Origin of the sequence: Paragemmobacter amnigenus, from assembly GCF_009908265.2 — a bacterium.
GTDB classification, from domain to species: Bacteria; Pseudomonadota; Alphaproteobacteria; order Rhodobacterales; family Rhodobacteraceae; genus Paragemmobacter; species Paragemmobacter amnigenus.
In genome coordinates, this window is record NZ_JAAATX020000001.1 from 168419 (window position 1) to 278794 (window position 110376).

At 66.5% G+C, this 110376-nt stretch carries 113 protein-coding genes and 1 pseudogene (2 of these 114 only partly in view); 54 read left to right on the plus strand and 60 right to left on the minus strand.

Annotated features, from left to right (window positions below; translation table 11 throughout):
* Both GU927_RS00860 and GU927_RS00865 read right to left on the minus strand, forming a co-directional pair.
* Positions 1–306: the 5' portion of a lytic transglycosylase domain-containing protein gene (locus GU927_RS00860; protein ID WP_161760304.1), read on the minus strand. The gene continues 294 nt to the left of window position 1, outside the view; the window shows 306 of its 600 coding nt (coding positions 1–306); its start codon is at positions 304–306; its stop codon lies beyond the left edge, outside the window.
* 74 nt (positions 307–380) lie between these two features.
* On the minus strand, positions 381–920 hold the full coding sequence (locus GU927_RS00865; RefSeq protein WP_161760305.1) for a helix-turn-helix transcriptional regulator: 540 nt from the start codon (positions 918–920) through the stop codon (positions 381–383).
* 268 nt (positions 921–1188) lie between these two features.
* Between GU927_RS00865 and ssb the strand changes: the two genes are divergently transcribed.
* From ssb to GU927_RS00925, 11 genes are all read left to right on the plus strand, one after another.
* A complete protein-coding gene (ssb, locus tag GU927_RS00870; RefSeq protein WP_161760306.1) occupies positions 1189–1749 on the plus strand; it encodes a single-stranded DNA-binding protein in 561 nt (186 codons plus the stop codon).
* Positions 1750–1916: 167 nt separating this feature from the next.
* On the plus strand, positions 1917–3233 hold the full coding sequence (locus GU927_RS00875) for a vanadium-dependent haloperoxidase (RefSeq protein ID WP_161760307.1): 1317 nt from the start codon (positions 1917–1919) through the stop codon (positions 3231–3233).
* Positions 3230–4816 (plus strand): CRTAC1 family protein, encoded by a 1587-nt coding sequence (locus GU927_RS20420; protein ID WP_161760308.1) that lies wholly within the window; start codon positions 3230–3232, stop codon positions 4814–4816. The genes GU927_RS00875 and GU927_RS20420 overlap by 4 nt, the downstream gene beginning before the upstream one ends.
* A gap of 74 nt (positions 4817–4890) precedes the next feature.
* On the plus strand, positions 4891–5250 hold the full coding sequence (locus GU927_RS00890) for an SUF system Fe-S cluster assembly protein (protein WP_161760309.1): 360 nt from the start codon (positions 4891–4893) through the stop codon (positions 5248–5250).
* 52 nt (positions 5251–5302) lie between these two features.
* The gene (locus tag GU927_RS00895) at positions 5303–5926 is read left to right on the plus strand and encodes a hypothetical protein (protein WP_161760310.1); all 624 of its coding nucleotides are present in this window, start codon (positions 5303–5305) and stop codon (positions 5924–5926) included.
* On the plus strand, positions 5923–6654 hold the full coding sequence (locus GU927_RS00900) for a DUF3307 domain-containing protein (protein WP_161760311.1): 732 nt from the start codon (positions 5923–5925) through the stop codon (positions 6652–6654). Before GU927_RS00895 ends, GU927_RS00900 begins: the two co-directional genes overlap by 4 nt.
* 24 nt (positions 6655–6678) lie before the next feature.
* Positions 6679–7038, plus strand: a complete 360-nt coding sequence (locus tag GU927_RS00905) for a HesB/IscA family protein (protein ID WP_161760312.1) — start codon at positions 6679–6681, stop codon at positions 7036–7038.
* 308 nt (positions 7039–7346) lie between these two features.
* Entirely contained in the window at positions 7347–8093 is a 747-nt protein-coding gene (tpiA, locus tag GU927_RS00910) for a triose-phosphate isomerase (protein ID WP_161760313.1), read from the plus strand.
* Positions 8094–8172: 79 nt separating this feature from the next.
* Positions 8173–9093 (plus strand): DMT family transporter, encoded by a 921-nt coding sequence (locus GU927_RS00915; protein ID WP_161760314.1) that lies wholly within the window; start codon positions 8173–8175, stop codon positions 9091–9093.
* Positions 9093–10274 (plus strand): cytochrome P450, encoded by a 1182-nt coding sequence (locus tag GU927_RS00920; protein WP_161760315.1) that lies wholly within the window; start codon positions 9093–9095, stop codon positions 10272–10274. The genes GU927_RS00915 and GU927_RS00920 overlap by 1 nt, the downstream gene beginning before the upstream one ends.
* 131 nt (positions 10275–10405) lie before the next feature.
* The gene (locus GU927_RS00925) at positions 10406–10642 is read left to right on the plus strand and encodes a hypothetical protein (protein WP_217765496.1); all 237 of its coding nucleotides are present in this window, start codon (positions 10406–10408) and stop codon (positions 10640–10642) included.
* A 3-nt stretch (positions 10643–10645) separates the two neighbouring features.
* Here the strand turns inward: GU927_RS00925 and GU927_RS00930 are convergent, their stop codons facing one another.
* Positions 10646–11107: an Lrp/AsnC family transcriptional regulator gene (locus tag GU927_RS00930; protein ID WP_161760317.1), complete on the minus strand. Its 462-nt coding sequence runs from the start codon at positions 11105–11107 to the stop codon at positions 10646–10648.
* A 137-nt stretch (positions 11108–11244) separates the two neighbouring features.
* Between GU927_RS00930 and cobA the strand changes: the two genes are divergently transcribed.
* The 6 genes from cobA to GU927_RS00960 all read left to right on the plus strand — a co-directional run bounded on the left by cobA (position 11245) and on the right by GU927_RS00960 (position 16136).
* On the plus strand, positions 11245–12018 hold the full coding sequence (cobA, locus tag GU927_RS00935; protein ID WP_161760318.1) for a uroporphyrinogen-III C-methyltransferase: 774 nt from the start codon (positions 11245–11247) through the stop codon (positions 12016–12018).
* Positions 12015–12317, plus strand: coding sequence for a DUF2849 domain-containing protein (locus GU927_RS00940; RefSeq protein WP_161760319.1), 303 nt, complete (start codon positions 12015–12017; stop codon positions 12315–12317). The genes cobA and GU927_RS00940 overlap by 4 nt, the downstream gene beginning before the upstream one ends.
* 84 nt (positions 12318–12401) lie before the next feature.
* Entirely contained in the window at positions 12402–14072 is a 1671-nt protein-coding gene (locus tag GU927_RS00945; RefSeq protein WP_161760320.1) for a nitrite/sulfite reductase, read from the plus strand.
* Positions 14062–14820 carry a phosphoadenylyl-sulfate reductase gene (locus tag GU927_RS00950; protein ID WP_161760321.1) on the plus strand — a complete coding sequence of 253 codons (759 nt, stop codon included), beginning with the start codon at positions 14062–14064 and terminating at the stop codon, positions 14818–14820. Before GU927_RS00945 ends, GU927_RS00950 begins: the two co-directional genes overlap by 11 nt.
* Positions 14817–15224, plus strand: coding sequence for a DUF934 domain-containing protein (locus GU927_RS00955; RefSeq protein WP_161760322.1), 408 nt, complete (start codon positions 14817–14819; stop codon positions 15222–15224). Before GU927_RS00950 ends, GU927_RS00955 begins: the two co-directional genes overlap by 4 nt.
* Before the next feature lie 78 nt (positions 15225–15302).
* A complete protein-coding gene (locus GU927_RS00960) occupies positions 15303–16136 on the plus strand; it encodes a ferredoxin--NADP reductase (RefSeq protein WP_232489083.1) in 834 nt (277 codons plus the stop codon).
* Between the two features lie 113 nt (positions 16137–16249).
* On the opposite strand, the gene GU927_RS00965 is transcribed toward GU927_RS00960, so the two are convergent.
* Positions 16250–16759 carry a hypothetical protein gene (locus GU927_RS00965; protein ID WP_161760323.1) on the minus strand — a complete coding sequence of 170 codons (510 nt, stop codon included), beginning with the start codon at positions 16757–16759 and terminating at the stop codon, positions 16250–16252.
* Between the two features lie 296 nt (positions 16760–17055).
* Here GU927_RS00965 and infC point away from each other — a divergent pair, with 296 nt between their 5' ends.
* Positions 17056–17544, plus strand: coding sequence for a translation initiation factor IF-3 (infC, locus tag GU927_RS00970; RefSeq protein WP_232489084.1), 489 nt, complete (start codon positions 17056–17058; stop codon positions 17542–17544).
* A gap of 55 nt (positions 17545–17599) precedes the next feature.
* Here infC and GU927_RS00975 read toward each other — a convergent pair whose 3' ends face one another.
* The 5 genes from GU927_RS00975 to GU927_RS00995 form a co-directional block, all read right to left on the minus strand.
* Positions 17600–18604, minus strand: coding sequence for a molybdopterin-binding protein (locus tag GU927_RS00975; protein WP_161760325.1), 1005 nt, complete (start codon positions 18602–18604; stop codon positions 17600–17602).
* 3 nt (positions 18605–18607) lie between these two features.
* Entirely contained in the window at positions 18608–19609 is a 1002-nt protein-coding gene (locus GU927_RS00980; RefSeq protein ID WP_161760326.1) for an XdhC family protein, read from the minus strand.
* A 231-nt stretch (positions 19610–19840) separates the two neighbouring features.
* Entirely contained in the window at positions 19841–22030 is a 2190-nt protein-coding gene (locus GU927_RS00985; protein WP_161760327.1) for an OmpA family protein, read from the minus strand.
* A 160-nt stretch (positions 22031–22190) separates the two neighbouring features.
* Complete coding sequence (locus GU927_RS00990) at positions 22191–23444, minus strand: vWA domain-containing protein (RefSeq protein WP_161760748.1); 1254 nt, start codon at positions 23442–23444, stop codon at positions 22191–22193.
* 34 nt (positions 23445–23478) lie between these two features.
* A complete protein-coding gene (locus tag GU927_RS00995) occupies positions 23479–24351 on the minus strand; it encodes an AAA family ATPase (RefSeq protein WP_232489100.1) in 873 nt (290 codons plus the stop codon).
* 171 nt (positions 24352–24522) lie between these two features.
* Here GU927_RS00995 and GU927_RS01000 point away from each other — a divergent pair, with 171 nt between their 5' ends.
* From GU927_RS01000 to GU927_RS01075, 16 genes are all read left to right on the plus strand, one after another.
* Positions 24523–25530 carry a glycosyltransferase family 2 protein gene (locus tag GU927_RS01000; protein ID WP_161760331.1) on the plus strand — a complete coding sequence of 336 codons (1008 nt, stop codon included), beginning with the start codon at positions 24523–24525 and terminating at the stop codon, positions 25528–25530.
* 218 nt (positions 25531–25748) lie between these two features.
* Positions 25749–26687: a phosphoadenosine phosphosulfate reductase gene (locus GU927_RS01005; protein ID WP_217765497.1), complete on the plus strand. Its 939-nt coding sequence runs from the start codon at positions 25749–25751 to the stop codon at positions 26685–26687.
* A 73-nt stretch (positions 26688–26760) separates the two neighbouring features.
* On the plus strand, positions 26761–27801 hold the full coding sequence (pyrC, locus tag GU927_RS01010) for a dihydroorotase (protein WP_161760334.1): 1041 nt from the start codon (positions 26761–26763) through the stop codon (positions 27799–27801).
* Positions 27802–27822: 21 nt separating this feature from the next.
* Entirely contained in the window at positions 27823–28503 is a 681-nt protein-coding gene (locus GU927_RS01015; protein WP_161760336.1) for an orotate phosphoribosyltransferase, read from the plus strand.
* A 246-nt stretch (positions 28504–28749) separates the two neighbouring features.
* Positions 28750–30249, plus strand: a complete 1500-nt coding sequence (locus GU927_RS01020; RefSeq protein WP_161760338.1) for a replicative DNA helicase — start codon at positions 28750–28752, stop codon at positions 30247–30249.
* Positions 30250–30257: 8 nt separating this feature from the next.
* Entirely contained in the window at positions 30258–31046 is a 789-nt protein-coding gene (locus tag GU927_RS01025) for an SDR family oxidoreductase (RefSeq protein WP_161760340.1), read from the plus strand.
* A 93-nt stretch (positions 31047–31139) separates the two neighbouring features.
* Positions 31140–32201, plus strand: a complete 1062-nt coding sequence (alr, locus tag GU927_RS01030) for an alanine racemase (RefSeq protein ID WP_161760342.1) — start codon at positions 31140–31142, stop codon at positions 32199–32201.
* Between the two features lie 5 nt (positions 32202–32206).
* Positions 32207–32983, plus strand: a complete 777-nt coding sequence (locus GU927_RS01035; RefSeq protein WP_161760749.1) for an MlaE family ABC transporter permease — start codon at positions 32207–32209, stop codon at positions 32981–32983.
* Complete coding sequence (locus GU927_RS01040) at positions 32980–33726, plus strand: ABC transporter ATP-binding protein (RefSeq protein ID WP_161760344.1); 747 nt, start codon at positions 32980–32982, stop codon at positions 33724–33726. The genes GU927_RS01035 and GU927_RS01040 overlap by 4 nt, the downstream gene beginning before the upstream one ends.
* Positions 33726–34100: a hypothetical protein gene (locus GU927_RS01045; RefSeq protein WP_161760346.1), complete on the plus strand. Its 375-nt coding sequence runs from the start codon at positions 33726–33728 to the stop codon at positions 34098–34100. Before GU927_RS01040 ends, GU927_RS01045 begins: the two co-directional genes overlap by 1 nt.
* A gap of 125 nt (positions 34101–34225) precedes the next feature.
* A complete protein-coding gene (locus GU927_RS01050) occupies positions 34226–35020 on the plus strand; it encodes a DNA repair protein (RefSeq protein WP_217765498.1) in 795 nt (264 codons plus the stop codon).
* Positions 35021–35076: 56 nt separating this feature from the next.
* Complete coding sequence (gene radA / locus GU927_RS01055) at positions 35077–36435, plus strand: DNA repair protein RadA (RefSeq protein WP_161760350.1); 1359 nt, start codon at positions 35077–35079, stop codon at positions 36433–36435.
* A 30-nt stretch (positions 36436–36465) separates the two neighbouring features.
* Positions 36466–37059, plus strand: a complete 594-nt coding sequence (locus GU927_RS01060) for a CvpA family protein (protein WP_161760351.1) — start codon at positions 36466–36468, stop codon at positions 37057–37059.
* A 178-nt stretch (positions 37060–37237) separates the two neighbouring features.
* Positions 37238–38701: an amidophosphoribosyltransferase gene (gene purF / locus GU927_RS01065; protein WP_161760353.1), complete on the plus strand. Its 1464-nt coding sequence runs from the start codon at positions 37238–37240 to the stop codon at positions 38699–38701.
* A gap of 88 nt (positions 38702–38789) precedes the next feature.
* The gene (locus tag GU927_RS01070; RefSeq protein WP_161760355.1) at positions 38790–39452 is read left to right on the plus strand and encodes an SDR family oxidoreductase; all 663 of its coding nucleotides are present in this window, start codon (positions 38790–38792) and stop codon (positions 39450–39452) included.
* Between the two features lie 71 nt (positions 39453–39523).
* The gene (locus GU927_RS01075; RefSeq protein WP_161760357.1) at positions 39524–40258 is read left to right on the plus strand and encodes an SDR family oxidoreductase; all 735 of its coding nucleotides are present in this window, start codon (positions 39524–39526) and stop codon (positions 40256–40258) included.
* Positions 40259–40294: 36 nt separating this feature from the next.
* Here GU927_RS01075 and GU927_RS01080 read toward each other — a convergent pair whose 3' ends face one another.
* The 25 genes and pseudogenes from GU927_RS01080 to GU927_RS01200 form a co-directional block, all read right to left on the minus strand.
* The gene (locus GU927_RS01080; protein WP_161760359.1) at positions 40295–41965 is read right to left on the minus strand and encodes a ribonuclease J; all 1671 of its coding nucleotides are present in this window, start codon (positions 41963–41965) and stop codon (positions 40295–40297) included.
* Complete coding sequence (locus GU927_RS01085) at positions 41962–42741, minus strand: type III pantothenate kinase (RefSeq protein WP_161760361.1); 780 nt, start codon at positions 42739–42741, stop codon at positions 41962–41964. The genes GU927_RS01080 and GU927_RS01085 overlap by 4 nt, the downstream gene beginning before the upstream one ends.
* A 12-nt stretch (positions 42742–42753) precedes the next feature.
* A complete protein-coding gene (locus GU927_RS01090; protein WP_161760363.1) occupies positions 42754–43512 on the minus strand; it encodes a biotin--[acetyl-CoA-carboxylase] ligase in 759 nt (252 codons plus the stop codon).
* On the minus strand, positions 43502–44938 hold the full coding sequence (nuoN, locus tag GU927_RS01095) for an NADH-quinone oxidoreductase subunit NuoN (RefSeq protein ID WP_161760364.1): 1437 nt from the start codon (positions 44936–44938) through the stop codon (positions 43502–43504). The genes GU927_RS01090 and nuoN overlap by 11 nt, the downstream gene beginning before the upstream one ends.
* Positions 44939–44951: 13 nt before the next feature.
* Positions 44952–46490: an NADH-quinone oxidoreductase subunit M gene (locus tag GU927_RS01100; RefSeq protein ID WP_161760366.1), complete on the minus strand. Its 1539-nt coding sequence runs from the start codon at positions 46488–46490 to the stop codon at positions 44952–44954.
* A gap of 1 nt (position 46491) precedes the next feature.
* Complete coding sequence (nuoL, locus tag GU927_RS01105; RefSeq protein ID WP_161760368.1) at positions 46492–48651, minus strand: NADH-quinone oxidoreductase subunit L; 2160 nt, start codon at positions 48649–48651, stop codon at positions 46492–46494.
* Between the two features lie 6 nt (positions 48652–48657).
* The gene (nuoK, locus tag GU927_RS01110) at positions 48658–48963 is read right to left on the minus strand and encodes an NADH-quinone oxidoreductase subunit NuoK (RefSeq protein WP_023665161.1); all 306 of its coding nucleotides are present in this window, start codon (positions 48961–48963) and stop codon (positions 48658–48660) included.
* 29 nt (positions 48964–48992) lie between these two features.
* Positions 48993–49496, minus strand: coding sequence for a hypothetical protein (locus GU927_RS01115; RefSeq protein WP_161760370.1), 504 nt, complete (start codon positions 49494–49496; stop codon positions 48993–48995).
* Positions 49497–49600: 104 nt separating this feature from the next.
* Complete coding sequence (locus GU927_RS01120) at positions 49601–50215, minus strand: NADH-quinone oxidoreductase subunit J (RefSeq protein ID WP_161760372.1); 615 nt, start codon at positions 50213–50215, stop codon at positions 49601–49603.
* On the minus strand, positions 50212–50622 hold the full coding sequence (locus GU927_RS01125; protein WP_161760374.1) for a carboxymuconolactone decarboxylase family protein: 411 nt from the start codon (positions 50620–50622) through the stop codon (positions 50212–50214). The genes GU927_RS01120 and GU927_RS01125 overlap by 4 nt, the downstream gene beginning before the upstream one ends.
* A gap of 6 nt (positions 50623–50628) precedes the next feature.
* Positions 50629–51123 carry an NADH-quinone oxidoreductase subunit NuoI gene (nuoI, locus tag GU927_RS01130; RefSeq protein ID WP_161760376.1) on the minus strand — a complete coding sequence of 165 codons (495 nt, stop codon included), beginning with the start codon at positions 51121–51123 and terminating at the stop codon, positions 50629–50631.
* 2 nt (positions 51124–51125) lie between these two features.
* On the minus strand, positions 51126–52163 hold the full coding sequence (nuoH, locus tag GU927_RS01135) for an NADH-quinone oxidoreductase subunit NuoH (protein WP_161760378.1): 1038 nt from the start codon (positions 52161–52163) through the stop codon (positions 51126–51128).
* 12 nt (positions 52164–52175) lie between these two features.
* Positions 52176–52589: a hypothetical protein gene (locus GU927_RS01140; protein WP_161760380.1), complete on the minus strand. Its 414-nt coding sequence runs from the start codon at positions 52587–52589 to the stop codon at positions 52176–52178.
* A gap of 4 nt (positions 52590–52593) precedes the next feature.
* Positions 52594–54606, minus strand: coding sequence for an NADH-quinone oxidoreductase subunit NuoG (nuoG, locus tag GU927_RS01145; protein ID WP_161760382.1), 2013 nt, complete (start codon positions 54604–54606; stop codon positions 52594–52596).
* Between the two features lie 79 nt (positions 54607–54685).
* A complete protein-coding gene (locus tag GU927_RS01150; RefSeq protein WP_161760383.1) occupies positions 54686–55087 on the minus strand; it encodes a DUF5333 domain-containing protein in 402 nt (133 codons plus the stop codon).
* A 98-nt stretch (positions 55088–55185) separates the two neighbouring features.
* A complete protein-coding gene (locus GU927_RS01155; protein WP_161760385.1) occupies positions 55186–55431 on the minus strand; it encodes a hypothetical protein in 246 nt (81 codons plus the stop codon).
* Positions 55432–55436: 5 nt separating this feature from the next.
* Positions 55437–56732: an NADH-quinone oxidoreductase subunit NuoF gene (nuoF, locus tag GU927_RS01160; protein WP_161760387.1), complete on the minus strand. Its 1296-nt coding sequence runs from the start codon at positions 56730–56732 to the stop codon at positions 55437–55439.
* A 10-nt stretch (positions 56733–56742) separates the two neighbouring features.
* Entirely contained in the window at positions 56743–56967 is a 225-nt protein-coding gene (locus tag GU927_RS01165; protein WP_161760389.1) for a DUF5337 domain-containing protein, read from the minus strand.
* A 7-nt stretch (positions 56968–56974) separates the two neighbouring features.
* On the minus strand, positions 56975–57685 hold the full coding sequence (locus GU927_RS01170) for an NADH:quinone oxidoreductase (RefSeq protein WP_161760391.1): 711 nt from the start codon (positions 57683–57685) through the stop codon (positions 56975–56977).
* 64 nt (positions 57686–57749) lie between these two features.
* Positions 57750–58637 (minus strand): annotated as a pseudogene (gene nuoE / locus GU927_RS01175) (NADH-quinone oxidoreductase subunit NuoE); the annotation flags it as partial.
* Complete coding sequence (locus tag GU927_RS01180) at positions 58637–59851, minus strand: NADH-quinone oxidoreductase subunit D (protein WP_217765505.1); 1215 nt, start codon at positions 59849–59851, stop codon at positions 58637–58639. The pseudogene nuoE and the gene GU927_RS01180, both read right to left, overlap by 1 nt.
* Positions 59851–60738 (minus strand): sulfotransferase, encoded by an 888-nt coding sequence (locus GU927_RS01185; RefSeq protein ID WP_161760396.1) that lies wholly within the window; start codon positions 60736–60738, stop codon positions 59851–59853. The genes GU927_RS01180 and GU927_RS01185 overlap by 1 nt, the downstream gene beginning before the upstream one ends.
* Positions 60739–60741: 3 nt before the next feature.
* The gene (locus tag GU927_RS01190; RefSeq protein WP_161760397.1) at positions 60742–61341 is read right to left on the minus strand and encodes an NADH-quinone oxidoreductase subunit C; all 600 of its coding nucleotides are present in this window, start codon (positions 61339–61341) and stop codon (positions 60742–60744) included.
* An 11-nt stretch (positions 61342–61352) separates the two neighbouring features.
* Positions 61353–61886, minus strand: a complete 534-nt coding sequence (locus GU927_RS01195; protein WP_161760399.1) for a NuoB/complex I 20 kDa subunit family protein — start codon at positions 61884–61886, stop codon at positions 61353–61355.
* A complete protein-coding gene (locus GU927_RS01200; RefSeq protein WP_161760401.1) occupies positions 61877–62242 on the minus strand; it encodes an NADH-quinone oxidoreductase subunit A in 366 nt (121 codons plus the stop codon). Before GU927_RS01200 ends, GU927_RS01195 begins: the two co-directional genes overlap by 10 nt.
* Before the next feature lie 327 nt (positions 62243–62569).
* On the opposite strand from GU927_RS01200, the gene GU927_RS01205 reads away from it, so the two are divergent.
* Complete coding sequence (locus tag GU927_RS01205) at positions 62570–63049, plus strand: CreA family protein (RefSeq protein WP_394357650.1); 480 nt, start codon at positions 62570–62572, stop codon at positions 63047–63049.
* A 140-nt stretch (positions 63050–63189) separates the two neighbouring features.
* Here GU927_RS01205 and GU927_RS01210 read toward each other — a convergent pair whose 3' ends face one another.
* Both GU927_RS01210 and GU927_RS01215 read right to left on the minus strand, forming a co-directional pair.
* Complete coding sequence (locus GU927_RS01210) at positions 63190–64422, minus strand: DegT/DnrJ/EryC1/StrS family aminotransferase (RefSeq protein WP_161760753.1); 1233 nt, start codon at positions 64420–64422, stop codon at positions 63190–63192.
* Entirely contained in the window at positions 64419–65078 is a 660-nt protein-coding gene (locus GU927_RS01215; RefSeq protein ID WP_161760403.1) for an HAD hydrolase-like protein, read from the minus strand. Before GU927_RS01215 ends, GU927_RS01210 begins: the two co-directional genes overlap by 4 nt.
* Positions 65079–65173: 95 nt before the next feature.
* Here GU927_RS01215 and glmU point away from each other — a divergent pair, with 95 nt between their 5' ends.
* From glmU to GU927_RS01245, 6 genes are all read left to right on the plus strand, one after another.
* A complete protein-coding gene (gene glmU, locus GU927_RS01220; RefSeq protein WP_161760405.1) occupies positions 65174–66529 on the plus strand; it encodes a bifunctional UDP-N-acetylglucosamine diphosphorylase/glucosamine-1-phosphate N-acetyltransferase GlmU in 1356 nt (451 codons plus the stop codon).
* Positions 66529–68346 (plus strand): glutamine--fructose-6-phosphate transaminase (isomerizing), encoded by a 1818-nt coding sequence (gene glmS, locus GU927_RS01225; RefSeq protein ID WP_161760407.1) that lies wholly within the window; start codon positions 66529–66531, stop codon positions 68344–68346. The genes glmU and glmS overlap by 1 nt, the downstream gene beginning before the upstream one ends.
* A complete protein-coding gene (locus tag GU927_RS01230; protein WP_161760409.1) occupies positions 68343–69014 on the plus strand; it encodes a DNA alkylation repair protein in 672 nt (223 codons plus the stop codon). The genes glmS and GU927_RS01230 overlap by 4 nt, the downstream gene beginning before the upstream one ends.
* A 235-nt stretch (positions 69015–69249) precedes the next feature.
* Complete coding sequence (moaA, locus tag GU927_RS01235) at positions 69250–70263, plus strand: GTP 3',8-cyclase MoaA (RefSeq protein WP_161760411.1); 1014 nt, start codon at positions 69250–69252, stop codon at positions 70261–70263.
* 234 nt (positions 70264–70497) lie between these two features.
* Positions 70498–71856 carry a cytochrome ubiquinol oxidase subunit I gene (locus GU927_RS01240; protein ID WP_161760413.1) on the plus strand — a complete coding sequence of 453 codons (1359 nt, stop codon included), beginning with the start codon at positions 70498–70500 and terminating at the stop codon, positions 71854–71856.
* A 5-nt stretch (positions 71857–71861) separates the two neighbouring features.
* On the plus strand, positions 71862–72860 hold the full coding sequence (locus GU927_RS01245; RefSeq protein WP_394357651.1) for a cytochrome d ubiquinol oxidase subunit II: 999 nt from the start codon (positions 71862–71864) through the stop codon (positions 72858–72860).
* On the opposite strand, the gene GU927_RS01250 is transcribed toward GU927_RS01245, so the two are convergent.
* From GU927_RS01250 to argE, 5 genes are all read right to left on the minus strand, one after another.
* Positions 72857–73216, minus strand: coding sequence for a DUF1304 domain-containing protein (locus GU927_RS01250; RefSeq protein WP_161760416.1), 360 nt, complete (start codon positions 73214–73216; stop codon positions 72857–72859). The two genes, GU927_RS01245 and GU927_RS01250, sit on opposite strands and share 4 nt — an antisense overlap.
* The gene (locus GU927_RS01255; protein WP_161760418.1) at positions 73213–74379 is read right to left on the minus strand and encodes a M20 aminoacylase family protein; all 1167 of its coding nucleotides are present in this window, start codon (positions 74377–74379) and stop codon (positions 73213–73215) included. The genes GU927_RS01250 and GU927_RS01255 overlap by 4 nt, the downstream gene beginning before the upstream one ends.
* A gap of 55 nt (positions 74380–74434) precedes the next feature.
* Positions 74435–75754: an Hsp70 family protein gene (locus GU927_RS01260; RefSeq protein WP_232489085.1), complete on the minus strand. Its 1320-nt coding sequence runs from the start codon at positions 75752–75754 to the stop codon at positions 74435–74437.
* Positions 75755–75891: 137 nt separating this feature from the next.
* Positions 75892–77235: an NAD(P)/FAD-dependent oxidoreductase gene (locus tag GU927_RS01265; protein ID WP_217765506.1), complete on the minus strand. Its 1344-nt coding sequence runs from the start codon at positions 77233–77235 to the stop codon at positions 75892–75894.
* The gene (gene argE, locus GU927_RS01270; protein WP_161760420.1) at positions 77235–78404 is read right to left on the minus strand and encodes an acetylornithine deacetylase; all 1170 of its coding nucleotides are present in this window, start codon (positions 78402–78404) and stop codon (positions 77235–77237) included. Before argE ends, GU927_RS01265 begins: the two co-directional genes overlap by 1 nt.
* Before the next feature lie 203 nt (positions 78405–78607).
* Between argE and GU927_RS01275 the strand changes: the two genes are divergently transcribed.
* The 5 genes from GU927_RS01275 (at position 78608) to GU927_RS01295 (ending at position 84369) form a co-directional block, all read left to right on the plus strand.
* Positions 78608–79618, plus strand: a complete 1011-nt coding sequence (locus GU927_RS01275; protein WP_161760423.1) for an ABC transporter ATP-binding protein — start codon at positions 78608–78610, stop codon at positions 79616–79618.
* Positions 79611–80669 (plus strand): ABC transporter ATP-binding protein, encoded by a 1059-nt coding sequence (locus GU927_RS01280; protein WP_269770090.1) that lies wholly within the window; start codon positions 79611–79613, stop codon positions 80667–80669. The genes GU927_RS01275 and GU927_RS01280 overlap by 8 nt, the downstream gene beginning before the upstream one ends.
* On the plus strand, positions 80666–82369 hold the full coding sequence (locus GU927_RS01285) for a peptide ABC transporter substrate-binding protein (protein WP_161760424.1): 1704 nt from the start codon (positions 80666–80668) through the stop codon (positions 82367–82369). The genes GU927_RS01280 and GU927_RS01285 overlap by 4 nt, the downstream gene beginning before the upstream one ends.
* Before the next feature lie 76 nt (positions 82370–82445).
* On the plus strand, positions 82446–83453 hold the full coding sequence (locus GU927_RS01290) for an ABC transporter permease (RefSeq protein ID WP_161760426.1): 1008 nt from the start codon (positions 82446–82448) through the stop codon (positions 83451–83453).
* A complete protein-coding gene (locus GU927_RS01295; protein WP_161760428.1) occupies positions 83446–84369 on the plus strand; it encodes an ABC transporter permease in 924 nt (307 codons plus the stop codon). The genes GU927_RS01290 and GU927_RS01295 overlap by 8 nt, the downstream gene beginning before the upstream one ends.
* Positions 84370–84449: 80 nt before the next feature.
* Here GU927_RS01295 and GU927_RS01300 read toward each other — a convergent pair whose 3' ends face one another.
* From GU927_RS01300 to GU927_RS01315, 4 genes are all read right to left on the minus strand, one after another.
* Positions 84450–85733, minus strand: a complete 1284-nt coding sequence (locus tag GU927_RS01300) for a DUF3422 family protein (protein ID WP_161760430.1) — start codon at positions 85731–85733, stop codon at positions 84450–84452.
* A gap of 230 nt (positions 85734–85963) precedes the next feature.
* Positions 85964–87397 (minus strand): NAD(P)(+) transhydrogenase (Re/Si-specific) subunit beta, encoded by a 1434-nt coding sequence (locus tag GU927_RS01305; RefSeq protein ID WP_101920898.1) that lies wholly within the window; start codon positions 87395–87397, stop codon positions 85964–85966.
* Between the two features lie 15 nt (positions 87398–87412).
* Positions 87413–88984, minus strand: coding sequence for a Re/Si-specific NAD(P)(+) transhydrogenase subunit alpha (locus tag GU927_RS01310; RefSeq protein WP_161760431.1), 1572 nt, complete (start codon positions 88982–88984; stop codon positions 87413–87415).
* Positions 88985–89114: 130 nt separating this feature from the next.
* Positions 89115–89552, minus strand: coding sequence for a methyltransferase family protein (locus GU927_RS01315; RefSeq protein ID WP_161760757.1), 438 nt, complete (start codon positions 89550–89552; stop codon positions 89115–89117).
* 186 nt (positions 89553–89738) lie between these two features.
* On the opposite strand from GU927_RS01315, the gene kynU reads away from it, so the two are divergent.
* The 3 genes from kynU to GU927_RS01330 all read left to right on the plus strand — a co-directional run bounded on the left by kynU (position 89739) and on the right by GU927_RS01330 (position 92917).
* The gene (gene kynU, locus GU927_RS01320) at positions 89739–90935 is read left to right on the plus strand and encodes a kynureninase (RefSeq protein ID WP_161760758.1); all 1197 of its coding nucleotides are present in this window, start codon (positions 89739–89741) and stop codon (positions 90933–90935) included.
* A gap of 214 nt (positions 90936–91149) precedes the next feature.
* Complete coding sequence (gene kynA / locus GU927_RS01325; protein WP_161760433.1) at positions 91150–92025, plus strand: tryptophan 2,3-dioxygenase; 876 nt, start codon at positions 91150–91152, stop codon at positions 92023–92025.
* Between the two features lie 151 nt (positions 92026–92176).
* Positions 92177–92917, plus strand: a complete 741-nt coding sequence (locus GU927_RS01330; RefSeq protein ID WP_232489086.1) for a L,D-transpeptidase — start codon at positions 92177–92179, stop codon at positions 92915–92917.
* 69 nt (positions 92918–92986) lie between these two features.
* Here GU927_RS01330 and GU927_RS01335 read toward each other — a convergent pair whose 3' ends face one another.
* Both GU927_RS01335 and GU927_RS01340 read right to left on the minus strand, forming a co-directional pair.
* Positions 92987–93676: a D-lyxose/D-mannose family sugar isomerase gene (locus GU927_RS01335; RefSeq protein ID WP_161760435.1), complete on the minus strand. Its 690-nt coding sequence runs from the start codon at positions 93674–93676 to the stop codon at positions 92987–92989.
* A 245-nt stretch (positions 93677–93921) separates the two neighbouring features.
* On the minus strand, positions 93922–94716 hold the full coding sequence (locus GU927_RS01340) for a gamma-glutamyl-gamma-aminobutyrate hydrolase family protein (RefSeq protein ID WP_161760436.1): 795 nt from the start codon (positions 94714–94716) through the stop codon (positions 93922–93924).
* Between the two features lie 217 nt (positions 94717–94933).
* Between GU927_RS01340 and copM the strand changes: the two genes are divergently transcribed.
* Positions 94934–95293, plus strand: a complete 360-nt coding sequence (gene copM / locus GU927_RS01345; RefSeq protein ID WP_161760437.1) for a CopM family metallochaperone — start codon at positions 94934–94936, stop codon at positions 95291–95293.
* 8 nt (positions 95294–95301) lie between these two features.
* Here copM and GU927_RS01350 read toward each other — a convergent pair whose 3' ends face one another.
* Entirely contained in the window at positions 95302–96510 is a 1209-nt protein-coding gene (locus tag GU927_RS01350; RefSeq protein ID WP_161760438.1) for a pyridoxal-phosphate-dependent aminotransferase family protein, read from the minus strand.
* Between the two features lie 286 nt (positions 96511–96796).
* On the opposite strand from GU927_RS01350, the gene GU927_RS01355 reads away from it, so the two are divergent.
* Together GU927_RS01355 and ygfZ are read left to right on the plus strand one after the other, a co-directional pair.
* Complete coding sequence (locus GU927_RS01355) at positions 96797–98464, plus strand: ABC transporter ATP-binding protein (protein ID WP_161760759.1); 1668 nt, start codon at positions 96797–96799, stop codon at positions 98462–98464.
* Positions 98465–98494: 30 nt separating this feature from the next.
* Positions 98495–99271 (plus strand): CAF17-like 4Fe-4S cluster assembly/insertion protein YgfZ, encoded by a 777-nt coding sequence (ygfZ, locus tag GU927_RS01360; protein ID WP_161760440.1) that lies wholly within the window; start codon positions 98495–98497, stop codon positions 99269–99271.
* 61 nt (positions 99272–99332) lie between these two features.
* Here the strand turns inward: ygfZ and GU927_RS01365 are convergent, their stop codons facing one another.
* Both GU927_RS01365 and efp read right to left on the minus strand, forming a co-directional pair.
* Positions 99333–99926 (minus strand): hypothetical protein, encoded by a 594-nt coding sequence (locus tag GU927_RS01365; RefSeq protein WP_161760442.1) that lies wholly within the window; start codon positions 99924–99926, stop codon positions 99333–99335.
* 126 nt (positions 99927–100052) lie between these two features.
* Positions 100053–100616, minus strand: coding sequence for an elongation factor P (gene efp, locus GU927_RS01370; RefSeq protein ID WP_161760444.1), 564 nt, complete (start codon positions 100614–100616; stop codon positions 100053–100055).
* Between the two features lie 225 nt (positions 100617–100841).
* Between efp and GU927_RS01375 the strand changes: the two genes are divergently transcribed.
* Complete coding sequence (locus GU927_RS01375; RefSeq protein WP_161760445.1) at positions 100842–101168, plus strand: DUF6280 family protein; 327 nt, start codon at positions 100842–100844, stop codon at positions 101166–101168.
* An 89-nt stretch (positions 101169–101257) separates the two neighbouring features.
* On the opposite strand, the gene GU927_RS01380 is transcribed toward GU927_RS01375, so the two are convergent.
* The 3 genes from GU927_RS01380 to GU927_RS01390 all read right to left on the minus strand — a co-directional run bounded on the left by GU927_RS01380 (position 101258) and on the right by GU927_RS01390 (position 104371).
* Complete coding sequence (locus GU927_RS01380; protein ID WP_161760447.1) at positions 101258–102145, minus strand: hypothetical protein; 888 nt, start codon at positions 102143–102145, stop codon at positions 101258–101260.
* A gap of 124 nt (positions 102146–102269) precedes the next feature.
* A complete protein-coding gene (locus GU927_RS01385) occupies positions 102270–103631 on the minus strand; it encodes a TolC family outer membrane protein (RefSeq protein WP_161760449.1) in 1362 nt (453 codons plus the stop codon).
* Positions 103632–103717: 86 nt separating this feature from the next.
* The gene (locus tag GU927_RS01390; RefSeq protein ID WP_161760451.1) at positions 103718–104371 is read right to left on the minus strand and encodes a protein-L-isoaspartate O-methyltransferase family protein; all 654 of its coding nucleotides are present in this window, start codon (positions 104369–104371) and stop codon (positions 103718–103720) included.
* A 185-nt stretch (positions 104372–104556) separates the two neighbouring features.
* Here GU927_RS01390 and GU927_RS01395 point away from each other — a divergent pair, with 185 nt between their 5' ends.
* Entirely contained in the window at positions 104557–105402 is an 846-nt protein-coding gene (locus tag GU927_RS01395; RefSeq protein WP_161760453.1) for a fumarylacetoacetate hydrolase family protein, read from the plus strand.
* A gap of 145 nt (positions 105403–105547) precedes the next feature.
* On the opposite strand, the gene dxs is transcribed toward GU927_RS01395, so the two are convergent.
* From dxs to pufQ, 7 genes are all read right to left on the minus strand, one after another.
* Positions 105548–107473: a 1-deoxy-D-xylulose-5-phosphate synthase gene (dxs, locus tag GU927_RS01400; protein ID WP_161760454.1), complete on the minus strand. Its 1926-nt coding sequence runs from the start codon at positions 107471–107473 to the stop codon at positions 105548–105550.
* Between the two features lie 155 nt (positions 107474–107628).
* Complete coding sequence (pufX, locus tag GU927_RS01405) at positions 107629–107853, minus strand: RC-LH1 core complex protein PufX (protein WP_161760456.1); 225 nt, start codon at positions 107851–107853, stop codon at positions 107629–107631.
* A 10-nt stretch (positions 107854–107863) separates the two neighbouring features.
* Positions 107864–108787 carry a photosynthetic reaction center subunit M gene (gene pufM / locus GU927_RS01410; protein ID WP_161760457.1) on the minus strand — a complete coding sequence of 308 codons (924 nt, stop codon included), beginning with the start codon at positions 108785–108787 and terminating at the stop codon, positions 107864–107866.
* The gene (pufL, locus tag GU927_RS01415; RefSeq protein WP_161760459.1) at positions 108780–109628 is read right to left on the minus strand and encodes a photosynthetic reaction center subunit L; all 849 of its coding nucleotides are present in this window, start codon (positions 109626–109628) and stop codon (positions 108780–108782) included. Before pufL ends, pufM begins: the two co-directional genes overlap by 8 nt.
* A 121-nt stretch (positions 109629–109749) precedes the next feature.
* Positions 109750–109929 (minus strand): light-harvesting antenna LH1, alpha subunit, encoded by a 180-nt coding sequence (pufA, locus tag GU927_RS01420; protein ID WP_161760461.1) that lies wholly within the window; start codon positions 109927–109929, stop codon positions 109750–109752.
* 13 nt (positions 109930–109942) lie between these two features.
* Positions 109943–110092: a light-harvesting antenna LH1, beta subunit gene (gene pufB, locus GU927_RS01425; protein WP_031338610.1), complete on the minus strand. Its 150-nt coding sequence runs from the start codon at positions 110090–110092 to the stop codon at positions 109943–109945.
* A 160-nt stretch (positions 110093–110252) separates the two neighbouring features.
* On the minus strand, positions 110253–110376 hold the 3' portion of the coding sequence (pufQ, locus tag GU927_RS01430; RefSeq protein ID WP_161760463.1) for a cytochrome PufQ. The gene runs 98 nt beyond the window's last position; 124 of the gene's 222 nt are visible here — the last part of the coding sequence; its start codon lies off the right edge, out of view; its stop codon occupies positions 110253–110255.

The window sequence follows — 110376 nt, forward strand, 5'->3', positions numbered from 1 at the left end:
GAACAGGTCCTCGGGCACGTTGTGCCGCCGCGCCGCCGCCCGCGCGACCTCCAGATACTCGCCCTTGTAATTGCCGCGAAAGGCGGGCAGCAGCCCCTCGTCCTCCAGCTCGCTCTTGGGGCGGAGCCGTTTGGACCCCTCGTATTGCTTGGCCAGCCGGCCATCCAGCAAGTCCTTCTGCCGCTCGAAGATCGCCTCGCGCGACAGGTTCGACCCCGACAGCGTCAGCCCCTGACCCAGCGCGCCAGCCGCAGGCGCGGCCACCGCGCCCAGCATCACCACCGCACCGACGGCAAGTTTACGCATCCCCGACCCCGACAGCCAAACACAGGGCACCATATATGCCCCGCCCCCGTCTTGACCAGAGCCCAGCACAGCCATCAGACCTTTGTCGCCTTCGGCACCAGCGGCCCGTTCAGCAGGTCCTCGATCAGCAGGCTGACCAGCTGCCCCCGCCCCTGCACCCCCGCCTTGCGGTAGATCGCGTTCAGATGGGTCTTGACCGTCCCCTCCGCCGATCCGCGCATGGCGGCGATCTCGGCAATGGAATAGCCCTTGATGGTAAAGGTGGCGACATCCGCCTCCGACGGGGTCAGCGCCCAGTCGCGGAAATATTCCTCCATCAGGTCCGCCAGCGCCCCCGCAGCCACGCCCAGCGACTTTTCCATATGCGCCTGCCGCCGCAAGAGCGACACAAGCGAGCGCACCTCGAAAACCAGCCCGACGAAAAGCCCCGCCGTCGCCGCCACCTCGGGCAGCATATGCAGCACCGTCACGCCCCCGGCCTGAAAGTCCTCGACCACGTCAAAGACGAAGAACACCGCACAGGCGAACTGGAACAGGATCAGCCCTGCCAGAGCCGCCGGATATCCCGGCTTCGGACGGCGAAAGCCTCGCGTCGACGGGTCGGGATCGGACATTCGCTCGGCTGCTCCTGCGGTTGCGTCCGCCCCTTCTACCCCGTCGCCCCGCATTACGGAAGATTGACGCCCGCGCGTCGGGCCCGGCAAAGTCCGCTTTCCCGCCGCCACGGGACCACCTGCCCCTGCTTGGGCGCATTGCGGCGCGGGGCGCGGGCGGCTATAGCGGGGTCAGGGGCCGAAAGCACCGCCCGAAGGGGGCACGGAAGCAATCCGTTAACCACTTCGCGCCTAGGCTGCCCCTCAACCGAATCGCGGGGAGAAAGTCATGGCAGGCTCGGTCAACAAGGTGATCCTCATCGGCAATCTGGGCCGCGACCCCGAGGTCCGCAGTTTCCAGAACGGCGGCAAGGTGGTGAACCTGCGTATCGCCACCTCGGAAACCTGGCGCGACCGGAACACCGGCGAACGCAAGGAACGCACCGAATGGCATTCGGTCGCCATCTTCAACGAAAACATCGCCAAGATTGCCGAACAATATCTTCGCAAGGGATCGACGGTCTATATCGAAGGCGCCCTCGAAACCCGCAAATGGCAGGACCAGAGCGGGCAGGACCGCTACACGACCGAAGTCGTGATCCGTAACTTCAACGGCAACCTCACCCTGCTGGGCGGTCGCGGCGAAGGCGGCGGTGGTGCGGGCGGCGGCGATTACGGCGGCGGCGACGATTACCAGTCCGGTGGCGGCGGCTATTCCGGCGGCGGCGCGGGTGGCGGCGGCTACTCGGGCGGGCGCAGCGGCGGCGGTGGCGGCAGCGCAGGGGGCGGCGGCTTCGGCGGCGGTGGCGGCGCGGGCCGCAACGACATGGACGACGAAATCCCGTTCTGAAAATTTCACGGCCGGACGGCAGGTCAGGGCGCGGCGGGAAGGGTTCCTTCCCGCCGTTCACATTTCTTCCCCGCCCGCCGCACTGCACTTGCGAGTCGCCCGCAACTCGTGCTTCCGTCGCGGCGGACCGGGGGAACATCCGGCCGTCCATGCCAGGGGGAAGTCACATGTATCGGTTCGGGCGGCTCGGCCTTGCCCTTGGTCTTTGCCTGTGCCTCGTCCCCGCGCAGGGCATCGCGGGCAGCGGTACGGACGATCGCGGCGTGATCCTGCGCGACTGGTACCGCATGATCCTCGAACTCGTGCGCCACACGCCGACCTACACCCCCCCCGTCGCCAGCCGCTCCTTCGCCTATACCGCGATCATCGCCTATGAATCCGTCACCGTCGGCCAACAGCGCTGGCACAGCCTCGGCGGACAGCTCGCAGGCCTTCCCCCCCTGCCCGCGCCCGACACGGCCAGCCCGCTCGACCCCGACGCGGTGCTCAATGCCGCGATGGAACTGGCGGTCGACACCTATTTTTCCAACACCGGCCCCACCGGCCAGCGCGCCAAGGCCGCGATGGCCAAGGCGATGGACAGGCGCGTCTCCGAAGGCATGGACCCCGCCCTGATCGACGCCTCGCGCGCCTACGGGCAGGCCATCGCCCGCCACGTGATCGACGCCAGCCTTTCCGATGGCGGCGCGGTGGTGGAAAACATGGGCTTTCCCATGGCCTATACGCTGGGGGGCGAGCCGCAGGACTGGGTGCCCACCAGCCTCGTCAACCTCCAGCAATTTCCTTTGCTGCCCGACTGGGGCAACAACCGCCCCCTCGCCATGCCCGATGCGGGCGCCTGCGCCCTGCCCCCGCCGCCGCCCTATTCCGAAGACCCGTCCTCGCCCTTCCACGCCGAAGCGATGGAGGTCTATGAGACCTCGAAATCCCTCACCGACGAACAGAAACTTATCGCCCGTTTCTGGTCGGATGACCCCATGCTCTCGCCCACCCCGCCCGGTCACTGGGTATCCATCGTGCTGGAAATCGCCGCCCGCGACGGCCTGCCCCCCGAACAACTGGCCGATCTTCTGGCCCGCACGGGCATCGCCGTCTCGGACGGCTTCATCGCCAACTGGCGCGACAAGTATACCCACGATCTCCTGCGTCCCGTCACCTATATCCGCCGCCTGATCGACCCCGTCTGGGAACCGCTGCTCATCACGCCACCCTTCCCCGAATATCCCTCGGGCCATTCCACCCAGTCGGGTGCCGCGGCCTCGGTCCTGACGGCGGCACTTGGCGACCCTTTCCCCTTCACCGACTCCACCCATGTCGCCGACGGCCTGCCCGCCCGCGACTTCCCCGATTTCGCAACCGCTGCGCGCGAGGCGGCGCTGTCGCGCCTCTACGGCGGCATCCATTTCCGCGCCGCCATCGACCGCGGTCTGGAACAGGGCGCCTGCGTCGGCGCCTTCGTCAACGCCATAAAGACCGCCGAATGACCTGCACGCCCCTCCTCCCCGCCCTCCTCCTCCTCGCCACGCCCGCGCTGGCACAGGACCCCGCCCTCGCCCCCTTTGCCGAGGAAACCGCAAGCGCGGGCTTCACCCACAGCTTCACCGGCGAATGGGAATTCATGGTGGGTGGCGGCACGGCGGTCTTCGACTGCTCGGGCGACGGCAACCCCGACATCCTTGCCGCCGGCGGCACCGCCCCCGCGCAACTCTTCCGCAACGACAGCCCGCAGGGCGGCGCGCTGCGCCTGACCGCCGTGCCCGACAGCGGCCTTGGCGAAACGGGCCTGTCCGGCGCCTATCCCATCGACATCGACGGCGACGGCATCCTCGATGTCGCCCTCCTGCGCGTCGGCCCCGACCGGCTCATGCGCGGCCTTGGCGATTGCCGCTTCACCGACGCCTCCGCCGACTGGGGCTTCGACGGGCTGGACCTCTGGTCCACGGCCTTTGCCGCGACATGGGAAAAGGGCGCGACCTTCCCCACGCTCGCCATCGGCACCTATATCGACCGCACGCAGGAAACCTTCCCCTGGGGCAACTGCACCCCCAACCACCTCTACCGCCCAGACGCCACAGGCACCCGCTTCGCCGCCCCCCTCCCGCTCACCCCGGGCTTCTGCGCGCTCTCCCTCCTCTTCACCGACTGGGACCGTCAGGGCACGCCCGACCTGCGCGTCTCCAACGACCGCGAATATTACAAGGGCGGTCAGGAACAGCTCTGGCGCCTCGAACCCGGCCAGCCCCCCGTGGCCTTCACCGAACAGGACGGCTGGCAGCGCCTTCGCATCTGGGGCATGGGCATCGCGCAAGAGGATCTGAATTTCGACGGCTTCCCCGAATTCTACCTCACCTCCATGGCCGACAACAAACTCCAGACCCTGGCCGAGATCCCCGCCACCGGCGCGCCCCTGCCGCGCTACCGCGACATCGCGCTGAAATCCGGCGTCACCGCGCACCGCCCCTATACCGGCGGCGACCTGCGCCCCTCGACCGCATGGCACGCGCAATTCGGCGACGTGAACAATGACGGCCTGTCCGACCTCTTCGTGGTCAAGGGCAATGTCTGGGCCATGCCCGACTTCGCGGAAAAGGATCCCAACAACCTTTTCCTGCAACGCCCCGACGGCACCTTCATGGAATCGGGCGACAAGGCGGGCGTCGCCTCCATGCGGCAGGGCCGCGGCGGCGCGCTGGCCGACCTGAACGCGGACGGGCTTCTGGACATGGTCGTCATCAACCGCAACGAGCCCGCCCAACTCTGGCGCAACACGGGCAGCGGCCTTGGCAACTGGGTGCAGATCGCCCCCGCCATGTCCGGCCCCAACCGCAACGCCATCGGGGCATGGATCGAACTCCGCACCCCCGACGGCCGCATCGCGCAACGGGAAATCACCCTCGGCGGCGGCCATGTCGGCGCCACCCTCGGCTGGCAGCATTTCGGCCTCGGCCCCGCCACCACCGCCGATATCCGCATCCTCTGGCCCGACGGCACCACCGGCCCGTGGCAGACCGTCACCGCCAATGCCTTCTGGACCCTGCCACAGGGGGGCGACCCCGTCCCCCGCTGATCGCGACACACGCCCCCTCTGGACCTCGCATCCCGCATTCCCTATATATTCACTCAACAAAGCACGGGATTGCCATGACCAACGCGGAACAGATCGAAGGCGCGCCGCTCATCGCCCCTTCCACCACCGACCACCCCCTCTACGATCAGGTGGTCGAGGCATGTCGCACGGTCTATGACCCCGAAATCCCCGTCAACATCTTCGACCTCGGCCTCGTCTACACCGTCGCCATCTCGGACGAGAACGATGTCGACATCACCATGACCCTCACCGCCCCGGGCTGCCCCGTGGCGGGCGAGATGCCGGGCTGGGTCTCCGACGCCGTCGAACCTCTGGCAGGCGTCAAATCGGTCAACGTCAAGATGACCTTCGACCCGCCATGGGGCATGGACATGATGTCCGACGAAGCCCGCCTCGAACTCGGCTTCATGTAAGGCGCAAGCCAAAAGACTTGCATTTCAGGAATGCAAGCCTTATAACTTGCCAATGGACCCCGCCGCCATCCTCACCGGCGACCTGATCGCCTCCACCCGCGCCCCCGACGGGGGCGAGGCGTCGCTGTCCATCCTCGCCACCCTCGCCGCCGATCTGGAACGCTGGACAGGCCAGCCCACCCGCTTCACCCGCTTCCGTGGCGACGGCTGGCAGTTCCTGCTCGGCACCCCCGGCCTCTGCCTGCGCGCCGCACTGCTCGTCGCCGCCCGCCTTGCCGCGGCCCGTGCCACCCCCACCCGCCTTGCCATCGGCATCGGCCGCATCGACCACGCGGGCAGCCGCGACCTCTCCGACGCCCGCGGCAGCGCGCTCACCGCCGCCGGACATGCGCTCGACACCCTGCCGCGCGGGCGGCACTGGGCCATGGCGGGTGGCAAGGAATGGCAGGCCGCAATAATCGCGCTTGCAGAATGGCACGCGACCGGATGGACTGCGGAACAGGCAGAGGCGGTCGCGATGGCCCTCGCCCCCGACCCCGGCACCCAGAGCGCGCTCGCCGCCCGTCTGGGCATCACCCGGCAGGCCTGGGCCGCACGCATCGCGGGGGCCGGACTTTCCGCATGGGAACCCGCGCTTCATGTGTTTGAGTCGTCCCGAGTCACGGGGGTGCCATGACCGAAACCTTTGCCGCGCTCCTCGCCGCCCATATGGCCGCCGATTTCGTGCTGCAGACGGGGGCCATGGTGCGCGGCAAGGGTAGGCCCCTCTGGATGGCCGCCCATGCCGCCATCGTCCTCGGCACCGCCACCCTGACCACCGGCACGCTGCATCCCGCGCTCTTCGCCCTGACCCTTGCCCATGCCGGCATCGATGCGGCCAAGACGCTGTCGCGCAGCACGGGCTTCGTCGCCTTCGTTCTGGACCAGAGCGCCCATCTGGCCACCCTTGCCCTTGTCGCGCTGCTGGTCCCCGGCCTCTGGGCAAGCGGCCTCTGGGCAAGCGGCCATGTGGCAGACCTCTCCACCCTGCCCGCCCTCTACGCACTCTTCGCAGGCGCGGTGGTGGCCGTCCGCGCGGGCGGCTTCGGCATCGGCCTTCTTATGGCACCATGGGCCGCCGCGATCCCGCTTGACGGACTGCCCGGCGGGGGGCGCGTGATCGGTTATCTGGAACGCGGGCTGATCTTCCTGATGATCCTCGGCGGCCTGCCCGAAGGCATCGGCTTCCTGATCGCCGCCAAATCAGTCCTCCGCTTCGGCACCGTGCGGGAAGAGGCGAAGCTGTCCGAATACGTCATCATCGGCACCCTCGCCTCCTTCGGCTGGGCGCTTCTGGCCGCCTGGGCGACGATTGCGCTGCTCTCGCGCCTGCCCCCGCTTGGAATTCCTTCATTTCCGCCCTAAGTTAAGGGAAGAAGGAGAACACCCATGTTCGGCATTCCCGGCAAGCAGGCCGTCACCCTCACCCCCGCCGCCGTGCGCCAGATCGCGCGCCTGATGGAACGTCAGGGCAGCGCGGGGCTCCGCATCGGCGTGAAGAAGGGCGGCTGCGCGGGCATGGAATACACCATGGACTACGTCACCGACGTCAATCCGATGGACGAGGTGGTGGAACAGGACGGCGCCCGCGTGATGATCGCCCCCATGGCCCAGATGTTCCTCTTCGGGACCGAGATCGACTATCATACCTCGCTCCTCGAATCCGGTTTCCGCTTCAACAACCCCAACGTGGCCGAGGCGTGTGGCTGCGGCGAGTCGATCAAGTTCAAGGACCAGCCCGCCGCCTGAGCGGGCACAAATTCCTTCAAAGGAATCTGCAAAAATCTTCGAAGATTTTTGCGCGCACCGATGCACAGACCGACGCGATCACGCCGCTTATGTGCGCCAATCGCGTATGTACATCTGTCAGCACAGATTGCGGTACAGCCTGCGGCACAGCCTCCGCGGCGGGAAAACCCACGCCCGCCGCACTGCCTTGCCCCCTTCTGTATGGACAGCAACCGGCACAACCATCGGCACAGCCACCGGCACAACCCCTTTCCCTTCCCCGACAAAAACCCTAACGATGTTTGCGCTCACAGGGATCGGAGGACGTGATGAGAAAGCTCGCAGCAGGCAACTGGAAAATGAACGGCACAGCGGCCAACCTGACCGAGGTCACGGCACTCGCACAGGCCCACCCCACCCCTGCCTGCGACGTCCTTCTTTGCCCCCCCGCCACCCTCGTCTCGCGCATGGCCGATGTGGCGCGCGGCACCGCGATCAAGGTCGGCGGGCAGGATTGCCACGCGAAATCCTCGGGCGCGCACACGGGCGACATCTCGGCTGAAATGCTTTTGGAATCAGGGGCTTCCTACGTGATCCTCGGGCATTCCGAACGCCGCACCGACCACGGTGAAACCGACGCGCAGGTGCAGGCCAAGGCCGCCGCCGCCCTCGCCGCGGGCCTTGTCGCGGTGGTCTGCATCGGCGAAACCGAAGCCGAACGCGACGCGGGCCGCACCCTTGATGTGGTGGGAACCCAACTCCACGGCTCGGTCCCCGACGGCGCGACGGCCGCCAATCTGGTCATCGCCTACGAACCCGTCTGGGCCATCGGCACCGGCCGCACCCCCACCCTGCCCGAAATCGCCGACGTCCACGCCTTCATCCGCACCCGCCTGACCGCCCGCATCGGCCAGCAGCAGGCGGCAGGGGTCCGGCTCCTCTATGGTGGGTCGGTAAAGCCTTCCAACGCAACGGAAATTTTCGCGCTCCCCAATGTCGACGGCGCGCTCGTGGGCGGTGCCAGCCTCAAGGCCGCCGATTTCGGCGCGATCATTTCCGCCCTCTCCGCCGCCTGATCGCGCCCTTTTCGGTCGCCTATGGAACAGCCCCCGCCCCCTCGGCGGGGGATCGTTCAGGGGTGATTCAGGACATTCCATGACCGCCCTTTCCCCCAGCCGGACACCCCTTTCCGCCAACCTGATCTGCATGGCCTCCATGCTGATCTGGGCCGCCGCCCTTCCGGCGGCCGAGGTGCTGATCCGCGCAGAGCCCGCGCCGCTTCCCCCCATCCTGCTCAACGCCGGACGGATGGTGATGGCGGCGGCCTTCCTGCTGCCCATCTGGTGGATGGTCGAGGGAAATCAGGCGGTTAGGCGGGCGAATTGGGGGCGCGGCATCATGGTCGGCTCGCTCCTCGCCCTTGGCGCGCTGCTTCTGGTCTTCGGCCAGACCGGCACCTCGGCGGTGATGGCGGCGGTGGTGTCTTCGGCCATGCCTCTGGTCGGGATCACGCTGGAAATCGTGCTGGACGGGCGGAAACTGACCGCCGGTATCGTCGTGGGCCTCCTCCTGTCGGTCGTGGGCGGCATCCTTGCCGCGGGAAACTTCGACGGGGGCCTGGGCTTCGGCATCGGCGCGCTTCTCTGCCTCGCCTCGGTCATCACCTTCACCCTCGCCTCGCGCTGGACCGTCACCGCCCTGCCGGGCCTCTCGCCCCTCGGCTCCACCAGCCTGACCGTCTGCGGGGCCGCCATCACCGGCGTGGCCTTCGCCCTCGTCAGCCTCGCGCTGGGCTATCCGGGGCCGAACCTTGACGTGTTCGGCCTGTGGGAATTCTCGGCCCTTGCCGTCTATGGCATTGGCGGGCTTGCGATTTCCCAGCTTCTCTGGATCGTCGCGGTGGGCCGTCTGGGCATCGCCATGTCCGCTTTGCACATCAACCTGACCCCCTTCTACGTCATGGTCTTCATGTTGGCTCTCGGCGGCGGGTGGAGCTGGGTACAAGCCCTCGGCGCCGCGCTCGTCGCCATCGGCGTGCTGATTGCCCAAGGACTGATCCCGCTGGGAAAACGCTGATGCAGACCTTCCGCCAGTCACCCACCGACCCCGCCTTCGTCCAGAACCCCTACCCCTTCTACGACCGCGCCCGCGCCACCGGCCCCTTCTTCCGCTGGGAAGATTATGACCTGACCTGCACCCCTTCGGCTGCGGCGGTGAACGCCATCCTGCGCGACCGCCGCTTTGGCCGCGAGGCCCCGCCCGATCGCGCCCCCGCCATCCCCGACCACCTGCGCCCCTTCTACGCGGTCGAGGCGCATTCCATGCTGGAGCTGGAACCGCCCCGCCACACCCGCCTGCGCAGCCTTGTCCTGCGCGCCTTCACCTCTCGCAGGATCGCAGCGTTAGCGCCTGAAATCACACAACTTTCCTACGACCTGATCGACACCTTCCCGCAAGGTGATTTCGACCTCCTGCGCCATTTCGGACAGCGCCTGCCCGTCATCATCATCGCCCGCCTTCTTGGCGTGCCCGAAGAGATGTCGGACGACCTCCTGCGCTGGTCCAACGCCATGGTCGGCATGTACATGGCGGGCCGCACGCGCGAGACAGAGGACCGCGCCGTCGCCGCGACCGAGGCCTTCGTCGCCTTCATGCGCGGCTATGTCGAGGCGCGCCGCAACGACCCGCGCGACGATCTGATCACCCACCTCATCGCCGCCGAATCCGAAGGCGACCGACTGACCACGGACGAGCTGATCACCACCTGCATCCTGCTCTTGAACGCAGGGCATGAGGCGACGGTCCACACCATCGGGAACGGCGTAAAGACCCTGCTGGAAACGAAAACCCCGCCCGCCGCCCTGTCACCCGACCGGATCGAGGCGACGGTGGAGGAGATCCTGCGCTTCGATCCCGCGCTGCACCTTTTCACCCGCTGGGCCTATGAGGATGTCGAGGTCATGGGCCAGACCTTCCGGCGCGGCGATCAGGTGGCGCTGCTGCTGGCCGCCGCCAATCGCGACCCCGGCGTCTGGGATCGCCCCGCGCGGTTCGATCCGTCACGACCGGCCAAGCCGAACCTGACATTCGGCGCCGGTCTGCACTTCTGCGTCGGCGCACCGCTGGCGCGGCTGGAGTTGCAGATTGCCCTGCCCATCCTGTTCGAAAGACTGCCGGACCTGCGCTTGGCCGAACCACCCCGCTATGCGGATGTCTTTCATTTCCACGGCCTTGGCCGCCTGCTTTTGCGCGCCTGACCTGCCGCCTTGATACTTTAGTGTTGGTCCGTGACAAACGGTCGGGTTGCAACCTGCCCGTTTCGGACCAACTGTAAGAAAGTAGAATAAGACGGTGGCCGAAAGCCTTGCTCCAATCCTTTCTCTCGACAGTGATTCTCAGCCTCGCCATCGGTGGGGCATTGATTGGCTTGCGGGCGGTGCTGCGGCTGCCGCGTCGTCTGGCCATCGACCTTGCGCTGACGGCGGCGGGCGGTGTCGTCATCCTCGTCCTTCACCTGATCTCGCGCGATCTTTTCGGCTTTGATCCCTATGAGGATTTCACCTTCGAAGTGGCAAAGCATGCGATGGAACTGATCGTCATCCTGATGATGCTGGTGGCCTTCTGAGCCTCACAGCGGCAGCATCGTGGTGGCCTTGATCTCTTCCATGCTCAGCAATGCGGTGACGTTGTAGATCCGCACTTCCGAAATCAGCGCCTGATAGAAGGTGTCATAGGCCCGCGCGTTCTTGACCCGCACTTTCAGGATATAGTCGATATCCCCCGCCAGACGGTGCGCCTCGAGCACCTCGGGACGTTCGCGCAGGGCCTTGAGGAACTTTCGCTGCCATTCCGCCTCGTGCTCGCTGGTGCGGATCAGGACGAAGAAGCACGCCTCCAGTCCCAGCGCCTCGGGATCGAGGATGGCGGTCTGGCGCGTGATCACCCCCGCCTCCTTCATCCGGCGGATGCGGTTCCAGACGGGGGTCTTGGAACTGCCCACCTTGCGGGCGATTTCATCCAGCGATTGCTCGGCATCGGCCTGCAACTCGGCAAGGATTTTCCTGTCCATATCGTCCAGCCGGACCGCCATTCGCCAAATCCCCCGTTTCGCGGAAACACGTTCCACACCGCGCCAGTATCGGAACAATCGTTCTTATCTGCAAGGGCATCTGGCCCGAAACAGGGAAAATATCCTATATTGGACATTGCAAACGACAGGGTCCCACCATGGCCGATCACACCGCCTTTCCGCCCGCCCCCGTGGCCGTCACCTTCGCCGGTGCCGGACCGGGTGCCGCCGCGCATCTGACGCTGGGCGCATGGCGCGCCCTGCAAGAGGCGGATGTCGTCATCCACGACCGCCTTGTCGGCGACGAGGTGCTGGCGCTGATCCCGCCTCATGTGCGCCGCATCGATGTCGGCAAGGAGGGATTCGGCCCCTCGACCGCGCAATCCACGATCGACGCCACCCTCGTTGCCGAGGCGCTGACCGGCGCCCGCGTCGTGCGTCTGAAGGGGGGCGATTGCGGCATCTTCGGCCGTCTGGACGAAGAGATCGAGGCGCTCGAGGCGGCAAGGCTTTCCTTCACCATCCTGCCGGGCCTCACCTCGGCCAGCGTGGCCGCCGCCAGTATCGGCCAAAGCCTGACACGGCGCGGGCGCAACCGCGCGCTGCGGATCGTGACGGGCCATGACATGGCGGGCTTTGCCGAACAGGACTGGCGCGGCATGGCCCGCGCGGGCGAAGTCGCGGCGATCTACATGGGCAAGAAATCCAGCCGCTTCATCCAGGGTCGCCTGATGATGCATGGCGCCGCAGGCGAAACGCCCGTCACCGTGGTGGAAAACGTCTCGCGCCCCGACCAGCGCGTCATCGCGGCCACCCTCTCTACCCTGCCCGAGGCCGTGGCACAGGTGGACGGCCCTGCCGTCCTGCTCTATGGCCTTGAACCCCGCCGCGCCCGCGTGGCGCTGACCGAATTGAAGGAAGCCTCCGCATGAGCCGCCGTTTCATCCCCAAGGTCGTGACCGCCAACCGCCTGCGCGAAGGCGATGTCGTCTACCTGACCGCCGATGACCGCTGGTCGCCCTTCCACCACGAGGCCGAACTGATCGAGGACGAGGCCCACGCCCAGATGCGCCTGCTGCACGCGGCGGCGCAGAAGCTGGTTGTGGTGGGCGCCTATCTGGCCGATGCCAAGGCAGGCCCCAACGGCCCCGAACCGACCCATTTCCGCGAGGAATTCCGCACGCGCGGCCCGTCCAACTACAACCACGGCAAGCAGGCCGATTACGCATGACGTCAGGCGGGACAAACCCCGCCCGACCACCCCCGTAGGGCGGGGTTCACCCCGCCTCCCCGACCAAGGTTCAAAAGGCCGCAGATGTACAGCTATTCCGAATTCGACGAAGCCTTCGTCCGTGAACGTGTCGCCCAGTTCACCCATCAGGTGGAGCGCCGCCTTGACGGGTCGCTGACCGAGGATGAGTTCCGCCCGCTGCGCCTGATGAACGGGCTGTATCTACAGCTTCACGCCTACATGCTGCGCGTGGCCATTCCCTATGGCACGATCAACCCGCGCCAGATGCGGCAACTGGCCCATATCGCCCAGACATGGGACAAGGGCTATGGCCACTTCACCACGCGCCAGAATATCCAGTTCAACTGGCCGAAACTGGAAGACGTGCCCGCGATCCTGTCCGCGCTGGCCGATGTCGGGATGCACGCCATCCAGACCAGCGGCAATTGCGTGCGCAACGTGACCGCCGACCATTTCGCCGGTGCCGCCGCGGACGAGATCGAGGATCCCCGCCCCGTGGCAGAACTGCTGCGCCAGTGGTCCACCGACCATCCGGAATTCCAGTTCCTGCCGCGCAAGTTCAAGATCGCCATCACCGGCAGCCCGAATGACCGCGCCGTCACCCGCGCGCATGACATCGGCCTGCGCATGGTCCGCAACGCAGCCGGTGAACCGGGCTTCGAGGTGATCGTCGGCGGCGGCCTTGGCCGGACGCCCATGATCGGCCACACCGTGCGGGACTTCCTGCCCAAGGCCGACCTGCTGCCTTACGTCGAGGCGGTGCTGAGCGTCTACAACACGTTGGGCCGGCGCGACAACAAGTACAAGGCACGCATCAAGATCACCGTGCATGAAACCGGCAAGGAAGAGATCACCCGCCTGATCGAGGAACGCTTCGCGGAACTGCGCCCCCTCTTCGGCGGCAATGACCAGAAACTGCTGGCCGAGATCGAAGAGGCCTTCGCCCCCCCCGCCTTCCGCAACGCGCCGACCGATGCCTATGACGCCTTCTACAAGGCCGATCCGGTCTTCCGCGCATGGGCCGACACCAACCTGCACGCGCACCGCAACGCGCAATATGCCATCGTCACCATCAGCCTCAAGGCGCATGGCGAAACCCCCGGCGACGCGACCGCAGACCAGATGCGCCTGATCGCGGATTTGGCCGAACGCCATGGCCACTCGGAAATCCGCATCAGCCACGAACAGAACGTCATCCTGCCGCATGTCCACAAATCCGACCTGCCCGCGCTGCACGCGGCACTGGTCAAGGCGGGGTTGGGCACGGCCAATGTCGGCCTGATCTCGGACATCATCGCCTGCCCGGGGATGGATTACTGCTCTCTCGCCACCGCCCGGTCGATCCCGATCGCCCAGCAGATCGCCAACCGTTTTGACGAGCTGAAGCTGGAACACGACGTGGGCCCGCTGAAGATCAAGATCTCGGGCTGCATCAACGCCTGCGGGCATCACCATGTGGGCCATATCGGCATCCTCGGCCTCGACCGCGCGGGGGTGGAGAATTACCAGATCACCCTCGGCGGCGACGGCACCGAAACGGCGGCCATCGGTGACAAGACTGGCCCCGGCTTTGCCTATGACGAGATCGTCCCCGCCATCGAACGCATCGTCCGCGCCTATCTGGACCTGCGCCAAGGCCCTGCGGAAACCTTCCTCGACGCCTTCCGCCGCGTCGGGATGGACCCGTTCAAGGCCGCGCTCTACGACGAGGAAGGCGAAAAGGATGCCGCGTGACACGACCACGCCGGAAGGCAACGTCGCAACCCGCGTCGGCCTTCTGAACGCACGGTACAAGCACCACGGCGCGACCGCGGTGCTGGAACATGCGCTCAAGGATGCCGATCTGGGCAAGGTGGCGCTGGTGTCGTCCTTCGGCGCGGAATCCGTGGTGCTCTTGCACCTCGTCTCGGTCATCGCGCCGGAAACGCCCGTGCTGTTCATCGATACGCGGATGCTGTTTCAGGAAACGCTGGACTACCAGCGCGAGCTTGCCGAAAGGCTGGCGCTCTGCGACATCCGCACGATCCGCGCGCATCCCGTCAAGGTCTCGTTCGAGGACCCCGACGGCACCCTGCACCAGTTCAACACCGATGCCTGCTGTGCGGTCCGCAAGATCGAACCGCTTGAACGCGCCTTGGCCGATTTCGACGGCTGGATCACGGGGCGCAAGCGCTATCAGGGCAGCACCCGCACCGCGGTCGAATTCTTCGAGGCCGAGGGCGAGACGCGCATCAAGGTCAACCCGCTGGCCCATTGGGGGCGCGAGGACCTTGAGGAATACATGGTGGAAAACCGCCTGCCCCGCCACCCGCTGGTGGCCAAGGGCTATCCCTCCATCGGCTGCGCGCCCTGCACCAGCCCCGTGAAACCGGGCGAGGACCCGCGCGCGGGCCGCTGGCGCGGCAGCGACAAGACGGAATGCGGCATCCACTTCATCGACGGCAAGCCCGTCCGCACCACGACAAAGGAGAACGCGGCATGACCGTGATCGTCACCGATACCGGCTTTGCGGGCGAGGACTGGAACGCCCCCTTCGTCGCACTGGCCGACATCGCCGCCCATCAGGGCGCGGTGGACCTGGCCAATACCGACGACCCCACCGCCCTGCTGCCCCATCTTGCGGAGCTGAAACTGGTCCGCGTGGCCTTCCCCGCGTTCAACGACGGCCGCGCCTTCACCATCGCGCGCCGCTTGCGGATGCTGGGCTATACGGGCCGCCTGCGGGCGCAGGGCCATGTGATCGCGGATCAATACGCCATGGTCCGCCGCGTGGGCTTTGACGAGGTGGAAATCAGCGAAGACCTCGCCACCCGCCAGCCCGCCGACCAGTGGGCCTTCCGCGCCGACTGGCGCGCGCATGACTACCAGTCGCGCCTGCGCGCCTGATCCTCGCCCGCCCCCGCCTGCGACGCGCGGCACCCTAGCTTCCGCGCGTCCTCTCCTGTATTTGCCGGACCAACCGCCATGACCGAAACGAGTGCCACGATGGACGCCCCGCAAACCGCCACGGCCAAACCGCACCTGCCCGACGCGCAGACGGTGACACAGGTCACGCATTGGACCGACAATCTTTTTTCGTTCCGCGTGACGCGCCCGCGTTCCCTGCGCTTCCGCTCGGGCGAATTCGTGATGATCGGCCTGCTGGGTGACAATGGCAAACCGCTCTTGCGCGCCTATTCCATCGCCTCACCTGCCTGGGACGAGGAGCTGGAATTCTACTCGATCAAGGTGCCCGATGGCCCGCTGACCTCGCGCCTCCAGCACATCCAGCCGGGGGACGAGATCATCCTGCGCCCCAAACCCGTGGGCACGCTGGTGCATGACGCCCTGCTGCCCGGCAAGCGGATCTGGTTCCTTGCCACCGGCACGGGCCTTGCGCCCTTCGCCAGCCTGATGCGCGAGCCCGAGACCTACGAGAAATACGAGCAGGTCATCATGATGCACACCTGCCGCACCGTGGCGGAACTGGAATATGGCCGCCGTCTGGTCGAAAGCCTGAAGGACGATCCGCTGATCGGTGAACTGGTGGGGGACAAGCTGCTCTACTACCCCACCACCACGCGCGAGGATTTCCACCACACCGGCCGCGTGACCGACAACCTGACCTCCGGCAAGGTCTTTGCCGATCTGGGCCTGCCCGCGATGAACCCCGCCGAAGACCGCGCGATGGTCTGCGGCAGCCTTGCCTTCAACATCGACGTGAAGAAGATCCTGGAAGATTTCGGCCTGAAAGAGGGCGCGAATTCCGACCCGCAGCAATTCGTGGTCGAAAAGGCCTTCGTGGGCGACGGCATCTGAAGCACCAGACAAAAAAATAAAAAGGCCGCGCTGGCAATGCCTTGCGCGGCCTTCTTCATCTTGGTCCAAATACCCTCGGGGGGTGCGGGGGGCAGAAGGCCCCCCGTCTGCCCTTACAGCCCGAGCGCGGCCTTGACCTGATCGACCGCCGTCTGCACCAGGGCCGGATTGGCGGCCGCCGCATCGACCGCCGCCTTGAGCGTGGTCTTCGTCGTCGCGTCGAGCTGCGAGGCATCGATCAGGCCATTGATCTTCACCGGATCGAAGTTGGCGGCGTCCAGCGCTGCGGCAGCTTCGGTCTGCACGGCCGTCGCGGCGGCACCGGCGGCCTCGGTCGCGGCGGTTCCTGCCGCTTCGGTCGCGGCTGCGGCCTCTGCGGCTGCAGCTTCTGCCGCTGCGGCGGCTTCGGCCTCGGCGGCAGCGGCGGCGGCTGCCGCCTCTTCTGCGGCCTTGGCAGCGGCTGCCTCGGCCTCTGCTGCTGCGGCGGCAGCCGCTTCCTCGGCGGCCTTCGCGGCAGCGGCCGCCTCTTCCGCAGCGCGCTGCGCGGGAACGTAGCTGAACTGGTAGTAGCCTGCCGCCGCCAGAACCACGACCACGAGGCCGATGATGACGTTTCTGTTCATTTTGGTTTCTCCCATAGCCGGGGATTGCCCCCGTCACGCGCCCATATGGACCTTTCCTGCCCGAATTTGAAGCCCTCCGAGGCGCGCCGCACAATTTCCGCGACACCGTCCCGCGCGCAATGCGCTGCGCGGTTGCGCGACGGTGGTCCCGATTTCCCCTTGCAGACAAAGCGATTCCCGTTGAAACCGCCGCCTCTGGCGACTAGATTGCGCGCGCAGCACGAAACCGCAGAAGGACGACCACCATAGCCCGCAGACCCCACAACGCCCCGCCGCAACGCGAAACGGGCCCCCGTGTGAACGACCGCATCCGTTCGCCCGAAATCCGCCTCATCGGTGCAGATGGCGAAAACATCGGCGTCGTGACGCCCGCCCGCGCGATGGCGCTGGCCGAGGAAGCGGGCCTCGACCTGGTCGAGATCAGCCCCAACGCGGAACCGCCGGTCTGCAAGATCATGGACTTCGGCAAGTTCAAGTATGAACAGCAAAAGCGCGAAGCCGAGGCGCGCAAGAAACAGAAGATCATCGAGATCAAGGAAATCAAGTTCCGCCCCGGCACCGATACGCATGACTATCAGGTCAAGATGCGCTCGGTCCTCAAGTTCCTCGAGGAAGGCGACAAGGTGAAGGTCACCCTGCGCTTCCGCGGCCGCGAGATGGCACACCAGGAACTGGGTCTGGACCTGCTGAACCGCGTCGCCTCGGATGTGGGCGAGGCTGGCAAGGTCGAATCCATGCCCAAGCTGGAAGGCCGCCAGATGGTGATGATGATCGCGCCGAAGTGACCGGTGACGGATCGATGGATCGGGGGCGTGCCGCAAGGCGCGCCCTCTTGCATGTCTAGGACTTGGGTTCGCGCAATTGCGGACGCAAGGGGATTTCCTTCAGAAGACCGCCAACCCCCATCGCCGCGATATCCGCATCCGAAGGCGGCAGCCCGCAGGCATAGCGTTCAAGCACCCAGTCCGCGCCATTCAGCGCGGGCGAACGGGCACAGCCGGGCAGGCCGATCACGGGACGCCCGCCTTGGACGCCGTGGAACAGCAGGTTTCCAGGATCGACCGGCATCCCGAACCGGTGAACGGCCCCCCCCGCCGCGCGCACCGCCTGCGGCGCGGTATCATGCAGGTCCGATGTCGCGGTCCCCGTCAGGATCAGGGCGATATCTCCCGGCAGGGCCTCCAGTGACGCCGCAATGGCCCGTGTGTCATGCGGCACCGTCCGGACAGCCGCAAGCCGGATACCCAGCGCACGCAACCGTGCCTCGATCGCGCGGCGGCCCTTGGCGGCAAGCTTTTCCTCCAGCCCCGCCGCGTCGGTCAGGATCAGCCCCGCCTCGCGCAGGATGACCGGACGGATCCGCAGTGCGGCCCGTGCTGCCGCCGCTGCCGCCGCAACGGCTGCCTCTTCCACCCCGTAGCTGATGATCTTGACCGTACCGACCAGCATCCCCGGCGTGACGCGCTGCATGGGCGCAAGCGTGGCCAGCGTCACCGAAGGATGGACGAGGTTCAGGCGGTGGATCGCCGCCGCGTCAAGATCGACAAGTCCCGCTCTGGCCGCATTCAGGTTCACCCGCCCTGTAAAGGCCGTTCCGACCGCCAATCCCTGCCCCGCCGGATCGGGCACCAGCGCCGCGGCAAGCCGCGCCGCAGCGGCATCCTCGCCCAGATCGCCCGGACCCAGTCGCGCCACGGTCACGCGGTCCAGCCCCGCCGCATGCAGCGCATCGATCTCGGTCGGTCCCAGAACAGCGCCCTTGCGAAGACGACCCGTAGCCACGGCCTCGGAATGGGCGAGGATCGCTCCGGTGGCCTGATCCAGCGGCACCTCTCCGAAAAACACCGCCTACCCCTTCCGCAGACGCGCGGTCACCTGCGCCATGATCGATACGGCAATCTCTGCAGGTGTCTTGGCACCGATATCCAGCCCTACAGGCGCGTGGATGCGGGCGATCTCCGCCTCGGAGTAACCCGCCGCCTGCAATCTCTCCACCCGTCTGGCATGGGTGCGGGTCGAGCCGAGCGCGCCAAGATAGAAGGCCCCCGATCGCAGCGCGATGCGGATCGCGGGATCGTCCAGTTTTGGGTCATGGGTCAGCGTCACGATGGCCGTGCGCGCATCGGGCGCCAAGGCCTCCAGCGCCTCGTCGGGCCAGTCCTCGACGATCGTTTCCCCCGGAAACCGTGCGGCAGAGCCGAAGGCAGAGCGCGGGTCGATCAAGGTGCAGTCATAGCCGCAGATGCGTGCCACCTGCACCAGCGCCTGCGCGATATGGACCGCGCCCACCACGACCAGCCGCAAGGGCGGGTTGTGGATGGCGATGAAGCGCCCGTCCTCCTCCATCCCCGACCTGTCCGACCGGAAGCGCGCATCGATCGCCCCGTCCTGCCCCGGCAGGACCAGCGACCGCGCCCAAGTCTCGGGTGCGACCGCCATGGCCACGGGGCGACGCGCCGCCCGTGCAGCGACCACCTCGGCCAGCATCGCCTCGGACAGCGCCTGTTCCCCGTCGCCCACGGGTTCGACCAGCACGCGGATCGTGCCGCCACAGGCCAGTCCCACGGCAAAGGCCGTCTCGTCGCTGACGCCGAAGGTCAGCACGCGCGACCGGCGATCCACGAGCGCCTCGAGCGCCTCGGTCACCACCGCGCCCTCGACGCAACCGCCCGAGACCGATCCCATGATCTCGCCCTCGCCCGACACGGCAAGCTGGCTGCCTGCCTGACGCGGGGCCGATCCCCATGTCTCGATCACCGTGGCCAGCACCGCCCCGCGGCCGGACCTGTGCCAGCCCAGCGCGATTTCGGGAATGCTGTCATGTTCGCTGCGTCCGCCCGTTTCGGTCATCGCGTCCTCCATCCGCGGCCATCATGCGCCGCCCGACCGCGCCGCGCCACTGCCAAAAGGTGGCAGTCCGACAGAGCGCAGAAAAGGAAAGCGCCGCAGGCGGGGAACCTGCGGCGCGCACGCTTTGCCGAGCAGGGAGGAACGGCAAGCAGCCGGATGGAGAAAGGGAGGTAACCATCCTGCCCCAATTCCTAGCCGATGCCGGTTCCCCCTGCCTTGACCCAGATCAACCTAGCGCAGTTCGGCCGAGCGCAGCAGCGGGGTGATGATCCGCACCGCGACACGACGGTTCTGCCGCTCTGCCTCTTGTGTCGGCACCCGCAACTCGGATTCGCCATAGCCCTGCACGACCAGATTTTCCGGCGGAACGTCGAAATATTCGGTCAGGGCCAGTGCCACGCTTTCCGCACGGCGGTCCGACAGGGTCAGGTTCAGCGAGGCAGAACCCACCGCGTCGGTATGGCCTTCGATCAGGAACATCTCGTTCGGATTCTCGTCGATCATGGACCGCATCAACCGGCCCAGAGCGGCCAGCGATTCGGCCTGTTGAGCCTTGATCGCGGCGGAACCGGTATCGAATGTGATGTTGTTCACATCCACCGTCGCCGCCAGCGCCCGCACTTCGGGGATCTCGCGGATCTGGCGCAGGCTGAAGCTCCGGCCAAGTTCCTGCGCGTCCAGCGTCGCCATGCGGGCGCGCAGCAGAGCATCCTCTTCCGAAGTGGACAGGCTGATCACGCGGCCCCGCGGTTTCGGCAGGGTCGAGACGTCGATCCGCTCCTCGGGATAGAGATCGTCGATCAGCACGATCTCGCGCCCCAGACCGTCATAGGTCGCGCGCCGCAAGACGCGGCCGGTCGCGTCGCGGATCGTGACGACCTGCGTGCCGTCGCCGCGTTCGACGATGGTACGGGTCGATCCGTCGCGGAAGGTTTCGGTCCGCACGGTGGAACCCGGACGGCGCAGCAGCGTGTCGTCATCCTTGTAGATGTAGTAATCCCCGTCACCGCGCCGCACGACCACGCGATCGCCGGTATTGGAGACGACCTGATCGCGATTGGCGTTGATGATCGCGCCCACCGCCAGTGCGCCCAGCGCGACAAGACCGAACTTCTGAAGGTCGGTCAGGCCGTCATCCTCGGGCGCCGCAGCGGCGGCCGCGGCCAGCGAGGCGGTGGCGGGTGCCGCGAAATCCTGCGCCGACGTGCGGGTCATCGCTTCGGTGATCTCGTTGACCACGACATTCTCGGCCGTGCCGGTTTCCGCAGAGGGATCGGTTTCCGTCACCGCCGCCGCTTCCGGCACAAGGGCCGGGGCTTCCTCTACTGCCTCTTCCGTCACCGCATCGGGCGCGCCCAGCAGGGTGCTGAGCGTTTCGAGCGCCTCTTCGCTCGGGGCTTCGGCAGCGGCGGGATCGACCAGATCGGCGGGTTGTTCCACGATGAAGGGTTCGACCGTGCCGCCCAGCGTCTCGTCCACCGGTTCGGCGGGCAGTCCGGCATCGGTGGTGGCCTCTGCATCGACAGCCCCGTCAAGCGCCTGCTCTTCGGGAACCACCTCCTCGACCACGCCCTCGTCCGTCACAGGCTCCTCGACCACCGGTTCCTCGGCGACGGGCTCTTCTGCGGCGGGGTCTTCGGCCACAGGCTCATCCGCTGCGGGCTCTTCGGCGACCGGTTCGTCGGCAACGGGCTCTTCGGGGATAGCTTCGTCTGCAGCGGGTTCCTCGGTCACTGGTTCCTCTGCCGCAGGTTCCTCGGCGACGCCTTCCTCGACGGCCTGCTCTTCGGCTGCGGCGGCTTCGGCTGCGGCCTGCGCGGCGGCTTCTGCCTCGGCGGCAGCAGCGGCTTCAGCCTCGGCGGCAGCGGCGGCTTCGGCTTCGGCCTGTGCCGCAGCTTCGGCTTCGGCAGCGGCCTGTGCGGCTGCTTCCGCCTCGGCGGCGGCCTGTGCCGCAGCTTCTTCCTCGGCCTGACGCGCGGCTTCCTCGGCGGCGGCCTGTGCCGCGGCCTCTGCCTCGGCGGCAGCCTGTGCTGCAGCTTCGGCCTCGGCCTGCGCGGCGGCTTCCGCTTCGGCGGCGGCGGCTGCCTCGGCTTCCGCCTGGGCGGCGGCTTCGGCTTCGGCGGCAGCGGCGGCTTCGGCCTCGGCCTGGGCGGCGGCTTCGGCCTCGGCGGCGGCGGCCGCTTCGGCTTCGGCCTGCGCTGCAGCCTCGGCAGCGGCTGCTTCTACGGCCTGCTGTTCCTCAAGTTGCTGGAGGACGGCGTTCAGATCGCACGGGGCATCGGCCGTCCCGAGGCACAGGACCGAACCGTCTGCACCGATCACGCTGCCATCCTCGGTCAACGTCTGGCCCAGCGCGGGCACGGACATGACCTGTGTCAGCGCGACCGACAGGGCCGTGGTCGAGATCAAGATGCGTTTCATGCGAAGTCCTTTCCAGATACCTGCGCCACCGCACACCACGGGTCGGCGCTTGCCCATAAATGAGCGGCATTCCCGCTGTTATGCGATATCAGACCATAGAACCACCGGCGGATCGGCAGGTTCCGGCCAATCTGCGTTGACCCGTGGCTTGCTGGCTCCGTCAGGCCCCGATCATCGCCAGAAGACGGGCTTTCTCGCCCGAATCCCGCGACTCGGAGATGGCCTTTCCCAAGGCCTCGAGCGAGGCGATGGAGTGGCCCGCACGGAAACTGTCGACATGGGGCAGCATGGCGCGGATGCCCGTGGCGCGGGGGGCAAAGCCTTCCCACCGCAAAAGCGGGTTCAGCCAGATCAGGCGGCGGGACGAGAGGTGCAGACGCTCCATCTCGGCCGCCAGCGCGCCCGTATCGTCGCGGTCCAGCCCGTCGGTGATCAAGAGGACCACCGCCCCCTGCCCCAGCACGCGGCGCGACCAGTCCCGGTTGAAGGCGCGCAAGCAGGTGCCGATCCGCGTGCCGCCCGACCAGTCCTGCGCCTCGGCCCCCGCGGCCTTGAGCGCGGCATCGACATCGCGGTTCTTCAGGTGGCGGGTGATGTTGGTCAGCCGCGTGCCGAAGGTGAAGGCGTGGACCTTGGCCCAACCCTGCCCGCGCCGGTTCGCCACGGCATGGACGAAATGCAGCACAAGGCGGGAATACTGGCTCATCGACCCGGAGATGTCGCAGAGCACGACAAGGTTGGGCCAGCGCGCCCCGGGCGATTTGCGCGACAGCTCCGTCACCTCGCCCCCCTGCCGCAGCGCCGCGCGCAGCGTGCGCCGCCCGTCGATCCGCGCGCCGCCCGCATCGGCCCGCATCCGCCGCGTCAGCAGGGGCCGCACCGGCAGGGACAGACGCGCCAGCATCCGCTTGGCCTCGGCCACTTCGGCCAGGCTCATCTGTTCGAAGTCCAGTGTGCGCAGCCGTTCCTCGTGCGACATGGTGGCGGTGGCGTCGATCTCGATCTGGTCCTCGCCCTGCGGGCCGTCACCGTCGCGCCCGGGCAGGTCCGGTCCCTGCCCGTCCAGCAGCGCCTCGGCCGCGCGCTTTTCGGCGGCATCGGCCAGACGGTCCTCCTGCACGCCGCGAACGGCGGGCAACATCAGGCTCATCATATGTTCCAGATATTGCGGATCGCGCCAATACAGTCGGAACACCTGTTCGAACACCGCGCGCTGTTCGGGACGGCTGACGAAACAGGCATGCAGCGTCCAGAAGAAATCCGCGCGCTCCGAGAACCCCGCCGCCTCGACCGCGCGGATGGCGTCGATCACCCGCCCCGGCCCGATGGGCAGGCCTGCCCGCCGCAAGGCGCGGGCGAAATGGGCGATGTTGTGCGACAGCTTGCCGTCCTCGGGCAACTCCAGCGCGGGCATGTTTGCCGCAGGACCGGTCGCCTGTGAGGGCGCGTCAGGCAAAGACCAGCCCCTTCTTCACCTCGTCCAGCAGCTTCTTCGCCTCGGAGCCCTGAATTTTCTGGATATCGTCCTGATATTTCAGGATCGCCCCCAGCGTATCGGCGATCACCTCGGGCGACAGCTGGATCACGTCCAGCGCCAGCAAGCATTTCGCCCAGTCGATGGTTTCCGCCACGCCGGGCTTCTTGAACAGGTCCTCGGACCGCAGGCGCTGGACAAAGGCCACCACCTCGCGGCTAAGGCGGTCCTGCGCCTCGGGGGCGCGGGCGCGCAGGATGTCCAGTTCGCGCTCGAATCCGGGATAGTCGACCCAATGGTACAGGCAGCGCCGTTTCAGCGCGTCATGCACCTCGCGCGTGCGGTTCGAGGTGAGGATGACGATCGGCGGTTCCGGCGCCTTGATCGTGCCGAGTTCGGGGATGGTGACCTGAAAATCCGACAGCGCCTCCAGAAGGAAGGCCTCGAAGGGTTCGTCGGTGCGGTCCAGCTCGTCGATCAGCAGGACAGGCGCGCCACCCGGTTGCGGGCGCATCGCGGCCAGCAGGGGGCGTTCGATAAGATAGTCCTCGGTGAAAAGCTCGGCCTTCAGGGTGTCGCGGTCGGCCCCGCCGCCGGCTTCGGCGGTGCGGATGGCAATCATCTGGGCCGCGAAGTTCCATTCGCAGACGGCCGAGGCGGCATCCAGCCCCTCGTGGCATTGCAGCCGGATCAACCGCCGCCCGAGCCCCGCCGCCAGAACCTTGGCGATCTCGGTCTTGCCGACACCGGCCTCGCCTTCCAGAAACAGCGGTCGGCCAAGACGGAGCGACAGGAACACGACCGTCGCCAGCGCGCGCGAGGCGACATAGCCCTGCCCCGCCAGCATGGTTTCGACCGCGTCGATGGATTGGGGCAATTCGCGCACCGGCTCACCTCTCCCGTTTCGGGCTGGCCCATGCTTGGCTGCGCCCCGTCGGGGGGTCAAGCCGCCAAAGCCGCACATGCGACCAATGGAGTATGGTTCCCATCCGCCCCACCACCATGCTATCGCTTGGACATGCGTGTGCTTGCGATCCTGACGGTCCGTAACGAGGGCAGCTTCCTGCTGGAATGGCTGGCCCATCACCGCGCGGCGGGGGTGACGGATTTTCTGGTCTTCTCCAACGACTGCACCGACGGCACCAATGCCATGCTGGACCGTTTGCAGGCGATGGGATGGCTAACCCATGTCCGCAACGATGCCCATGCCGAAAAGGGGCCGCAGTGGCAGGCGCTGAAGCTTGCGGCGGGCCATCCGCTGGTGCGGGCGGCGGACTGGATCACCGTCATCGACATCGACGAATTCATCAACATCCACACCGGCGACCGGACCATCCCCGCGCTTCTGGCGGCACTTCCGGCGGCGGATGCCATCACCCTGACATGGCGGATGTTCGGCAATGCGGGGGTCGAGACCCTGCGCGACGAGCCGGTGACCGCCAGCTTCACCCGCGCTGCCGACGACCCGCTTGACTGGCCGTGGCGGGCGGTGATGTTCAAGACGCTCTACCGCAACGATGGCCGTTTCGGCCAACCCGGTGTGCACCGCCCCAAGGGCAAGGCCACCCCCGACCAGCACTGGTTCGACGGGGCGGGCCGCCCCCTGCCCGGCGGGCCGCAGCGCATCTTCTCGCGTCTGGGAGAGACGAACCACAGCCTCGTCCAACTCAACCATTACGCGCTCGGGTCGATGGAGGGGTATCTGGTCAAGGCCGATCGCGGGCGGGCGAACCGCGACGCTTCGGCCTTCGATCTGGGCTACTGGGTGGACCGCAACCTTTGCCATGTCGAGGACCGTTCGATCCTGTCGCTGGACAGCAGCGCCCTGCGGGCAGGACTGATGGCCGATCCCGTCCTTGGCGACCTGCACCGCGCCGCCTTCCGCTGGCGGCAGGAGCGGTTCCTCGCCCTCATGCGGCACGAGGAGTGGCGCGCGCTTTTCGCGCGGCTTCTCATGACCCCCCCCACCCGCCGCATAGACGCCGCCGAGGCGCGCAAGGTATGGGTGCACGGTCTGGGCAATTGAGGCGTTGCAGGTGTCGGCAGGTGGCTGCCGCTTAACAAAAGACACAAACTTGCCGTTTGCCTTCCCCAAGGCTGTGTTGAACATTCATGAACGCAGCAGACGTCCGTCACAGGAAGATTCGAGACCCGCGCATGAGCGAGACAGACCCCCACACCGCCGAGCGCGACCCTGAAGACGAGGTCCCTTCGCAAGGCCCGGGCACGCCGGGCCCGGAACCGATGGCGCAGGACGTGCCGCTCGACCGTGCAGCGTGGTGCGCGCATATCGATGCGCTCTGCGCCGAAGAGGGCTATTTCGAATCGCTGGGCCCGCGCCACTTTGCCTATCTGCATGATGACGGCCCCGTCCTTCTGGTGACCTTCGAGCCGCTACAGCGCATCCTGAACCGCAGGGGACAGATGCCCTTTGGCCACGAGGTTGCGGTGGCGAACGGGTGGTCCCATCTGACCTTGATCTGCGACGGCGAGACGTGGTTCCGCGATCCTGCGGTCTTCGGATATTTCGACCGGCTCGTCGATGATGCCTTCTTCGAGGATTTCGACCGCGTCCTGTTCTATGGCGCGGGACCGGCGGGTCATGCCGCCTGTGCGTTTTCCGTCTGCTCGCCCGGCGCGAATGTGCTGGCCGTCAACCCGCGCGCGACGCTGTCGCCTGCGGTGGCAGGGTGGGACCGGCGCGATCTGGCGGCGCGGCGGCTGGATTTCACGTCGCGCTACGGCTATGCCCCGGACATGACGCAAGGGGCCGCGCACCTTTACATCATCTGCGATCCCCTCGTGCCAGAGAATGCCATGCACAGCGCGCTGTTCCGCGCGCCGTGGATCACCTGTCTGCCTGCGCGCCACTTCGGCGACACGATCGAGTCAGCGATCGAGATGACCGGCCTTTTCGGCGATCTTCTGGGCGCGGCCTGCGAAGGCAGACTGGACGCCCTGACTTTCGCGCGGATGTGGCGCATCCGCCGCCGTTTCGCCCCCTATCTGCGGACCGTCCTGCGGAAGACGGAACTGGCGCGGCGACCGAAGCTGTCGCTGATGGTCTGCCGGTCGGTCGTGCGACGGCTGGGTGTGCCGCGTTTCCGCCGCCGGATGCACGAGCTCGAGGCGCAGCTGGCCAAATCCGCCGCCCCCGCAGCCGCCCCGGCGCCGGCAGGATGAGGTCAGGCGGGAATCGCGCCGTCCCCTGCTGATCCTGCTGGAAAGCGGACGGCAGTTGCGCTAGGCGCGGGGCATGACACAAAGCCTGACCATCCGCCGCCCCGACGACTGGCACCTGCATCTGCGCGACGGCGCGATGCTGCAAGGCGTCCTGCCCGAAAGCGCGCGCCACTTCGCCCGCGCGATCATCATGCCGAACCTCGTGCCGCCCGTGGTGACGGGCGCGCAGGCCGCCGCCTATCGCGACCGCATCCTTGCCGCCCTGCCCGAGGGGATGGCGTTCGAGCCGCTGATGACGCTCTACCTCACCGAAGGCACCGACCCCGACGATGTGGCCCGCGCCCATGCCGATGGTCTGGTCAAGGCGGTGAAGCTCTATCCTGCAGGGGCCACGACCAATTCCCACGGCGGCGTGCGCGATCTGGCCAAGGTGACGCCCGTGCTGGAAAAGATGGCCGAGATCGGCCTGCCCCTTTGCGTGCATGGCGAGGTGACGACGGCAGAGGTCGACATCTTCGACCGCGAGGCCGTGTTCATCGACACCGTCCTTGACCCGCTGCGCCGCCGCATCCCCGAATTGCGCGTGGTGATGGAACATATCACCACCGAGGAAGGCGTCGCCTATGCCCGCGCGGGCGGTGACCGGCTGGGGGCGACGATCACCACCCATCACCTGATCATCAACCGCAACCACATCCTCGTGGGCGGGATCAAGCCGCATTACTACTGCCTGCCCGTGGCCAAGCGCGAAAAGCACCGTCTGGCGCTGCGTCAGGCGGCGACCGGCGGCGAGGGGCGCTTTTTCCTTGGCACCGACAGCGCGCCGCATGTGGATGCTCTGAAGGAACACGCCTGCGGCTGCGCGGGCTGCTTTACGGCCACGAACACGATGCAGCTTCTGGCGCATGTGTTCGAGGAGGACGGCGCGCTCGACCGGCTGGAGGCATTCGCCAGCCTGAACGGGCCGCGCTTCTATGGCCTGCCCGCGAACGAAGGAACAATCACCCTCACAAAGGGCGCGCCCGCGCAATGGCCCGCCAAGATCTTCACCGAGGCCGGTCCCGTGACCGTCTTCGACCCCGGCTTCCCCGTGCACTGGCATGTCGAAGCCTGACGCCACCGATAGGACCGCGCCATGATCCCCACCGCTTTCCCGCCCAAGGAAGAAATCGCCCGCCTGACCGCCCGCGCCCTGCTGGAGATCAAGGCCGTCCATTTCAACGCCGAGACGCCCTTCACCCTCGCTTCCGGCCTGCCCAGCCCGACCTATATCGACTGCCGCAAGCTGATCAGCTATCCGCGCATCCGCTCGACCCTGATGGATTTCCTGTCGGTCACCGTCATGCGCGAGGCGGGATTCGAGGCCTTTGACAACATCGCGGGCGGTGAAACCGCGGGCATCCCCTTTGCCGCGCTGGTGGCGGAACGCCTAGCCCTGCCGATGACCTATGTCCGCAAGAAGCCCAAGGGCTATGGCCGCAACGCCCGTATCGAGGGCGCGATGACCGAAGGCCAGCGTGTGCTGCTGGTCGAGGATCTGACGACCGATGGCGGATCGAAGCTCTCTTTCGTCGACGCGATCCGCGAGACAGGGGCAACCTGCGGCCATACGGCGGTGATCTTCTATTACGGCATCTTCCCCGAGACGACGCAGCGTCTGGCCGATCACGGGGTGGCGCTGCATCACCTGTGCACATGGTGGGACGTGCTGGCCGAGGCCCGCGCCAGCGGCGCCTTCGATGACGCCACGCTGGCCGAGGTCGAAGTCTTCCTGAACGATCCCCGCGCCTGGCAGGCCGCGCGGACCAAGGGCTGATACGGCCGACAGCCGCCCACATTTCTTGTGGGCTGCGCTGTGGATGCTTTGTGGATGAATCATCTGCCGCCCCGCGCGCGACGCGCCTTTATGGGGGCGGCAGGCGACATGACCCGCAAGATGTGGTAGACTTCCCACCGTGCGACTGACTCGGGCAGGGGTTACCCACAGGGTTGTTCCCGCCTGTTCCGGCGCAGCAAAACGGGGCACATACGACCCCGGCAGATAAAGAACCCGAAGGCAGACATGACCGAAATCGCCACGCTCCGCCCCAACCTTCCCGCCCTGCCCGCGCAGCCCGAAGGCGAGACCCTGCCCCACAATATCGAGGCCGAGCAACAGCTTCTGGGCGCGATCCTGACCAACAACGATGTCTATGACCGCATCGCCGCACTGGTGAAGGCCGACCATTTCTTCGACCCTGTCCACCAGCGCATCTTCGACAAGGCCGCCGCCCGCATCCAGAAGAACGCGCTCGCCTCGCCCGTCACGCTGAAGCCGTTTTTCGAGGATGACGAGGGGCTGAAGGAACTGGGCGGTCCGGCCTATCTGGTGCGACTGGCCGGTGCCGCGATTTCCAGCTTTGCCGCGCGGGATTACGCGCAGATGATCTATGACCTTGCCGTGCGGCGCGAACTCATCTCGCTGGGCCGCGACATCGCGGCCAAGGCGGCCAAGGTCGATGTCACCTCGGAACCCCGCGAACAGATCACCGAGGCCGAACAGCACCTTTACAAACTGGGCGAACAGGGCGTGGCGCAGCGCGGCTTCGTCTCGTTCCTGCGCGCCACGACCGAGGCGGTGAATTCCGCCAATGCCGCCTATCAGCGTGGCGGCGGTCTGGCCGGCATCTCGACCGGCCTTGTCGATCTGGACCGCAAGCTGGGCGGTCTGCACCCGTCCGACCTGCTGATCCTTGCCGGTCGCCCGTCGATGGGGAAAACCTCGCTTGCCACCAACATCGCCTTCAACATCGCCAAGGCCTATCGCCGCGGCCGCCTGCATGACGGCGGCGAAGGGGCGGTCGAGGGCGGCGTCGTGGGCTTCTTCTCGCTGGAAATGAGCAGCGAGCAATTGGCCGCCCGCATCCTGTCCGAAGCCTCCGAGGTGCCGTCCGAACAGATCCGCCGCGGCGACATGACCGAACAGGAATTCCGCCGCTTCGTCGAGGCGGCAAAGTCGCTGGAATCCTGCCCGCTCTATATCGACGACACGCCCGCCCTGCCGATCAGCCAGGTCGCGGCGCGGGCGCGGCGTCTGAAACGCACTCACGGGCTGGATGTGCTGATGGTCGACTATCTCCAGCTATTGAAAGGCTCTTCCAAGGGCGAGTCGAACCGCGTGCAGGAAGTGTCCGAGATCACCCAAGGTCTGAAGGCCATCGCCAAGGAGCTGAACATCCCCGTCGTGGCGCTGTCGCAGCTGTCGCGGACGGTGGAATCGCGCGATGACAAGCGGCCGCAGCTTTCGGACCTGCGCGAATCCGGCTCGATCGAACAGGACGCGGACGTCGTCATGTTCGTCTACCGCGACGAATATTACCACGAACGCCTGAAACCGCCGGAAGACGACCCCCGCTTTGCGGAGTGGTACGAGAAGATGAACCGTGTCCACGGCAAGGCCGAGGTCATCATCGGCAAGCAGCGTCACGGTCCCATCGGCACGGTCGAGCTGAGCTTCGAGGGACGCTTCACCCGTTTCGGCAACCTTGCCCAGCCGTGGCAGGGCGATGGCGGCCAGTACTGAGGGGCAACATGGACCTGCAATTGAAGGATCGCGTCGTCGTCGTCACCGGCGGCGGACAGGGGATCGGCGGCGCCATCAGCCGCCGTCTGGCCGAAGAGGGCGCGATCCCCGCCATCATCGCCCGCCGCGCCCCCGATGCGGGGTTCCTGTCGGACCTCGCGGCGCTGCAGCCCAAGGCGGGCTGGGTGCAGGCCGATCTGTCGCGCGATGCCGACGTCCGGCGCGCCGTGGACGAGGTCCATGCCCGCTGGGGCCGCGTCTACGGGCTGGTCAACAATGCGGGCACCAATGACGGCATCGGTCTGGACGCGGGCCCCGAGGCGTTCCGTGCCTCTCTCGACCAGAACCTGATCCATTACTACACGCTCGCCCACCTGTTGCAGGACGATCTGAAAGCCGCGAAGGGCGCGATCGTGAACATCTCTTCCAAGACGGGCGTGACGGGACAGGGGTCGACCTCGGCCTATGTGGCGGCAAAGGCCGCGCAACTGGGCCTGACACGGGAATGGGCGGCGGCGCTCGCCCCCCACGGCGTGCGGGTGAATGCCGTGATCCCGGCCGAAGTGCTGACCCCCATGTATGACGCATGGCTCGACACCTTCCCCGACCGCGCGGAGAAACTGGCCGAGATCACGCGGCGCATCCCGCTGGGCCAGCGGATGACGCTGGATACGGAAATGGCCGATACCGTCGTCTTTACCCTCTCGCCGCGGGCGGGCCATACGACGGGGCAATGGCTGTTCGTCGATGGCGGCTATGTCCATCTGGACCGCGCCATGGCGGGTGTGCGCGACTGACCGCACATCCGCGCCACCCTCGCCCGACCGTGACCGGCGGTCGGGAAGAATTCCCTTGACCCGCGCCCCGACCCTGCCGAAAACCCCCGCATCATGGCCACAGCAACGCTTTCCATCGACCTCGACGCCATCGCCGCCAACTGGGCCGCGCTCGACCGTGCCTCGGCGCAGGGGGTGCAGACCGCCGCCGTCGTCAAGGCCGATGCCTATGGCCTCGGCATCGACCGTGTCGCCCCTGCCCTTGCCCGCGCCGGCGCGCGCCGTTTCTTCGTCGCCGTCGCGGAAGAGGGCGCGAAGCTGCGGCAGGTGCTTGGCCCCGGCCCACAGATCGCCATCCTTGGCGGCCATATGGCGGGCGATACCGAGATGATCCACGACCTCGACCTGACGCCGATGCTGAATTCGGTGCAGCAGGTGACGCGGCATCTGGAGGCGCTGCCGGGCCATCCCTTCGGCATCCAGCTGGACACCGGCATGAACCGTCTGGGGCTGGAGGCCGCGGAATGGCAGGCCATCGCTCCCATCGTCCTTGGCGCGAAGCCGGAACTGCTGATGTCCCACCTTGCCTGCGCGGACGAGCCGGACCATCCGCTGAACGCGCAGCAACTGGCGAATTTCCACCGCATGACCGACGGCACCGGCCTGCCGCGGTCTTTCGCGGCGACGGGTGGCATCCTTCTTGGCCCCGCGTACCACTTCGACCTGACCCGCCCCGGTGTCGGCCTTTACGGCGGCCAGCCCTTTGCACAGGCCCATCCCGTCGTCACCCTGTCCCTGCCCGTCATCCAGACGCGCGAGGTCGTGGCGGGCGAGGCGGTGGGTTATGCCTGTTCCTGGGTCGCCGAAGGCCCCGCGACCGTTGCCACGCTTTCGGCGGGCTATGCCGACGGGCTGCCGCGCACGCTGTCGAACAAGGTCCATCTGTGGGACGGCGACACGCCGGTTCCGCTGATCGGGCGGGTGTCGATGGACCTGATCACCGCCGATATCTCGCATCTGCCGGAGGTGCCGCGCACACTGGACATTCTCGGCCCGCATCAGGGGGTGGACGATCTGGCCGCCATCGCAGGCACCATCGGATACGAGATCCTCACCTCGCTCGGCCCGCGCTATGCGCGCCGCTATATCGACCGGCGGACCGGAGGTCAGGCGTGACCGCGCTGACCGCGCCCCTTGCCGCCATCGGGCGGCCGGTTCTGGCCGCGCTGGCCCTGATCGGGCGCATCGCCCTTTTCGCCGCGCGTGTGGTGGGGCACATGGTCCGCCCCCCCTTCTACCCGCGCGAATTCCTGCAGGCCTTGTTGCAGATCGGCTGGTTCTCCCTGCCCGTAGTGGGGCTGACCGCCGTCTTCACGGGCGGCGCGCTGGCCCTGCAGATCTACTCCGGCGGTGCCCGCTTCAATGCCGAGGCGGTGGTCCCCTCCATCGTCGCCATCGGCATGGTGCGCGAGCTTGGCCCCGTGCTGGGTGGTCTGATGGTGGCGGCGCGCGTCGCATCCTCGATCGCGGCCGAGATCGGGACGATGAAGGTGACGGAACAGATCGACGCGCTGGTGACGCTGTCGACCGATCCGATCAAATACCTTGCCGTGCCGCGCGTCCTTGCCGCGACCCTTGCCGTGCCGGTTCTGGTCGCGGTGGGCGATGCCATCGGGATCGCGGGGGGCTGGCTGGTGGGGGTGAACCGTCTGGGCTTCAACTCCACCGTCTATCTGCAGAACACGGTCGATTTCCTGGAAAGCTGGGACGTGGTGTCGGGCCTCTGGAAGGGCGCGGCCTTCGGCTTCATCGTGGCGCTGATGGGCTGCTATCACGGCATGAATTCGGGCCGCGGCGCGCAGGGCGTGGGGGCCGCGACCAAAGCCGCCGTGGTGGGGGCATCTGTCCTGATCCTTGCCACCAACTACCTGCTGACAGAGGTGTTCTTCTCGGCATGATCACCCTGACCGGCGTCACCAAGACCTTCGGCAAGAACCGCGTCCTGCGCGGGGTGGACCTGACCATCCCCTCGGGGCAGAGCATGGTCATCATCGGGGGGTCCGGCACGGGCAAGTCGGTGCTGCTGAAATGCATCCTCGGCCTTGTGCGGCACGATGGGGGGACCATCACGCTGGACGGGCAGGATGTCACCACCGCCGACCGCGACGCCTTCCTTGCCCGCTTCGGGATGCTGTTCCAGGGCGGCGCGCTGTTCGACTCGCTCCGCGTGTGGGAAAACGTGGCCTTCCGCCTGATGCGCGGGGCGCTAAAGCGGCCAAAGCAGGAAGCGCGCGAGATCGCGATCGAGAAGCTGCGCCGCGTGGGCCTGCGCCCCGAGGTGGCCGACCAGTTCCCGGCCGAGCTGTCGGGCGGGATGCAAAAGCGCGTGGGCCTTGCCCGCGCCATCGCGGCAGAGCCCGAGATCATCTTCTTCGACGAGCCGACCACCGGACTTGACCCCATCATGGCGGGCGTCATCAACGACCTGATCCGCGAGATCGTCACCGAAATGGGCGCCACGGCCATGACGATCACGCATGACATGTCGTCGGTCCGCGCCATTGCGGATCGCGTGGCCATGCTGCATGACGGCGTGATCCAGTGGACGGGCACGGTGGGGGAAATGGACGCTACACCGGACCCTTACGTCCAGCAGTTCATCCATGGCCGTGCCACCGGCCCGATTGCCGCGGTGCGCTGATGGACCCTTGGCTGGAACAGGCGCTCGCACTCCTGTCCACCTCGCTTCCCTTCCGTTTCGTGGTCGGCGCCATACCCGTATCCATCACGGTCGCGGCCATCGCCGGCTGGCGCAACAGGGTCGAAGGGGCGGGGGCCCTCGCGCTTTTCGGTTCGGCCTTTTGCGTCTGGTTGGGGCTACCATGGCAACCGGCCTATGTCGAATTGCAGCAGGCCAGCTTTGCGGGCAGTATACTGTGCTGGATCTGGCTGGTCTGGGGTTGGGGCAAGCATGTGTTCCGCGAATGGCCCTCGCCGATCTGGGGGCACTGGATCGTGGGCACGCTTTTATGGGTGCTGCCGGTCACCGCCGTGGTGGTCCTGCTGTCCGGCTGACTGTTCTCCGTCAGGAAACAACCTGACGGTGTTTTCCGGCGATTGATGCGAAATCGGGTGGCGCGAAATGCAACCCACGCGAAATCCGTTGCCAAACTTCCCTCGGCCCATCTTAGCTGTGCCGAATGGTAGACGAGTGTCCGGTTGCTGTGATGATTCCCGACCTGTCCGGTTACACAAAGCCCCTCTTGCGCTGGGGTCAGGGGTTCGCTCTCTGGCTGGCTTCGCTTGTCGCGCTCGGGATGGTTGCCTGTTGCGTGGCGGCGGGTCTGGGCCTGATCCCTTGGCCCGAGATGCAACTGGCCTGGAACGGCGCCCCCCTGCCCGAGGCCGGCAAGTGGGCGCAGATCGCCCTGACCGTTTTTGCGGTGCTGATCGCGCTGGTCCTTCCGGCAAACGCCCGTATGGCGCGGCTGGAACACAGCCACCGGTCCTTTGCCATAAACCTCGAGGATGTGACGCGCGCCTACCGGATCGCCCATTCGGCCGACCGCGCCGGAGTCTTCGCCCTGTCCGGAGAGTTCGAGGCCGTCCGCGCGCGGCTGGAGCATTTGCGCCGCCATCCTGACCTGTCGATGCTGGAACCCGAGTTGCTGCAACTTGCCGCCGAGATGAGCTTTCTCTCGCGCGATCTTGCCCGCACCTATTCCGACGACCGCGTCGCCCGCGCCCGCGCCTTTCTCAAGCAGCGTCAGGAAGAGGCCGAGGCCGTCGCCGACAGGATCGCCATTGCCCGCCGGACGGTTGACGAATTGCGCCGCTGGCTGGCCGACATCGAAGCAGACGAATTGAAATCCGAACGCCAGATCAAGCGCTTGGAAGAGGATCTTCGGGAAATCCTGCCGCAACTGGGCTATGCCATGGAACTGGACGACCCGCGCGAGGGGACCATCGTGCAACTGGCCAAGCAGGGCAAGTGACCATGTGCCTGCGTGTCGCCGCTTGAACCGCAGTCCCCCAACCGCTACCCAAGGGCATGAGCAAAGCCACCCCCTCTTTCACCTGCACTGCCTGCGGGACCGTCCATCGCAAATGGGCGGGACGCTGTGATGGCTGCGGGGCATGGAACAGCATCGTCGAAGAGGCACCGCTGTCGACAGGGCCCAAGGCACTGGGGGCCAAGGGACGGCGGATCCCGCTGACCGACCTGTCCACCGAGGAAGCCCCCCCGCCCCGCGCCGCATCGGGCATGGACGAGCTTGACCGTGTTCTGGGGGGCGGGCTGGTTCCGGCCTCGGCCATCCTTGTAGGGGGCGATCCGGGGATCGGGAAGTCCACGCTTCTGTTGCAGGCCACGGCCAGCTTTGCCCGCCGCGGGCTGAAATGCATGTACATTTCGGGCGAGGAAGCCTCGGCGCAGGTGCGGATGCGGGCGCAGCGTCTGGGTCTGGCCGACGCGCCCGTGGCGCTGGGGGCCGAGACGGCCCTGCGCGACATCCTGACGACGCTGGATGACGAACGCCCGCATCTGGCGGTGATCGACTCGATCCAGACGATGTGGCTGGATACCGTCGAGGCGGCGCCCGGCTCTGTCAGCCAGGTCCGCGCGGCGGCGCACGAGCTTGTCACCTTTGCCAAGCGGCGGGGCGTGGCGGTGATCCTTGTCGGCCATGTCACCAAGGAAGGCCAGATCGCGGGGCCGCGCGTGGTCGAGCATATGGTCGACACCGTTCTCTATTTCGAGGGCGAGCGTGGCCACCAGTTCCGCATCCTGCGCGCCGTGAAGAACCGCTTCGGCCCTGCCGACGAGATCGGCGTGTTCGAGATGACGGGCGACGGTCTGGCGCAGGTCACCAACCCTTCGGCGCTGTTCCTGTCGGATCGCGGGCAGACCACCCCCGGCTCTGCCGTCTTTGCGGGGATCGAAGGGACGCGGCCGGTTCTGACGGAAATTCAGGCTCTTGTGGCCCCCTCGAACCTCGGCACACCGCGGCGGACGGTGGTGGGGCTGGACAGCGGGCGGTTGTCCACGATCCTTGCCGTGCTCGAGGCGCGCTGCGGCATCCCCTTTGCGGGGCTGGATGTCTTCCTGAACGTGGCGGGCGGGATGCGCGTGTCGGAACCCGCCGCCGACCTTGCGGTCGCGGCCGCCCTCCTTTCGGCGCGGGAAGATGTCGCCTTGCCGCCGGACATGGTGCTTTTCGGCGAAATCTCTCTCTCCGGGGCGCTGCGGCCAGTCGGTCAGACGGAAAACAGGTTGAAAGAAGCCTCGAAACTTGGTTTCTCACAGGCGGTCGCGCCGGACCGTTCCAAAGTCGGGGCGGAGACGGGGATGCGGGTGCGGCAGATGCCCGACCTCACGGCCTTTGTGGGTGAAATGTTCGGGGCAGGATAGCTTCGGCGGGGACAGGAGCAGGACGTCGGTATGGAAGGTTTCACCCTGATTGACGCGATCGTCGCGGGCATTGTCGTGCTGTCGGCCATCCTTGCCTATTCCCGCGGCTTCGTGCGTGAGGCGATGGCGATCGTCGGCTGGATCGGCGCGGCACTGGTGGCGTTCCTCTTCGCCGCCCCCGTGCAACCCTTGGTCAAGGAACTGCCCGTGGTGGGCGAATTCCTGGGCGACTCCTGCGAGTTGTCGATCATCGCGGCCTTTGCCGTGGTCTTTGCCGCCGCACTGATCGTGGCCTCTCTCTTCACGCCGCTGCTGTCCTCGGCCATCCACAAGACGGCGCTTGGCGGGCTGGATCAGGGGTTGGGTTTCCTCTTCGGCGTGGTGCGCGGGGTGCTTCTGGTGGCAGTGGCCTTCCTTGTCTATGACCGCGCCGTGGCCGCCGATTCCATCCCCATGGTGGACGACAGCCGCTCGGCCAAGGTCTTTGCCGCCTTCCAGGCCAATATCGACGCGCAGATGCCCTCCGATGCGCCGGGCTGGATCGTGCAGCGCTATAACGAGCTGACGCAGGTCTGCGTGGAGGAGGCCGCCCCGGCCGAGACCGCCCCCGCCACCAACGGCTGATTCCGGCGGAAACGGGTTGTCCGTTTCCTGTGCCGCAGGCTGTACCGCAACCTGTCAGCACGCAGCGGCCGGTCCGGTCATCCTCCGTTCACTGCCGCGCTGCGGGCCAAAGGGGCGTGACTTCGCCCGCGCAAAGCACTAGATGAAGCGCAGCCCTACCCTCGGATTCGGAGGCCCCATGCGCCCCTTCCTCTCGCACCCCTTCGACGATGACAAACTGAAGGAGGAATGCGGCGTGTTCGGCGTGATCGGCGTGGCCGACGCGGCGAATTTCGTGGCCCTCGGCCTGCACGCCCTGCAACATCGCGGGCAGGAGGCGGGCGGGATCGTCGTCTATGATCCCGACCACGGGTTCAACTCGGCCCGCCGCTTCGGCTATGTGCGCGACAACTTCACCAAGGCGGATGTGATGGACACCCTGCCGGGCGAGCTTGCCATCGGCCATGTCCGCTATTCCACCGCAGGCTCCAAGGGCGCGACCGCGATCCGCGACGTGCAGCCCTTCTTCGGCGAATTCTCCATGGGTGGTGCGGCCATCGCCCATAACGGCAACCTGACCAACGCCGCCGCCCTGCGCCGCGAGCTGATCGAGCGCGGGTCGATCTTCCAGTCCTCGTCCGACAGCGAATGCATCATCCACCTGATGGCGCGGTCGATCCAGAAAACGATCCCCGAACGCATCAAGGACGCGCTGCGCCGGGTCGAGGGCGCCTTCTCGGTCGTGGCCATGACGCGGACGAAGCTGATCGGTGTGCGCGACCCGCTGGGCGTGCGGCCTCTGGTTCTGGGCAAGGTGGGCGACCACGGCTATGCCCTGTCGTCGGAAACCTGCGGGCTGGACATCATCGGCGCGGAATTCCTGCGCGAGATCGAACCCGGCGAGATGGTGGTGATCGAAGGCGGCAAGGTGGAAAGCTTCCGCCCCTTCTCGCCCGCCAAATCGCGCTTCTGCATCTTTGAACATGTCTATTTCAGCCGCCCCGACAGCATCCTTGGCGGCCGGTCGGTCTATGAGACGCGGCGCCAGATCGGCGTGGAACTGGCGCGCGAGGCGCCGGTTGAGGCGGATCTCGTCTGCCCCGTCCCCGACAGCGGCACCCCTGCCGCCATCGGCTATGCCGCCGAATCCGGTATCCCCTTCGGTCTGGGCATCACGCGCAACCAGTATATGGGGCGCACCTTCATCGAACCGACCGAGCAGATCCGCAACATGGGCGTGCGGCTGAAGCTGAACGTCAACCGCGCCCTGATCAAGGGCAAGCGGGTGATCCTTGTCGACGACTCGGTCGTGCGCGGGACCACCAGCCGCAAGATCAAGGACATGATCCTCGATGCCGGCGCGGCAGAGGTCCATTTCCGCATCGCCTCGCCCCCGACCGCCTGGCCCTGTTTCTATGGCGTCGATACGCCGGAGCGGTCCAAGCTTCTGGCCGCAACCATGTCCGAGGACGAGATGCGCGACTGGATCGGGGTGGACAGCCTGAAATTCATCTCTCTGGACGGTCTTTACCGCGCCGCGGGCGAGGCGGGCGGGCGCGACGACGCCAATCCGCGCTATTGCGACGCCTGCTTCAGCGGGGACTATCCCGTCGCCCCCTCGGACAAGATCGAGGAAGGCTTCCAGATGAAGGCGGCAGAGTAACCGCCGCCCATTTTCCGTTCCCAAATATCCCACGGGGGTCCGGGGGTGTGAAACCCCCGCACCTGCCGGATCAGGAAAGACCGAACCCATGTCCCAGAAGATCGCACTCGTGACCGGAGCCTCGCGCGGGCTTGGCGCGGCCATGGCCGAACAGCTGGCCCTGCGCGGGTGGCATGTGGTGGCCGTGGCACGCACCGTGGGCGGGCTGGAGGAACTGGATGACCGCGTGAAGGCGGCGGGGCTGCCCGGTGCGGGGGGGCTGACGCTGGCACCGATGGATGTGACCAATGACGATGCGATGCGACATCTGTGCCGGTCGGTGCATGACCGCTGGGGGCATCTTGACCTGTGGGTTCATGCGGCCATCCATGCCGCGCCGCTGGCGCCGATGGGGTCGCTGGATGCCAAGGATTGGGAAAAGTCCATCGCGACCAACACGCGGGCGACGGGGATGCTGATCCCGATGGTGGAGCCGCTGCTGCGCGCCGCCCCGGCGGGGATGGCGATGTTCCTTGACGATCCGAAGGCGGGCGAGAAGTTCTATGGCGCCTATGGCGCGACCAAGGCGGCGCAGATCGCGCTGGCGCGGTCCTGGGCGGCCGAGGGGGCAAAGCACGGGCCCCGCGTGGTGATCGGCACGCCCGCGCCGATGCCGACCGCCGTGCGCGCGCGGTTCCACCCCGGCGAGGACCGTTCGAAACTGGCCGATGTGCGGGCCGAGGCGGCGCGTCTGCTGGACCTGGTGAACTAACATGTCAGTTTGCGCTTGCCCCTGACGGGCGCTTCCGCTTGACTGCGGGGTGTCGCGACAGGGAGTTTGCCATGCGCCTTTCCGGAAAGACCGCCTTTTGCACCGCCTCGGGCGCGGGGATCGGGCTTGCCACCGTGCGGGCCTTCAAGGCCGAAGGGGCGCGGGTCATCGCCACCGACATCAACATGAACGCGGTGGAGGCGCTGCGCGCCGAGGGGATCGAGGCGCATCGTCTGGACGTTACCGACGGCGCGGCGGTCAAGGCGATGGCGGCAGAGGTGGGGGCGGTGGATGTGCTGTTCAACTGCGCGGGTTTCGTCCATGCGGGCACCATCCTTGACTGCGAGGAAAAGGATTTCGACTTTTCGGTCGAGTTGAACGTCAAGGCGCTCTATCGCGTGACGCGGGCCTTTTTGCCTGCAATGCTGGAGAATGGCGGCGGGTCGATCGTCAACATCGCCTCGGTCGCGTCCAGCATCATCGCGGCGCCCAACCGCTTCGTCTATGGCGCGACGAAGGCGGCGGTGATCGGGATCACGAAATCGGTGGCGGCGGATTACGTGACAAAGGGCATCCGCTGCAACGCGATCTGCCCCGCCACGGTGGAAAGCCCGTCGCTGGAACAGCGGATGCGCGCGCAAGGCGATTACGAGGCGGCGCGCGCGGCCTTCATCGCGCGCCAACCCATGGGGCGGATCGGCCAGCCGGAGGAAATCGCGGCACTGGCGGTCTATCTGGCCAGCGACGAAAGCGCCTTCATGTCGGGTCAGGCCATCAGCATTGATGGCGGCTGGACGAATGTCTGAGGCGCAAGATGGGCCATGTTGCCCATCCTGCCCGCATCATTCGGCCATCAGGCGGCTGACCACGACGGTGACTTCGGGCTTCTTGCCGATCTCCTCCATCGCGACCTGCCGCACGATGCGGCGCAGCGCCTCGTCCAGCTTGTCGTCGTCGCGCAGGATCTTGCGCCCTGCCCCGTCGATGAAGTCGTTAAGTTCGCCCTCCATCGTTTCCGCCAGCGGACCGGAGCGGCCCTTTTCGGACAGGCCCATGATTTCCACCCAGGCGTCGCCCAGCGTTTCGTTGTCGTCGTCGAGGATGACGGTGACCATCACATGCCCGTTCAGCGCCATGCGGATCCGGTCGCGGATCACGCCGTCCAGCGCGCCGACGATCGAGGTGCCGTCAAGGTAGAGCCGGCCCGTTTCCACATGTTCCACCGTGACCGGCGCCTCGCCCGTCAGGTCGACCATCATGCCGTTGGTGACGATGGCGGTGGCAATGCCCGCCTCGGCCCCAATGCGGGCATGTTCGCGCAGGTGGCGGTGTTCGCCGTGCATCGGGATCAGCATGTCGGGCAGCAGCAGGCGGTGGACATGTTCCAGATCGGGGCGGTTGGCATGGCCCGAGACGTGGTATTTGCCGCCGCCGTCATCCATCACGTCGACGCCGCGTTCCGACAGGTTGTTGACGATGCGCAGCACCTCGCGCTCGTTGCCGGGGATGGTTTTCGAGGAGAAGAGGAAGAGGTCGCCCTGCTTCAGCTCCATCCCCAGATATTTCCCGCGCGAGAGCTGGGCACTGGCCGCGCGGCGTTCGCCCTGCGATCCGGTGACGATGAGCATGAGGTTGCCGCGCGGGATGTCGGCGGCATCTTCGGGGCTGACGGTGCGGGGAAAGCCGGTCAGGACGCCGGACTGTTCCGCCGCCGTCACCATCCGCTTCATCGCACGGCCCATCAGGCAGACCGAACGGTCGGCGGCGCGGGCGGCTTCGGCCAGCGTCTTCAGGCGGGCGACGTTCGAGGCGAAGGTGGTTGCCACCACCATCCCGCCATGGCCCGCGATCAGTTCACGGATCGGTTCGCGGATGGAGCTTTCAGACCGGCCGGCATGGAGGCTGAAGACATTGGTCGAGTCGCACATGAGCGCCTTCACGGGGCGTTCGGCAGCGATTTCGGTGAATCGGGCATCATCCCATGCCTCGCCCACGACGGGGTTGTGGTCCAGCTTGAAATCGCCGGAATGGACGATCCGCCCTGCCGGCGTGTCGATCAGCAGCGCGGCGCTTTCGGGGATGGAGTGGCTGACGGGGACGAACTGCACCTTGAAGGGGCCGACCTCGACCGTCTCGGGGCGCGGGGCGACGATGTTGATCGCCTCGACCGGAAGGCCCTGCTCTTCGAATTTCAGGCGGCCGATGGTGGCGGTGAAGCGGCGGGCATAGACCGGCTTTTGCAGGCGCGGCCAGAGATGGCCGAGCGCGCCGATATGATCCTCATGCGCGTGGGTGATGAAGATGGCGTCCAGACGGTCGAGGTTGTCTTCCAGCCATGCCATGTCGGGCAGGATCAGATCGACGCCGGGGGTGGTGTCCATGTCCGGAAAGGTCACGCCCATATCGACAAGGATCAGGCGTTCCTTCCCCGCCGGACCATAGCCGTAGACATAGGCGTTCATGCCGATCTCCCCGGCACCGCCGAGAGGAAGATAGATCAGCCGGTTCGTCATGCGTTTTCCAGTTCCTTGTTGTGCCGGTCGATGAGCATCAGACCATGCATGGTCAGGTCATCCTCGACGCTGTCAAATAGTGCGGTATCCTGCGCGAACAGGGAGGCGAGGCCGCCTGTCGCAATTACTTTCATGGGACGGTCGCGTTCCTTGCGGACTTCGCGCACGATGCCTTCGACCAGCCCGATATATCCCCAGTACACGCCGGACTGCATGCAGGCCACCGTATTCGTCCCGATGGCGCGGGCGGGGCGGCTGATATCGACATGCGGCAGGGCGGCGGCGGCCATGTGCAGCGCCTCGAGCGACAGGTTCACGCCGGGGGCGATGACGCCGCCGATATAGGCGCCGTCCGTATCGACCACGTCGAAGGTGGTGGCGGTGCCGAAATCCACGACGATCAGGTCGCCGCCATGGCGGTCATGCGCGCCCACTGTGTTGACCAGACGGTCGGGACCGACAGTCGTGCCCTGATCCACGCGGGGGGCGACGGGCAGGCGGCATTCCGGTTTGCCCACGACCAGCGGGCGGCAGTCGAAATAGCGGTTGCACAGGACGCGCAGGTTGAACACGACGCGCGGCACGGTGGAGGAGATGATGGCATCGGTGATCTTCGCCTCGGTCCGTGTCAGCATCATGAGAGAGGACAGCCAGACATGGTATTCATCCGCCGTCCGCTTGTGATCGGTGGCGATGCGCCATGTGGCGATGAACCTTTCGCCGTTCCAGATGGAAAAGACCGTGTTGGTATTGCCGCAATCGATGGCCAGCAGCATGGCGCGCCCCCGTCAGAAGAACACCTCCGCCGCCGGAATGGCGACGGGGCCTTGGCTTTGGCGCAGGATGAGTGCGCCCGTCTCGTCTATGGTCTGGAATACGCCCTCGCGCGTTTCGGTGCCGGTGCGGGCGCGGATGGTTTCGCCAAGGCGGGCGGCATGGGCAAGCCATGCCTCGCGCAGGGGGGCGAAGCCTTGGGTGGTGAAGGCCGTCTCCCACCGCGCATAGGCGGGGGCGAGGGCGTCGAGAAACGCCTCGGGCGTGACGCGCAGGCCGGTTTCCGACAGGAGCGTGACGGGGGGCACGGCGCCTTGTTCCACCTGCGCGGGGTCGGGGGCGGCGATCAGGTTGACGCCGATCCCGATGGCAAGGTGTTGCACCCCCTGCCCTGCCCCGCTGCTTTCCAGCAGAATCCCCGCGACCTTGCCGCCGTTCAGCAGCACGTCATTGGGCCATTTGAGCCTGAACGCCTCGGGCAGGCCCGTCAGCGCGACGAAGGCATCGCGCAGGGCGAGTGCTGCCGCGAAGGAGCGGAGCGCCACGGTCGCGGCGGGTTCGGTCGGGTGCAGAAGAAGCGTGCCGTGGAAATTCCCGCGCGGGCTGGCCCAGGCGCGGGCGCGGCGGCCGCGGCCTGCCGTCTGTTCGCCTGCCACAATCCAGCAAGGCCCCGCGTGATGCGGGGCCAGCCGGAACGCCTCGGCATTGGTGCTGTCGACCGTGTCGAGGAGGTGGCGACCCACCCCCTGCGGCCATTTGGCCTTACCTGACAAGGGCTTCCGCCGCGATGGCGGCTGCGGGCTGGATGCCGAAGAGGTTGACGATGCCCGCCACCATGATCACCGCGACCGCAACCAGCATCGCCCATTGGGCGGGGGCCATGCGCGACTCCACGCCTTCGGTTTCCTTGCCGAAATACATGAAGAACACGATGCGCAGGTAGTAGAAGGCACCGATGACAGAGGCCACGGCACCGGCCAGCGCAAGCCATATCATATCCGCATCGACCGCCGCCTTCAGCACGTAGAACTTGCCGAAGAAGCCGACCATGGGCGGCACGCCTGCAAGGCTGAACATCAGGACCAGCATGGCCAGCGCCTTGAGCGGTTCCTTCTTGGCGAACATGTTCAGGCTGTCGATGGTGGTGACGGGGCGGCCGTCCTTTTCCATCGACAGGATGAAGGCGAAGGTGCCGACATTCATGGTAACGTAGATCGCCATGTAGACGAGCATGGCCGTCACCCCTTCGGCCGTGCCGGAGGCGAGGCCGACCAGCGCATAGCCCATATGGGCGATGGAGGAATAGGCCATCAGGCGCTTGATGTCCTTCTGCCCGATCGCCGCGACGGCGCCGAGGAACATGGAGATCACGGCCAGAGCGGCAAGGACCTGCGTCCAGTCGCCGGGGATCGCGCCGAAGGCATCCCAGGACAGGCGGGCCAGCAGGGCCATGGCGGCGACCTTGGGCGCGGTGGCGAAGAAGGCCGTCACCGGAGTGGGCGAGCCTTCATAGACATCGGGCGTCCACATGTGGAAGGGCGCGGCCGAGACCTTGAAGGCCAGACCCGCCAGCATGAACACCAGACCGAAGAGCAGCCCCAGCGGCGCGCCATGGTCCAGCGTCGACAGGATGCCGGAGAAGAGCGTGGTGCCCGCATAGCCATAGGTCAGCGACGCGCCGTAAAGCAGGATGCCCGAGGAGAGCGCGCCGAGGACGAAGTATTTGAGGCCGGCTTCGGTGGATTTAACGCTATCGCGGCGCAGGGCGGCGACGACGTAGAGCGCCAGAGACTGCAGCTCGAGCCCAAGGTAGAGCGCCATCAGGTCGCCCGCCGAGACCATCATCATCATGCCGACGACCGAAAGCGCCAACAGGATCGGATATTCGAAACGCAGCAGGTCGCGGCGGATCATGTAATCCTGCGACATGATCAGCACGGCGGCGGCCGAGATCAGGATGGTGACCTTGGCAAAGCGCGCGAAGGGATCGTCGATGAACATACCACCGAAGGCGGCACGTTCCCCTTCACCGCCCGCGCCGATCCAGAGCGCGAGGGCAAGGAAGAGGCCGGCAGTCGCCCAGCTGATCAGAGGCGCGACCTTGTCCTTGGAGGTGTAGACACCGAACATCAGCGCGGCCATGGCATAGACGGCCAGCACGACCTCGGGCAGGACGGTGGAGAAATCTTGCGGGGTCATCCGATACGTCCCTTCAGTTCGTGGCAAGCTGCGTGCCGTCCACGACGGGCAGCGCAGCCTGATAGTCGGTGATCAGCGCCGACACGCTGGGACCGATGACGTCGGTCACGAGCGAGGGGTAGACGCCGAGAAGCAGGGTCATGGCGACGAGCGGGGCGAAGATCGCCTTCTCGCGGCCCGTCATGTCGGTGATGGACTTCAGCGCCTCTTTCACCAGATCGCCCATGACGACGCGGCGATAAAGCCAGAGGGCGTAGGCCGCCGACAGGATCACGCCCGTGGTGGCCACGGCGGCGACCCAGGTGTTGACCTGGAAGATGCCCATGAGCGTGAGGAATTCGCCCACGAAGCCCGAGGTGCCCGGAAGGCCCACATTGGCCATGGTGAAGAACATGAAGATCATCGCATAGGCGGGCATCCGGTTCACGAGACCGCCATAGGCGTCGATCTCGCGCGTGTGCATCCGGTCATAGATCACACCCACGCAGAGGAAGAGCGCGCCGGAGATGAAGCCGTGCGAGAGCATCTGGAAGATGGCCCCGTCGATGCCCTGCTGGTTGGCGGTGAAGATGCCCATGGTGACGTAGCCCATGTGGGCGACGGAGGAATAGGCGATCAGCTTCTTCATGTCCGACTGCGCCAGCGCGACCAGCGAGGTATAGACGATGGCGATGGCCGACATCCAGAACACCAAAGGCGCGAGCAGGTCGGATGCCACCGGGAACATCGGCAGCGAGAAGCGCAGAAAGCCATAGCCCCCCATCTTCAGCAGGATTGCGGCCAGCACGACCGACCCTGCGGTCGGCGCCTGAACGTGGGCATCGGGCAGCCATGTATGCACCGGCCACATCGGCATCTTCACCGCAAACGAGGCGAAGAAGGCCAGCCACAGCAGCGTCTGCATCCCGCCCACGATATGGACGCCCAGCACCTGCATATCCGCGGACCCGAAATTGTGGGCCAGAAGCGACGGTATGTCGGTGGTGCCCGCATCCATATACATCGCGATCATCGCGACCAGCATCAGGACGGACCCGAGGAAGGTGTAGAGGAAGAACTTGAAGGCCGCGTAGATGCGTTCCTTGCCGCCCCAGATGCCGATGATCAGGAACATCGGGATCAGACCGGCTTCGAAGAACAGATAGAACAGCACCATGTCCAGCGCGCAGAACACGCCGAGCATCAGCGTTTCCAGCATCAGGAAGGCGATCATGTATTCCTTCACGCGATGCTCCACCTCCCAGCAGGCGGCGATGGTGATCGGCATGAGGAAGGTCGTCAGCATCACGAAGAGGACCGAGATACCGTCGACGCCCATCTTGTATTTCAGGCCGAGGATCCAGTCATATTCCTCGACAAACTGGAAGCCGGTATTGGCCGGATCGAAGCCCACGAGCACGAAGAGCGACACGAGGAAGGTCGCCGTGGTGGCCAGAAGGGCCAGCCATTTCGCATTCCGCCGCGCCGCCGCGTCGTCCCCGCGCAGGAAGAGCGCGAGGATGGCTGCGGCCACCGCCGGAATGAAGGTGATGATGGAGAGGAGGTTTTCCATATCAGTGCGCGCCCCCCGAGAGCGTCATCCACGTGATCAGGGCGGCGATGCCCAGAACCATGGCAAAGGCATAGTGGAACAGATAGCCGGACTGCGCGCGTGACGCGAGCCGCGTGAAGAAGGGGATGATCCCCATGGCAACGCCGTTGATCGACCCGTCGATCACCGCGCCGTCGCCCTTCTTCCACAGGAACCCGCCCAGCCACTTTGCGGGCCGGACGAAGATCCAGTCGTAAAGCTCGTCGAAGTACCACTTGTTCAGCAGGAACAGGTAGAGCGGGCGCTGCTGTTCGGCGAGCTTGCCGGGCAGGTCCGGACGGCGGATGTAGAACTGGAAGGCCAGCAGGAAGCCAAGGACCATCGCCACGAAGGGCGAGACCTTGACCCATTTCGGCACCAGATGCGCCTCGTGCAGGACGTGGTTCTCGGGGCCGATGAAGATGGCGCCCTGACCGGGGACCGGCTGCGGGAAGGCATGGCCTTCGGCTGCGGCATGTTCGCCTTCGGTCGCGGTGGCATGGTCTTCGCCTTCGGTGGCGGTGGTGGCGGCGTGGTCGCCCTCGCCTTCGGTTGCGGCATGTTCCGCGACCGGCAGGCCGAACCACGAGCGGACCTTGCCCTCATCCCCGAAGAAGCTGTTGTACCAGATCATCCCCGAGAACACCGCGCCAAGCGCGAGGACGCCGAGCGGGATCAGCATGACGGTCGGGCTTTCATGCGGTTCGTGGTGGCCGTGGCCGTGGTCGTCATGGCCGTGGCCATGCGCGTCGTGGCCGTGGTGGCCGTGACCATGCGCGCGGCTGGTGCCGTAGAAGGTCAGGAACATCAGACGCCACGAGTAGAACGAGGTCATCCCCGCCGCCACGACCAGCAGCCAGAAGGCATAGTGGTTGCCGACATAGGCGCTCTCGATCACGGCGTCCTTCGACAGGAAGCCTGCGAAACCGTAATGCGTCAGCGGGATGCCGACCCCGGTGATGGCCAGCGTGCCGATCATCATGGCCCAGAAGGTCAGCGGGATCTTCTTCCGCAGGCCGCCATAGTTGCGCATGTCCTGTTCGTGATGCGTGGCATGGATGACCGAGCCTGCGCCAAGGAACAGCATCGCCTTGAAGAAGGCGTGCGTGAACAGGTGGAACATGGCCACCGAATAGACGCCCACGCCCGCCGCCACGAACATGTAGCCGAGCTGCGAGCAGGTCGAATAGGCGATCACGCGCTTGATGTCGTTCTGCACGAGGCCGACGGTGGCCGCGAAGAAGGCGGTGGTCGCCCCCAGCACGGTGATGAAGAAGGTGGCCGAGGGCGCGAATTCGTAAAGCGGCGACATGCGGCAGACGAGGAAGACGCCCGCCGTCACCATGGTTGCCGCGTGGATCAGGGCCGACACCGGCGTCGGGCCTTCCATCGCGTCGGGCAGCCAGGTGTGCAGCAGAAGCTGTGCCGATTTCCCCATCGCCCCGATGAAGAGCAGCACCCCGATCAGGTTGGCCGCGTTCCATTCCCCCCAGAGGAAGGTCAGGTTCGTCTGCGCCAGTTCCGGCACGGCGGCGAAGACGTCGTCGAAGCGGATGCTGTCCGTCAGGAAGAAAAGCGCGAAGATGCCAAGGGCAAAGCCGAAGTCACCCACGCGGTTGACGACGAAAGCCTTGATCGCGGCGGCGTTGGCCGAGGGCTTCTTGTAGTAGAAGCCGATCAGCAAGTACGAGGCGACCCCCACCCCTTCCCAGCCGAAGAACATCTGCACGAGGTTGTCGGACGTCACCAGCATCAGCATGGAGAAGGTGAAGAACGAGAGATAGGCGAAGAAACGCGCCCGATAGGGTTCGTCATCGCGCCAGTTGTCGTCATGCGCCATGTAGCCGAAGGAATAGAGGTGCACGAGGGCGGAGACCGAGTTCACCACGACCAGCATGATCGCCGTCAGGCGGTCGATGCGGATGGCCCATTCCGAACCGAGGCTGCCGCTCTCGATCCAGCGCAGGAGCACGACCTTGTAGGTCTCGCCGTCGAATTGCAGGAAGATGACCCAGGACAGGATGGCCGCAAGGAAGACAAGCGCGGTGGTGATCACCTGCCCCGTCCTTTCGCCAAGGAAACGCCAGCCGAAGCCGCAGATCAGCGCGCCGACAAGGGGCGCAAGGAGGATGATCGTTGCCATGGCGGCTTAACCCTTCATCACGTTGACGTCTTCCACGTCGATCGTCCCGCGGTTGCGGAAGAAGACGACGAGGATGGCAAGGCCGATGGCGGCCTCGGCGGCGGCGACGGTCAGGACGAACATGGTGAAGACCTGTCCGACGAGATCGCCCAGATGCGAGGAGAAGGCGACGAGGTTGATGTTCACGGACAGGAGCATCAACTCGATCGACATCAGGATAACGATGACATTCTTCCGGTTCAGGAAGATGCCGAAGATCCCGATGACGAAAAGCGCCGCGGCGACCGTCAGGTAATGTTCAAGTCCAACCATCTCTCGTTCCCTCAGGGCGTTTTGCCCGTTCAGTTCGTTTGGGCCGCCCCTGCGGCCAGTTTCGTGCATTGCTCGGCCCCGCCCGCGCTGCGGCTGACGGGGACGCCGGCCGCGCGCAGGGCGGACTCCGTGGCGGTCAGGTCGGCAAGACCCACCTTGAGCCGGAGCCGCGCCTGTTCGACTGCGGCGGTATTGTCGTAATCGGGGCCGCGGCGGGCCTGATCGGCGCTGGCGCGGGTGACGCCTGCGCGCAGCACGGTCTGCGTCGGGCAGTCGATGATGTCGAGGCGGGTTTCGGTATAGCTGTCGCGCCTGGGCCCGCGGCAGATTTCCGTTTCGGACTTTGTCACGAAGCGCCGCGCCGGATCGCCAAGAACGGCGACGGTGCCATCCGCCTCGCATTTGGTGGCAAGGCCCATGTCGACGGCCTGTTCATCCGACACGCAGGCCGACAGGGCGAAGGCCGCGCCAAGGAGAGCCGCCGCGGCGATGCCGCGCGGGGTTCCCTTTGTCTGCGTCCACTGTCCAACCATCTTCGGTTCCCTCGGGCCTTTGGCCCTTTTTGTCGTTCTGCCGGGCGTTGCCGCCCGACCCGTAGGGCGGGGTTCACCCCGCCTTGGACGGGTTCACCCCGCTGTCAGAGCCCCTGCCCCGGCTTCACATCCTTGAGTTCCATCGCCTTGGCCGGATCGCGCCACATCTGGGCCAGCACGTTCTGCCGCTTCACATCCTTGCGGTGGCGCAGCGTCAGGAGGATCGCGCCGATCATCGCGACCAGCAGCACCAGACCGGACGCCTGGAACAGGTAGATGTACTTGTCATAGATCAGCAGCCCCAGCGCCTTGGTGTTTTCCACCTGTGCGGCGTCGGGCGCCACGGCCTGCCGCAGGCCAAGCGCGCCTTCGGCCTGCACCCATGCGCCCACACCCAGCGTGATCTGCATCAGCAGGACGACCCCGATCAGCAGGCCGAGCGGCATGTATTTCGCCATCTCGCCCTTCAGCTCGGCAAAGTCGATGTCCAGCATCATGACGACGAAGAGGAAGAGAACCGCCACCGCGCCGACATAGACGATGATCAGAAGCATCGCGACGAATTCCGCCCCCAGAAGCACGAAGAGCCCCGCCGAGGACAGGAAGGCGAGGATCAGCCAGAGCACCGAATGCACGGGGTTCCGGCTGACCGTCACCAGCAGGCCCGCCGTCACCGTGACGATGGCGAAGGCATAGAAGGCGTAATCTGCAACGCTCATGCGTCTTTCTCCTCAACTTCCGCGAAGACGGACTGGGCGATTTCCAGCGCCTTCTGCATGGCGGGCAGGCCGCCGAACATGCTCATCTGCCAGATCACCTCGGCGATCTCGCGTTGGGTGGCGCCGGCCTCGAGGGCGTGGCGCACGGTCAGTTTCAGTTGCGGTTCGGCCTGCGCGCCAAGCACGGTCAGCGCGGCGATGGTGACCAGAAGCCGCGTCTTGGCATCCAGACCCTCGCGGTTGAAGGTCTTGCCGAACCACATTTCCATCATGTCTTTCGACATGGTGGGGAAGAACTGCTCGAACCCCTTCACCTGCATGTTTTCAAGCGCAGGGTTGAAGGCGCGGACCATCTCCTGCCCGCTTTCCATCATCTGCTGGAACATCTTGGTGAAGGCGTCATTCATCTGCGGTCACCGGTAGGGCGCGTCGAGTTCGAGATTGCGGGCAATCTCGGCCTCCCAGCGCGCGCCGTTCTCGAGGAGTTTTTCCTTGTTGTAGAAAAGCTCTTCGCGGGTTTCGGTCGAGAATTCGAAGTTCGGACCTTCGACGATGGCATCGACGGGGCAGGCTTCCTGGCAGAAGCCGCAATAGATGCATTTCGTCATGTCGATGTCATAGCGCGTGGTGCGGCGGCTGCCGTCCTCGCGCGGTTCGGCGTCGATGGTGATGGCCTGCGCGGGGCAGACGGCCTCGCACAGCTTGCAGGCGATGCAGCGTTCCTCGCCATTCGGATAGCGGCGCAGCGCGTGTTCGCCGCGGAAGCGGGGGGACAGCGGGCCCTTCTCGTGCGGGTAGTTCACCGTCGCCTTGGGGGCGAAGAAATACTTCATGCCAAGGGCGAAGCCCTTGATGAAGTCCTGCAGCAGGAAGTAGCGCGTGGCGCGGGTCCAGTCGATGTTTGCCATTTTCAGCCTCCGATCGTCCAGCGGGCCCAGAAGCCGCCGAGCACTTCGAATTTCGCAAGGAAGGCCACGATCACCACCCATGCGAGCGAGAGGGGAAGAAAGACCTTCCAGCCGATCCGCATGAGCTGGTCATAGCGGTAGCGGGGAACGATGGCCTTCACCATCGCGAAGAGGAAGAAGAAGAAGGCCATCTTGGCGATCATCCACCACCAGCCGTCGGGCAGGCCCGGGATGGGCGAGAGCCAGCCGCCGAAGAACAGGATGCTCATCAGCGCGCACATCAGGTAGATGGCGATGTATTCGCCCGCCATGAACAAGAGGAACGGGGTGGAGGAATATTCCACCATGAACCCCGCGACGAGTTCGGATTCCGCCTCGGGCAGGTCGAAGGGCGGGCGGTTGGTTTCGGCCAGAGCCGAGATGAAGAACAGCGCCACCATCGGCAGGTGCGGCAGCCAGTACCAGTTCAGCAGGCCGAGGTTGCCATCCTGCGCCTCGACGATCGCGGAAAGGTTCATGGAACCGGTCGAGATGATGATGCCGATGATGATCAGGCCCAGCGACACCTCGTAAGAGATCATCTGCGCGGCAGAGCGCAGCGAGCCGAGGAAGGGGTATTTGGAGTTCGACGCCCAGCCGCCCATGATCACGCCGTAGACTTCCAGCGAGGACATGGCGAAGACGAAGAGGATGGCCACGTTGATGTTGGCCAGCACCCAGCCGTTGTCGAAGGGGATCACCGCCCATGCCATGAGCGCGAGAACGAAGGAGAGCATCGGCGCAAGGAAGAAGACCGGACGGTCCGCACCTGCGGGGATCACGATTTCCTTGAAGACGTATTTCGCGGCATCGGCCACGGTCTGCAGCAGGCCCCACGGCCCCACCACGTTCGGCCCGCGCCGCATCTGCACCGCCGCCCAGATCTTCCGGTCGCCATAGACGAGGAAGAGCATGGAAAGCATCACGAAGCCGACAAGCAGCAGCGTCTGCGCCGCCACCAGAACCGCCGTCCCCATCCCCGTTGCGAAGAATTCCGTCATGATGCCTTTCCCTCAGACCGTCGGAATCCCGAGAGAGCCGCAATCGCGCACCGTCACTTCGGCGTCGATCGTTTTCAGCCCCATCGGAAGGGCGGCAGAGATGACATAGACCGCATCCCCGCGCCAGATTTCACCCGTTTGCGCCACGGTCGTGCGCACATGGCGCGCAAAACCGAAGCCGCGGATCAGGGCGTATTGGGCCGCAGCACAGCGTCCATACGCCTCGACATCCGCATTGTCCCGCGCGCCTTGCATGGCGACGCGGAAATTCACAAGATCGCCGTCCAGAAGGATCGTCTCGATCCCCTGATAGGACGGGTTGAAGCTGCCCATGCCGGACACTTCGGGCGCCGACGCAGGCGCGCAGGCGGACAGGATCGCTGCCGCGACCCCTGCCCCTGCGATGATGCCCGCGTTGCGTGCCATCAGATCACTCCGCCGCCATCGCCACGCGGGCGCGTTCGGCCGCCATCGCCGACAGCTCGCCCATCAGGGCCGAGGCGCGGGCGACGGGGTTGGTCAGGTAGAAGTCGCGCAGCGCCGTGCGGAAATCGGCCTTGGCCGGTTCGCGCAGGTCGAGCGGTTGCCACGCGTTCACGGCCACCTCGTCCACGCGGCCCAGATGCGGATGCGCGGCCACCAGCGCGCGGCGCAGCGCCGCCAGGCTGTCCCACGGCAGGGTCGCGCCGAGTTCGCCCGAGAGCGCGCGCAGGATCGCCCAGTTCTCCTTCGCCTCGCCCGGGGCGAAACCGGCGCGCAGCGCCAGTTGCGGACGGCCTTCGGTGTTGACGAAAAGGCCGTTCTCTTCGGTCCAGGCGGCACCCGGCAGGATCACGTCGGCACGCATCGCGCCGCGGTCGCCATGGCTGCCCTGATAGATCACGAAGGGACCGGCGGCGATTTCCACCTCGTCCGCGCCGAGGTTGTAGATCACCTCTGCCCCTTCGGTCGCCGCTGCCAGCCCGCCTTCGGTCACGGCGCCCACATCCAGCGCGCCCACGCGGGAGGCCGCCGTATGCAGGACCAGAAGCTTCGCCCCTGTGGCCGCGCAAAGCGCCATGGCCTGCGACAGCACGGCCTCGCCATCGGCTTCGTTGATCGCGCCCTGACCGACGATCACCAGACCGGCCTTGTCGGACGGTTTCGCCGCCTTGACCGCCGCCACCAGCGCGGCGCGGTCGGTGCCGGCATGGGTGACGGCATAGGTCAGGTCCGCGGCGGGGCCGATCAGCGTGACCTGCGCGCCCAGCGTCCATGCCTTGCGGATGCGGGCGTTCAGGACCGGTGCCTCGAGGCGCGGATTGGTGCCGATCAGGGTGATGTGGCGGGCGGTGTCGATATCCTCGATCCGCGCGGTGCCGACATAGGCCGAACGGTTGCCTGCCGGAAGCCGCGCGCCATCGGTACGGGATTCGACCTTGCCGCCCATGCCTTCGACCAGTTGCTTCAGCGACCAGATCGCCTCGACCGGGGCCAGATCGCCCACGATGCCCGCGACCTTCCTGCCCTTCATCGCCGAGGCGGCGGCGACCAGCGCCTCGCCCCATGTCGCCTTACGCAGTTTGCCGTTTTCGCGGATATAGGGCGTGTCCAGACGCTGGCGGCGCAGGCCGTCCCAGACGAAGCGGGTTTTGTCGGAAATCCATTCCTCGTTCACGCCGTCATGGTTGCGCGGCAGGATGCGCATGACTTCGCGGCCTTTGGTATCGACGCGGATGTTCGACCCCAGCGCGTCCATCACGTCGATGGTTTCGGTCTTGGTCAGTTCCCACGGGCGGGCGGTGAAGGCGTAAGGCTTCGAGGTCAGCGCGCCGACGGGGCAGAGGTCGATGATGTTGCCCTGAAGGTTACTGTCCAGCGTCATGTTGAGGTAGGAGGTGATCTCGCTATCCTCGCCGCGCCCAGTCTGGCCCATCTGGGTGATGCCCGCCACTTCGGTCGTGAAGCGGACGCAGCGCGTGCAGGAGATGCAGCGCGTCATCTTGGTGGCGACCAGCGGGCCGAGGTTCAGGTCGTCGGAGGCACGCTTGGGTTCGCGGTAGCGCGAGAAATCCACGCCGTAAGCCATTGCCTGATCCTGCAGGTCGCATTCGCCGCCCTGATCGCAGATCGGGCAGTCGAGCGGGTGGTTGATCAGCAGGAATTCCATCACCCCTTCGCGCGCCTTCTTCACCATGGGCGACTTGGTCTTGACGACCGGCGCCTCGCCATTCGGGCCGGGGCGCAGGTCGCGGACCTGCATCGCGCAGGAGGCGGCGGGTTTCGGCGGGCCGCCCACGACCTCGACCAGACACATCCGGCAGTTGCCGGCGATGGACAGCCGCTCATGGTAGCAGAAGCGGGGGATCTCGATCCCGGCCACCTCGGCGGCCTGGATGATGGTCATCGCGCCATCCACCTCGACCTCGACGCCGTCGATGTTGATCTTCTTCAGGTTCGTCATCTGCCTACTCCGCAGCCATTCCTGTGCGGGATGCCGTGGGCATCCTGCGGTCTTGTTCCGGTGTCCCAGCCCTGCCCGGTCATTCGGTGGACCTCAGCAGATAGCCGATAAGGGACTGTTTCGCGATTTCCTCGGCACCGATGCGGCAATAGGCGTCGGTCTTGCCGGGTTCGGCCCCTTTGGCCTTGAGCCATTCGGCCGCCTCTGCCTTGCCGCGCGCCTTTTCGGTGTCATCCGTCACGAAGGCGCGGATTTCCGAGACGCTGTAGCCTTTGTCCTGCGCATAGGCGCGGAGCTTGTTCAACTCGCCCAGTGCCCGCAGCTTGCGCGGTTCCATCGTGGGGCAGTTGTCGGCAATGGCATCGCCGATGAAGCCCTGCAGCAGGATGTGGTTGATATGCGGCTCCTTGTTGATCGGCATGTCGGCGGCATGCGCCGGGGCGGCGATCATCAGGGCGGCGATCAGGGAAAGGGTCTTCATGGCGGCCTCCTTGGCAGTTCCTGCCAAGGATGTGGGGACGATCCGGCGTGATATGCCATCACAAGCGCGGGTAGAGGCGGCGGTCATCGCATAGCGGGTCATGCACAGCCCTCCGCAAAGACCCATGCGCCGCCCTGATAGCGGTCATAGATCGAGGGGCGCAGGGATTGCCCGCGGGCGGCACAATCCGCCTCGGCCTGTTTGCGGGCGGCGGCACCTTCCCAGTTGGCGTATTGCGTGCCCGCGCGCGTCACGGTCAAGGGCGCAGCCGCGACCGCCGCGCCGTCCGGCGCGGAGCGCACGCAGCCTGTGGCCGCGAGGCAAAGGGTCAGGGCTGCCGCCATCCGTCTCACTCCGCCGCGACCGCCGAGAGGCGGCCCGTCTTTTTCGCCTTGATGCGATCCTCGATCTCGTCGCGGAAGGCGCGCACCAGCCCCTGGATCGGCCATGCCGCCGCATCGCCAAGGGCGCAGATCGTGTGGCCTTCGACCTGTTTGGTCACGGAAAGCAGCATGTCGATTTCCTCGACTTCCGCCTCGCCGCGCACCAGACGGTCCATCACGCGCATCATCCAGCCCGTGCCTTCGCGGCAGGGGGTGCACTGGCCGCAGCTTTCATGCTTGTAGAACTTGGACAGCCGCCAGATCGCCTTGATGACGTCGGTGGACTGGTCCATCACGATCACCGCCGCCGTGCCAAGGCCGGACCGCTGTTCGCGCAGCCAGTCGAAATCCATGATGGCGTCGTCGCATTGCGCCTGCGTGAGCAGCGGCACCGACGACCCGCCGGGGATCACGGCCTTGAGGTTCTTCCACCCGCCGCGCACGCCGCCGCAGTGACGGTCGAGCAGCTCCTTGAGCGGGATCGACATCGCCTCTTCGACGACGCAGGGGTTGTTGACGTGGCCCGAGATGCCGAACAGCTTGGTCCCCGCATTGTTCGGGCGGCCAAAGCCTGCGAACCATTCGGGGCCACGGCGCAGGATGGTGGGGACCACCGCGATGGATTCCACGTTGTTCACCGTGGTCGGGCAGCCGTAGAGGCCCGAACCGGCGGGGAACGGCGGCTTCATCCGGGGCATGCCCTTCTTGCCTTCGAGGGATTCCAGCAGCGCCGTTTCCTCGCCGCAGATATAGGCCCCTGCCCCGTGATGCAGGTAAAGGTCGAAGTCCCAGCCCGACTTCGCGGCGTTCTTGCCCAGAAGCCCTGCGTCATAGCATTCGTCGATGGCGGCCTGCAGCGCCTCGCGTTCGCGGATGTATTCACCGCGGATGTAGATGTAGCAGGCATTCGCCCCCATCGCGAAGGAGGCGATCAGGCAGCCTTCGATCAGGGTGTGGGGATCATGGCGCATGATCTCCCGGTCCTTGCAGGTGCCAGGTTCGGATTCGTCGGCATTGACCACCAGATAGGAGGGGCGGCCGTCCGACTGCTTGGGCATGAAGGACCATTTCAGGCCCGTCGGGAAGCCCGCGCCGCCGCGGCCGCGCAGACCCGAGGCCTTGACCTGTTCGATGATCGTGTCCCGACCGCGCGCGATGATCGCGGCAGTGCCGTCCCAATGGCCACGCTTCTTCGCCCCCGCAAGGGTGCGGTCATGCATCCCGTAGAGGTTCGTGAAGATGCGGTCCTGATCCTTGAGCATGTCTTGCCCCTCAATTGCCCCGGCGCTTGCGCCAGATTCCGTATGTCACGACCAGCGCCCAGAAGAACGCGGCCATCGCGGCGAGGTCGAAGAGGAAGACGAAACGGGTTTCCCAGCCCATCTTCCCCCCGAGGTATTGCGCCCCCATCCACAGGATCATCGTGCCGGCGATGACGAAGGCCACGAGCCTTGCCTGCCGCGCGAGCGAGAGATCCTCTGGCGTGGGTTTGCGCATCCCCGCCTCAGTAGTCGTTCGTCTTGGCGCGGCGGAGGAATTCTTCGATCCCCACCTCGCCGATCAGTTTCGCCTGCGCCACCCACTTGTCGCGGGTCACGCGGCCCTTGAACCCCTTGAGGTTCCCGTCCATCCATTCCACCTCGGCCGCGCCCCATTGGGCGATCTGGTCGATGTGGAAAATCCCGTTCTCGTTCAGCACCTTCTCCAGCGCGGGGCCGATGCCTTCGATCACCTTCAGGTCGTCCGCCACACCCTTGCGCGCGGACTTGAGCGCCTTGGGCTTTGTGCCGCCGACGGGGGCCGGGGCAATGTCTGTCGCCGCCTTGGGTTTGGGCGCGGCCTTGGGCTTGGCAGGCGGCGCGGCCACCGCGGCAGCGGCCTCTGCGGCGGCGGGTTTGGAGGCGGGTTCCGCCACCAGCGTGGCCGGAGCCGCAGAGGTCATCACGGCGGGGGCCGCGACCGCTTCGGCCATGGGCTGGCCGTGCGGGGGGGCGTCATGCGATGCGGCCTCGGGCTTGGGGATCCGGTCGGCAGCGCCCCATGGCATCCCCAGCACAAGACCTGCTGCCACCGTCACCACCACGCCGAAAAAGGCCGCAGGGGTGTAATCGAATTCGCCCACCACCTTTGCCACCGCAAAGGCGATGATCCCTGCGCCGATGGCGATCAGCCATCCCGACAGCGAAGGAGCATTCAAGTTCTCGACCCGTTTCATGCGCGTTTCCTCATAACGGGGGCGTCAGTCGCGCCCCATCCTCACCAAGCCGTCATTCCGTATCCTTCTTCGCGCGCGGCGCGCGCGGCTTCTTCACCGGAGCCTCGGACTCGGCCTTGGCTTCGGATGTCTTCGTGGTCTTTCTCACCGCCTTCACGGCGGCATCGGTGGCGGCCACGGCCACAGCGGCGGCGGCCGCCGTCACGGCGACCTTGGCGGCGGTCTTGGCCGCCGATTTCGCCGGTTTGCCCAGCCATGGCGTCAGGATCGGCACCTCGGTCCCGTCGATGCGCTTGACCGTGTCACCGATATCCACGGCCAGTTGCGCGCTGGCATTGTACTGCTTCTTGCCGGATTCGAAGTCCTTGAGGCTGGTCAGACCCGACAGCGGTTCGGCGGCATAACGGCCGTTCTGCGGGCCGGGGACCGGAACCTCGCCCTTGGAAAACCGCGCGATCAGGTCACGCAGTTTGGCAGGCGTCAGGTCTTCGTAATAGTCCTTGCCGATCTGGGCCATGGGCGCATTGGCGCAGGCGCCCATGCATTCCACCTCTTCCCACGAGAATTTGCCGTCCTTGGACAGCGTGTGCGGCGCGGGCGCGATCAGTTCCTTGCAGACGGCGATCAGCTCTTCCGCCCCGCAGATCATGCAGGAGGTGGTGCCGCAGATCTGGACATGCGCGACCGAGCCGACGGGGGCAAGCTGGAACATGAAATAGAACGTCGCCACTTCCAGCGCGCGGATATAGGCCATGCCCAGCATGTCGGCCACGTATTCGATCGCCGGACGGGTCAGCCACCCCTCCTGCTCTTGCGCGCGCCACAGAAGCGGGATGATCGCCGAGGCCTGACGGCCTTCGGGATATTTGGAAATCTGGCCTTTCGCCCATTCCAGATTGGCGGGCGTGAAGGCGAAGGAAGCCGGTTGAACGGGATGCAGGCGGCGGAGCATTAGCGGTCGATCTCCCCGAACACGACGTCCATCGTGCCGATGATGGCGGACACGTCGGCAAGTTGATGACCCTTGCAGATGTAGTCCATGGATTGCAGGTGCAGGTAACCCGGCGCGCGGATCTTGGCGCGGTAGGGTTTGTTGGTGCCGTCGGCGAAAAGGTAGACGCCGAATTCGCCCTTGGGCGCCTCGACCGCGGCATAGACCTCGCCCGCGGGGACGTGGAAGCCTTCGGTATAGAGCTTGAAGTGGTGGATGAGCGCCTCCATCGAGGTCTTCATCTCGCCGCGCTTGGGCGGGGTGATCTTGCCGCGCGCCAGAACGTCGGTCTTGCCCGCCGGTTCGCGCAGTTTCGCGATGGCCTGCCGGATGATGGACGTCGACTCGCGCATTTCCGCCATGCGGCAGAGGTAGCGGTCATAGCAGTCGCCGTTCTTGCCGACGGGGATCTTGAAGTCGAATTCGTCGTAGCATTCGTAGGGCTGGCTGCGGCGCAGGTCCCATGCAAGGCCCGAGCCCCGCACCATCACGCCGGAATAGCCCCATTTCAGGATGTCATCTTCCGACACGATGCCGATATCGGCATTGCGCTGTTTGAAGATGCGGTTTTCGGTCAGCAGCGTGTCGATGTCGTCCAGCACGCGCGGGAACTTGTCGGCCCATGCCTCGATATCGTCCAGCAGGGCGGGCGTCAGGTCCTGATGCACGCCGCCGGGGCGGAAATAGGCCGCGTGCAGGCGCGCGCCGGATGCGCGTTCGTAGAACACCATCAGCTGTTCGCGTTCCTCGAACCCCCAGAGCGGGGGCGTCAGCGCGCCCACGTCCATCGCCTGTGTGGTGACGTTCAGAAGGTGGTTCAGGACGCGACCGATCTCGGAGAAGAGCACGCGGATCAGCTGCGCGCGGCGCGGTACCTTCGTTCCGGTGAGCCGCTCGATCGCCAGACACCAGGCATGTTCCTGGTTCATCGGCGCGACATAGTCGAGCCGGTCGAAATAGGGCAGGTTCTGCAGGTAGGTCCGGCTTTCCATCAGCTTTTCGGTCCCGCGGTGCAGCAGGCCGATATGCGGGTCGCAGCGTTCCACGATCTCGCCGTCCAGCTCCAGCACCAGACGCAGCACACCGTGGGCCGCGGGGTGCTGCGGCCCGAAGTTGATGTTGAAGTTGCGGATCTTCTGTTCGCCCGTCAGAGCGTCGTCGAAGCTGCCATCCATCATCCGTGAACCTCGGTCATGTTCCTGCGCCAGCTGTCCGGAAGATCGGGAACAAGGCGGGCGACAAAGTCGTATTGCGGGCGCAAGGCCCGTTGCGCGCGGGCGCGCAGATCGTCGGGCAGGGCAAGCGGCGTGCCTTCATGCACCCGCTTGTCGAAATTGCCGTCCATGTCGGACAGGCCAAGAAAGCCGTGCAGTCGCGCCAGTCCGGGCGCCGTCATCATCTCATCCTGCAAAAGCAGCAGGAGACGGTCGGGCGCGATTGCCGCACGAAGCCGTCCGATGGCACCGATGTAATCCTCGCGGTCGGGCAGGCCCCGCAGGATCGCGTCCAGCATCGCCTCCATCGCGGCCACTGCGCGCGAGGGAAACTCGGCCATGTCCGCCGCGCGGCGCGAGGCCAGCATCCGCGCCTGCGACCAGAGCCGCGACACCGGATCGCGCAGCAGATAGAGAAACCGCGTCGCGGCCCCGAGTCCCGCCATCTGGCGCAGACGCGCCTCGGGCAGAAGCGCGTAGGACGGCGTGATATCGGCCACCAGCCGCCGGTCGCCGCGGCCATGGTCCAGATAGGCCAGATAGGCCGCGATGCCGGCATCGCCCTCGCCCGCCTCGATCACGGCCTTCCACGCCAGCGCGTCGCGCAGCTGCCGCCCCACCAGCGGGCGGGTGTCGCCATCGGCGATGGCATCCTTCAGCGCAAGGATGCGCGCGCGCAGGCGGCGGCGGTAATAGGGCTGTGTGCGGCGTTCCAGCATGTCGAAGTAGTGCAGTTCCTTGATCGTCCGCAGATGACAGTCCGGATGCTGCGACAGGTGACGGTAAAGCCAGGATGTCCCGGCCTTCGTCGCCCCCACGCAGAACAGGAGTGTCGGTGCGTCCGTCACTGATCAGGCCTTCTTCTCGTCGCCGGGAAGGATGTATTCGGCACCTTCCCACGGGGACATGAAATCGAACTGGCGGTATTCCTGCACCAGTTTCACGGGTTCGTAGACGACGCGCTTCTGCGCCTCGTCATAGCGGACCTCGGTATAGCCGGTGGTGGGGAAATCCTTGCGGAGCGGAAAGCCGCGGAAGCCGTAATCGGTCAGGATGCGGCGCAGGTCCGGATGGCCCGAGAAGAGGATGCCGAACATGTCGAACACCTCGCGCTCGAACCAGTTGGCGCTGGGATGGATGGCGACCAGCGATGGTACCATCTCGTCCTCGCCCACGGCGATCTTCAGCCGGATGCGGTGGTTCTGGTACATCGACAGGAAGTGGTAGACCACGTCGAAGCGTTCGGCCCGTTCGGGGTGGTCGACCGCCGTGATGTCCACCAGCGAGGAGAAGCGGCAGGCGCTGTCCGTGCGGAGGAATTCGACAAGGGATTCAAGCTGCGCGGGGGCGACCTCCAGCGTCAGTTCGCCAAAGGCGACCGACGCCGACAGCACCGCTTCGGGTTGCTTGATCTGGATATGTGCCGCCAGTTCGTGCAGGGCTTCGGACATGCCGTTCTTCCTCAGCGGGTGATGGTGCCGGTGCGGCGGATTTTCCGCTGCAACTGCAGGATGCCGTAAAGCAGCGCCTCGGCCGTGGGCGGGCAGCCGGGAACGTAGATGTCCACCGGAACCACGCGGTCACAGCCGCGCACGACCGAATAGGAATAGTGGTAGTAGCCGCCACCATTGGCGCAGGAGCCCATGGAGATCACGTAGCGCGGCTCGGGCATCTGGTCATAGACCTTGCGCAGCGCGGGGGCCATCTTGTTGGTCAGGGTGCCGGCCACGATCATAAGGTCCGACTGCCGCGGCGAGGCGCGCGGCGCGGTGCCGAAGCGTTCGAGGTCATAGCGCGGCATCGAGGTGTGCATCATCTCGACCGCGCAGCAGGCCAGACCGAAGGTCATCCAGTGCAGCGACCCGATGCGCGCCCAGTTGATGATGTCCTCGGTCGAGGTCAGCAGGAAGCCCTTGTCCTGAAGCTCGCGGTTCAGGGCCTGCACGGCGACCTCGTGATCGCCGCCCGCATGGTTCAGGGATGTGCTCACTCCCATTCCAGGGCTCCTTTCTTCCATTCATAGGCAAAGCCGATGGTCAGGATGGCAAGGAAGACCATCATCGACCAGAAGCCCGTCATCGAGATGTCGCCGAATGCCACGGCCCAGGGGAAAAGGAAGGCCACTTCGAGGTCGAAGATGATGAAGAGGATCGACACGAGGTAGAACCGCACGTCGAATTTCATCCGCGCATCGTCAAAGGCGTTGAAGCCGCATTCATAGGCCGAGACCTTTTCGGGGTCCGGATTGCGTACCGCCAGCACCGCCGCCGCAAGCATCAGCACAAGGCCGAGGCCCACCGCGATGGCCAGAAGAATGAGTATGGGAAGATACTCTCGGAGAATTGGGTCCACGAGGCGCTCCTTCGGCTGGCGACATGCGAGCTGCGGACACTGTCGGACCGCTTGATCTCATCGCGCCCCGTTTACTCCGCCCCCCGGTATTGGTCAACCGAAGGCGGGGCGAAAAGCGCCCCCTGCGACAAGGGATTCTGCTCTTTGTATGCAACAGCACACCGCTTTGTCCGCAGCAGCGCGGCAAGGCGCTTCCCCGGTCGCCGCCCCGGTCGCCGCATTGAGTCGCAAAGCAAATCAGTCGGATATCGCCGAGCGCGGGCGACGGCTCTGGCCACCGGCCGCGCCATGCGCTTGACTGTCCCCGTCCCTAGCCGGAGGTCCGCCATGCACCGTCCATCCCCCACCCTGCCCGCCCTTTTCATGGGCCTCGCCCTTGCCATGACCGCTGCGGCCCGCGCCGAGGAGGTGGGAAAGGTCGGCGTCGACTGGATCGGCAACGACATCCTGATCGAGGCGCTGCCCGATCCCGGCGTGCAGGGCGTGACCTGCCATCTGGCCTATTTCGACCGCTCGACCATCGACCGGCTGGTGCAGGGCAACTGGTTCGAGGATCCGTCCAATTCCTCCATCGCCTGCCGCCAGACGGGGCCGGTCACGCTGGGCGACATCGACCGCAGCCCGGAAGGCGAGGAGATCTTCAGCCAGCGCCAGTCGCTTCTGCTGAAGTCGCTTTCGGTGACGCGCATCTATGACGCGAAGAACGACACGCTGATCTACATCGCCCATGCGCGCGAGGTGACGGAAGGGTCGGCGAAGATGTCGATCTCGACCGTGCCGCTGTGGAACGCCAAGGCGGCGGAGTGAGGCGGAAGGATTTTCTCGCGAAAATCCTTCGGGGCGAAGTTTCTGGCGAAACTTCGGGACGGGATGCGAGACGGGGGGGGAGGCGTGATCCTTCGCAGAAGGATCGCCGCGAAGGATTTTCGCCAGAAAATCCTTCGCCCTCAGTCGGCCAGCGGCACCGCCACCCCGGCCTCTTCGCCCGACTGGCCCACGGCAAGGACCTCGGCGCGGATGATGCGGGCGATCAGAGCGCAATCGTCAAGGCTGAAGGTCAGCGGGACGCGCATGTCGACCAGCCCCGCAAGGATGCGGTCGGTCTGCGGCAGGGCCACGGGGGCGGCATAGCGCCAGTGGTCATAGCGGCTGGTGAAGGCCACGGGATCGGGCGCGCCGAACCATTTGAGCTCTACCCCCCGCGCGGCGCAGCGCGCGATCAGCGCCCTGATGCGGCCTGCGGTCCAGTCGGGCAGCAGGAACTGGAAGGACGAGCCCACATAGACCTCCTGCGCGGGGCGCGGGATGAGGCGCAGTCCGGCGGTGTCCTGCAACCCTGTCTCCAGCGTCCGGTACCGCTCTCCCCAGCGCGCGACGCGGTCGGCCAGCAGGCGCAGTTGCGGGCGCAGGATCGCGGCGCGCAGGTTGTCCATCCTGCCCGAGATGTTGGGGGTGTCCAGTCGGATGCCCTCGAACGCCTCGGGCGGGGGGGCGGCGCGGTGGCGGGCGTAAAGCATGTAGGACCCCGACAGCAGCACTGCGCGGGCGGCGACCTGCGGATCGTCGGTCAGCACGAAGCCGCCCTCGCCGGAATTGACGTGCTTGTAGGTCTGCATCGAATAGGCGGCGACCTTGCCATGCCGCCCCGACGGCACGCCCCGCCATGTCGCCCCCATCGTATGGGCGCAATCCTCGACCAGCGTGATGCCCATCCGGTCGCAGAGCGCGACCAGCGCCTCCATGTCGCAGATATGGCCGCGCATGTGGGACAGGAGCAGCACCTTCGCGCCGCTGGCCCGTGCCTGCACCTCGAGATGCGCAAGGTCGATGGTCAGGTCGTCCGTCACCTCGACAAAGACGGGCACCCCGCCGACCGAGGCGATGGCACCGGGCACGGGGGCCAGCGTGAAGGCGTTGGACAGGACCGGATCGCCCGCCCGCACCCCCACGGCCCGCAGCGCACAGCCCATCGCATAGCCGCCAGAGGCGACGGCAAGGCAGTAGCGCGCCCCCGTCAGGGCGGCGAATTCCTCTTCCAGCAGGGCGGTTTCCGCCACCTCGTCCGGCGCGGTGTTATAGCGGTGCAGCCGCCCGTGGCGCAGCACGGCGAGCGCGGCCTCGATCCCCTCGTCGGGGATGGGCTCCTGCTGGGTGAAGCTTCCCGTGAACCGTTCCATCAGCGCACCAGCCTTTCCGCCAGATCGGGCAAATCGTCGAAATGGTCCAGCAGCGCCTCGGGGTCAAGGCGGGCGATGTCGCGGCCTTCGGGGCCGAAGGTGACAAGGGCACAGGGCACCCTCGCGGCGCGGGCGGTGCGGCGGTCGGTATCGGTGTCGCCCACAAGCATGGAGCGGGCGATGCTGCCCCCTGCCCGCTCCACCGCGGCGGCATAGGGGGCCACGTCGGGCTTGCGGGTCGGCAGCGTGTCGGCCCCGATCAGCACATCAAAGAGCGGACGGATGCCAAGGCGGGTGACCAGCGTTTCGGCCAGTCCTGCAGGCTTGTTGGTGCAGATCGTGGTGGCAAAGCCCCTGCCCCGCAGCGCCTCGACCGCCGCGATGGCGCCGGGGTAGAGGCGGGTTTGGGTGTCGATGGCATCGGCATAGCATTGCAGCAGGCGCGGATATTGCGCATCCAGCTGCGCCTCGTCAAAGGGGCCAAGGCGCGAGAAGCCCAGCCGCAGCATGGCCCGCCCGCCATGGAAGGCGGTCAGGCTGTCGGCGGCGGTCAGCATGTCGCCATGCCCCAGATCGCGGAAACAGGCATTGGCGGCGGCCAGCAGATCGGCCGAGGTATCGGCCAAAGTCCCGTCCAGATCGAAGACCACTGTCCGCATCGCTTGCAATACCCCGTAATCTGGTGTGAACCGCCAAGGCTTGCGGCCTGCCCCGATGGGGGTAAAACGGGCGCAACAAGAAGGAAAGGGGCAGTATGCAGGTTTCGCTGGTCATTCTTGCGGCGGGTCAGGGGACGCGGATGAATTCCGACCTGCCCAAGGTGCTGCATCAGGTGGGGGCCGCGCCCCTGCTGCACCATGCCATGCAAGCCGGCCGCGCGCTGGAGCCGGAGGTGACCGTGGTCGTCACCGGCCACGGGGCCGAGGCCGTGGCCAAGGCCGCGCGCGCCTTTGACGAGGATGTGCAGACCGTCCTGCAGGAGGAGCAGAAGGGCACCGCCCATGCCGTGCTTCAGGCCGCGCCGCTGTTGCAGGGCGTCGCGGGGGATGCGCTGGTCCTTTATGGCGACACGCCCTTCATCCGGCCCGAGACGTTGCAGGCCATGCTCGAGGCCCGCCGCCGCCATGCGGTGGTCGTGCTGGGCTTTCACGCCGCCGATCCGGGGCGCTATGGCCGTCTGGTGGCAGAGGGCGAGACGCTGGAGCGGATCGTGGAATGGAAGGACGCGACCGCGGCAGAGCGCGCCATAACCCTTTGCAATTCCGGTGTTCTTTGCGCCGATGCGGGCCGCCTGATGCAGCTTTGCGCAGCTGTGGGCAATGACAATGCGGCGGGCGAGTTCTACCTGACCGACATCGTCGCGCTGGCGCGGGCCGAGGGGCTTTCGGCGGGGCTCGTGCTGTGTGACGAGGCCGAGACGATGGGGGTGAACACCCGCGCGCAACTGGCAGCGGCCGAGGCGGCCTTTCAGGCCCGCGCGCGGGCCGAGGCGATGGAGAACGGCGTCACCCTGACCGCGCCGGAGACGGTGTTCTTCGCGCTGGATACGGTGATCGGGCGGGATGCGGTGATCGGGCCGAATGTCATCTTCGGCCCCGGCGTCACCATCGAATCCGGTGCCGAGGTCAAGGGTTTCTGCCATCTCGAGGGCTGCCATATCAGCCGTGGTGCCACCGTCGGCCCCTTTGCCCGCCTGCGCCCCGGTGCCGAACTGGCCGAGGATGTGCATGTCGGCAATTTCGTCGAGATCAAGAACGCCATCCTGGACGAGGGCGTGAAGGTCGGCCACCTGACCTATCTGGGCGACGCGCAGGTGGGCGAGTTCACAAATATCGGCGCAGGCACCGTGACCTGCAATTATGACGGCGTGATGAAGCATCGCACGGTGATCGGCAAGCGCGCCTTCATCGGGTCGGACACGATGCTGGTGGCCCCCGTCACGGTGGGCGACGGCGCGCTGACCGGATCGGGGTCCGTCATCACCGAGGACGTGCCGCCCGAGGCGGTGGCCATCGGACGCGCCAAGCAGGTGACGAAACCGGGACTTGCGACCAAATTGTTCGAAAAGTTAAAAGCCATCAAGGCAGCCAAGGCTAAAGGGCAGGAATAATGTGTGGAATTGTAGGGGTCTTGGGCAATCACGAGGCGGCGCCCTTGCTGGTCGAGGCGCTGAAGCGGCTGGAATATCGCGGCTATGACTCGGCCGGTATCGCCACGGTGAACAAGGGCAGGCTCGACCGCCGCCGCGCCGTGGGCAAGCTGGTGAACCTGTCGGACCTTCTGGTGCATGAACCCCTCGCCGGAAAGGCGGGCATCGGCCATACCCGCTGGGCCACACATGGCGCGGCAACGGTTACCAATGCCCATCCCCACCGCGCGGGGCCCGTGGCGGTGGTCCATAACGGGATCATCGAGAATTTCCGCGAGCTGCGCGAGGAGCTGGCCACCCACGGCCTTGTGCAGGAATCCCAGACCGATACCGAAACCGTGGCCCTGCTGGCGCAGATGTACATGTCGCGCGGCATGACGCCGGTGGAGGCCGCACGCGCCACGCTGGGCCGCCTGCACGGGGCCTTTGCGCTGTGCTTCCTGTTCGACGGGCATGACGACCTGATGATCGCCGCCCGCAAAGGCAGCCCGCTGGCCATCGGCCATGGCAAGGGCGAGATGTTCGTGGGCTCCGACGCCATCGCGCTGGCGCCCATGACCGACCGCATCACCTATCTGGAAGAGGGCGACTGGGCCGTCATCACCCGCAGCGGGGCCGAGATCTTCGACGCCGAGGACCGCCGCGCCAACCGCGCCGAGACGCGCATCCAGATCGACGCCGCGCGGATCGAGAAGGGCGGCTACAAGCATTTCATGGCGAAAGAGATTGCCGAGCAGCCGGTGGTGATTGCCGATGCGCTGAAACATTACACCACGCCCGAAGGCGGGCTGCGCCTGCCCGAAGGCGTTGATTTCAAAGGCGTCGACCGGATCACCATGGTCGCCTGCGGCACGGCCTCCTATGCCTGCCACGTGGCGAAATACTGGTTCGAGCAGATCGCGGGATTGCCCGCCGAGATCGATATCGCCTCGGAGTTCCGCTACCGCGAACCGCCGCTGTCGGGGCAAAGCTGGGCCGTCTTCGTCAGCCAGTCGGGCGAGACGGCAGATACGCTGGCCGCGCTGCGCTATGCGCGCGACAAGGTGGCGAGGATCGTGTCGGTGGTGAATGTGCCCACATCCTCCATCGCGCGGGAAAGCGACCTGTCGCTGCCCATCCTTGCGGGGGTGGAGGTGGGCGTGGCCTCGACCAAGGCCTTTACCTGCCAGTTGACGGTGCTTGCGCTGATGGCGGTCAAGGCGGGGCTGGATCGGGGGCGGCTGACGGCGGAACAGGCGGCGGCGCATCTGGGAAGCTTGCGCAACCTGCCCGGGCTTATGAACCACGCGCTGGGTCTGTCAGGCGTGATCGCCGAGGTGGCAGAAGAACTGGCCGAGGCGCAGGATGTGCTGTTTCTCGGTCGGGGCGCGATGTATCCGCTGGCGCTGGAAGGCGCGCTGAAACTGAAGGAAATCAGCTATATACATGCCGAGGGCTATGCGTCCGGCGAGTTGAAGCACGGTCCCATCGCGCTGATCGATGCGCGGGTGCCGGTGATCGTTCTGGCGCCACGGGACGGGCTGTTCGACAAGACCGTGTCGAACATGCAGGAGGTCATGGCGCGGCATGGCAAGGTGCTCTTGATCTCGGACGCGGCGGGGGTGGAAGAGGCGGGCGCCGGCGTCTGGAAGACGCTGGTCCTGCCCGAGGTGGAGGCGGCCTTCGCGCCCATCCTCTATGCCGTTCCGGCGCAGTTGCTGGCCTATCACACGGCCATCGCCAAGGGCACGGATGTGGACCAGCCGCGCAATCTGGCGAAGTCGGTGACGGTGGAATGATCGGGGAGGCGCTGGCCCGGCTGGAGGCTTTGGCGGATGCCGGGCGGGCGGCCGAGATGGCGGAGTATCACAAGGTTTCGCGGCGATATCTTGGGGTTACGGTCCCCGAGGTCGAGGAGCTGGTGGCAGAATGGCGCGCCGCGCTGACGGTGGAGGAACGGGTCGCGCTGGCGGGCGGGCTGTGGGAGACGGATGTCCACGAGGCGATGGTGGCGGCGGCGAAACTGCTGACGCAGGCGCGGCTGCGCCCCGATCAGGCGGCGTGGGAGATGATTGCCGGCTGGGTGGAGCGGTTCGACGGCTGGGCCGTGTCGGACCATGCCGCCATCGCGGCGCAGAAGCGGCTGGTGGCCGATCCCGCGCGGATCGCGGTGGTGGAGGGCTGGACGGTCCATCCCAACATGTGGACCCGCCGCGCGGCGCTGGTTGCGACCCTGCCCTGGGCCAAGATGAATTTCCCGAAAGATCAGGACCTTGCCATCCGCGAGCAGGCGCTGGGATGGGCGGCGGATTACGTGGCCGACCGCGACTGGTTCATCCAGAAGGCGGTGGCATGGTGGCTGCGCGACCTGTCCAAGCATGATGCGGCACGGGTGCGGGTGTTCCTTGACGGCCCCGGCGCAGGGTTGAAGTCCTTTGCGCGGAAAGAGGCGGGCAAATATCTGTGATACTTGCGCTTCTGTCGGGCCGCCGGGGGTTTCACCCCCGGACCCCCAGGGTATTTGGGCCGAGATGAAGGGGCAGGTCACGGGGCGTTAACCTTCACGGTTTGTCAATGCGCCCCGGGGTGCGGGGTTTCGCTGCCTGCCCCCGCTTGATCTGCGACCAATGTCTGCCGTCTTTGCCCCTTTGCGTGACGGTTCCTGCCTTGCGAGGGTGGCGCGCAACCCTTACCTTTCCGTTATGGACACGCGCGCCGCCCCCCTGATCGACCCTTTTGCCCGACCGATTTCCTATCTTCGGGTCTCGGTCACGGACCGCTGCGATTTCCGCTGCGTCTATTGCATGGCGGAAAACATGACCTTCCTGCCCAAGGCGGATTTGCTGTCGCTGGAAGAGCTGGACCGGCTCTGCTCTGCCTTTGTCCGGCTGGGGGTGGAGAAGCTGCGGATCACGGGCGGGGAGCCGCTGGTGCGCAAGGGCATCATGACCTTTTTCCGCGCCATGTCGCGGCATCTGGACAGTGGCGGGCTGCGCGAATTGACGCTGACGACCAACGGGTCGCAGCTTGCGAAATACGCGGCAGAGTTGGCCGATTGCGGGGTCAGGCGCATCAACGTTTCCGTCGATACGCTTGATTCCAAGAAGTTTTCCGACATCACGCGCTGGGGGCGGTTGGGGCAGGTTCTGGACGGGATCGCGGCGGCGAAGGCGGCCGGGTTGCGGGTGAAGATCAATGCCGTCGCCTTGAAGGGGTTCAACGAGGACGAGCAGTTTTCGATGACCGAATGGTGCGCGGCGGAGGGGCATGACCTGACGTGGATCGAGGTCATGCCGATGGGCGATCTGGGCAATGAGGACCGGCTGGACCAGTACTGGAGCCTGAAGGATGTCCGCGCCCGCTATGCCGAACGGTTCACCGTGACGGACCTTGCCGAGCGGACGGGGGGCCCTGCGCGCTATGTGAGGCTGGAGGAGACGGGGCAAAAGGTGGGGTTCATCACGCCGCTGACCCACAATTTCTGCGAAAGCTGCAACCGCGTGCGGCTGACCTGCACGGGCGAATTGTACATGTGTCTGGGGCAGGAGGACATGGCCGACCTGCGCGCGCCCCTGCGGGCGAGCGGGGATGACGCGCTGGTCGAGGCGGCGATCCGCGCGGCGATTGCGAGGAAGCCCAAGGGGCATGACTTCGACTATTCGCGCCAGACGGTCAAAGGGCAGATGACGCGGCATATGAGCCATACGGGCGGCTGAGCGCGGCGTGCAAGTCACGGGGAACGCTGCATTTACCGGCGGGGCGGGCCGAAACGGGCCGTACCGGCGGCTGTGCCGACGGGTGTACCGCAGGCTGTACATACGCACGCTTGCGGAAGGCTGCGTTAACCACTGGGCGCGGATTGACAGCCTGTCGCATGGGGCAGCGGGTCGCAGACCCCTCGTATCGCGGGGCATCCGGCCTATCTGACGGGCAGGTCAGAAAGGTGCATCATGGATACGCTTTTGCTTTCCCGCATCCAGTTCGCGGCGAATATCTCTTTCCACATCCTGTTTCCCACCATCACCATCGCGCTGGGCTGGGTGCTGCTGTTCTTCAAGCTGCGCTTCAACCGGACGGGCGAGAGGAAGTGGATGGATCTGTACCTGTTCTGGGTGAAGGTCTTTGCCCTGTCCTTTGCGATGGGGGTCGTGTCGGGGATCACCATGTCCTTCCAGTTCGGCACCAACTGGCCCGGCTTCATGGAGACGGTGGGGAATGTGGCGGGGCCGCTGCTGGCCTATGAGGTGCTGACGGCGTTTTTCCTCGAGGCCGTTTTCCTTGGGATCATGCTGTTCGGGGCCTCCCGCGTGCCCGGGTGGCTGCATACGCTGGCGACATTCCTTGTGGCCTTCGGCACGACGATGAGCGCGTTCTGGATTCTGGTCCTGAACAGCTGGATGCATACGCCTGCGGGGCATGAGCTGCGCGACGGGGTGGTCTACGCCGCGGATTGGTGGGCGATCATCTTCAACCCGTCGATGCCCTATCGCCTGACCCATATGCTGCTGGCGAGCGGGCTGACCGTGGCCTTCCTGATCGCGGGGCTGTCGGCCTATCGCCTGTTGCGGGGGGATCGCGCGGCGGAGGTGGCGACGGGGCTGCGCTTTGGCGTGATCCTTGGCGCGGTGCTGATCCCCGCGCAGATCGTGGCGGGCGACATGCACGGGCTGAACACGCTGGAGCATCAGCCCGCAAAGGTGGCGGCGATGGAGGGGAACTGGGAGACGCAGGGCAATGTGCCGCTGCTGCTCTTCGCCCTGCCGGATGAGGTGGCGCGGGAAAACCGGCTCGAGCTGGGGATACCGTCCATGGCATCGGTGATCCTGAAGCATGACCCTGCAGGGGTGGTGCCGGGGTTGGATGATTTCGTGGCGGCGGACGGCACGGTGCTGCATCCCCCTGTGGCGGCGGTCTTCTGGTCCTTCCGCGTGATGGTGGGGATCGGCGTGCTGATGCTGCTGGTCAGTTGGGGGGCGGCCTTCCTGATCTGGCGGCGCGGGGTCGAGGGGGTGCCGCGCCCTGCCCTGATGGGCCTGACGGCGATGAGCTTTGCCGGATGGGGCGCCACGCTGGCCGGATGGTACACGACCGAGATCGGGCGGCAGCCGTGGCTGGTGCAGGGGGTGCTGACGGTGGAGCAGGCGGTGGGCGACATCGCGTCGGGCATGGTGGCGACGACGCTGGTGGCCTATCTGCTGGTCTATGCGGCGCTGCTGGCGGCCTATGTCGGCGTGATCTTCCATCTGGCGCGCAAGGGCGGGCGCTATGATGCGCCCGTGGCCAGCCCCGGCATGCAGCCTGCGGAGTGATGGCCATGTTCGATCCTGTCGCCCTGCCCCTGATCTTTGCCGCGCTGATGGGGGTTTCCATCCTGCTTTACGTGGTCCTCGACGGGTTCGACCTTGGCGTGGGCCTGCTGTTCCCCTTTGCCGATGAGGGTGAGCGGGATCGCATGGTCGCCTCGATCGGGCCGTTCTGGGATGCCAATGAAACATGGCTGGTGCTGGCGATCGGCATCCTGCTGGTGGCCTTTCCGGTCGCGCACGGGGATATCCTGACCGCGCTTTACCTGCCGGTGGCGGTGATGCTGATCGGGCTGATCCTGCGCGGCGTGGCCTTCGAGTTCCGCGCCAAGGCGCCCTTGGGGCACAAGCGGCCATGGGATGCGGCCTTCTGGGCGGGGTCCTTGATGACGGCGCTGGCGCAGGGTTTCATGCTGGGGATGTATGTGATGGGGCTGGAATGGACATGGGCCAAGGTGGCCTTCGCGCTGGGAACGGCGGGGGCGCTGGCCGTGGCCTATAGCTTCATCGGGGCGGGTTGGGTGATCCTCAAGACCGACGGGGTGTTGCAGCGGAAGGCCGTCGGCTGGGCGCGGGGCGGGATATGGGGGATGGTGCTGGGGATGGGGGCGGTGTCGGTGGCGACGCCCTTGGTGAGCGCGCGCATCTTCGACAAGTGGTTCCGCTTTCCCGAGATCGTGGCGCTGGCGCCTTTACCGCTGATGTCGGGGCTGCTGGTGGCGCTGCTCTGGCTCGCGCTGCGGCGGTTGCCGACGGCGAATGACAGTTTCGCGTGGTTTCCCTTTGCGGGGGCGGTGGTGCTGATGGTGCTGGGCTTCTTCGGGATGGCCTACAGCTTTTACCCCTATATCGTGCCGGAAAAGCTGACCATCTGGCAGGCGGCGGCGGCGACCGAGTCGTTGGCGATCATCCTTGTCGGCACCTTGGTCGTGTTGCCGATGATCCTTGGCTATACGGTGCTGGCCTATGTGATCTTCCGCGGGAAGGCCACGAAGCTGAGCTATGACTAGAGGCGCAGCGTAACGGCGGCCAAGGCGAGGGCGGCGGGCACCGCTTGTACGAAGAGGATGCGGCGGGAGGCGGTGGCGGCACCGTAAAGGCCCGCGACGAGGACGCAGGCGAGAAAGAAGATAGCCAGCGGGCGCCCCCATGAGGTGACGCCCTCTGCCACGGCCCAGATCAGGCCCGCGGCGAGGAAGCCGTTATACAGGCCCTGATTGGCCGCCATCACGCGGGTTGCCTGCGCGAATTCCTCGGTCGTGCCAAAGGCGCGGCGGGTGCGGGGATGGGTCCAGCGGACCATTTCCAGCCACAGGATATAAAGGTGCAGCGCGGCGATGGCAGCGGTCAGGGTAGTGGCGATCATGAAGCGGGCATCCGCGATTCCACCATCCCCGCATACCAGCTTGCTCCGAAGGGGATGACATTGTCGTCGAAATTGTAGGCGGGGTGGTGGACCATCGCCGTGTCGCCATTGCCCACGAAGATATAGGCGCCGGGGCGTTCGTTCAGCATGAAGCTGAAATCCTCGGCCCCCATCAGGGGCGCGGTGTCGGGGTCGACATGGCCCGAGACCTGACGCGCCACTTCGACCGCGTAATCGGTGTTTTCGGGGGCGTTGACGGTGACGGGATAGCCGCGGGAATAGGCGACCGTCGCGGTGGCCCCCAGCGCCATGGCCGTGCCCTGCACGATTTCGGCGATGCGGCGTTCGACGAAGTCCTGCACCGCGTGGTCCATGGTGCGGACCGTGCCCTTCATCTTCACCACCTGCGGGATGACGTTATGGGCGGTGCTATCGGTTTCCACCGTGCAGACCGATACGACGACCTGCTTCAGCGGGTCCACGTTGCGCGAGGCGATGGTCTGCAGCGCCACGATGACATGGGCCGCGACCACGGTCGTATCCACGCAGTCATGCGGTTTCGCGGCATGGCCGCCTTTGCCGGTCACCGTCACCTCGAACTGGTCGGCGGCGGCCATCAGCGCGCCCTTGCGGATGGCGAAATGGCCCACGGGGATGCCGGGCATGTTGTGCATCCCGTAGACCTCCTGGATCCCCCAGCGGTCCATCATCCCGTCCGCCACCATCTCGCGCCCACCGCCGCCGCCCTCTTCGGCGGGCTGGAAGATCACGACCGTCGTGCCGTCGAAATTCCGCGTCTCGGCCAGATACTTGGCCGCGCCCAGCAGCATGGCGGTGTGCCCGTCATGGCCGCAGGCATGCATCTTGCCCGGCGTCTTGGAGGCATAGGGCACGCCCGTCTGTTCGATGATCGGCAGCGCGTCCATGTCGGCGCGCAGGCCCACGACGCGGCCCGCCGTGTCGGTCTTGCCCTTGATGACACCCACGACGCCGGTGCGCCCGATCCCCTCCACCACCTCGTCACAGCCGAAGGAGCGCAGCAGCTCGGCCACCCGCGCCGCGGTGCGGTGGACATCGAAGAGCAGTTCGGGATGTTCGTGGAAATCGCGCCGCCATGCGGTGATCTCGGGCAGCAGTTCGGCAAAGCGGTTCTTGACGGGCATGGCGGGTCTCCTTTGGCGCAAAGCCTAGCGCCCTGCCCGCGCGACGCAAGCGCGATCAGCCGAAGCGGCGGCGCGCGTCCAGCGCAAGGCCGGTGCCGACCGATCCCAGCATGTCGCCCGTGGCCAGCCGCGCCTGCGGCAGGGCGGCGGCGACGGTGGCGCGCAGCACCGGCAGATGCGACGACCCGCCGGTCAGGAAGACGGTGCCGATCCGCCCCGCCTCCACCCCCGCCTGTGCCAGCGTGGCATCGACCAGCGCGCGGATGCGGGCGACGGGGGCGGCCACCGCCGCCTCGAACCGGTCGCGCCGCGCCATGGGGTTCGGCCCGCCGGTCAGGGGGGCGAGCATCAGGCGCGCCGCCTCCTCGCCGGACAGGGCGATCTTGGCGCGCTCCACCTCCATCGCGATGGCATGGCCGTGGCGGTGGTCGATCACATGGATCATGCGGTCGATCAGCTCGGGCCGGTCCGCCTCGTGCCGCAGGCCCTTCATATCGGCCATGACGCGCGGGGCATAAAGCGCGTTTATGCGGTGCCATGTCGCCATGTCCTGCCAATAATGGCGCGGCATCAGCCCCTGCCCGCCCTTTGTGGGGGACAGATAGCCCAGATGCGGCATCGCCTCGGCCAAGGATAGCAGGCGGTCGAAATCCGTGCCGCCGACGCGGATGCCGCCCGTGGCAAGGATATCCGCCCCCCGATCCGCCGCCCGCGCCCGTTCCGGCGACAGGCGCAGCACGGACAGGTCCGACGTGCCGCCCCCGATGTCGAAGACCAGCACCAGCTCTTCTGCCGCCAGCCCCGCCTCGTAATGCAGGGCGGCGGCGACGGGTTCGAACTGGAAGGCGACATGGGCAAAGCCCGCCTCGCGCGCGATCGCCTCCAGCACCGCCTGCGCCGCCGCATCCCCCGCAGGGTCGTCATCGACGAAATGGACGGGGCGGCCAAGGACCACGCGGTCCACCTTTGGCGCCGCCGCGCGCAGCCGCGCGGCCAGATGGCCGATGAAGCGCGCCAGCACGTCGCGGAAGCTGACCGCGCGCCCGCCCACCGCCGTGCGGTCATTGACAAGGCCAGAGCCGAGCGTGCTTTTCAGCCCGCGCATCAGGCGGCCTTCCTCTCCTTCCAGATAGGCGGCGATGGCGGCGCGGCCGAAATCCGGCGCGGGCCGGTCGGCGTGGAAGAACACGGCCGAGGGCAGCGTGACCGCCCCGCCCTCCAGCGGCAAAAGGCGCGCGCCCGTGGCATCGGCCAGAGCCACCGTCGAATTCGACGTGCCGAAATCGATCCCCGCAAACAGCCCGTCCATCCCGCCCCCCGGATCCGAAAGCAGGCCCGATACCTCCCCGCCGGAGCCAAGTAAACCCTGCCCCATTTTCCGTTCCCAAATATCCACAGGGGGTGAATTGGCCGGCACGGCCAAGAGGGGGCGCGTGCGCCCCCGGACGGCGGAGCCGCCGCGCCTCCGGCGCGGAGGCGACAGGAAAGCCGTGCGGGCGGAACGCCCGCGCCTTACAGCGACGGGCCGGGGATCATGGGCGACCCGTCGGTAAAGCGCGACAGGCGGAATCGGGACAGGTCATGGCCCGGATCGCCCCCCGCCACCAGATCGGCCACCACCCGCCCCATGCCCGGCCCGATGCCGAAGCCGTGGCCGCACATGCCCGTGGCGATCACCAGCCCGGGCAACGCCGCCACGCGGTCCACCACGGGCACCACATCGGGCAGCGTGTCGATCATCCCCGCCCATGCCGCGCGCAGGCGGGGGCGGCCCAGCGCGGGGAAGGCCTCGGCGAAGAAGGTCTGGAAACGGGCGATGCGGTCCATGTTGGGCGCGGGATTCAGGATGCGCGTCGCCTCGAAGGGCGATGCCTCGTCGCCGCCCCAGCGGCGGGGGGTGGTCCATGCGTCGGGGTATCCGCGCGGGGCTGCGGGGCGAAAGGCGGTGGAGCGGAAGTCCTTTTTCAGCACGGGCAGATAGATGCCCAGATGGCGGAAGGCGTCGGGGCCGATGAAGAAGTCATGCCCCGATCCGGGGGCCAGCGTATAGCCGCCATCCTGACGGCGGCGGAAGGCGAAGTCGTCGTCGCAGGCATTGCCCGCAAAGACCTCGGCCATCGGTTCGGTCGCGGCGACCGAGGCGAGGACGGCAAGCTGCGGGATATTCACCCCCTCGGCCCGCAGGAACAGGGACGACCACGCGCCCCCCGCCACCACGACCTGATCGCATCCGATGCGGCCCTGTTCGGTGAAGACCCCTGCCACGCGGCCTGCCTGCACATCAAGCCGCCGCACGGCGCAGTTCTCCACGATCACCGCGCCGCGCGCCTGCGCCCCTTCGGCCAGCAGCGGCACCGCCTGCCACGGTTCGGCGCGGGCGTCCGATGGCGTGAACAGCGCACCGGTCCATGCCTTGGCGCTGCCCTTCAGCTTTTCGGCCACCGCGCCGCCGGTCATCATGTGGCTGTCGACGCCGAAGGCGCGGGCGTCCGCCAGCCATGCCTCGAACTTGCCCAGCTCGGCCTCGGTCTTGGCAAGGTAGAGGACACCTTCCTGCCGGAAGCCCAGCCCTTCGCCCATCTCCTGCGCCAGCGTTTTCCACAGGCGCAGGCTTTCCATCATGATGGGAAGCTCTCCCATGTCGCGGCCCTGCTGGCGGCACCAGCCCCAGTTGCGGCTGGACTGTTCGCCCGCGATGCGCCCCTTTTCGCAGAGCGTGACGCGCAGGCCCTTTTCGGCAAGGAACCACGCCGTCATGACGCCGATGACGCCGCCGCCCAGCACCACCACGTCGCAGGCGGCGGGGGGCGGTCCGGCAAAGCGGATGGGCGAGGCGTCAGAGATCGGGAAGCGCATCATCGCGACAGCTCGTCCAGCAGGCGTTGCATGAAGCGGTGGCCGGCCTCGAATTCGGCCAGCGACAGCCATTCGTCGGCCTGATGGGCCTGCGCGATGTCGCCGGGGCCGCAGATGGCGGCGGAATAGCCCGCCTCCTGGAACTGTCCCGCCTCGGTGCCATAGGAGACGACGCCGGTGCCATTGTCGCCCGTCAGGCGGCGGCAGATCGCCTCGGCCTCTCCTTCCGGCTCAGGCATCAGGGCGGGAACGCCGAAGAAGCGGTCAAGGTGGATGCCCGCCTCGGGGCGGACGGCCTTCATGGCGGCGTCAAGGCGGGCGACTTCCGAAATGAAGGCTTGGGCATGGGATTCGAGGTCCTCGCCCGGGACCACCCGCATCTCCAGCGCGAAGCGGCAGTCGGCGGCGGTGATGTTATGCGCGGTCCCGCCCGAGATCATGCCGACATGCAGCGTGGTGAAGGGCGGATCGAAGGCCAGCGCCTGCGCGGCGCGGGGTTGGCTTTGGATCCATGCGTTGCGGTCATTGGCCCATTGGATCAGCCGCGCGCCTTCCATGATGGCCGAGACGCCATAGGGCAGGAGCGAGGAATGCACCTCGAACCCCTTTACATGCACGTGAAAGCCCGTGCCGCCCTTGTGGCCGTTGATGACCTTCATGGTCGAGGGTTCGCCGATGATGGCGGCCGCACCCTTGGGGACCACGCCCTGCATGGCGGCGATCATGGGGGGCGCGCCGGTGCAGCCCACCTCTTCGTCATAGCTCAGCGCGATTTGCAGCGGGCGCTTGACCCCGCGCCGCTGCGCCTCGACCAGCGCCCAGATCGCCAGCGCGTCGAATCCCTTCATGTCGCAGGTGCCGCGCCCATAAAGCCGTCCGTCGCGTTCGGTCACGGTCCACGGGTCGGACGTCCAGTGCTGCCCGTCCACGGGGACGACGTCGGTATGGCCGGACAGGACGACCGCTCCCTCTTCCCACGGGCCGACATGGGCGAAGAGCGCGGCCTTGCTGCGGTCTTCGTTGTAATGGCGGTGGGCGTGGATGCCGTGGCTGTCAAGGTATTCCTCGACCCAGTCCACCAGCGGCAGGTTGGTGTCACGGCTGACGGTGGGGAATTTTACCAAGCGATCAAGGATTTGGCGCGGCGACAGCACGGGTGCGGCGGTCATGTGGGTCTTCCTGCGGTTTCCCGCCCACGTTGGCGCGGCCCGCGCGGGCGGTCAAGGGCGGCGCAAGTGACGTAAGGTCACCCCGCACAAGCGGCTTGCGGCATTGCGAAAAATCTCTAACACTCTCCCTCAGCGTGCCGGGACGAAGGCAAAGACCACCCGGAAAAGAATAAAGAATAACAATGACCTTGGGGGGTCTGCCTATGCCCGATGGGGCTGCGCCTGTCCTCGACGTGCGGGGATTGAAGACCGTTTTCCGCACGCGCGGCGGCGAAATCCATGCCGTCAATTCCGTCAGCTTCCACCTGCGCCCGGGCGAATTGCTGGGCGTGGTGGGCGAGAGCGGTTCGGGCAAGTCCGTCACGATGATGTCGCTGATCGGGCTGTTGCCGTCACCGCCGGCCGAGGTGCGGGCGGGCGAGGTTCTGCTGGGCGGGCGTGACCTGCTGAAGCTGCAACCGCGCGAGTTGCAGGAGGTGCGGGGCGCGAAGGTGGGCTTCGTCTTTCAGGACCCGATGACCAGCCTGAACCCCGTCTTCACCGTGGGCAACCAGATCATGGAACCCCTGATGAAGCATATGGGGATGTCCAAGGCACAGGCCGAAACCCGCGCGGCGGAGTTGCTGGCGCTGGTCGGCATCCCCGATGCGAAGAAGCGGCTGAAATCCTATCCGCACCAGTTTTCGGGCGGGATGCGGCAGCGAGTGATGATCGCCATCGCGCTGGCCTGCGATCCCGATGTTCTGATCGCGGATGAGCCGACCACGGCGCTGGACGTCACCATTCAGGCGCAGATCATCGAGTTGGTGAAGGAGCTGCGCCAGAAGCTGGGCATGGCCATCGTCTGGATCACCCATGATCTGGGCGTGATCGCGGGCATCGCGGACCGTGTCATGGTGATGTATGGCGGGCAGGTGGTGGAACAGGCCCCTGTGCGCGAGCTGTTTTCCAACCCGCAGCATCCCTATACCCGCGCGCTGCTGAAGACCGTGCCGTCGCTGACGGGTGAACGCGCCGCGCGGCTGGAGGTCATTCAGGGCCAGCCGCCCATCCTTGCGGGGGAGCCGGTGGCCTGCCCGTTCCGCGCGCGCTGCGCCCATGCCTTCGACCGCTGCCATGCCGAAAACCCCCTGCGCCGTGCCATCGACGGGCGGCCTGTAGGTCAGGGGCATGACGTGGCCTGCCACTGGTCGGCGGGGGGCGCGCATGGCTGATGGGGCGATGAAATCCCCGCTGGTGCAGGTGCGCGGGCTGAAGATGCATTTCCCCATCCATGCCGGGCTGCTGCGCCGCAAGGTGGGTGCGGTGAAGGCGGTGGATGGCGTGTCCTTCGACATCTTCGAGGGCGAGACGCTGGGTCTGGTGGGGGAATCCGGCTGCGGCAAGTCCACCGTCGGGCGCGCGCTCCTCAGGCTTTACGAGTTGACCGAAGGCTCGGTCGTGATCGACGGCGAGGATATCGCCACGCTGGCCCCCGATGCCCTGCGGAAGAAACGGCCGACGATGCAGATGGTGTTTCAGGACCCGCAGGCCTCGCTCAACCCGCGCATGACGGTGGCGGCGATCATCGGGGAACCCTTGGACGAACATACCGGCTGGGACGCCGCGAAGAAAACCGCGCGGGTCTATGAGCTGATGGATCAGGTCGGGCTGAACCGCCGTTTCGCCAACCGCTATCCGCACGAGTTTTCCGGCGGGCAGCGGCAGCGGATCGGGATTGCCCGCGCGCTGGCGCTGAACCCGAAATTCATCGTCTGCGACGAACCCATCGCGGCGCTGGACGTGTCCATCCAGGCGCAGGTGGTGAACCTGTTGGAGGATTTGCAGGACCGGCTGGGTCTGACCTATCTCTTCATCAGCCACGATCTGTCGATGGTGCGCCATATCGCGGATCGCGTGGCGGTCATGTATCTGGGCCAGATCGCGGAACTGTCCCCGCGCGAGGCGCTTTATGCCCGCCCCCTGCATCCCTATGCCGAGGCGCTGCTGTCGGCCGTGCCGGAACCCGACCCGACGATGGAATCGCGCCGCCAGCGCATCATCCTGAAGGGCGATGTCCCCTCGCCCGCCAATCCGCCCAAGGGCTGCAACTTCTGCACGCGCTGCCCCAAGGTGATGGCGGTCTGCCGCGAGGTGGAGCCGCGTCTGGCGGAAGTGGAACCCGGGCGCTTTGTCGCCTGTCACCTGTTCGACAACAATGCCGGGGGGCAAGCATCCCCCGGTGCCGAGGTGCGCGAGCACAACCAACAAGGAGAGCAAAGATGAACTTCAGAACCGCCCTTCTGGGCGCGGCGGCGGCCTTCGTGCTGGCCCCTGCGGCCCATGCCGAACGGGGCGCCGATGGCGAGGTCAAGGTCTTCTACTATCAGGCCGTGTCCACGCTGAACGCCTATCTGTCCTCGGGGACGAAGGACGTGGAAGCCGGATCGCTGGTGCTGGAGCCGCTGGCGGGCTTTGACCAGGACGGGCAGATGTTCCCGCGTCTGGCGGCGGAAATCCCGACAGTGGAAAACGGCGGCGTCTCGGCCGACCTGACCTCGATCACGTGGAAGCTCAAGGAAGGTCTGGTCTGGTCGGACGGCACCCCCGTCACCAGCGCGGACGTCAAGTTCACCTGGGAATATTGCACCCATCCCGAGGGCGGCTGCGCACAGGGCGCGAAATACGAGGGCATCAAGTCCATCGACACGCCCGACGACCTGACCGTCGTCATCACCTTCGAGGGGCCGAAGCCCTATCCCTATCAGCCCTTCACCGGCGGCACCGCGCCGATCCTGCAGAAGGCGCAGTTCGAGGCCTGCCTTGGCGCCGCGGCGGCCAGCTGCGTGGAACAGAACTCCAAGCCCGTGGGCACCGGCCCCTTCATCGTCACCGATTTCAAGGTGAACGACGTGGTGACCTTCGAAGCCAACCCCAACTACCGTGATCCCGCGAAGCCCGCCTTCGCCAAGGTCACGCTGAAGGGCGGCGGCGACGCGCTGGCCGCGGCCTCGGCCGTGATGGAGACGGGCGAGTTCGACTATGCCTGGAACACCCAGATCAACCCCGAACAGCAGGCCCAGATGGAAGCCGGCGGCAAGGGCAGCTTTGTCAACGCCTTCGGCACGCTGGTCGAGCGGATCGAGATCAACATGACCAACCCCGATCCGGCCCTGCCGGAAGGCGAGCGGTCGACGGTCAAGCATCCGCACCCGATCCTGACCGACGCCAACGTCCGCAAGGCGCTGTCCATGGCGATCGACCGCCAGACGCTGGTCGATGTGGGCTATGGCGGCGCGGGCCGTCCGACCTGCAACCTCGTCCCCGCCCCGGCCTTCCAGGCGTCCGACAACACCGGCTGCCTGACGCAGGACATCGAAGGCGCCAAGGCCCTGCTGGAAGGCGCGGGCTGGACCGACAGCGATGGCGACGGCATCCGCGACAAGGACGGCAAGAAGCTGAGCCTCGTCTACCAGACCACGGTCAACCCCGTGCGTCAGGACTTCCAGGCCCTGATCAAGGGCTGGTGGAACGAGATCGGCGTCGAGGTGGAGTTGAAGGCGATCGACCCGTCGGTCTTCTTCGGCGGTGATGCGGCCTCGCCCGATACCTTCCAGAAGTTCTATGCCGACGTCGAGATGTACGCCAACAACTTCGACGGCACGGATGCCGAGCCCTACATGTCGCAATACCTCTGCGACAAGATCCCGGGGCCCGAAAACCAGTGGCAGGGCGAGAACATCAACCGCTTCTGCGATCCGGCCTATGATGCCATGGTCAAGGAACTGTCGACCACGTCGGGCATCGACGCGCGCGGCGCGCTGGTGATGAAGCTGAACGACATGCTGACCAAGGACAGCAACATCGTCATCCCGCTGGTGGATCGCGGCCGCTTCTCGGCCAAGTCCAACACGCTGGACGGGTTCGTCATGAACTCGTGGGATACCGAGCTGTGGAACGCGCAGGACTGGACCCGCGCGAAGTGATCTGACCTGAACCCGGGCGCGGCGGAACCGACCGCCGCGCCCTTCTTGCGGTCCCCTTTCCAGTCAGGCAGGCCCTATGCTCTCCTTCACCCTCCGGCGGCTCTTGACGGCGATTCCGACGCTGCTCCTCATCAGTCTGGTGATCTTCCTGCTGGTCGACCTCGCGCCGGGCAGCCCGATGTCGGACATTCCGCTGACCGTCCCGCCCGAGGTGCGCCAGAAGATGATCGCGGCCATGGGGGCCGACCAACCCGTCTTCGTGCGCTATCTGCTTTGGTTGAAACAGTTTTTCTGGGTGGAACCGCTTTATGGCATCGACGCGCTGTTCGGCACGGATTTCGCGCAAGGCGCGCAGCGGATCATCAGCTGGCAGTCGAAAGCGCCCGTGTTCCAGATCATCGGCGAGCGCCTGCCCCAGACGCTGACCGTGGTGGGCACCGCCTATCTGATCGGCGTGCTGATCGCGCTGCCCATCGGCATCTATTCCGCCTATCGCCAGTATTCATGGTTCGATCAGGCGGGCACCTTCTTTGCCATGGCGGGTTTCTCTGTCCCGACCTTCTTCACGGGCAATGTGCTGATCCTGATCTTTGCGGTGAACCTTGGCTGGTTCCCGACCATCTATGACACCAATCTGGAGGTCGTGGACTGGGCGTCGTTCAAGGCGATGCTGGCGCAGATGGCGCTGCCCGTCACGGTGCTGGCGCTGTTCAACGCGGCCGAGATCAGCCGCTATACCCGTTCCTCGGTGCTGGAGAACCTCGGTCAGGACTATGTCCGCACCGCGCGGGCCAAGGGGATGGGCGAGGGCAAGGTGGTGCTGAAACACGTGCTGCGCAATTCGCTGATCCCCGTCGTCACCGTGATCGCGCTGGGTCTGCCCACCGTCTTTGGCGGGGCGATCGTGACCGAGCAGATCTTCAAGATCAACGGCATCGGCGCGGCGCTGATCGGGGCGATCCATGTGTCCGACCTGCCCACGGTGCAGACCGTGACCTTCATCTTCGCGGTGCTGATCGTGATGTTCAACCTGATCGCCGATATCCTGTACGGCATCCTCGACCCGCGGATCCGCTATGACTGACACCACGATCCAGACCGACAAGCCGCGTGGCCCCTGGGGGGATGTCTGGGCGCAGTTCCGCAAGCACAAGGGCGCGATGGCCGCGCTGGTCATGCTGGGCACGCTGGCCGTGTTCTGCCTGATCGGGCCGCTGGTCTGGCGGATCGACCCGAATTTCATCGAGACCGACACGGTCAAGATGTTCAAGATGCGCAATCAGGGCCCGTCCTTCGCCCATCCGCTGGGCACCGACCAGCTGGGGCGGGACATGCTGGCGCGGATGATGTTCGGCGGGCGCATCTCGCTGGCCGTGGGGACGGTGGCGATGCTGGTCGCCATCTTCATCGGCACGACCGTGGGGGTGCTGGCGGGCTATTTCCGGCGCATCGACGGGCTGCTGATGCGGCTGACCGACCTGTTCCTTGCCCTGCCCCTGCTGCCGCTGCTCTTGGTGATGATGTTCCTGTTCCGCGATACGGTGGCGGGCATCCTCGGCCCGCGGCTGGGAACCTTCCTGCTGATCGTCATGGCGATCGGGCTGACCAGCTGGATGCACGCCGCCCGCATCGTGCGGGGCGAGGTGCTGGCGCTGAAGGAGCGTGAATTCGTGCTGGCCGCGCGGTCGATCGGCACGCCGTCGCGGCGGATCATCATCCGCCACATCCTGCCCAACGTGCTGTCACCCGTGCTGGTGGCGGCGACGCTGGGGATTGCCGCGGCGATCATCACGGAATCGGTGCTGTCCTTCCTCGGCCTCGGCTTTCCGCCGGATTTCCCGACCTGGGGACGGCTGCTCTATGACGGGATCGCGGAAATCCGCACCTATCCCGAGCGGGTGATCTGGCCGGGCATCGCGATCTCGCTGACGGTGCTGTCGGTGAACTATATCGGCGACGGCCTGCGCGACGCGCTGGACCCGCGCATCCGCGGGCGGTGAGGGCAAATTAAGCGATAGCGTTTCGTCATCGCCCGTGGCCCAAGCCACGGGCGGCGGCCGTCCCGCCCTTTCGTTGCGACCTAGTCGAAATGGTTGCGGATGCGCCGCACCATCAGCCAGACGCCCAGCAGGACGGCAGGCGTCAGGATCGCCATCAGCGCCCCGTGCGACAGATGCGCCTTGTGGGCCAGCGGCTCCAGCGCATAGGCGGCAAGGTTGACGGCGTAATAGCTGATCGCCACGGTCGACAGCCCCTCGACCGTGCGTTGCAGGCGCAGTTGCAGATCGGCGCGGCGGTCCATGCTTTCCAGCAGTTTCTGGTTCTGGGCCGAGCGTTCCACATCGACCCGCGTCCGCAACAGTTCCGCCGCGCGTTCGGCCCGTTCCGCCATGCTCTTCAACCGCGCCTCGGCGGATTTCACCGTCCGCATGGCGGGGTCATAGCGGCGCATCATGAATTCGCCAAAGGTCTGGCGACCCTGGATGCGCGCCTCGCGCATCACCTCGATCCGCTGGTTCACGATGGCCTCATAGGCCGCCGTCGCGCCGAAGCGGAAGGAAAATTGCACGGCAAGGCTTTCCAGTTCCGACGAGATCGTCAGAAGCTCGTGCAGCGCCGCCTCGGGCGAGCGTTCGGTGGTGTCCAGCGCCGAGACGAGCGACATCAGCTGCGGGTCCAGCGTGTTGAGCCGCGCGGTCAACTGGCGCGAGCGCATCAGCCCCAGCATGGACATGGAGCGGTAGGTTTCCACCTCGCACAGGCGCTGCACGATGCGGCCGACGCGGCGGCTGCCGGTGCCGGGGCGGACGAAGACGGCAAAGCGCATGTGGCCCGCCGGATCGATGCGGAAATCCCCCGCGACGATGGCCGCCCCGTCGACGACGCGGCTGACGGCAAGGCTTTCGGGGACGAACCAGTCCTCCAGTTTCGCCATGACGGCATCGTCATCCTCGGGCATCTCCTCGACCCGGATCAGGACGGAACAGATGCGCTTGCCCGGCGCGGCGGCCAGCCAGTCGTCGGGAAAGACCTCGGCCTCGGCCGGATCGAAGGGGCGGTCCGACAGGCCGGGGGAAAAGGCGGAATAGGTGACGAACTCGGTATGGCTTTCCCATTTCAGGTCGGCCCGCCCGATGGGGCCCGAGAAGTGGGTGGCGTCAGGCTGCGGATGGGCCGATCCGTTGCGGTCCAGCAGCGCCAAAAGATGCGCGCGGTCGCGGGCGCGGTCGCGGTTGGCGGCGTCCACGGGTTCCTTGAAGGCCATGTAGACGGCATGGCAGGGCACATCCAGCGACGGGAAGGGCCGTGCGTGAAGCTCGTTCACGAGGGCATAGCGGAGCGGGTGGTCGTCGACGGGGGGCATGGCGTTCCTGCGGGACTTTGAACCGAGGTAGGGCGTGGGGCGCTACGCTTCCAGTGAAATGGGCGTATGCGGGGGTATGCAATGCTGCTGTTGCAGAAAAACACCCTCCCGGAAGCGAAATGCCGGTCGAAACGCGTGCGGCGATGGCCGCACGCTTGGCGGTCGTCAAAGGAAAAGGCCCCGACCTTGCGGTCGGGGCCTCGTGGGATGGGCAAGGGTGCCCATCCTGCCTAGTCGATCATCGGCAGAAGCTGGTCGATGCTCTTCTTCGCGTCGCCATAGAACATCCGCGTGTTCTCCTTGAAGAAGAGCGGGTTCTCGATCCCCGAATAGCCCGTGCCCTGCCCCCGCTTGGAGACGAAGACCTGCTTGGCCTTCCAGCATTCCAGCACCGGCATGCCGGCGATGGGGCTGTTGGGGTCTTCCTGGGCTGCGGGGTTCACGATGTCGTTCGACCCGATCACGATGGCGACGTCGGTTTCGGGGAAGTCCTCGTTGATCTCGTCCATCTCCAGCACGATGTCGTAAGGCACCTTAGCCTCGGCCAGCAGCACGTTCATGTGGCCGGGCAGACGCCCTGCGACGGGGTGGATGGCGAAGCGGACGTTCTTGCCCTTGGCGCGCAGTTTCCGCGTCAGTTCCGACACCGACTGCTGCGCCTGCGCCACGGCCATGCCGTAGCCCGGGATGATGATGACGCTGTCGGCATCGTTCAGCGCCGCCGCCACGCCTTCGGCGTCGATGGCGATCTGTTCGCCGGTGACTTCCATCGCAGGGCCCGTGGTGCCGCCGAAGCCGCCGAGGATGACCGAAATGAAGGACCGGTTCATCGCCTTGCACATGATGTAGGACAGGATCGCACCCGAAGACCCCACCAGCGCGCCCACCACGATCAGCAGGTCATTGGACAGCGAAAAGCCGATCGCCGCCGCCGCCCAGCCGGAATAGCTGTTCAGCATCGACACGACGACGGGCATGTCCGCCCCGCCGATCCCCATGATCAGGTGATAGCCGATGAAGAGCGCGGCCAGCGTCATGACCAGAAGCGCCAGCGTCGACCCCGACTGGAGGTAGACGAACAGCAGCACCAGCGAGATGATCGCAGCCCCCGCGTTCAGCGCGTGCCCGCCGGGCAGCTTCTTGGCCTTGCCGTCCACCTTGCCCGCCAGCTTGCCGAAGGCGATGACGGAGCCGGTGAAGGTGACCGCCCCGATGAAGACGCCAAGGAAGGTTTCGACCCGCAGGATGGCCACCTCGACCGCCGTCTTTTCCGCGACCTTGGCGGCAAAGCCCGTCAGCGCCTGACGCGCGGCCTCGTCCATGCCCGCAATCGCGGTCAGCTCGATATGGGTGTTGAAGCCGATGAAGACCGCCGCAAGGCCCACGAGGCTGTGCATCGCGGCGACGAGTTGCGGCATCTCGGTCATCTGGACGCGCTGCGCCACATACCAGCCGATCACGCCGCCGACGGCGACCATGACCAGCGAAATCAGCCAGTTCCCCGCGCCGGGGCCATAAAGCGTCGCCGCCACGGCCAGCGCCATGCCGACGATCCCGTACCAGACAGCGCGTTTCGCGCTTTCCTGCCCCGACAACCCGCCCAGCGACTGGATGAAGAGGACGGCGGCGACCACATAGGCCGCAGTGGTGAATCCGTATTCCATTCTCGCGCGCTCCCCTTACGACTTCTGGAACATGGCGAGCATCCGCCGGGTGACCATGAAGCCACCGAAGATGTTTATCCCGGCCATGAAGACCGACAGCGCGGCAAGGATCACGACCAGCCAGTTGCCCGACCCGATCTGCATCAGCGCGCCAAGGATGATGATCGACGAAATCGCGTTCGTGACCGCCATCAGGGGCGTGTGCAGCGAATGCGACACGTTCCAGATCACCTGTACGCCGACATAGACCGACAGCACGAAGACGATGAAGTGCGACATGAAGCTTGCCGGCGCATAGAGACCGGCCAGCAGGATCAACCCGCCGCCGACCACCAGCATCGCCACCTGATCGCGCGTCTGTTTCTTGAACGCCGCCGCTTCCTGCGCCCGCTTCTCCTCGGGCGTCAGTTCCTTGGGCTTTTCCTTGGGCTTGGCCGCCGCAATCGCCGCGATCTTGGGCGGCGGCGGCGGATAGGTCACCGCCCCCTCATGCGCCACGGTCGCGCCGCGGATCACGTCATCCTCCATGTTGTGGTGGATCACGCCATCCTTCTTGGGCGTCAGGTCCGTCAGCATGTGGCGGATGTTCGTCGCGTAAAGCGTCGAGGCCTGCGCCGCCATGCGCGACGGGAAATCGGTGTAGCCGACGATGGTCACGCCATTGTCGGTCACGATCTTCTGGTCGGGCACCGTGAGGTCGCAGTTGCCGCCGCGTTCCGCCGCAAGGTCCACGATGACCGAGCCGCGCTTCATCATCCCCACCATATCCTCGGTCCAGAGCTTCGGCGCGGGCCGGCCCGGGATCAGGGCGGTGGTGATGACGATGTCGATATCGGGGGCAAGCTCGCGGAACTTCGCCAGTTGCTTTTCGCGGAATTCGGGGGACGAGGGGGCCGCATAGCCGCCCGTCGCCGCGCCATCCTGCGTCTGTTCGAATTCGAGGAAGACAAACTCCGCCCCCATCGATTCGATCTGTTCGGCCACTTCGGGACGCACGTCGAAGGCATAGGTGATGGCGCCCAGCGAGACCGACGTGCCGATGGCCGCCAGACCCGCAACCCCTGCCCCCACGATCAGAACCTTGGCGGGCGGGATCTTGCCCGCCGCCGTGACCTGACCCGTGAAGAAGCGGCCGAAGTTGTTGCCCGCCTCGATCACCGCGCGATAGCCCGCGATATTGGCCATCGACGACAGCGCGTCCATCTTCTGCGCGCGGCTGATGCGGGGCACCATATCCATGGCGACGACCGTCGCGCCCTGCTTGGCGACCTGTTCCAGAAGTTCGGCATTCTGCGCCGGCCAGAAGAACGAGATCAGCGTCTGCCCCTGCTTCAGAAGCTTTGCCTCCGAAGCCTCGGGTCCGCGCACCTTGACCACCACATCGGCGGCGGCAAAGACGGCCTTGGCGTCCTTGACCACCTCTGCGCCCGCAGCCTGATAGGCGGCGTCGGTAAAGCCTGCCTTGGCCCCCGCGCCCGCCTCGACCACCGCCGTATGGCCCAGCTTTGCCAGCGCCTGAACCGAGTCCGGCGTCATCGCGACGCGGTTCTCGCCCTCGAATATCTCTCTCGGTGCCCCGATCTTCACGCTCTCTCCCCCGATTTTCGCTGCGGGTGCAGCATAACGTCAACTCTTCGTGCGGACTTATCACCGCGCAAGATTATTTCAAAGGTCCAGCGAAAATTTTTCCGAACCTTTCGATTTTTCACCGTCATCGTCACAGCCAGCGCCGCGTCCGCGCGGCAAAGGCATCGAATTCCGCGCCAAAGGCGGCGCGCAGGCGGGCTTCCTCGGCGCGGATGAACCGTTCGCGCAGAAGGATCAGGAAGACGGGCAGCAGGGGCAGCGCCAGCGGCACGTCCAGCCACAGGATCGCCGCCAGAAGGAAACCGGCATCGGCCAGATAGATCGGATTGCGCGACAGGCCGAACACGCCCTGCGTCACCAGCACCTGCGGCGCGCGGTGCGGGATCACGGTGGTGCGCGCCCGCGCCATGGCCGCGACCGCCCCCGCCACCAGCGCGAGCCCCGCTGCGACCAGAACCGCGGCCAGCACATCGCCCGCCCGCCCGAACAGGGGCAGCGGCAGCGCTTGGCCGATGCCCCAGACCGCCGCCACGAAGGCGGCCAGCCAGAGCGGCGGCAGATCGATCATCTTCGGCACGTCGCAGGTCCCCGTGCGCCCCTCCCCAAGGGCGATGTCGCCTTTTCTGTCCCCACGCGCGGAATGACAAGGGCCGATCGTCCGTTTTCGACCCATTCTCTGCCGAATCCGCCCTGCGCCCCCGTTGTGCCTGCGCGCCGGACGCGGCAAGGATGGGGGCGCATGAAGGAGACGCCGATGCCCACCGATTTCGACACCACCAAGGCGCAGTTCGTCCTGCCCGAGGGGATCATCTACCTTGACGGCAATTCGCTGGGTCCCCTGCCCAAGGCGGCGGCCGCGCGGGTGGCGCGGACGGTCGAGGCGGAATGGGGCCAGATGCTGATCACCGGCTGGAACAAGGCCGGATGGATGGACCAGCCCGCGCGGATCGGGGACCGGATCGGGCGGCTGATCGGGGCGGAACCCGGCACGGTGGTGATGGGCGACACGCTGTCGATCAAGGTCTATCAGGCGTTGGCCTCGGCACTGGAGATGAACCCGACGCGCCGCGTGATCCTGTCGGATACGGGGAATTTCCCGTCCGACCTTTACATGGCCGACGGGTTGGTGCGGACGCTGGGCAATGGCTACAGCCTGCGGACGGTGGCACCGGAGGATGTGCTGGACGCAATCGACGACACGGTCGCCGTCACCATGATCACCGAGGTGGACTATCGCACCGGCCGCCGCCACGACATGGGCGCGATCACGGCCAAGGCCCATGCGATGGGCGCGCTGTCGGTCTGGGATCTGGCCCATTCGGCGGGGGCGCTGCCTGTGGACCTTGCCGGTGTCGGCGCCGATTTCGCGGTGGGCTGCACCTACAAATACCTGAACTCAGGCCCCGGCGGCCCCGCCTTCATCTATGTCGCCCCGCGCCATGCCGATGCCGCGCGCCCCGCGCTTTCGGGCTGGCTGGGGCACGAGGCCCCCTTTGCCTTCGACCTTGACTACCGCCCCGGGCGGGGGATCGAACGGATGCGCGTGGGCACCCCGCCCGTGCTGCAACTCGCAGCACTCGAGGCGGCGATGGACATCTGGGACGGGGTCGACATGGCCGACCTGCGCGCCCGCTCGCTTGCCCTGACCGACCGCTTCATCGCGGGGGTCGAAGGGGCCTGCCCCGACCTGACCCTTGCCACCCCGCGCGACCATGCGCGGCGCGGCTCGCAGGTCAGCTTCCGCCACCCCGAGGGCTATGCCATCATGCAGGCGCTGATCGCCGCAGGCGTGATCGGCGACTTCCGCGCCCCCGACATCCTGCGCTTCGGCTTCACCCCGCTCTATATCGGATTTGACGAGGTCGACCGTGCGGTGGACATCCTCGCACGCATCATGGCGACGGGCGCGTGGGACCGGCCCGAGTTCAAAACCCGCGCGAAGGTCACCTGACAATGCCCCGAATTTTCTGCGAAAATTCCGCCCACAGGCCCTACCGTCGCGACGGTCGGGTCGGGGCGGGATCCTTCGCGGAAAGATCATCCCTCCCCCCGCTCTGCCGTCCGGCTGGCTGGGTCGCGCTCTGGCGGCGGATGGGGCAGCTTTCGGTACTCGATGCAAAGGATACCGCCTTTCCCTGACCTGAAACCCACAGAGGAAAAGCGACATGACCGATACCAGACCCAAAGGCTGCCCGATGCACGCGGCACCCACCCCCTATGACCCCGCCACCGACGGCGCGCAGATGTCCTTCGACGGGCGCATGTCCTATGGCGACTACTTGTCCATCGACACCATCCTGACCGCCCAGCACTGCCGCACCGATGCCCATGACGAGATGCTGTTCATCATCCAGCACCAGACGTCGGAACTCTGGATGCGCCTTGCCCTGCACGAGATCGACGCGGCGCGCAGCATGATCGCCGCCGACCGCGCGCGCGAGGCGTTCAAGATGCTGGCCCGCGTGTCGCGCATCTTCGAACAGCTCAATTCCGCATGGGACGTGCTGCGCACCATGACACCTTCGGACTATTCGCGCTTCCGCGACGGGCTGGGGCAGTCCTCGGGCTTCCAGTCGTGGCAATACCGGCTGATCGAATATGCGGTGGGCAACCGCAACGCGGCCATGCTGAAACCCCATGCCCACCGTCCCGACATCCTGTCGAAGTTGCAGGCCGAACTGGCGCGGCCCTCGCTCTATGACGCGGCCCTTGCCCATGTGGCCCGCCTTGGCCTGCCGGTGCCGCAGGCGGTCCTGACGCGGGACGTGTCGCAGGCATGGGTGGCCGATGACGGGGTGCGGGCCATGTGGGAAGGCGTCTACCGCGCCCCCGAAACCCATTGGCAGGCCTATGAACTGGCCGAGAAGCTGGTGGATTTCGAGGATTACTTCCGCCGCTGGCGGTTCAACCACGTCACCACGGTCGAACGCGTGATCGGGTTCAAGCGCGGCACGGGCGGCACCTCGGGTGTGTCCTATCTGCGACGGATGCTGGAGGTTCAGCTGTTTCCCGAACTCTGGCAGGTGCGCACGACGCTTTGAATCTTTGACGGCACGGCAGGCAAAGGCTAGCGTTAAGACATCGATGCCCTTTTGCCTGCCACCGGCAGGAAACCCGACGGATAGACCCTTTATGCGCGCCCTCTTCAGACTTCTGCTTGCCGGCTGCTGTGCCGCCCTGCTCTCTGCCTGTATGCCCGACCCCAAGATGGTCGAGGCGGGTCTCGCAAAGGCCCCCCCGCCGCAAGAGGTGGACGGGGCCTATCTGGCGACCAAGGACGCCAATATCGACATCCCCGCCTTGCCGGTGGAGGAGATCCCCGCCCAGTTCCGCCGCCAGTCGGTCTATTTCCCGACCGAAGAGGTGCCGGGCACCATCATCATCAACCCGTCCGAGCGGGTGCTGCATTACGTGACCGGCAAGAACCAGGCGATCCGCTATGGCATCTCGGTCGGTCGCGCGGGCTTTGAATGGTCGGGAACCGCCATCGTGTCGGAAAAGAAACCCTGGCCCACCTGGACCCCGCCGCCCGAGATGATCGCCCGCGACCCGAAACTGGCGAAGTGGAAGGACGGCCAGCCGGGCGGCCCGACCAACCCGCTGGGCGCGCGCGCGATCTATCTGACGACGAACGGGGTGGATTACGGCTACCGCATCCACGGCACGCCGGAATGGCGCTCGATCGGGCGCAATGCCTCGTCCGGCTGCATCCGGATGATCAATCAGGATGTGATCGACCTCTATTCCCGGATCAAGGGCGGCGAGAAGGTCGTGGTGCTGACGCGTGACGGCCAGTATCCGACCCGTCTGGTCCTGCCACCGCCCCCGCCGAAGCCCAAGGTGGAACCCGTGGTGGCCCCCGAGCCGGTGATGCCGCCCCTGCCGGAGCTGCCGCCGCTCGACCCCGAGCTGGTCGCGCCGAAACCGGTCTGACGCGGGACGCCATGAAGAAAGGGGCGCGCGGCCATCCACCGCGCGCCCCTTTGTCTTGGCAAGCCGCCCTCAGGCCAGCCAGCGGTCGTAATCGCTGACCAGCAGATGGGTCGGCGCGACATCCTCGTCGATCTCCGAGAAACGGCCGATCTTCCTGGACACGAAGACATTGTCGGTCACGTCGTCATTGACCGTCGACACCTCGCCGATCAGCACATCGCCGCCCTCGCCCCAGAAGGCATGCCAGTCGCCCGGCAGCAGGGTCACGCTTTCGCCCGGTGCCAGCAGGATCACCTCGCCGCCCTTGAACGCGCGCGCCACGCCGTCGCAATAGACCACGCCGCCTGCCGTTTCCGAAAAGCTGCCATCGGGGTTCGACCCGTTCAGACGCACGGCCAGCTTGGCCCCGCCGCGGTTGATGATGTCCTCGGCCTTGACCACATGGGTATGGCAGGGCGAATGCTGGTCCTTGCGCGAGATCAGCAGCTTTTCGGCATAGCACATGCCCCCGCCCCGCTGCAGGTCCGCCAGCCGCCCGTTGCGCAGGGTAAAGAGGAACAGCCCCAGCTCGTCAAAGGCCCCCTGCCCGTAATCGGTGATGTCCCAGCCCATGCGCGCGGTGATGATGTTGCCCGCCTGCGCCCGCCGCGCGCGGAACTCGTCGGGCGACCAATAGGCGAAGGGGGGCAGGACGAAACCGTAGTGGCGGATCATGTCATCCGCCGCCGCCATGATGTCGTTGATGCGCGAGCGTTTCATCCGTTCCTCCCGACCTGAAACCGTTTTCATGACCCTAGCCCGCCCCCCGCGCGCGGGCAAGCCGCGCCGCACCGGACCCTGACGCCACAGGGGGGCCGTCTGCCCCCCAAGGCGCGTGCCGCGCCTTTCCCCCCGAGGATATTTCGGGACGGAAAATGCCCGCCCGCATTTTCTGTCCACAAATATCCTCGGGGGGTGAGGCCGCAGGCCGAGGGGGGGCGAGCCCCCCCCTGTCGCGGGTGCCCTCAGGCGCGGCGGGCGAGCGGGGTCGCGCCGTTGCGGTGGGCGGCATAGTCCGCCACCGCCGCGCCGAAGGCGGTGAAGAGAGGGCGCGAGACGGGATCGCCCGCCGCGTTCCATTCGGGGTGCCACTGCACCGACAGGGTGAAGCCCGGCGCGTCCTTGACATAGATCGCCTCGGGCGTGCCGTCGGGGGCCTCGCCGTCGATCACCACGCGGGGGGCGGGGCGGGCGATGCCCTGACCGTGCAGCGTGTTGGTCATCACCTCCTCTGCGCCCATCAGGCGGTGGAAGACGCCCCCTTTGGCGAAGCGGACGGGGTGGCGCAGGGCGAATTTCTCCTCGATCGTGCCGTCGGGGGGCATGCGGTGGTTCATCCGCCCCGGCAGATCGCGGATTTCCGGATGCAGCGTGCCGCCCAGCGCCACGTTCACCTCCTGGAACCCGCGGCAGATGCCGAGGAAGGGCTGCCCGCGATCGACGCAGGCGCGGATCAGCGGCAGGGTGATGGCGTCGCGGCAGCGGTCGAAGCAGCCATGGGCGGGGGTCTCCTCCTCGCCATATTCGGACGGGTGGACATTGGGGCGACCGCCCGTCAGCAGGAAGCCGTCGCAGAGGTCCAGCAGTTCGTCCACCGTCACGAAGCGCGGGTCCGACGGGATGATCAGCGGCAGGCAGCCCGCCACGCCGGCCACCGCTTCGGAATTCATGGTGCCTCCGGCATGGACGGGGTATTCCTGATTGATCAGGTTCATGTTGCCGATGATGCCGACGACCGGTCGGCGGGCAGTCCGTGTCATGTCAGGGTCACCCGTGATTTGCCCGCAGGATACGCAACATTCTTGCGCCGTCAAAGGGGCCTGCGGCCTGCGCCCTGTGCATCACCGCAGGCTGCGGGTGCGGATGGTGCATTTTCTGCCGCCATTGCCGCTTTTTCACGCCGAGGTGATTTGCCTTCCCTCTGCGGGAAGGTCGCAATTGTTACCAGAACGGGAATCCCGCAACCGGAGAGACATCATGAAAGCCGCCATCCTTGCCGCCGCCATCTGCCTTGTGGCCCCCCTGTCCGCCACGGCGCAGGAGGCCGACGCCCATTCCGGCCATGCAATGCATGGCGACGAAAGCCCCGCGACCATGGCCTTCATGGAGGCCAACGCAAGGATGCATGGCGGAATGAACATCGAATTCACCGGCGATGCCGATGTGGATTTCGTGCGCGGCATGATCGCCCACCATCAGGGCGCGATCGACATGGCCCGCATCGTGCTGGAGCATGGCGACGACGCCGAGGTGAAGAAGCTGGCCGAAGAGATCATCGCCGCGCAGGAGGGCGAGATCGCATGGATGACCGAATGGCTTGAGAAGAACGGGGGCTGATCCGCCCCCTACCCCGCCGCGCGGCCCACCACGGCCGCCGCGGCGGCCAGCCCGCCTGCGCCGAAGGGGATGTCCAGCGCGACCATCCCCGCCTCCATCACCGCCAGCGCGCCAAGGGTCATGTGGGCATTCACATGGCCCATATGCGCCACGCGCAGGAAGCCGTGATAGGCGGGGTCCGTATCGGCGGCCATGCCAAGGCCGATGCCCAGCGTGACGCCGCCCTTGTGTTCGGTCCATTCCCGCAGGCGCGTCGCATGGGGCGCGCCGAAGCGCGCCGCCGTCACCGACCGGCCGCGATGGGCAGGGTCCGCCACGTTCAGCCCGATCGCCGGATTGCCCGCAGCCCAGCAGTCGAAGGCCGCCCAGACCGCGCGCGCCAGCGCATCATGCCGTGCCCAGACCCGCTCCATCCCCTCTTCCTCGAGCAGCATGGTCAGGCTTTCGCGCAGACCGAAGAGGTGGTGGGTGGGCGCGGTCCCGTCCCAGTATTGCCAGAAGGCCGTGGCATCCGCGCGGGGCGTCCAGTCCCAGTAGGGCGTCCGCAGGTCCGCATCGCGGCAGCGCGCGCGGGCCTTTTCGGAAAACCAGACAAAGCCGACACCGGGGGGCACCATCAGCCCCTTCTGGCTGGCCGCGACCATCACGTCGACGCCCCAGTCATCCATCCGGAACTCGTCACAGCCCAGCGACGCGATGCAGTCCACCGCCAGCAGCGCGGGATGGCCCGCCGCATCCATCACCGCGCGCAGGCGGGGGATGTCGGTGCGGATGGTGCTGGCCGTGTCGACATGGGTCGTCAGCACCGCCTTGTAGCGATGCGCCCTGTCAGCGCGCAGCGCGGCCTCGACACGGTCGAAATCAACGGGCGAGGATTTGCCGAAATCCAGCACCTCGACCTCGACCCCCAGCGCGCGGACGGAGTCGGCCCATGACAGGCCAAAGCGGCCCGTGGCAAGGACCAGCGCGCGGTCGCCGCGCGAAAACAGGTTCATGTTCGCCGCTTCCCAGACGCCATGGCCGTTGGCGATATACATCGCCACATTCTGCGTGGTCCCCGCCACCCGCCGCAGGTCGGGCCAGAGCGTTTCGACCATCTCGACCAGCGCGCCCTCGTAGATATTGGGCGCGGCGCGGTGCATGGCGGCCAGCACGCGGTCGGGCATCACCGAAGGGCCGGGAATGGCAAGGTATTGACGGCCGTTCGCAAGGGTCATGGATGCCTCCGCAGATCAGACCCCAATGGCTATGCAAGCGGCGGGGGAAGGTCAACCGCGACCCGCGCGGCTTGCCCGTCCTGCCCTTTCGCGCTAACCAGCAGGCAGAGGTCCGCCCGACGGACCGCAGCCCGGACCGCAGCAAAGGCCGTTCCCACCCGTGACCGACCCGCAGGCCACAGCCCCCCATCCCATCGACACGACCGGCGACGGCGATCCGCGCTATGCCTCGCGGCCGCTGTTCCGCAGGCTGTGGGGCCGCTATCTGCGCCCGCATCTGTGGCTGATGGCGGTCACCTTCGTGGTGATGTCGGTCGAGGGGTCCACCCTCGGCCTGCTGTCCTGGATGATCGAGCCGCTCTTCGACCGTGTCTTCGCGCCGGGGGGATCGTCGGCGCTGGTCTGGGTGGGGCTGGCGATCTTCGGGCTTTTCGTGCTGCGGGCGGCGACGACGGTGATCTCGCGCTCGCTCTTGACGCTGGTGTCGGTCCGCATCGCCTCGGCCATGCAGGTGGACATGCTGGCCCATATCCTGCGGCAGGATGGCGGCTTCTTCCAGCGCCACCCGCCCGGCGCGCTGATGGACCGCGTGCAGGGCGATACCGGCGCGGTGCAGGGCATCTGGCATACGGTGGTGGTGGGCGCGGGGCGCGATCTGGTGGCGCTGGTGGGCCTTTTCGCCGTGGCGATCGGGATCGACTGGCGCTGGACGCTGGCAGCCCTTGTCGGCGCGCCGCTGCTGATCGTGCCGGCGCTGGTGCTGCAACGCTATCTGCGGCGCAAGTCGGCGCAGATGCGCGATGCCGCCGCCGACCGGTCGACCCGTCTGGACGAGATCTTCCACGGCATCAACGCCATCAAGCTGAACCGGCAAGAGGCCTATCAGACCGGCCGCTTCGTCACCGTCGTCAACCACCTGAACCGCGTCTACCGCAAGGCCGTCGTGGCCGCCCAGACCATGCCCGCCATGATCGACATCGTCACCGGCGCGGGCTTCTTCGCCGTCCTCATGCTGGGCGGGCGCGAGGTCGCGGCGGGCGAGCGCACAGTGGGCGAGTTCATGTCCTTCTTCACCGCCATGACGCTGACCTTCCAGCCAATCCGGCGGCTGGGCGAGTTGGCGGGCACATGGCAGATCGCGGCGGCCAGCCTTGAACGCATCTTCCGCCTGCTGGACACCGACACGGCCGAGCCCCGCCCCGATCCGGGCGCCGCGCTGCCGCCGGGCGTGCCGGGGATCGACTTTGCCGATGTCCACTTCTCCTATCCCGGTGTTCCGGTCCTGAACGGGCTGAGCTTTTCGGCCCCTGCGGGCAAGATGACGGCCATCGTCGGCCCCTCGGGCGCGGGGAAGTCGACGGTGTTCCACCTGCTCACCGCATTGGCCGAACCGGATGCGGGCACGATCCGTGTGGGCGGGCAGGACGTGCGGGGGCTGTCCCTGCCGGCGCAAAGGTCGCTCTTCGCCACCGTGGCGCAGGATACGGCGCTGTTCGACGAATCCCTGCGCGAGAATGTGCTGATGGGGCGCGCCGACATCCCTGCGGACCGTCTGCCTGCGGTGATCCGCGCCGCCCATCTGGAGGATGTGGTGGCAGCCCTTCCTGCGGGCCTCGACAGCCCCGCAGGTCCGCGCGGATCGGCCCTGTCGGGCGGGCAGCGCCAGCGCGTCGCCATTGCCCGCGCGCTGGTGGCCGATGCGCCCGTGCTCCTGTTGGACGAGGCGACCTCGGCGCTCGACGCGCAGTCCGAGGCGGTGGTGGCCACCGCTCTGGCCGATCTGGCGCGGGGGCGCACGACGCTGGTGATCGCGCATCGCCTGTCCACCGTGCGCGAGGCGGACCTTATCATCGTGATGGACAGGGGCCGCGTGGTGGAACAGGGCACGCATGACGAATTGCTGGGCAAGGGCGGGCTTTACGCGGGCCTGCACGCATTGCAGTTCAAGGACTGACGCCTATCTTCACGGCGGAAGGAGACAGCGATGCAGGGCGAGGCGGCACAGGACCGGCGGGTGGTGGCGGTCGAGGGGGCGGATGGCCTGACCTTTCTTCAGGGGATGGTCACGAATGACGTCCTGTCGCTGGGCAAGGGGCCGGGGCTGGTCTGGGCGGCGCTGCTGACGCCGCAGGGCAAGTATCTGGCCGATTTCCTGATCGCGCGGCTGGCGGATGGCACGCTGCTGCTGGACCTGCCCGAAGGGCTGGCCGATGCCACGCTGCGGCGGCTGTCCATGTACCGCCTGCGCGCCGATGTGCGGCTGGTCCCGTCGCCCCTGCAGGTGCAGCGCGGGCTGGGTGATGCGCCTGCGGGTGCCCTGCCCGATCCGCGCCACCCCGCGCTTGGCTGGCGGGCCTACACGGAAAGCGCGGGCAGCGCCCCCGCCATCGACTGGGACGCCATCCGCGTGGCCCATGTCATCCCCGAGGCGGGGCGCGAGCTTGTGGTCGACGACAGCTACATCCTCGAGGCGGGGTTCGAACGGCTGCATGGCGTCGATTTCCGCAAGGGCTGCTATGTCGGGCAGGAGGTCACCGCCCGCATGAAACACAAGACAGAGCTGAAAAAGGGCCTCGTCCGCGTCCGCATCGCGGGTGACGCGCCCTTCGGGGCGGACATCACGGCGCAGGATGGCAAGGTGGCGGGCACGCTCTTCACCCGCGCGGGCGACCGCGCCATCGCCCATCTGCGGCTGGACCGTGCCACGGGGACGATGCAGGCCGGCGCGGCGCAGGTCTGGCTGGACGACACCACCGGCTGAGCGGTCATGGAACGGGCCCGCCCCGGCAGGGCGGGCCCGGTGCCGCTTGGTGACGCCTGCGTCAGGGCGTGGTCGTGCCCGCGTTGATCTCGGTCTGCACGAATTGCGCCACGGCCTGCGAGGAGGTGGTGGCAGAACAGACCGGCGTCAGGACGGTCGCCCCGCCCGATGCGGCAACACCGCTGTCGCCAGTGGCGCCGTCGCCCGTTTCGCCCGCGGCATCGCCGTCAGAGGCGGTACCGCCTGCCGCAGCGCCCGCGCCGTCACCCGTGGCGCTGCCGTCGCCATCGCCCGCGCCGTCACCCGTGCCACCTGCCGTTTCGCCCGCCGTTTCGTCCGTCGTCGCGGCATCGTCGCCTGTCGTGGCCGTACCCGCCCCCGCGCCATCACCGCCGGTCGAGGTCGAGCTATCGCCCCCCGTCCCGCCCGCGCCAGCGGCAAGGGTACTGGCCTCGACGCCACACGCCTCGGCTGCCACACCGATGGGCAGGTTCACAACCGTGGGCACGGTCGCCGCATCGATGCCCAGTTCCGTCGCGATATCGGCCTGGATCGCGGTCAGGTCCACGGCCACGCGCCCCGCCGCTTCCTGTGCAAGCGCCGCGCCTCCGATGCCGCAGGTCATGGCCGCCGCGGCAAGCATCTTCCTGTTCATGACGATCTCCTTCAGGGTTTGCCACCCGCCGCTCTGGGGCGGGCCGTGGTCAATCCGCAGAAGGCAAGGGCGTTCCCGCCCGGTATCGCGGGTGGCGATGTCCCGCCACCCTGCCCCGTCCCGCGCTCAGGCGCGTTCGGAATATTCCATCAGTTCGGTATGGATCCACACATCCTCGTCCGGCCCGATGAAGGGCGGGATCATGATGCGCACACCATTGTCGAGGATCGCGGGCTTGAAGCTGTTGGCGGCCGTCTGGCCCCTGACCACCGGTTCCGTCTCGGCGATGCGGCACTTCACCTTTTGCGGCAGGGTCACGGCCAGCGCCTCGTCGCCATAGTAACGGATCGTCGCGGTCATGCCGTCCTGCAGGAAGGGGCGGCGGTCGCCCAGCAGCTCGGCATCCAGCTCGATCTGTTCATAGGTCTCGCTGTCCATGAAGACCAGCCGCCCGTCGGTTTCATAAAGGAACTGCTGGTCCTTGTTCTCCAGCCGGACCTCCTCGACCTTGTCCTCGGACCGGAAGCGTTCGTTCAGCTTGCGCCCGTCGCGGAGGTTCTTCAGCTCCACCTGCGCGAAGGCCCCGCCCTTGCCGGGCTTCACATGGTTGGCCTTGACCGCGGCCCAGAGACCCCCGTCATGTTCCAGCACCATGCCGGGTTTGATTTCATTTCCGTTGATCTTGGGCATGGTCAAAAACCGTCCAGAATAAGGCGCAAAAGGTTGAAGATCGGTAACCGCCGCCTATATCCCGTGGGCTGCACCGTGGCAAGCCGACGATATATTGTACCGATACAGGAAAGTTATGCACACGACGCATGGCAGTCCTGTTAAAAGGGCAATACCGAATCGTGACCAAATGGTCATATTCGCCGGACGCCAGAAAAGACAATAGAAGAACAGGAAAACGACGAGATGGCCGATTTCGTTGATGGCACCGCCTTTAATTACGAGCAGGGCCAGCGGGCGCGCAAGCTTTTCGCTGCCGTGGTGCTCGCCGCGCTCGATGATGCGATCGCGGATGACAAGAAATACGGCAACGGGCCGGAGCAGATCGCCCGCTGGGCGCGGTCGCGCGACGGGCGCGAGGTGCTGTCCTGCGCCGGCATCGACCCGAACGAGCGGGTGGTGAAGGGGCTGATGGACTTCGTCGCCAAGGGCGTGCGGACCTCGGTCGCGCTGTCGCGCGAGGAATCCGAGCGTCGCCACGCGCTGGAAGCAGATCAGGCCGAAGCCGCCTGACAGGCGCCCGTCAGGGCCTCAAAAACGATAACGCGCCCTTGCGGGGCGCGTTTTGTTTTGGCCGGATGGCGGGGAACGGCTTGGCCCGCCTATTCGAAATCCCGCACCGCCAGCGCACGGGCGATTTCCGACCGGACAAGTTTTCGCACATTCCGCGTGATCCGCTCGCCCAACGCGCCCTGCAATTCCTCGCGGATGATGTCGCGCACCAGATCGCGCAGCATCTCCTCGTCGAAGGCGCGGTCGTCGTGATCGGCGGCGTCAAAGCGGGCAAAGACCGATTCCTCGACTGCGACAGCCTCGGCCTCCAGCTCGCGCCGGATCTCGGCCTCGGCGGCATCGGCCCAGCCCTGCCCCGTCAACGGCGGCTCGACCACGTCCGCCACCGTTTCGGCAGGCTCTTGCATATCGGGCATGGCCTCCTCTGCGCCGTCGGCATCATGGACTGGGCTTTCGACCGCCCAGTCACCTGCCGCACCATCCTCGTCATGCGCTTCGGGCGGGGCGATCACCTCGGGGTCGCCGGGGACGGCCCAGACCTCTGCCTCCTCCGCCGACGCCTCCTGTGCCACCCCCTCGGGCGTGGCGGGAGGGGTCGACGCAGCGGCGCCGAATTCGAACCAGTCATGCCGGCCCGACGCGCCGGGCGCGATCTCGGGATCCGCCTCGCCCTCGTCCAGCCCGCGCGCAACCTCGCCCATCACGGCATCCACCCGCCCCGCCCCGCGGCGGACCGACTGGAACGCTGCGGGTGCCTCTGGCGTCTCGCCTTGGGTGGCGGGGGTCGCAGCCCCTTCCGGCTCGGGCGCGATCCGCAACGCGGGCGTCAGGATCAGCTTGTCGGCCGCCGGAGCAGCCTCTGCCGCAGGAACAGCCGCCGCTGCCGTCTTTGCCCCCGGGCGCAGATCGTCCGAGACAAGGCGGCGGATGGAGGACAGGACATCCTCGATCTCGACGGAACTCAACCGCTCTGACATTTCGGGGCGGACCTCTCGGATTGCGTCTGGACCCTATCTATCGCCCACAACCGTGGCGATATCAAGGAAATGGAAACGGGCGCTGCCGCAACAGCGCCCGCCTGTGTCGCCGGAAAAACAGCCGTCAGTCGCCGATCTTGTCGAGGATGCGCTGCAATTTCTTGCCCTGCGGGCTGGTGATCGGCGCGGTCTTGACCGCGTTGTAGTAAAGCGCGGGGTCATAGGTCGGCACGCCAAGGTTCAGATGCTCTACCGACAGCAGACCCATCGCCGACAGCAGGCTGTAGACGCCGATATAGCGCTGCGCCTCGGCCTGAAGCTTGGTCGCCCGCGCGTCGAGCAGTTCCTGTTCCGCGTTCAGCACGTCAAGCGTGGTGCGCGCGCCCAGCGTCGCCTCTTCCCGCACGCCGTCAAAGGCGGTCTGCGCGGCCTGCACCTGCAGCGTGCCCGCCTGGATCGAGGCACCCGCCACTTCCAGCGCGGCCCAGGCATTGCCGACAGTCTCGCCCACGGTGATGGTGGTCTGCAGCAGACCCGCCTGCGCGGCCTCTTTCTGCGCCAGCGCCGCACGATGGGCCGAAGACAGCGCGCCCCCCGCATAAAGCGTCTGGTTGAACGACAGCGAGGCCGTGTCGCGGCGCGCGTCGTTGCCGATATCCTCGGTGATGCCGCCTTCGAAGGTGACGGTCGGGCGCATCGCGGCCTTGGTGGCCTCAACCCCCAGCTCCGAGATCGTCACCTGCCGCTGGGCGGCAAGGATGTCGGGATGGGTCCGCAGCGCGATCATCCGCGCCTCTTCCATGCTGCGCGCGGTCTTGGGCAGCGGCGGCAGGCCCGCCAGATTGCCCGGATAGTCGCCGACCACGGCCTTGTAACGCTCGCGCGCGACCTTGAAATCCCCCTCGGCCGCCGCCAGACCCGACCGCGCCGCCGCAAGACGGGCCTCGGCGATGGCGACATCGGTGCGCGTCACCTCGCCCACATCGAACCGGTCCTGCGCGGCCTTCAACTCCTGCCCGATCAGACGGACGTTGGACTGGCGCAGCGACACGATCTCGGCCTGAAGCCGCACGTCGACATAGGCGCTGACCGCAGAAAGCAGCACCTGCGCCTCGAGATCCTTCAGCGCCTCGCGCGTGGCCAGCACGGTTTCCTTGGCGATCTCGACCCCCAGCCGGTTGCGGCCGAAATCCAGCAGCGTCCATTGCAGCGCCAGCGTCATGGTCTTTTGCAGGCCATCCGTCGCACGGTCGGGGTTGGTGTCGGTGTTCTGCGCCTGCGCCACGAAGTTGATCACCGGCCGCAGCCGCGCCACCGCCTGCGCCACATCCTCGTCCGCCGCGCGCAAGAGCGCCTCGTTCTGGTCAAGGAGCTTGGAATTCTTGTAGGCCGAGGCCAGCGCATCCGCCAGTGTCTCTGCCTGTGCCGCCGGGGCCGAAAAGCCCAGAACCGACACCGCGACTGCCGTCAAGAAAGCGCGCATCATACCCTGCCTATCCTGTCGCAGACGGTCATTGCCGCCCGTTCCCTGTCACTGGTCCGGCGCGGTTTGTCCGCACCGGGACGAAATCCTTACAGACGGAAACCCTGCACCACCGAAAAACCGGGCAGCACTGGGGCTGCCGCGTTGAAGACCTGCCGCCACGAGACGGCACCGTCGATCTTGTAGCCCACGCGCACTACACCCAGCGCGCCCTCCATGAAGACCGCGCCGATGCGCCCGCCTTCCTTGAGCTGGTCCAGCAGCGCCTGCGGCACGACCTCCACCCCGCCCTGGATGGTGATTACGTCGAAGGGCGCGTGTTTCGCATCCCCCTCGGCCAGCTTGCCCACCACCACGGCGGCATTGTCCACGCCCTCTGCCGACAGGGTGCGCTGCGCCTCGGCGGCCAGCGCCTCGTCCTCTTCGAGCGCGACGACCGCATCGGCCAGGCGCGCGATCACCGCCGTCGAATAGCCAAAGCCGCAGCCCAGATCGAGCACCAGTTCCGTCGGCTGCACATCCAGCGCATCCAGAAGTTTGGCCAGCGTCCGCGGCTCAAGCACCACGCGGCCGGGCGCGATCTCGATATTCTCGCCGACATAGGCCGCCTCGCGCTTGGACGAGGGCACGAAGGCCTCGCGCGGGACGGACAGCATGGCCTCGATGATCGGGAACTTGGTCACGTCCGAGGGACGGACCTGCGTATCCACCATCATCACCCGCCGGGTCGGGAAGTCGATCATCTTCTGAACTCTTCGGTGTGGTCTTCATCAAGGGTCTGTCTGCCACATCTGCCAAGGGGGGGCAACGGGCCAAAGGTCCGAAACGGCGTGTGCATCGCGCCTTGTCGTCGCAGCGCAACGCTCCTCGGGGCTTGCAAAACCGGCCCCGAAGGGCTTGTCTCTGCGGGCTGCAAAGGGAGGACCGCATGAAACTGTTGCGCGTAGGGGAACCGGGGGCCGAGGTTCCGGCGATTGTCGATGGCACGGGCAAGATCCGCAGCCTTGCGGGCATCGTCCCCGATATCGCGGGCGCGACGCTCTCGCCCGAGGGTCTGGCGAAACTGCGCGCGGTCGACCCCGCCACGCTGCCCGAAATTCCGGCAGAGACCCGCATCGGCCCCTGCGTCGGCACTGTGGGCAAGTTCATCTGCATCGGCCTGAACTATGCCGACCACGCCGCGGAATCGAATCTTCCCGTCCCGCCCGAGCCTGTGATCTTCCTCAAGGCCAATTCGGCAATCATCGGGCCGAATGACGATGTCCTCATCCCGCGCGGGTCGAAAAAGACCGACTGGGAGGTGGAGCTGGGCGTGGTGATCGGCAAGAAGGCCAGCTACGTAACCGAGGCCGAAGCGATGGACCACGTCGCGGGCTATTGCGTGATCAACGACGTGTCCGAACGCGAATTCCAGATCGAACGCGCGGGCACATGGGACAAGGGCAAGGGCTGCGACACCTTCGGCCCCATCGGCCCGTGGCTGGTCACGGCGGACGAGGTGCCGGACCCGCAAAACCTGTCCATGTGGCTGGAGGTGGACGGCCACCGCTATCAGGACGGCTCCACCCGCACGATGGTCTATGGCGTGCGCCATCTGGTCCATTACGTCAGCCAGTTCATGACGCTGCATCCGGGCGACGTGATCTCGACCGGCACGCCGCCGGGCGTCGGGATGGGCCAGAAACCCGCGCCGGTCTATCTGAAAGGCGGCGAGGTGATGCGTCTGGGGATCGAAGGTCTGGGCGAACAGCGCCAGCGCGTCGGCCACGCCTGACAGGGGCGAAGGATTTTCTGGCGAAAATCCTTCGTCACGATCCCTCTCGCGAAGGATCGGGGCCATCCCGCCCCGATCCGCCGCAACACCCCGATTTTTCGCCAGAAAAATCGCCCGCAAAATTCTTCGCAGAAGAATTTTGCCCTCAGACCACCCGCAGGCCCGGCTTGGCCACCACGCGCCCCAGCGCCTGCCGCACCGTCGCCGCGATGTCCTTCGCCGTCAGCCCCGCCCATTCATACATCTGCGCCGGGCTGCCCTGATCGATGAACCGGTCGGGCAGCGTCATGGTGCGGATCGCGCGGCCCCTCTCCAGCCCGCCCGAATTCGCCAGATGGTGCAGCACCAGCGCGCCGAAGCCCCCCGTCGCCCCCGTCTCCAGCGTGACCAGCGCGGGGTGATGCTCCACCAGCCGGTCCACCAGCGCGCAATCCAAGGGCTTCGCGAACCGCGCATCGGCCACCGTCACCGAAATCCCCTCGGCCTCCAGCAACTCCGCCGCCGCCAGCGCCTCGGCAAGATGCGCGCCATAGGACAGGATCGCGGCCCCCGTCCCCTCGCGCAGGACGCGGCCCTTGCCGATCTCCAGCGGCACGCCGCGCGTGGGCAGGTCCACCCCCATCCCCTCGCCCCGCGGATAGCGGAAGGCGATGGGGCCTTCGTCATGGGCAATCGCGGTCGCGACCATATGGACCAGATCCGCCTCGTCCCCCGCCGCCATGACGGTGAAGCCCGGCAGGTTGGCAAGGAAGCCGATGTCGAAGGCCCCCGCATGGGTCGCGCCGTCCTGCCCCACCAGCCCCGCGCGATCGATGGCAAAGCGCACGGGCAGCCCTTGCAGCGCCACGTCATGAACGATCTGGTCATAGCCGCGTTGCAGGAAAGTCGAATAGATCGCGCAGACCGGTTTCAGCCCCGATGCCGCCATCGCCGCCGCCATGGTCACCGCATGCTGTTCCGCAATCCCCACGTCGAAGACCCGCGAGGCAAAGCGCCGCGCCATGATGTCCAGCCCCGTTCCCGACGGCATGGCGGCGGTGATCGCCACCACGCGCGGGTCGCGCGCGGCCTCGTCGGTCAGGGCATTGCCGAAGACCGACGTATAGGCCGGCGCGTTCGACTTGGCCTTGGCCTGCTCGCCCGTCAGGGGATCGAATTTCGACACGCCGTGATATTTGTCCGCGCTGCTCTCGGCGGGGGCAAAGCCCTTGCCCTTCACCGTCACGGCATGGATCAGCACCGGCCCCGTCGCCCGCGCCCGCGCCGCGCGCAGGGTGGCCAGCACCTGCCCCATGTCATGCCCGTCGATGGGGCCGACATAGGAAAAGCCCAGCTCCTCGAACAGCGTCCCGCCGCCGGGCATCCCCGTCACCAACTGCCGCGCCCGCCGCGCGCCGTCGCGCATCGGGCCGGGAAGGTGGCTCTCGAACTCCTCCGCCGCCGCCTTGAACAGCGCAAGCGGACCCTTGGCCGCGATTTCGTTGAGGTATTTCGACAGCGCCCCCACCGGCGGGGCGATGGACATGTCATTGTCGTTCAGGATCACGAACATCCGGCTGCCGGTATGGCCTGCGTGGTTCATCGCCTCGTATGCCATGCCCGCCGTGATCGCCCCGTCCCCGATCACCGCGATGGTGTCGCCCACGGGCATCCCCATCTCGCGCCCGATGGCATAGCCCAGCGCGGCCGAGATCGAGGTCGAGGAATGCGCCGCCCCGAACGGGTCATATTCGCTTTCCGACCGCTTGGTGAAACCGGAAATCCCGCCCCCCTGCCGCAGCGTGGCCATCGCCTCGCGCCGTCCGGTCAGGATCTTGTGCGGATAGCACTGGTGGCCCACATCCCAGATCAGCTTGTCGCGCGGCGTGTCGAAGACGGCATGGATCGCCACCGTCAGCTCCACCACCCCCAGCGACGATCCCAGATGCCCGCCGGTGCGCGACACGGTGTTGATCACCTCGCGCCGCAATTCGTGGGCCAGACGGGCAAGGTCGCCATCCCCCATCCCCTTCAGATCGGCAGGTCCGGCGACGCGGTCCAGAAGCGGGGTCGGGGTCATGGTGGCCTCCATATGCAAAAAAGTGCCGTGTAGGGTTGACCCACACGGCACCAGGTCCCTGTCGCCAACAGGAAGGGAACCGGGCTGTGGTTGCGCCCCGGATCCGGGCCGGCGTATGGCCCGAACGTCGCGGGACCGGGCGGGTCGAACCGCCCGGTCCGATGGTGTCAGGCGACCTGCGTCTCGGCAGGGGTCGTGATCAGGAAGGCATTGGGATCGGGCGCCTGCTTGCTTTCCTCGGGCAGCAGAAGGCCGATGCCCCAGACCGCGAAGAGGATCGCCGCGATGGACAGCAGGAAGAGTGCCGCCCAACCCGCGCCCGCCATCATCTGATAGAGGGCCCAGGACCGCAGTGCCGAACCGGGTTTCTGCTGGAGATAGTTGTCAGACATCATTCTCTCCTCAATCCAGCGGCGCGTAGCCGTGGTCCTGCGCCCAGACGTACCAGTTGTCCACGACCGTGCCGGTCAGCAGGATACCGATGCCGCCCGTCAGCGTGACCAGAACCGCGAACCACCAGGCCCAGCGGTGGATGCCTTCCATCGTGGCGTTGAAGCCCATGGTCCAGCGCCAGAAGAGGGCGGCGCGTTCCGAGGCCGTGCCACGGTCGGCGATCTGTTCCAGCTCGCGGTCCCCGCCGAAGCGCGACACCGCAAGGATGGTCGCCCCGTGCATCGCGAAGAGCAGGGCCGACCCGTAGAGGAAGACGATGCTCAGCGCGTGGAAGGGATTGTAGAACAGGTTGCCGTAGGTGAGGCTGAAGTTGTTGGTCCAGTCGAGGTGGCTGAAGATGCCGTAGGGCACCGCCTCCGACCACGACCCCATCAGGATCGGGCGGAACAGGCCAAGGACAAGGAACAGCCAGATCGCGCTGGCGAAGGCCCAGCTCACATGCTTGCCCATGCCCAGCGCCTGTGCCCGCAGATAGGTGCGGACCCACCACGCGCAGACCGACACGAGCAGGAAGAAGGACGCGATGATCCACAGCCCGCCTTCCGCGATGGGCGCGAAGCCCAGCCCGTATTCGGCCGAGGGCGGTTCCAGCGAGAACCAGAACAGGTCCCGCATGAAGACCGCCGGGTTGAAGCCGGCCTGGTACCAGAACCATGCCCCGCAGAGCATGAACCACACCGCGCCCGACATCAGCGAGATCACGCCCATCGTGCCCAGATAGACCGGCCCCAGCTGCGCGTTGCCGAACCAGCCCGCCAGCGTCGAGAAGGACGCCCCGTTGGTCCGGTTGGACAGTTCCACCCCTTCGACCATGCCCATCTCGGGCGCGGCCTGCACCTGCACTTGCGTGAAGATGTTCTGATACTCAGCCATTTACGCCTCCTGCGATGTCGGCCCACCACGGCAGCTGCAGCCACCAATCCCACCAGACAACCCACTGGTCGAACCAGATCGTGCCCGAGATGATGATGCAGACCGCACTCCAGAACCCGGCGTTCAGGGCCAGAAGCAGCCCCAGACGGTGGATGCCCAGCGTGCCGACCGAATAGCCGATCAGGTCACGGAAATAGGTATCCTCGTGATCCGGCGTCCGCATTTCCTTGCCCTTTTCGGGGTTGGCGGCGGACAGGATCAGCGCCCCGTGCAGCGACAGCGCCAGCGCGTTCGTGAAGAAGAACGACACGGCGATCATGTGGGCGGGGTTGTAGTGGAAGTTGCCGTAGGTGTAGCCGGTGTTGGACACCCAGTCGAGATGCGTCCAGATGCCATAGGGAAAGCCGTATCCCCATGCGCCCATCATCAGCGGGCGGAACACCACCAGCGTGACATAGGCAAGGATGGCGACGCCAAAGGCCGCCGGGACATGGAAACCCATCCCCAGCTTGCGGCAGATCTCCACCTCGCGCAGGGCCCAGCTGACGAAGGCGCCGATGGCGCAGATCGTGATCAGCTGCCAAAGGCCCCCCTGCATCAGGGGCGCGAACCCGAGGCCCATTTCCACGGGCGGCGGGTCGATCGAAATGAGCCACGGGTTCCAGACCCCTTCCATGGCCGTGCCATAGAAGATCAGGATCGTGCCGAGCGCCGCGAAGAAGAATGTCGTGACGCCGAAGAAGCCGACGTAGAACGGTCCGACCCAGAAGTCGAACAGGTTCCCGCCGATGAGCGTGCCCCCCGGCACGCGATATTTCCGTTCGAAGCTGAGCAGTGCCATGCTTCCCTCTCCGCTTTTGTTGCGACCGGCGGTTGGTCTTGTGCCGTCGGATTTGCCCGTTCGGGTCGCCGCGGGCGGAAGGGCAAGCCCTCCGCCCGCAGCCAGTGCCTTTACGGCAACGTCACTCGGTCACGGCCGCCGGAGCGGCGCCACCGGCGGCGGCAGCGGTCTGGAACCAGTTGATGCCGTTGCTCAGAACCACCAGGTGGATCATCGCAGCGAGCAGGAACAGGAAGACGCCCTGCGCGACGAAGACGCGACGGGGATCGAAGATGAGCCAGATCTTGTAGAACTTGGACATGTTTTGATCCTCCTCAGAACCACGGGCGCCAGATGTACGTGGCGATATGCGCGACGACAGCGATGGCCACGAAGAGCCAGAGCCCGCTCATATACACCGAGTGCAGTTCCTGCGCCTGCTCGTCGGTCAGACCTGTGAAGCTCAGGTCGGTTTTATCAGCCATACTATCCTCCGGATGGGCAGACTGACGCCGCAATCCCTGCGGCCAGGTTCACGGTCAGGCGGAATGCCTTTCCGAGTTTCCACCACCCCGCGCTGGTCTGCGGGAGGGCGAAGCGGTGACGGGTCGGGCGCAACCCGGAGAAGTCGTCTCTTCCGGCCTGTCAGGGCCGGAAGATGTTCGGCGTGATCGACCCCGCCTCGCGCCAGGCGCGGGCAAGCGGTCCATGCACGGGAAGTCGGCGCTCCATCACCGTCTGGAGGATCCAGGCGGCAAGGGCGAAGGGG

What these genes read in the sequence shown, in the direction of transcription:
- GU927_RS00940 (WP_161760319.1), top strand. Translation starts at nt 12,015, where the DNA reads ATGAGCCGCCGTTTCATCCCCAAGGTCGTGACCGCCAACCGCCTGCGC.
- GU927_RS00895 (WP_161760310.1), top strand. Translation starts at nt 5,303, where the DNA reads ATGGACCCCGCCGCCATCCTCACCGGCGACCTGATCGCCTCCACCCGC.
- GU927_RS01250 (WP_161760416.1), bottom strand. Translation starts at nt 73,216, where the DNA reads ATGATCGCCACTACCCTGACCGCTGCCATCGCCGCGCTGCACCTTTAT.
- pufA (WP_161760461.1), bottom strand. Translation starts at nt 109,929, where the DNA reads ATGTCCAAGTTCTACAAGATCTGGCTCATCTTCGATCCCCGTCGCGTC.
- GU927_RS01365 (WP_161760442.1), bottom strand. Translation starts at nt 99,926, where the DNA reads ATGAACAGGAAGATGCTTGCCGCGGCGGCCATGACCTGCGGCATCGGA.
- GU927_RS00900 (WP_161760311.1), top strand. Translation starts at nt 5,923, where the DNA reads ATGACCGAAACCTTTGCCGCGCTCCTCGCCGCCCATATGGCCGCCGAT.
- GU927_RS00965 (WP_161760323.1), bottom strand. Translation starts at nt 16,759, where the DNA reads ATGAACAGAAACGTCATCATCGGCCTCGTGGTCGTGGTTCTGGCGGCG.
- GU927_RS01240 (WP_161760413.1), top strand. Translation starts at nt 70,498, where the DNA reads ATGGATACGCTTTTGCTTTCCCGCATCCAGTTCGCGGCGAATATCTCT.
- GU927_RS00980 (WP_161760326.1), bottom strand. Translation starts at nt 19,609, where the DNA reads ATGACCGAAACGGGCGGACGCAGCGAACATGACAGCATTCCCGAAATC.
- pufB (WP_031338610.1), bottom strand. Translation starts at nt 110,092, where the DNA reads ATGGCTGATAAAACCGACCTGAGCTTCACAGGTCTGACCGACGAGCAG.
- GU927_RS01375 (WP_161760445.1), top strand. Translation starts at nt 100,842, where the DNA reads ATGGCCGATTTCGTTGATGGCACCGCCTTTAATTACGAGCAGGGCCAG.
- GU927_RS00905 (WP_161760312.1), top strand. Translation starts at nt 6,679, where the DNA reads ATGTTCGGCATTCCCGGCAAGCAGGCCGTCACCCTCACCCCCGCCGCC.
- GU927_RS01255 (WP_161760418.1), bottom strand. Translation starts at nt 74,379, where the DNA reads ATGCCCGTCAAGAACCGCTTTGCCGAACTGCTGCCCGAGATCACCGCA.
- GU927_RS00950 (WP_161760321.1), top strand. Translation starts at nt 14,062, where the DNA reads ATGCCGCGTGACACGACCACGCCGGAAGGCAACGTCGCAACCCGCGTC.
- cobA (WP_161760318.1), top strand. Translation starts at nt 11,245, where the DNA reads ATGGCCGATCACACCGCCTTTCCGCCCGCCCCCGTGGCCGTCACCTTC.
- copM (WP_161760437.1), top strand. Translation starts at nt 94,934, where the DNA reads ATGAAAGCCGCCATCCTTGCCGCCGCCATCTGCCTTGTGGCCCCCCTG.
- GU927_RS01180 (WP_217765505.1), bottom strand. Translation starts at nt 59,851, where the DNA reads ATGGATGGCAGCTTCGACGACGCTCTGACGGGCGAACAGAAGATCCGC.
- GU927_RS01170 (WP_161760391.1), bottom strand. Translation starts at nt 57,685, where the DNA reads ATGAAACGGGTCGAGAACTTGAATGCTCCTTCGCTGTCGGGATGGCTG.
- GU927_RS01100 (WP_161760366.1), bottom strand. Translation starts at nt 46,490, where the DNA reads ATGGAAAACCTCCTCTCCATCATCACCTTCATTCCGGCGGTGGCCGCA.
- GU927_RS01140 (WP_161760380.1), bottom strand. Translation starts at nt 52,589, where the DNA reads ATGGCACGCAACGCGGGCATCATCGCAGGGGCAGGGGTCGCGGCAGCG.
- GU927_RS01150 (WP_161760383.1), bottom strand. Translation starts at nt 55,087, where the DNA reads ATGAAGACCCTTTCCCTGATCGCCGCCCTGATGATCGCCGCCCCGGCG.
- GU927_RS01215 (WP_161760403.1), bottom strand. Translation starts at nt 65,078, where the DNA reads ATGCGGACAGTGGTCTTCGATCTGGACGGGACTTTGGCCGATACCTCG.
- GU927_RS01285 (WP_161760424.1), top strand. Translation starts at nt 80,666, where the DNA reads ATGAACTTCAGAACCGCCCTTCTGGGCGCGGCGGCGGCCTTCGTGCTG.
- GU927_RS01155 (WP_161760385.1), bottom strand. Translation starts at nt 55,431, where the DNA reads ATGGCGGCAGCCCTGACCCTTTGCCTCGCGGCCACAGGCTGCGTGCGC.
- GU927_RS01230 (WP_161760409.1), top strand. Translation starts at nt 68,343, where the DNA reads ATGATCGGGGAGGCGCTGGCCCGGCTGGAGGCTTTGGCGGATGCCGGG.
- GU927_RS00995 (WP_232489100.1), bottom strand. Translation starts at nt 24,351, where the DNA reads ATGCTGGCGGGGCAGGGCTATGTCGCCTCGCGCGCGCTGGCGACGGTC.
- nuoG (WP_161760382.1), bottom strand. Translation starts at nt 54,606, where the DNA reads ATGACGAACCTGAAGAAGATCAACATCGACGGCGTCGAGGTCGAGGTG.
- kynU (WP_161760758.1), top strand. Translation starts at nt 89,739, where the DNA reads ATGCCCACCGATTTCGACACCACCAAGGCGCAGTTCGTCCTGCCCGAG.
- GU927_RS01080 (WP_161760359.1), bottom strand. Translation starts at nt 41,965, where the DNA reads ATGACGAACCGGCTGATCTATCTTCCTCTCGGCGGTGCCGGGGAGATC.
- GU927_RS00960 (WP_232489083.1), top strand. Translation starts at nt 15,303, where the DNA reads ATGACCGAAACGAGTGCCACGATGGACGCCCCGCAAACCGCCACGGCC.
- GU927_RS01040 (WP_161760344.1), top strand. Translation starts at nt 32,980, where the DNA reads ATGATCACCCTGACCGGCGTCACCAAGACCTTCGGCAAGAACCGCGTC.
- nuoN (WP_161760364.1), bottom strand. Translation starts at nt 44,938, where the DNA reads ATGACCCCGCAAGATTTCTCCACCGTCCTGCCCGAGGTCGTGCTGGCC.
- nuoL (WP_161760368.1), bottom strand. Translation starts at nt 48,651, where the DNA reads ATGGCAACGATCATCCTCCTTGCGCCCCTTGTCGGCGCGCTGATCTGC.
- GU927_RS01335 (WP_161760435.1), bottom strand. Translation starts at nt 93,676, where the DNA reads ATGAAACGCTCGCGCATCAACGACATCATGGCGGCGGCGGATGACATG.
- GU927_RS01125 (WP_161760374.1), bottom strand. Translation starts at nt 50,622, where the DNA reads ATGAATGACGCCTTCACCAAGATGTTCCAGCAGATGATGGAAAGCGGG.
- nuoF (WP_161760387.1), bottom strand. Translation starts at nt 56,732, where the DNA reads ATGCTCAAGGATCAGGACCGCATCTTCACGAACCTCTACGGGATGCAT.
- argE (WP_161760420.1), bottom strand. Translation starts at nt 78,404, where the DNA reads ATGACCGCCGCACCCGTGCTGTCGCCGCGCCAAATCCTTGATCGCTTG.
- glmU (WP_161760405.1), top strand. Translation starts at nt 65,174, where the DNA reads ATGCAGGTTTCGCTGGTCATTCTTGCGGCGGGTCAGGGGACGCGGATG.
- nuoK (WP_023665161.1), bottom strand. Translation starts at nt 48,963, where the DNA reads ATGGTTGGACTTGAACATTACCTGACGGTCGCCGCGGCGCTTTTCGTC.
- GU927_RS01295 (WP_161760428.1), top strand. Translation starts at nt 83,446, where the DNA reads ATGACTGACACCACGATCCAGACCGACAAGCCGCGTGGCCCCTGGGGG.
- GU927_RS01020 (WP_161760338.1), top strand. Translation starts at nt 28,750, where the DNA reads ATGACCGAAATCGCCACGCTCCGCCCCAACCTTCCCGCCCTGCCCGCG.
- GU927_RS00945 (WP_161760320.1), top strand. Translation starts at nt 12,402, where the DNA reads ATGTACAGCTATTCCGAATTCGACGAAGCCTTCGTCCGTGAACGTGTC.
- GU927_RS01050 (WP_217765498.1), top strand. Translation starts at nt 34,226, where the DNA reads ATGGTAGACGAGTGTCCGGTTGCTGTGATGATTCCCGACCTGTCCGGT.
- GU927_RS01265 (WP_217765506.1), bottom strand. Translation starts at nt 77,235, where the DNA reads ATGCGCTTCCCGATCTCTGACGCCTCGCCCATCCGCTTTGCCGGACCG.
- GU927_RS01290 (WP_161760426.1), top strand. Translation starts at nt 82,446, where the DNA reads ATGCTCTCCTTCACCCTCCGGCGGCTCTTGACGGCGATTCCGACGCTG.
- GU927_RS01060 (WP_161760351.1), top strand. Translation starts at nt 36,466, where the DNA reads ATGGAAGGTTTCACCCTGATTGACGCGATCGTCGCGGGCATTGTCGTG.
- purF (WP_161760353.1), top strand. Translation starts at nt 37,238, where the DNA reads ATGCGCCCCTTCCTCTCGCACCCCTTCGACGATGACAAACTGAAGGAG.
- GU927_RS01085 (WP_161760361.1), bottom strand. Translation starts at nt 42,741, where the DNA reads ATGCTGCTGGCCATCGATTGCGGCAATACCAACACGGTCTTTTCCATC.
- GU927_RS01195 (WP_161760399.1), bottom strand. Translation starts at nt 61,886, where the DNA reads ATGGGAGTGAGCACATCCCTGAACCATGCGGGCGGCGATCACGAGGTC.
- ygfZ (WP_161760440.1), top strand. Translation starts at nt 98,495, where the DNA reads ATGCAGGGCGAGGCGGCACAGGACCGGCGGGTGGTGGCGGTCGAGGGG.
- ssb (WP_161760306.1), top strand. Translation starts at nt 1,189, where the DNA reads ATGGCAGGCTCGGTCAACAAGGTGATCCTCATCGGCAATCTGGGCCGC.
- GU927_RS01355 (WP_161760759.1), top strand. Translation starts at nt 96,797, where the DNA reads ATGGCGGTCACCTTCGTGGTGATGTCGGTCGAGGGGTCCACCCTCGGC.
- GU927_RS01315 (WP_161760757.1), bottom strand. Translation starts at nt 89,552, where the DNA reads ATGATCGATCTGCCGCCGCTCTGGCTGGCCGCCTTCGTGGCGGCGGTC.
- pyrC (WP_161760334.1), top strand. Translation starts at nt 26,761, where the DNA reads ATGACACAAAGCCTGACCATCCGCCGCCCCGACGACTGGCACCTGCAT.
- GU927_RS01305 (WP_101920898.1), bottom strand. Translation starts at nt 87,397, where the DNA reads ATGGAATACGGATTCACCACTGCGGCCTATGTGGTCGCCGCCGTCCTC.
- tpiA (WP_161760313.1), top strand. Translation starts at nt 7,347, where the DNA reads ATGAGAAAGCTCGCAGCAGGCAACTGGAAAATGAACGGCACAGCGGCC.
- GU927_RS01340 (WP_161760436.1), bottom strand. Translation starts at nt 94,716, where the DNA reads ATGACACGGACTGCCCGCCGACCGGTCGTCGGCATCATCGGCAACATG.
- GU927_RS01205 (WP_394357650.1), top strand. Translation starts at nt 62,570, where the DNA reads ATGCACCGTCCATCCCCCACCCTGCCCGCCCTTTTCATGGGCCTCGCC.
- GU927_RS01275 (WP_161760423.1), top strand. Translation starts at nt 78,608, where the DNA reads ATGCCCGATGGGGCTGCGCCTGTCCTCGACGTGCGGGGATTGAAGACC.
- pufL (WP_161760459.1), bottom strand. Translation starts at nt 109,628, where the DNA reads ATGGCACTGCTCAGCTTCGAACGGAAATATCGCGTGCCGGGGGGCACG.
- GU927_RS01280 (WP_269770090.1), top strand. Translation starts at nt 79,611, where the DNA reads ATGGCTGATGGGGCGATGAAATCCCCGCTGGTGCAGGTGCGCGGGCTG.
- GU927_RS20420 (WP_161760308.1), top strand. Translation starts at nt 3,230, where the DNA reads ATGACCTGCACGCCCCTCCTCCCCGCCCTCCTCCTCCTCGCCACGCCC.
- GU927_RS00985 (WP_161760327.1), bottom strand. Translation starts at nt 22,030, where the DNA reads ATGAAACGCATCTTGATCTCGACCACGGCCCTGTCGGTCGCGCTGACA.
- GU927_RS01025 (WP_161760340.1), top strand. Translation starts at nt 30,258, where the DNA reads ATGGACCTGCAATTGAAGGATCGCGTCGTCGTCGTCACCGGCGGCGGA.
- moaA (WP_161760411.1), top strand. Translation starts at nt 69,250, where the DNA reads ATGGACACGCGCGCCGCCCCCCTGATCGACCCTTTTGCCCGACCGATT.
- GU927_RS00930 (WP_161760317.1), bottom strand. Translation starts at nt 11,107, where the DNA reads ATGGCGGTCCGGCTGGACGATATGGACAGGAAAATCCTTGCCGAGTTG.
- GU927_RS01300 (WP_161760430.1), bottom strand. Translation starts at nt 85,733, where the DNA reads ATGCCCCCCGTCGACGACCACCCGCTCCGCTATGCCCTCGTGAACGAG.
- pufX (WP_161760456.1), bottom strand. Translation starts at nt 107,853, where the DNA reads ATGTCTGACAACTATCTCCAGCAGAAACCCGGTTCGGCACTGCGGTCC.
- GU927_RS01115 (WP_161760370.1), bottom strand. Translation starts at nt 49,496, where the DNA reads ATGGTTGGACAGTGGACGCAGACAAAGGGAACCCCGCGCGGCATCGCC.
- GU927_RS01390 (WP_161760451.1), bottom strand. Translation starts at nt 104,371, where the DNA reads ATGATCGACTTCCCGACCCGGCGGGTGATGATGGTGGATACGCAGGTC.
- GU927_RS01000 (WP_161760331.1), top strand. Translation starts at nt 24,523, where the DNA reads ATGCGTGTGCTTGCGATCCTGACGGTCCGTAACGAGGGCAGCTTCCTG.
- GU927_RS00990 (WP_161760748.1), bottom strand. Translation starts at nt 23,444, where the DNA reads ATGCCCGCGCTGGAGTTGCCCGAGGACGGCAAGCTGTCGCACAACATC.
- GU927_RS01330 (WP_232489086.1), top strand. Translation starts at nt 92,177, where the DNA reads ATGCCCGACCCCAAGATGGTCGAGGCGGGTCTCGCAAAGGCCCCCCCG.
- alr (WP_161760342.1), top strand. Translation starts at nt 31,140, where the DNA reads ATGGCCACAGCAACGCTTTCCATCGACCTCGACGCCATCGCCGCCAAC.
- pufM (WP_161760457.1), bottom strand. Translation starts at nt 108,787, where the DNA reads ATGGCTGAGTATCAGAACATCTTCACGCAAGTGCAGGTGCAGGCCGCG.
- GU927_RS01260 (WP_232489085.1), bottom strand. Translation starts at nt 75,754, where the DNA reads ATGGGGCAGGGTTTACTTGGCTCCGGCGGGGAGGTATCGGGCCTGCTT.
- GU927_RS00920 (WP_161760315.1), top strand. Translation starts at nt 9,093, where the DNA reads ATGCAGACCTTCCGCCAGTCACCCACCGACCCCGCCTTCGTCCAGAAC.
- GU927_RS00865 (WP_161760305.1), bottom strand. Translation starts at nt 920, where the DNA reads ATGTCCGATCCCGACCCGTCGACGCGAGGCTTTCGCCGTCCGAAGCCG.
- dxs (WP_161760454.1), bottom strand. Translation starts at nt 107,473, where the DNA reads ATGGAGGCCACCATGACCCCGACCCCGCTTCTGGACCGCGTCGCCGGA.
- radA (WP_161760350.1), top strand. Translation starts at nt 35,077, where the DNA reads ATGAGCAAAGCCACCCCCTCTTTCACCTGCACTGCCTGCGGGACCGTC.
- GU927_RS00955 (WP_161760322.1), top strand. Translation starts at nt 14,817, where the DNA reads ATGACCGTGATCGTCACCGATACCGGCTTTGCGGGCGAGGACTGGAAC.
- efp (WP_161760444.1), bottom strand. Translation starts at nt 100,616, where the DNA reads ATGCCCAAGATCAACGGAAATGAAATCAAACCCGGCATGGTGCTGGAA.
- GU927_RS01075 (WP_161760357.1), top strand. Translation starts at nt 39,524, where the DNA reads ATGCGCCTTTCCGGAAAGACCGCCTTTTGCACCGCCTCGGGCGCGGGG.
- GU927_RS01395 (WP_161760453.1), top strand. Translation starts at nt 104,557, where the DNA reads ATGAAACTGTTGCGCGTAGGGGAACCGGGGGCCGAGGTTCCGGCGATT.
- GU927_RS01165 (WP_161760389.1), bottom strand. Translation starts at nt 56,967, where the DNA reads ATGCGCAAACCCACGCCAGAGGATCTCTCGCTCGCGCGGCAGGCAAGG.
- GU927_RS01190 (WP_161760397.1), bottom strand. Translation starts at nt 61,341, where the DNA reads ATGTCCGAAGCCCTGCACGAACTGGCGGCACATATCCAGATCAAGCAA.
- nuoH (WP_161760378.1), bottom strand. Translation starts at nt 52,163, where the DNA reads ATGACGGAATTCTTCGCAACGGGGATGGGGACGGCGGTTCTGGTGGCG.
- GU927_RS01120 (WP_161760372.1), bottom strand. Translation starts at nt 50,215, where the DNA reads ATGAGCGTTGCAGATTACGCCTTCTATGCCTTCGCCATCGTCACGGTG.
- GU927_RS00890 (WP_161760309.1), top strand. Translation starts at nt 4,891, where the DNA reads ATGACCAACGCGGAACAGATCGAAGGCGCGCCGCTCATCGCCCCTTCC.
- GU927_RS00875 (WP_161760307.1), top strand. Translation starts at nt 1,917, where the DNA reads ATGTATCGGTTCGGGCGGCTCGGCCTTGCCCTTGGTCTTTGCCTGTGC.
- GU927_RS01005 (WP_217765497.1), top strand. Translation starts at nt 25,749, where the DNA reads ATGGCGCAGGACGTGCCGCTCGACCGTGCAGCGTGGTGCGCGCATATC.
- nuoI (WP_161760376.1), bottom strand. Translation starts at nt 51,123, where the DNA reads ATGGCAAACATCGACTGGACCCGCGCCACGCGCTACTTCCTGCTGCAG.
- GU927_RS01245 (WP_394357651.1), top strand. Translation starts at nt 71,862, where the DNA reads ATGTTCGATCCTGTCGCCCTGCCCCTGATCTTTGCCGCGCTGATGGGG.
- GU927_RS01015 (WP_161760336.1), top strand. Translation starts at nt 27,823, where the DNA reads ATGATCCCCACCGCTTTCCCGCCCAAGGAAGAAATCGCCCGCCTGACC.
- GU927_RS01045 (WP_161760346.1), top strand. Translation starts at nt 33,726, where the DNA reads ATGGACCCTTGGCTGGAACAGGCGCTCGCACTCCTGTCCACCTCGCTT.
- GU927_RS00915 (WP_161760314.1), top strand. Translation starts at nt 8,173, where the DNA reads ATGACCGCCCTTTCCCCCAGCCGGACACCCCTTTCCGCCAACCTGATC.
- kynA (WP_161760433.1), top strand. Translation starts at nt 91,150, where the DNA reads ATGACCGATACCAGACCCAAAGGCTGCCCGATGCACGCGGCACCCACC.
- GU927_RS01380 (WP_161760447.1), bottom strand. Translation starts at nt 102,145, where the DNA reads ATGTCAGAGCGGTTGAGTTCCGTCGAGATCGAGGATGTCCTGTCCTCC.
- GU927_RS01385 (WP_161760449.1), bottom strand. Translation starts at nt 103,631, where the DNA reads ATGATGCGCGCTTTCTTGACGGCAGTCGCGGTGTCGGTTCTGGGCTTT.
- glmS (WP_161760407.1), top strand. Translation starts at nt 66,529, where the DNA reads ATGTGTGGAATTGTAGGGGTCTTGGGCAATCACGAGGCGGCGCCCTTG.
- GU927_RS01070 (WP_161760355.1), top strand. Translation starts at nt 38,790, where the DNA reads ATGTCCCAGAAGATCGCACTCGTGACCGGAGCCTCGCGCGGGCTTGGC.
- GU927_RS01350 (WP_161760438.1), bottom strand. Translation starts at nt 96,510, where the DNA reads ATGACCCTTGCGAACGGCCGTCAATACCTTGCCATTCCCGGCCCTTCG.